The sequence below is a fragment of the Streptomyces sp. NPDC047130 genome, assembly GCF_040643475.1.
GTDB lineage: Bacteria > Actinomycetota > Actinomycetes > Streptomycetales > Streptomycetaceae > Streptomyces.
Genome location: NZ_JBEYUK010000004.1, coordinates 227,145 through 342,487 on the forward strand (window position 1 = coordinate 227,145; position 115,343 = coordinate 342,487).

General features: G+C 73.1%; 93 protein-coding genes, 3 tRNA genes and 2 pseudogenes (2 of these 98 cut by a window edge). 57 read left to right on the top strand and 41 right to left on the bottom strand.

Going from position 1 to position 115,343, the window contains the following annotated elements; all coding sequences use genetic code 11:
• From ehuB to ABZ836_RS08395, 7 genes are all read left to right on the top strand, one after another.
• On the top strand, positions 1 to 570 hold the 3' portion of the coding sequence (gene ehuB / locus ABZ836_RS08365) for an ectoine/hydroxyectoine ABC transporter substrate-binding protein EhuB (protein WP_361140640.1). It extends 333 nt beyond the left edge of the window; 570 of the gene's 903 nt are visible here — the last part of the coding sequence; the start codon falls outside the window, past its left edge; the stop codon is at positions 568 to 570.
• Positions 571 to 578: 8 nt separating this feature from the next.
• Positions 579 to 1,283 (top strand): ectoine/hydroxyectoine ABC transporter permease subunit EhuC, encoded by a 705-nt coding sequence (ehuC, locus tag ABZ836_RS08370; protein ID WP_356139316.1) that lies wholly within the window; start codon positions 579 to 581, stop codon positions 1,281 to 1,283.
• Positions 1,280 to 1,927 (top strand): ectoine/hydroxyectoine ABC transporter permease subunit EhuD, encoded by a 648-nt coding sequence (ehuD, locus tag ABZ836_RS08375; protein WP_356139304.1) that lies wholly within the window; start codon positions 1,280 to 1,282, stop codon positions 1,925 to 1,927. The genes ehuC and ehuD overlap by 4 nt, the downstream gene beginning before the upstream one ends.
• Positions 1,920 to 2,705, top strand: a complete 786-nt coding sequence (ehuA, locus tag ABZ836_RS08380) for an ectoine/hydroxyectoine ABC transporter ATP-binding protein EhuA (protein WP_356139302.1) — start codon at positions 1,920 to 1,922, stop codon at positions 2,703 to 2,705. The genes ehuD and ehuA overlap by 8 nt, the downstream gene beginning before the upstream one ends.
• Positions 2,706 to 2,805: 100 nt before the next feature.
• Positions 2,806 to 3,903, top strand: coding sequence for an LLM class flavin-dependent oxidoreductase (locus ABZ836_RS08385; RefSeq protein WP_356139300.1), 1,098 nt, complete (start codon positions 2,806 to 2,808; stop codon positions 3,901 to 3,903).
• 152 nt (positions 3,904 to 4,055) lie between these two features.
• Positions 4,056 to 4,442, top strand: coding sequence for a hypothetical protein (locus tag ABZ836_RS08390; protein ID WP_356139298.1), 387 nt, complete (start codon positions 4,056 to 4,058; stop codon positions 4,440 to 4,442).
• A 75-nt stretch (positions 4,443 to 4,517) separates the two neighbouring features.
• Positions 4,518 to 4,591 (top strand) — tRNA-Lys (locus ABZ836_RS08395).
• Positions 4,592 to 4,610: 19 nt separating this feature from the next.
• On the opposite strand, the gene ABZ836_RS08400 is transcribed toward ABZ836_RS08395, so the two are convergent.
• Positions 4,611 to 6,074, bottom strand: a complete 1,464-nt coding sequence (locus ABZ836_RS08400; protein ID WP_356139296.1) for a M6 family metalloprotease domain-containing protein — start codon at positions 6,072 to 6,074, stop codon at positions 4,611 to 4,613.
• A 315-nt stretch (positions 6,075 to 6,389) separates the two neighbouring features.
• On the opposite strand from ABZ836_RS08400, the gene ABZ836_RS08405 reads away from it, so the two are divergent.
• Positions 6,390 to 8,234, top strand: a complete 1,845-nt coding sequence (locus ABZ836_RS08405; RefSeq protein WP_361140649.1) for an EAL domain-containing protein — start codon at positions 6,390 to 6,392, stop codon at positions 8,232 to 8,234.
• 99 nt (positions 8,235 to 8,333) lie between these two features.
• Here the strand turns inward: ABZ836_RS08405 and ABZ836_RS08410 are convergent, their stop codons facing one another.
• From ABZ836_RS08410 to ABZ836_RS08420, 3 genes are read right to left on the bottom strand one after another with little or no spacing between them, the layout of a single operon-like run.
• Positions 8,334 to 9,692, bottom strand: a complete 1,359-nt coding sequence (locus ABZ836_RS08410; RefSeq protein WP_361140873.1) for an AAA domain-containing protein — start codon at positions 9,690 to 9,692, stop codon at positions 8,334 to 8,336.
• Positions 9,692 to 11,323, bottom strand: a complete 1,632-nt coding sequence (locus ABZ836_RS08415; RefSeq protein WP_361140652.1) for a hypothetical protein — start codon at positions 11,321 to 11,323, stop codon at positions 9,692 to 9,694. Before ABZ836_RS08415 ends, ABZ836_RS08410 begins: the two co-directional genes overlap by 1 nt.
• Entirely contained in the window at positions 11,314 to 12,414 is a 1,101-nt protein-coding gene (locus tag ABZ836_RS08420; protein ID WP_361140875.1) for a hypothetical protein, read from the bottom strand. Before ABZ836_RS08420 ends, ABZ836_RS08415 begins: the two co-directional genes overlap by 10 nt.
• 245 nt (positions 12,415 to 12,659) lie before the next feature.
• On the opposite strand from ABZ836_RS08420, the gene ABZ836_RS08425 reads away from it, so the two are divergent.
• Entirely contained in the window at positions 12,660 to 14,084 is a 1,425-nt protein-coding gene (locus tag ABZ836_RS08425; RefSeq protein WP_356139291.1) for an NAD(P)/FAD-dependent oxidoreductase, read from the top strand.
• Positions 14,085 to 14,197: 113 nt separating this feature from the next.
• Here ABZ836_RS08425 and ABZ836_RS08430 read toward each other — a convergent pair whose 3' ends face one another.
• Positions 14,198 to 14,962: an ABC transporter permease gene (locus tag ABZ836_RS08430; RefSeq protein WP_361140655.1), complete on the bottom strand. Its 765-nt coding sequence runs from the start codon at positions 14,960 to 14,962 to the stop codon at positions 14,198 to 14,200.
• On the bottom strand, positions 14,959 to 15,909 hold the full coding sequence (locus tag ABZ836_RS08435) for an ABC transporter ATP-binding protein (RefSeq protein WP_361140658.1): 951 nt from the start codon (positions 15,907 to 15,909) through the stop codon (positions 14,959 to 14,961). Before ABZ836_RS08435 ends, ABZ836_RS08430 begins: the two co-directional genes overlap by 4 nt.
• A gap of 227 nt (positions 15,910 to 16,136) precedes the next feature.
• On the opposite strand from ABZ836_RS08435, the gene ABZ836_RS08440 reads away from it, so the two are divergent.
• The 11 genes from ABZ836_RS08440 (at position 16,137) to ABZ836_RS08490 (ending at position 24,702) form a co-directional block, all read left to right on the top strand.
• A complete protein-coding gene (locus ABZ836_RS08440) occupies positions 16,137 to 16,838 on the top strand; it encodes an RNA polymerase sigma factor (RefSeq protein ID WP_361140661.1) in 702 nt (233 codons plus the stop codon).
• A 240-nt stretch (positions 16,839 to 17,078) separates the two neighbouring features.
• Entirely contained in the window at positions 17,079 to 17,291 is a 213-nt protein-coding gene (locus ABZ836_RS08445) for a hypothetical protein (RefSeq protein ID WP_356135573.1), read from the top strand.
• 38 nt (positions 17,292 to 17,329) lie between these two features.
• Entirely contained in the window at positions 17,330 to 17,509 is a 180-nt protein-coding gene (locus ABZ836_RS08450; protein WP_356135575.1) for a hypothetical protein, read from the top strand.
• 138 nt (positions 17,510 to 17,647) lie between these two features.
• Entirely contained in the window at positions 17,648 to 18,484 is an 837-nt protein-coding gene (locus tag ABZ836_RS08455; protein WP_356135577.1) for a hypothetical protein, read from the top strand.
• Positions 18,481 to 19,578 (top strand): alpha/beta hydrolase, encoded by a 1,098-nt coding sequence (locus ABZ836_RS08460; protein ID WP_361140666.1) that lies wholly within the window; start codon positions 18,481 to 18,483, stop codon positions 19,576 to 19,578. Before ABZ836_RS08455 ends, ABZ836_RS08460 begins: the two co-directional genes overlap by 4 nt.
• Positions 19,575 to 20,117 (top strand): hypothetical protein, encoded by a 543-nt coding sequence (locus tag ABZ836_RS08465; RefSeq protein ID WP_356135580.1) that lies wholly within the window; start codon positions 19,575 to 19,577, stop codon positions 20,115 to 20,117. Before ABZ836_RS08460 ends, ABZ836_RS08465 begins: the two co-directional genes overlap by 4 nt.
• Positions 20,114 to 20,833, top strand: coding sequence for a class I SAM-dependent methyltransferase (locus ABZ836_RS08470; RefSeq protein WP_356135582.1), 720 nt, complete (start codon positions 20,114 to 20,116; stop codon positions 20,831 to 20,833). The genes ABZ836_RS08465 and ABZ836_RS08470 overlap by 4 nt, the downstream gene beginning before the upstream one ends.
• A gap of 26 nt (positions 20,834 to 20,859) precedes the next feature.
• Entirely contained in the window at positions 20,860 to 21,036 is a 177-nt protein-coding gene (locus tag ABZ836_RS08475) for a hypothetical protein (protein WP_356135584.1), read from the top strand.
• A complete protein-coding gene (locus tag ABZ836_RS08480; protein WP_361140671.1) occupies positions 21,033 to 22,817 on the top strand; it encodes an ABC transporter ATP-binding protein in 1,785 nt (594 codons plus the stop codon). The genes ABZ836_RS08475 and ABZ836_RS08480 overlap by 4 nt, the downstream gene beginning before the upstream one ends.
• A 275-nt stretch (positions 22,818 to 23,092) precedes the next feature.
• Positions 23,093 to 23,422 (top strand): hypothetical protein, encoded by a 330-nt coding sequence (locus tag ABZ836_RS08485; RefSeq protein ID WP_356135588.1) that lies wholly within the window; start codon positions 23,093 to 23,095, stop codon positions 23,420 to 23,422.
• A 419-nt stretch (positions 23,423 to 23,841) separates the two neighbouring features.
• Complete coding sequence (locus tag ABZ836_RS08490) at positions 23,842 to 24,702, top strand: fused MFS/spermidine synthase (RefSeq protein ID WP_356135590.1); 861 nt, start codon at positions 23,842 to 23,844, stop codon at positions 24,700 to 24,702.
• Between the two features lie 71 nt (positions 24,703 to 24,773).
• Here ABZ836_RS08490 and ABZ836_RS08495 read toward each other — a convergent pair whose 3' ends face one another.
• The 4 genes from ABZ836_RS08495 to ABZ836_RS08510 all read right to left on the bottom strand — a co-directional run bounded on the left by ABZ836_RS08495 (position 24,774) and on the right by ABZ836_RS08510 (position 29,604).
• A complete protein-coding gene (locus tag ABZ836_RS08495; RefSeq protein ID WP_361140675.1) occupies positions 24,774 to 26,225 on the bottom strand; it encodes a beta-glucosidase in 1,452 nt (483 codons plus the stop codon).
• A gap of 107 nt (positions 26,226 to 26,332) precedes the next feature.
• Positions 26,333 to 27,244, bottom strand: coding sequence for a carbohydrate ABC transporter permease (locus ABZ836_RS08500; RefSeq protein ID WP_356135778.1), 912 nt, complete (start codon positions 27,242 to 27,244; stop codon positions 26,333 to 26,335).
• Positions 27,245 to 27,268: 24 nt separating this feature from the next.
• A complete protein-coding gene (locus ABZ836_RS08505; protein ID WP_356135594.1) occupies positions 27,269 to 28,279 on the bottom strand; it encodes a sugar ABC transporter permease in 1,011 nt (336 codons plus the stop codon).
• 5 nt (positions 28,280 to 28,284) lie between these two features.
• The gene (locus tag ABZ836_RS08510) at positions 28,285 to 29,604 is read right to left on the bottom strand and encodes an extracellular solute-binding protein (protein WP_361140678.1); all 1,320 of its coding nucleotides are present in this window, start codon (positions 29,602 to 29,604) and stop codon (positions 28,285 to 28,287) included.
• A 419-nt stretch (positions 29,605 to 30,023) separates the two neighbouring features.
• Between ABZ836_RS08510 and ABZ836_RS08515 the strand changes: the two genes are divergently transcribed.
• On the top strand, positions 30,024 to 31,091 hold the full coding sequence (locus ABZ836_RS08515) for a LacI family DNA-binding transcriptional regulator (protein WP_361140681.1): 1,068 nt from the start codon (positions 30,024 to 30,026) through the stop codon (positions 31,089 to 31,091).
• A 93-nt stretch (positions 31,092 to 31,184) separates the two neighbouring features.
• Here ABZ836_RS08515 and ABZ836_RS08520 read toward each other — a convergent pair whose 3' ends face one another.
• A complete protein-coding gene (locus tag ABZ836_RS08520; protein ID WP_361140684.1) occupies positions 31,185 to 32,366 on the bottom strand; it encodes an endonuclease/exonuclease/phosphatase family protein in 1,182 nt (393 codons plus the stop codon).
• A gap of 265 nt (positions 32,367 to 32,631) precedes the next feature.
• On the opposite strand from ABZ836_RS08520, the gene ABZ836_RS08525 reads away from it, so the two are divergent.
• From ABZ836_RS08525 to galU, 4 genes are read left to right on the top strand one after another with little or no spacing between them, the layout of a single operon-like run.
• The gene (locus tag ABZ836_RS08525) at positions 32,632 to 33,663 is read left to right on the top strand and encodes an NAD-dependent epimerase/dehydratase family protein (protein ID WP_361140687.1); all 1,032 of its coding nucleotides are present in this window, start codon (positions 32,632 to 32,634) and stop codon (positions 33,661 to 33,663) included.
• Positions 33,664 to 33,702: 39 nt separating this feature from the next.
• Positions 33,703 to 34,638: a UbiA family prenyltransferase gene (locus ABZ836_RS08530; protein WP_356135607.1), complete on the top strand. Its 936-nt coding sequence runs from the start codon at positions 33,703 to 33,705 to the stop codon at positions 34,636 to 34,638.
• Complete coding sequence (locus ABZ836_RS08535; RefSeq protein ID WP_361140690.1) at positions 34,635 to 35,747, top strand: glycosyltransferase family 4 protein; 1,113 nt, start codon at positions 34,635 to 34,637, stop codon at positions 35,745 to 35,747. Before ABZ836_RS08530 ends, ABZ836_RS08535 begins: the two co-directional genes overlap by 4 nt.
• Positions 35,744 to 36,652: a UTP--glucose-1-phosphate uridylyltransferase GalU gene (gene galU / locus ABZ836_RS08540; RefSeq protein ID WP_361140693.1), complete on the top strand. Its 909-nt coding sequence runs from the start codon at positions 35,744 to 35,746 to the stop codon at positions 36,650 to 36,652. Before ABZ836_RS08535 ends, galU begins: the two co-directional genes overlap by 4 nt.
• Before the next feature lie 73 nt (positions 36,653 to 36,725).
• Here galU and ABZ836_RS08545 read toward each other — a convergent pair whose 3' ends face one another.
• From ABZ836_RS08545 to ABZ836_RS08565, 5 genes are all read right to left on the bottom strand, one after another.
• Entirely contained in the window at positions 36,726 to 38,480 is a 1,755-nt protein-coding gene (locus ABZ836_RS08545; RefSeq protein WP_356135613.1) for a BTAD domain-containing putative transcriptional regulator, read from the bottom strand.
• A gap of 166 nt (positions 38,481 to 38,646) precedes the next feature.
• Positions 38,647 to 39,645: a glycosyltransferase gene (locus tag ABZ836_RS08550; RefSeq protein ID WP_356135615.1), complete on the bottom strand. Its 999-nt coding sequence runs from the start codon at positions 39,643 to 39,645 to the stop codon at positions 38,647 to 38,649.
• 839 nt (positions 39,646 to 40,484) lie between these two features.
• A complete protein-coding gene (locus tag ABZ836_RS08555) occupies positions 40,485 to 41,402 on the bottom strand; it encodes an oxidoreductase (RefSeq protein ID WP_356135616.1) in 918 nt (305 codons plus the stop codon).
• A 25-nt stretch (positions 41,403 to 41,427) separates the two neighbouring features.
• Positions 41,428 to 42,441 (bottom strand): glycosyltransferase family A protein, encoded by a 1,014-nt coding sequence (locus ABZ836_RS08560; RefSeq protein ID WP_361140697.1) that lies wholly within the window; start codon positions 42,439 to 42,441, stop codon positions 41,428 to 41,430.
• Positions 42,434 to 43,654 (bottom strand): lysylphosphatidylglycerol synthase transmembrane domain-containing protein, encoded by a 1,221-nt coding sequence (locus tag ABZ836_RS08565; protein WP_361140700.1) that lies wholly within the window; start codon positions 43,652 to 43,654, stop codon positions 42,434 to 42,436. Before ABZ836_RS08565 ends, ABZ836_RS08560 begins: the two co-directional genes overlap by 8 nt.
• Positions 43,655 to 44,053: 399 nt before the next feature.
• Here ABZ836_RS08565 and ABZ836_RS08570 point away from each other — a divergent pair, with 399 nt between their 5' ends.
• The 6 genes from ABZ836_RS08570 to ABZ836_RS08595 all read left to right on the top strand — a co-directional run bounded on the left by ABZ836_RS08570 (position 44,054) and on the right by ABZ836_RS08595 (position 50,901).
• Positions 44,054 to 45,409: an MATE family efflux transporter gene (locus tag ABZ836_RS08570; protein WP_361140703.1), complete on the top strand. Its 1,356-nt coding sequence runs from the start codon at positions 44,054 to 44,056 to the stop codon at positions 45,407 to 45,409.
• Between the two features lie 91 nt (positions 45,410 to 45,500).
• Complete coding sequence (locus ABZ836_RS08575; RefSeq protein ID WP_361140707.1) at positions 45,501 to 46,646, top strand: glycosyltransferase; 1,146 nt, start codon at positions 45,501 to 45,503, stop codon at positions 46,644 to 46,646.
• The gene (locus ABZ836_RS08580; RefSeq protein ID WP_361140709.1) at positions 46,643 to 48,004 is read left to right on the top strand and encodes a DegT/DnrJ/EryC1/StrS family aminotransferase; all 1,362 of its coding nucleotides are present in this window, start codon (positions 46,643 to 46,645) and stop codon (positions 48,002 to 48,004) included. Before ABZ836_RS08575 ends, ABZ836_RS08580 begins: the two co-directional genes overlap by 4 nt.
• A complete protein-coding gene (locus ABZ836_RS08585) occupies positions 47,988 to 48,839 on the top strand; it encodes an HAD-IIB family hydrolase (protein WP_361140712.1) in 852 nt (283 codons plus the stop codon). Before ABZ836_RS08580 ends, ABZ836_RS08585 begins: the two co-directional genes overlap by 17 nt.
• Positions 48,824 to 49,855, top strand: a complete 1,032-nt coding sequence (locus ABZ836_RS08590; protein ID WP_361140715.1) for a Gfo/Idh/MocA family oxidoreductase — start codon at positions 48,824 to 48,826, stop codon at positions 49,853 to 49,855. Before ABZ836_RS08585 ends, ABZ836_RS08590 begins: the two co-directional genes overlap by 16 nt.
• Positions 49,852 to 50,901: a LacI family DNA-binding transcriptional regulator gene (locus ABZ836_RS08595; protein ID WP_356135632.1), complete on the top strand. Its 1,050-nt coding sequence runs from the start codon at positions 49,852 to 49,854 to the stop codon at positions 50,899 to 50,901. Before ABZ836_RS08590 ends, ABZ836_RS08595 begins: the two co-directional genes overlap by 4 nt.
• 81 nt (positions 50,902 to 50,982) lie before the next feature.
• On the opposite strand, the gene ABZ836_RS08600 is transcribed toward ABZ836_RS08595, so the two are convergent.
• The 3 genes from ABZ836_RS08600 to ABZ836_RS08610 form a co-directional block, all read right to left on the bottom strand.
• Positions 50,983 to 51,055, bottom strand: a tRNA-His gene (locus ABZ836_RS08600).
• A gap of 123 nt (positions 51,056 to 51,178) precedes the next feature.
• A complete protein-coding gene (gene orn, locus ABZ836_RS08605) occupies positions 51,179 to 51,781 on the bottom strand; it encodes an oligoribonuclease (RefSeq protein ID WP_356135634.1) in 603 nt (200 codons plus the stop codon).
• 125 nt (positions 51,782 to 51,906) lie between these two features.
• Positions 51,907 to 53,166 (bottom strand): helix-turn-helix domain-containing protein, encoded by a 1,260-nt coding sequence (locus ABZ836_RS08610; RefSeq protein WP_356135636.1) that lies wholly within the window; start codon positions 53,164 to 53,166, stop codon positions 51,907 to 51,909.
• 898 nt (positions 53,167 to 54,064) lie between these two features.
• On the opposite strand from ABZ836_RS08610, the gene ABZ836_RS08615 reads away from it, so the two are divergent.
• A complete protein-coding gene (locus ABZ836_RS08615; RefSeq protein ID WP_356135638.1) occupies positions 54,065 to 54,595 on the top strand; it encodes a universal stress protein in 531 nt (176 codons plus the stop codon).
• A gap of 315 nt (positions 54,596 to 54,910) precedes the next feature.
• Here ABZ836_RS08615 and glmS read toward each other — a convergent pair whose 3' ends face one another.
• The 3 genes from glmS to ABZ836_RS08630 form a co-directional block, all read right to left on the bottom strand.
• Positions 54,911 to 56,725: a glutamine--fructose-6-phosphate transaminase (isomerizing) gene (gene glmS, locus ABZ836_RS08620; protein ID WP_356135639.1), complete on the bottom strand. Its 1,815-nt coding sequence runs from the start codon at positions 56,723 to 56,725 to the stop codon at positions 54,911 to 54,913.
• Between the two features lie 13 nt (positions 56,726 to 56,738).
• Positions 56,739 to 56,996 carry a hypothetical protein gene (locus ABZ836_RS08625; protein WP_356135641.1) on the bottom strand — a complete coding sequence of 86 codons (258 nt, stop codon included), beginning with the start codon at positions 56,994 to 56,996 and terminating at the stop codon, positions 56,739 to 56,741.
• Positions 56,997 to 57,578: 582 nt separating this feature from the next.
• Positions 57,579 to 58,619: an ABC transporter substrate-binding protein gene (locus tag ABZ836_RS08630; RefSeq protein ID WP_361140722.1), complete on the bottom strand. Its 1,041-nt coding sequence runs from the start codon at positions 58,617 to 58,619 to the stop codon at positions 57,579 to 57,581.
• Between the two features lie 318 nt (positions 58,620 to 58,937).
• Here ABZ836_RS08630 and ABZ836_RS08635 point away from each other — a divergent pair, with 318 nt between their 5' ends.
• A complete protein-coding gene (locus tag ABZ836_RS08635) occupies positions 58,938 to 60,836 on the top strand; it encodes an NAD-binding protein (RefSeq protein WP_356135645.1) in 1,899 nt (632 codons plus the stop codon).
• A gap of 248 nt (positions 60,837 to 61,084) precedes the next feature.
• On the opposite strand, the gene ABZ836_RS08640 is transcribed toward ABZ836_RS08635, so the two are convergent.
• The 4 genes from ABZ836_RS08640 to ABZ836_RS08655 form a co-directional block, all read right to left on the bottom strand.
• Positions 61,085 to 62,275 carry an acyl-CoA dehydrogenase family protein gene (locus tag ABZ836_RS08640; RefSeq protein WP_361140725.1) on the bottom strand — a complete coding sequence of 397 codons (1,191 nt, stop codon included), beginning with the start codon at positions 62,273 to 62,275 and terminating at the stop codon, positions 61,085 to 61,087.
• A gap of 4 nt (positions 62,276 to 62,279) precedes the next feature.
• Positions 62,280 to 63,221 (bottom strand): hydroxymethylglutaryl-CoA lyase, encoded by a 942-nt coding sequence (locus ABZ836_RS08645; RefSeq protein ID WP_361140727.1) that lies wholly within the window; start codon positions 63,219 to 63,221, stop codon positions 62,280 to 62,282.
• On the bottom strand, positions 63,218 to 65,182 hold the full coding sequence (locus ABZ836_RS08650) for an acetyl-CoA carboxylase biotin carboxylase subunit (protein WP_361140729.1): 1,965 nt from the start codon (positions 65,180 to 65,182) through the stop codon (positions 63,218 to 63,220). Before ABZ836_RS08650 ends, ABZ836_RS08645 begins: the two co-directional genes overlap by 4 nt.
• A 99-nt stretch (positions 65,183 to 65,281) precedes the next feature.
• A complete protein-coding gene (locus ABZ836_RS08655; RefSeq protein ID WP_361140731.1) occupies positions 65,282 to 66,898 on the bottom strand; it encodes a carboxyl transferase domain-containing protein in 1,617 nt (538 codons plus the stop codon).
• Positions 66,899 to 66,980: 82 nt separating this feature from the next.
• On the opposite strand from ABZ836_RS08655, the gene ABZ836_RS08660 reads away from it, so the two are divergent.
• The 5 genes from ABZ836_RS08660 to ABZ836_RS08680 all read left to right on the top strand — a co-directional run bounded on the left by ABZ836_RS08660 (position 66,981) and on the right by ABZ836_RS08680 (position 73,393).
• The gene (locus tag ABZ836_RS08660) at positions 66,981 to 67,595 is read left to right on the top strand and encodes a TetR/AcrR family transcriptional regulator (RefSeq protein ID WP_356135655.1); all 615 of its coding nucleotides are present in this window, start codon (positions 66,981 to 66,983) and stop codon (positions 67,593 to 67,595) included.
• Positions 67,596 to 67,922: 327 nt separating this feature from the next.
• Positions 67,923 to 69,080, top strand: a complete 1,158-nt coding sequence (locus ABZ836_RS08665) for an acyl-CoA dehydrogenase family protein (protein WP_356135657.1) — start codon at positions 67,923 to 67,925, stop codon at positions 69,078 to 69,080.
• Positions 69,081 to 69,115: 35 nt separating this feature from the next.
• On the top strand, positions 69,116 to 69,997 hold the full coding sequence (locus ABZ836_RS08670; protein ID WP_361140733.1) for an acyl-CoA thioesterase II: 882 nt from the start codon (positions 69,116 to 69,118) through the stop codon (positions 69,995 to 69,997).
• Between the two features lie 300 nt (positions 69,998 to 70,297).
• Positions 70,298 to 72,274 carry a CocE/NonD family hydrolase gene (locus ABZ836_RS08675; RefSeq protein WP_361140735.1) on the top strand — a complete coding sequence of 659 codons (1,977 nt, stop codon included), beginning with the start codon at positions 70,298 to 70,300 and terminating at the stop codon, positions 72,272 to 72,274.
• Between the two features lie 159 nt (positions 72,275 to 72,433).
• On the top strand, positions 72,434 to 73,393 hold the full coding sequence (locus ABZ836_RS08680; protein ID WP_361140737.1) for a cation diffusion facilitator family transporter: 960 nt from the start codon (positions 72,434 to 72,436) through the stop codon (positions 73,391 to 73,393).
• 82 nt (positions 73,394 to 73,475) lie between these two features.
• Here ABZ836_RS08680 and ABZ836_RS08685 read toward each other — a convergent pair whose 3' ends face one another.
• A complete protein-coding gene (locus ABZ836_RS08685; protein WP_356135664.1) occupies positions 73,476 to 74,276 on the bottom strand; it encodes a phosphatase in 801 nt (266 codons plus the stop codon).
• Positions 74,277 to 74,356: 80 nt separating this feature from the next.
• Complete coding sequence (locus tag ABZ836_RS08690) at positions 74,357 to 74,740, bottom strand: hypothetical protein (RefSeq protein WP_361140739.1); 384 nt, start codon at positions 74,738 to 74,740, stop codon at positions 74,357 to 74,359.
• Positions 74,741 to 74,927: 187 nt separating this feature from the next.
• Between ABZ836_RS08690 and ABZ836_RS08695 the strand changes: the two genes are divergently transcribed.
• The 5 genes from ABZ836_RS08695 (at position 74,928) to ABZ836_RS08715 (ending at position 84,016) form a co-directional block, all read left to right on the top strand.
• Positions 74,928 to 78,686, top strand: coding sequence for an ABC transporter ATP-binding protein (locus ABZ836_RS08695; protein ID WP_361140741.1), 3,759 nt, complete (start codon positions 74,928 to 74,930; stop codon positions 78,684 to 78,686).
• Between the two features lie 231 nt (positions 78,687 to 78,917).
• Positions 78,918 to 79,754 carry an alpha/beta hydrolase gene (locus ABZ836_RS08700; protein ID WP_361140743.1) on the top strand — a complete coding sequence of 279 codons (837 nt, stop codon included), beginning with the start codon at positions 78,918 to 78,920 and terminating at the stop codon, positions 79,752 to 79,754.
• A gap of 165 nt (positions 79,755 to 79,919) precedes the next feature.
• On the top strand, positions 79,920 to 80,936 hold the full coding sequence (locus ABZ836_RS08705) for a helix-turn-helix domain-containing protein (RefSeq protein WP_361140745.1): 1,017 nt from the start codon (positions 79,920 to 79,922) through the stop codon (positions 80,934 to 80,936).
• The gene (locus tag ABZ836_RS08710) at positions 80,933 to 81,931 is read left to right on the top strand and encodes an alpha/beta hydrolase (RefSeq protein WP_361140747.1); all 999 of its coding nucleotides are present in this window, start codon (positions 80,933 to 80,935) and stop codon (positions 81,929 to 81,931) included. The genes ABZ836_RS08705 and ABZ836_RS08710 overlap by 4 nt, the downstream gene beginning before the upstream one ends.
• 498 nt (positions 81,932 to 82,429) lie before the next feature.
• Positions 82,430 to 84,016, top strand: a complete 1,587-nt coding sequence (locus tag ABZ836_RS08715; protein ID WP_361140749.1) for an MFS transporter — start codon at positions 82,430 to 82,432, stop codon at positions 84,014 to 84,016.
• Between the two features lie 54 nt (positions 84,017 to 84,070).
• Here the strand turns inward: ABZ836_RS08715 and ABZ836_RS08720 are convergent.
• Positions 84,071 to 84,181: pseudogene (locus tag ABZ836_RS08720) on the bottom strand (ABC transporter permease); the annotation flags it as partial.
• A gap of 246 nt (positions 84,182 to 84,427) precedes the next feature.
• On the opposite strand from ABZ836_RS08720, the gene ABZ836_RS08725 reads away from it, so the two are divergent.
• Positions 84,428 to 85,900, top strand: a complete 1,473-nt coding sequence (locus ABZ836_RS08725; RefSeq protein WP_361140751.1) for a S28 family serine protease — start codon at positions 84,428 to 84,430, stop codon at positions 85,898 to 85,900.
• Between the two features lie 100 nt (positions 85,901 to 86,000).
• Here ABZ836_RS08725 and ABZ836_RS08730 read toward each other — a convergent pair whose 3' ends face one another.
• The 3 genes from ABZ836_RS08730 to ABZ836_RS08740 form a co-directional block, all read right to left on the bottom strand.
• Complete coding sequence (locus ABZ836_RS08730; RefSeq protein WP_361140753.1) at positions 86,001 to 86,651, bottom strand: hypothetical protein; 651 nt, start codon at positions 86,649 to 86,651, stop codon at positions 86,001 to 86,003.
• 333 nt (positions 86,652 to 86,984) lie between these two features.
• On the bottom strand, positions 86,985 to 88,844 hold the full coding sequence (locus ABZ836_RS08735; RefSeq protein ID WP_356135678.1) for a glycoside hydrolase family 3 protein: 1,860 nt from the start codon (positions 88,842 to 88,844) through the stop codon (positions 86,985 to 86,987).
• Positions 88,845 to 89,102: 258 nt separating this feature from the next.
• Positions 89,103 to 90,014, bottom strand: coding sequence for a LysR substrate-binding domain-containing protein (locus ABZ836_RS08740; protein WP_361140755.1), 912 nt, complete (start codon positions 90,012 to 90,014; stop codon positions 89,103 to 89,105).
• 119 nt (positions 90,015 to 90,133) lie between these two features.
• Here ABZ836_RS08740 and ABZ836_RS08745 point away from each other — a divergent pair, with 119 nt between their 5' ends.
• Together ABZ836_RS08745 and ABZ836_RS08750 are read left to right on the top strand one after the other, a co-directional pair.
• Complete coding sequence (locus tag ABZ836_RS08745) at positions 90,134 to 91,141, top strand: EamA family transporter (protein WP_356135682.1); 1,008 nt, start codon at positions 90,134 to 90,136, stop codon at positions 91,139 to 91,141.
• Positions 91,062 to 91,706, top strand: a complete 645-nt coding sequence (locus ABZ836_RS08750) for a GNAT family protein (protein WP_361140757.1) — start codon at positions 91,062 to 91,064, stop codon at positions 91,704 to 91,706. Before ABZ836_RS08745 ends, ABZ836_RS08750 begins: the two co-directional genes overlap by 80 nt.
• 162 nt (positions 91,707 to 91,868) lie before the next feature.
• Here ABZ836_RS08750 and rbsD read toward each other — a convergent pair whose 3' ends face one another.
• From rbsD to ABZ836_RS08775, 5 genes are read right to left on the bottom strand one after another with little or no spacing between them, the layout of a single operon-like run.
• A complete protein-coding gene (gene rbsD, locus ABZ836_RS08755; RefSeq protein ID WP_356135685.1) occupies positions 91,869 to 92,255 on the bottom strand; it encodes a D-ribose pyranase in 387 nt (128 codons plus the stop codon).
• Positions 92,252 to 93,160, bottom strand: coding sequence for a ribokinase (locus ABZ836_RS08760; protein ID WP_361140759.1), 909 nt, complete (start codon positions 93,158 to 93,160; stop codon positions 92,252 to 92,254). The genes rbsD and ABZ836_RS08760 overlap by 4 nt, the downstream gene beginning before the upstream one ends.
• Before the next feature lie 42 nt (positions 93,161 to 93,202).
• A complete protein-coding gene (locus ABZ836_RS08765) occupies positions 93,203 to 95,155 on the bottom strand; it encodes a substrate-binding domain-containing protein (protein WP_361140761.1) in 1,953 nt (650 codons plus the stop codon).
• Positions 95,145 to 96,695, bottom strand: a complete 1,551-nt coding sequence (locus tag ABZ836_RS08770; protein WP_361140763.1) for a sugar ABC transporter ATP-binding protein — start codon at positions 96,693 to 96,695, stop codon at positions 95,145 to 95,147. The genes ABZ836_RS08765 and ABZ836_RS08770 overlap by 11 nt, the downstream gene beginning before the upstream one ends.
• A complete protein-coding gene (locus ABZ836_RS08775; RefSeq protein WP_361140765.1) occupies positions 96,692 to 97,726 on the bottom strand; it encodes a LacI family DNA-binding transcriptional regulator in 1,035 nt (344 codons plus the stop codon). Before ABZ836_RS08775 ends, ABZ836_RS08770 begins: the two co-directional genes overlap by 4 nt.
• 337 nt (positions 97,727 to 98,063) lie before the next feature.
• On the opposite strand from ABZ836_RS08775, the pseudogene ABZ836_RS08780 reads away from it, so the two are divergent.
• From ABZ836_RS08780 to ABZ836_RS08790, 3 genes and pseudogenes are all read left to right on the top strand, one after another.
• Positions 98,064 to 98,417: pseudogene (locus tag ABZ836_RS08780) on the top strand (hypothetical protein); the annotation flags it as partial.
• A gap of 67 nt (positions 98,418 to 98,484) precedes the next feature.
• Positions 98,485 to 100,749 carry an ATP-dependent RecD-like DNA helicase gene (locus ABZ836_RS08785; RefSeq protein ID WP_361140767.1) on the top strand — a complete coding sequence of 755 codons (2,265 nt, stop codon included), beginning with the start codon at positions 98,485 to 98,487 and terminating at the stop codon, positions 100,747 to 100,749.
• A gap of 217 nt (positions 100,750 to 100,966) precedes the next feature.
• The gene (locus ABZ836_RS08790; protein WP_356135697.1) at positions 100,967 to 102,259 is read left to right on the top strand and encodes a citrate synthase; all 1,293 of its coding nucleotides are present in this window, start codon (positions 100,967 to 100,969) and stop codon (positions 102,257 to 102,259) included.
• A gap of 747 nt (positions 102,260 to 103,006) precedes the next feature.
• Here ABZ836_RS08790 and ABZ836_RS08795 read toward each other — a convergent pair.
• Both ABZ836_RS08795 and ABZ836_RS08800 read right to left on the bottom strand, forming a co-directional pair.
• Complete coding sequence (locus ABZ836_RS08795) at positions 103,007 to 105,307, bottom strand: heavy metal translocating P-type ATPase (RefSeq protein WP_361140769.1); 2,301 nt, start codon at positions 105,305 to 105,307, stop codon at positions 103,007 to 103,009.
• Positions 105,308 to 105,345: 38 nt separating this feature from the next.
• Positions 105,346 to 105,585, bottom strand: a complete 240-nt coding sequence (locus ABZ836_RS08800) for a heavy-metal-associated domain-containing protein (RefSeq protein WP_356135701.1) — start codon at positions 105,583 to 105,585, stop codon at positions 105,346 to 105,348.
• A gap of 152 nt (positions 105,586 to 105,737) precedes the next feature.
• Here ABZ836_RS08800 and ABZ836_RS08805 point away from each other — a divergent pair, with 152 nt between their 5' ends.
• From ABZ836_RS08805 to ABZ836_RS08835, 7 genes are all read left to right on the top strand, one after another.
• Positions 105,738 to 107,240, top strand: a complete 1,503-nt coding sequence (locus tag ABZ836_RS08805) for a CoA-acylating methylmalonate-semialdehyde dehydrogenase (RefSeq protein WP_356135703.1) — start codon at positions 105,738 to 105,740, stop codon at positions 107,238 to 107,240.
• A 960-nt stretch (positions 107,241 to 108,200) separates the two neighbouring features.
• Positions 108,201 to 110,120, top strand: coding sequence for a long-chain fatty acid--CoA ligase (locus tag ABZ836_RS08810; RefSeq protein WP_361140771.1), 1,920 nt, complete (start codon positions 108,201 to 108,203; stop codon positions 110,118 to 110,120).
• Between the two features lie 249 nt (positions 110,121 to 110,369).
• Positions 110,370 to 110,621, top strand: a complete 252-nt coding sequence (locus tag ABZ836_RS08815) for a chaplin (protein ID WP_361140773.1) — start codon at positions 110,370 to 110,372, stop codon at positions 110,619 to 110,621.
• Between the two features lie 101 nt (positions 110,622 to 110,722).
• The gene (locus tag ABZ836_RS08820; RefSeq protein ID WP_361140775.1) at positions 110,723 to 111,331 is read left to right on the top strand and encodes a chaplin family protein; all 609 of its coding nucleotides are present in this window, start codon (positions 110,723 to 110,725) and stop codon (positions 111,329 to 111,331) included.
• A gap of 322 nt (positions 111,332 to 111,653) precedes the next feature.
• Positions 111,654 to 111,923, top strand: a complete 270-nt coding sequence (locus tag ABZ836_RS08825) for a hypothetical protein (protein ID WP_356135711.1) — start codon at positions 111,654 to 111,656, stop codon at positions 111,921 to 111,923.
• Positions 111,924 to 112,065: 142 nt separating this feature from the next.
• The gene (locus ABZ836_RS08830; RefSeq protein WP_361140777.1) at positions 112,066 to 112,650 is read left to right on the top strand and encodes a tyrosinase family oxidase copper chaperone; all 585 of its coding nucleotides are present in this window, start codon (positions 112,066 to 112,068) and stop codon (positions 112,648 to 112,650) included.
• Positions 112,634 to 113,497: a tyrosinase family protein gene (locus ABZ836_RS08835; RefSeq protein WP_361140779.1), complete on the top strand. Its 864-nt coding sequence runs from the start codon at positions 112,634 to 112,636 to the stop codon at positions 113,495 to 113,497. Before ABZ836_RS08830 ends, ABZ836_RS08835 begins: the two co-directional genes overlap by 17 nt.
• A 178-nt stretch (positions 113,498 to 113,675) precedes the next feature.
• On the opposite strand, the gene ABZ836_RS08840 is transcribed toward ABZ836_RS08835, so the two are convergent.
• Positions 113,676 to 113,981 carry a chaplin gene (locus ABZ836_RS08840; protein ID WP_356135719.1) on the bottom strand — a complete coding sequence of 102 codons (306 nt, stop codon included), beginning with the start codon at positions 113,979 to 113,981 and terminating at the stop codon, positions 113,676 to 113,678.
• 667 nt (positions 113,982 to 114,648) lie between these two features.
• Positions 114,649 to 114,721, bottom strand: a tRNA-Arg gene (locus tag ABZ836_RS08845).
• Between the two features lie 309 nt (positions 114,722 to 115,030).
• On the opposite strand from ABZ836_RS08845, the gene ABZ836_RS08850 reads away from it, so the two are divergent.
• Positions 115,031 to 115,343, top strand: partial view of a dynamin family protein gene (locus ABZ836_RS08850; RefSeq protein WP_361140781.1) — the start only. Its footprint extends 1,340 nt past the window's final position; only the first 313 of its 1,653 coding nucleotides appear in the window; the start codon lies at positions 115,031 to 115,033; its stop codon lies off the right edge, out of view.

Consider the following 115,343-nt stretch of genomic DNA (forward strand, 5'->3'; position numbering starts at 1 on the left):
TCGCAGCAGTTCGACGTCGTCGCCGCCGGCATGTACGTCAACAAGGAACGCTGCGCCCAGGTGATCTTCGCCGACCCCGACTACCAGATGCTCGACTCGTTCGTCGTCCGCAAGGGCAACCCGATGGGGCTGCGGAACTACCAGGACGTCGTCGCGAAGAAGGCCAGGTTCGCCACCGGCACCGGCTACGCCCAGATCGAGTACGCGGTCGGGGCCGGCATCCCGGAGAGCGAGCTGCTGATCGTGCCCGACCAGGTGGCCGGACTGAACGCCGTCGAGTCCGGACGCGCCGACGTGTTCGCGGGCACCGCCGTCACCACCCGCGAGGTGGTCAAGAAGTCGGCCAAGGCCGAGGCCACGGAGCCGTTCGCGCCGATCGTGGACGGCGAGCCCCGGATCGACGGCGGCGCCTTCGCCTTCCGGCCCACCGAGACCCGGCTGCGCGACGCCTTCAACGCCGAACTGCACAAGATGAAGAAGAGCGGCGAGCTGCTCCGCGTGCTGCGGCCCTTCGGGTTCACCGAGTCGGAGATGACCGACCTGACCGCGAAGGAGCTGTGCGCCCGATGAACAGCTCGATGACCTCGGGACTCTGGGAACTGGTGCTGAACGGTGTGTGGATCACCGTCCAGCTGCTGGTGCTCAGCGCCGTCCTGGCCACCGCCGTCGCCTTCGTGGCCGGCATCGCCCGCGCCCACCGGCTGTGGATCGTCCGCTTCCTCGCGGGCCTCTACATCGAGGTGTTCCGCGGCACCTCCGCGCTGATCATGATGTTCTGGGTCTTCTTCGTGATGCCCACCGCCTTCGGCTGGCAGCTCGTCCCGCTCTGGGCCGGCACCCTCGCCCTGGGCCTGACCTACGGCGCGTACGGCGCCGAGGTGGTGCGCGGCGCGATCGCCGCCGTGCCGCAGGCCCAGCGTGACGCGGGCATCGCCCTCAGCCTCACGCCCTGGCAGCGGATGCGGCTGATCCTCCTCCCGCAGGCCGTGCCCGAGATGATCCCGCCGTTCTCCAACCTCCTGGTCGAGCTGCTCAAGGGCACCGCCCTGGTGTCGATCATGGGCATGGGCGACCTGGCGTTCAGCGGCAACCTGATCCGGCTGGCGCTCCAGGAGAGCACCGAGATCTACACGTACATCCTGCTCATCTACTTCGTCCTCGCCTTCCTGCTCACCCGCCTGATGCGCGGGCTGGAGCGCAATCTCAAGGTCCGCACCGGCAAGGTCGTGAGGACCGCGACGCCGGAGGCGACCGCCGACGCGAAGGCGGGTGCTGCCGCGTGAACTGGGACTGGAACGCCGTCGCGGAGTTCATGCCGCACCTCTGGGACGGCCTGCTGGTCACCCTGCAGGCGCTGGTGCTGGGCTCGCTGCTCTCCTTCACCCTCGGCCTGGTGTGGACCCTGCTGATGCGGGTGCCGACCCGCTGGGTGCGCTGGCCCGTCGGCGTGTTCACCGAGTTCGTCCGGAACACGCCGCTGCTGGTGCAGCTCTTCTTCCTCTTCTACGTGCTGCCGGAGTGGGGCCTGACCTTCTCGGCGCTCACCATGGGCGTCATCGGCCTCGGCCTGCACTACTCCACGTACACGATGCAGGTCTACCGGGCCGGCATCGAGGGCGTGCCGGCCGGCCAGTGGGAGGCGGCCAAGGCGCTCAACCTGCCGCTGCGGCGCACCTGGACCGCGGTGATCCTGCCGCAGGCCGTGCGGCGGGTGGTGCCCGCGCTGGGCAACTACGTGATCTCGATGCTCAAGGACACGCCGCTGCTGATGACCGTCACCGTCCTGGAGATGCTCGGCGAGGCGCGGCTCTTCTCGCAGCACCACTTCGAGTTCACCGAGCCGGTGACGGTGATCGGCGTCGCCTTCATCGTCATCTCCTCCCTCGCCTCCCTTCTCCTGCGATCCCTGGAGCGACGCCTTGTCTGACACCCTTCCCACCCCCGAGACCCAGGCCACCACGCCGCCCGCCGGCGAACTGATCCGGTTCGACAAGGTGAGCAAGCGGTTCGGCGAGAACACGGTCCTGGACCAGCTGGACTTCTCCGTGGAGGCCGGCAAGCACGTCACCCTGATCGGCCCGTCCGGCTCCGGCAAGACCACCATCCTGCGGATGCTGATGACCCTGACCAAGCCGGACGAGGGCACCATCACCGTCGACGGCAGACGGCTGTACCCGGCCAAGCGCCGGGAGGTCGCCGAGGTCCGCAAGAACATCGGCATGGTGTTCCAGCAGTTCAACCTCTTCCCCAACATGAAGGTGCTGCGGAACGTCACCGAGGCGCCGGTGACCGTGCTGGGCCTGTCCCGGGACGAGGCCGAGGCGCGGGCCCGCGAGCTGCTGGAGCTGGTCGGGCTCGCCGACAAGTGCGACGTCCACCCCTCCCAGCTCTCCGGCGGCCAGCAGCAGCGGGTCGCCATCGCCCGCGCCCTGGCCATGCGGCCGCAGGTGCTGCTCCTGGACGAGGTGACCTCGGCGCTCGACCCCGAGCTGGTGGCCGGCGTGCTGGACGTGCTGCGTGACATCGCCCACTCCACGGACATCACCATGCTCTGCGTCACCCACGAGATGAACTTCGCGCGGGACATCTCCGACGACGTGCTGATGTTCGACGGCGGCCGGGTCATCGAGTCCGGCCCGCCGGAGCAGATCTTCGAGAACCCCACGCACGAGCGCACCCGGGAGTTCCTCGGCGCGGTGCTCTGACGCCTGCCGAGGGGCACGCGGCGGGGCGGTGGCGGAATAGGCCACCGCCCCGCCGCGTTGTCGCCCACCGCACGACGTTGTGGAGAGAGGGAGTACCAGGGTGACCCAGCAGGCAGACGAGATCCGCGGCACGGCGCAGGGCAGCGCCCCGGTCCCCCTTTCGGTGCTCGACCTGGTCACGGTCGGTGCCGGGTACACCTCGAGCGACGCGCTGAACACCTCCGCGCGGATCGCGCGGCTCGCCGAGGCGCGCGGCTTCCACCGGTACTGGGTGGCCGAGCACCACTCCATGCCGGGCGTCGCCTCCAGCTCGCCGGCGGTGATCCTGGCCTACCTGGCCGCGCAGACCGAACGGGTCCGGCTGGGCTCGGGCGGCGTGATGCTGCCCAACCACGCCCCGCTGGTGATCGCCGAGCAGTTCGGCACGCTGGAGGCCATGGCGCCGGGCCGGGTGGACCTCGGCCTCGGCCGCGCCCCCGGCACCGACGGCGCCACCGCCGCGGCGCTGCGGCGCACGGACCGGCTGAACGAGGGCGCCGACGACTTCCCCCAGCAGCTCGCCGAACTGCTCCGCTTCCTCGACGACGACTTCCCCGACGGCCACCCGTACGCGCGGATCCACGCGGTGCCGGGGCCGGTGCAGGCGTCCGCGGCGGGAGGCGTCCAGTCGGCGCACCGGCCGCCGGTGTGGCTGCTCGGATCCTCCGGCTTCTCCGCGCGGCTCGCGGGCGCGCTGGGGCTGCCGTTCGCCTTCGCCCACCACTTCTCGGCGCAGAACACCGTCCCGGCGCTCGACCTGTACCGCGAGTCGTTCCGGCCGTCCGCGGTGCTGGACGCGCCGTACGCGCTGATCGGCGTCGCGGCGCTGGCCGCGGACACGGAGGAGGAGGCGCGGCGCCAGGTCAGGGCCGCCGCGCTGAACATGCTCCGGCTCCGCTCCGGGCGGCCCGGGCTGGTCCCCACCCCGGAGGAGGCGGAGGCGTACCCCTGGACCGAGGCGGAGCGGCACTTCGTGGACTCGTGGAACGCGAACGTCGTGCACGGCACGGGGGAGCAGGTGCGGGAGGGGCTGGACGCGCTCCAGAAGCGCACGGGGGCGGACGAGCTGATGCTCACGGCCAACGCCCACGGGCCCGAGGTCCGCGTCCGCTCCTACGACCTCGTCGCCGACGCGTACGGTCTTCCCGCCGCCTCCTGACCGGCACCACCGGTCGCCCTCGCACCCGGGGGGCCGGCGGCGTGCGGGGCGGTCGTGCGGGCCGGGGAAGCCGGGGCCAAAGGCGGGGGTTGCGGGGGGCGGGACAATGGATGGCGGTGCACGAGACAGCAACGTGAGGAACGGAGACCCGCATGGCGGAGCACACGCCGCGACAGAACCCCCCGCGGCTACGCCCCGCGCCCCTGCTCTTCGAGCCGGCGGCGGCCGCCGCCGACCCCGAGCACTTCTTCGACCTGGAGTCGATCGAGGACCCCGAGGCGCTGCTGTCCCGGGCCACGGAACTCACCGTGGCCTTCCGCACCGCGGCCGACCGCGCGGTGGAGTACCAGGCGATGGCCGCCGCCCAGCTCGCCGACCCCCGCCGCTTCGACCGGCTCTCCACCGCCGACATCGCGGCCCGCGCGGACTGGACCGAGGACTACGCGGTGAAGATGGTCGAATTCGGGCGTGACCTGCTGCGCGGCGTCGAGGACGCCCCCGGTCCGGCCGGCCACCGCGGTGCGCCCGGGCCCACGTGACCGCCCGGTGAGGGGCGCGTGACCATCGATTTCTCGTCACCCCGACCGGGGTGCTAAGGTCTACCTCGTCAGCAGGCGCCGCTAGCTCAGTTGGTTAGAGCAGCTGACTCTTAATCAGCGGGTCCGGGGTTCGAGTCCCTGGCGGCGCACCGACACCGGAGGCCCGGTTCACGGAGACGTGGACCGGGCCTCCGTCGTGTCCGGGGCGGGCGTGATCTGCACCGTCCACGCCCCCGACGCCGTGCGCCCCTCCACCCGCACCCGCACGCCCTCGCCCGGCACCGTGAAGCTCTCCCCGGCGGCCACCGGCGCGTCGGCCAGCGGCGGGTACACCGAGCTCTCCGGGCAGGCGGAGGTCCCGGGGTGGGCGTCCACCACCTCCACGGGGCCCTTCCCGGAGTCCGTGCCGCCGTTCACCCGGTACACCAGCACGCCCTCCGAGCAGGTGGTGGTGTCGTTGCCCACGGGGCCGCGGGCCTCGAAGGCCAGCACGCTGTCCGGCCCGGTCCGCACCACCGCCAGCTTGGTGCCGCCGCCCAGGCCGAAGTACGGCATCGCGGCGGGCGAGCCGGCCGCCCCGGCCGCGCCGGTGGCCCCGAACGCCTCGAGGCCGAACGCCCCGGCCTCCTGGGGGCGCCGCCCCGCCGGTCCGTTCCCGGACCCGGCCGCCGCCCCGACGCCGGTCTCCGGGTCGCCCCGCCCCGTCCCGCCGCCCACCCCCAGCGGCTCCAGGGTGAGCCGGGTGGCGCCGCGCACACAGGTGATCTGCTGCGCCTCCAGCCAGCCCAGCTTCCACTTGTGCCAGCCCATGAGGTCCGGCGCGAGCCCGAACTGGCTGCCCATGAGGTCCCAGTCGCCCACGTGGGTGTCCCAGTCCCCCTTGCCGTCCACCGGCCGGTGGTAGAGGTCGGGCAGGTCCAGCACGTGGCCGGTCTCGTGGGCCAGCACCAGCCGGTCCGGAGGATGCCGTTCGAAGACGGTGACCACCCGCCGCAGGTCCGTGCCGTCGGCCCGCAGCGGCCTGGAGAGGTTGACGACCTTGGTGGCGTCCGCGTTGACGCCCGGGGCGTCCGGGTCGGCGACCAGGTAGACGATGTCGTACCGCGAGAAGTCGACCACGGGGTCGGCGACGGAGAGCGCGTCGCGGAGGTACGCGGCGCGTTCGGGGGCGCCCCAGTCGCGCTGCATGGCGTACTCCGTGGACGCGCGCGGCATCCGCAGCCAGGTGCGCCCCGGGTGCGGGCGGACCGTGAAGCGTCCGTAACTGGCCTTCTCGAAGTACTCGCTGGTGAGCGGGAAATGGTCGGCCACCAGTTGCGCCGGAGTGGTGAGCGGGTCCGAGTCAGGGAAGGAAAGGAACACCATCACCGCGTCGAGGGGCCGGGTGGGGCGGGGGTAGTGGGCGTTCCAGGTGTCCAGGCCCTCGGAGTGGTGGGCTGAGGTGCGTTCCAGCGCGCAGGATTCCAGACCGGTGCCGGCGGCGGAGGGGTGGGCGATGATCGAGGTCGCGGCGAGTGCGCTCAGCGTGGTGGCCACGGCCGCCGTGGTCCGCACGCCCGGACGGCGGCGGGACCCCTTGGGGAAGGGGAGTGGACACGGCACGTCTACCTCCGGGCGCGATTTCCGGGACACCGCACCCAGACTGTGTGATGGTGTGCAGAGATGCCCTGTTCGTCTGGCCCGGAAGGGTGAGGCGCGACCACGGCGTCCCGGCGCCCCGGCCGGAACTCGAACGGAGCTTCGGTCACGGAACGTCACAATTGATCGGTCGACGAAGCAACGTGTCCATTTCCGGACGCAAGCGATCTGTCGCCGGGGTGGTTTGCCCCGGTGCGGAAATGAACGGCTGGAAGGGCCTGTGGGCTGCCTCTATGATCGGCACACTTTCCTGACTCTTCCCGACCCGGACTACCCATACGAAGATCGAGTGCACTGCGGGAGCAAGCGGTGAGCGGAACGTCCGAAGGTCCGGCAGCGGCCCCGGATCGCGTGGGCCAGACCGTCACGGAGCGTGGTGGGTCCGCGCAGGTCACGCCCGCGGGCGGCGAGGGGCTGCTCGCCCTCGACCCCGCCTACCGGTCCGCCTTCACGGCCGCGCCCCTGGCCATGGCGGTGGTCGCCCCGGACGGGCTGGTGGTGGGCGCCAACGCCACCCTGGCGCGGCTGCTCGGAGCGCCCCGTCCGGACGCCCTGGCCGGCCGGGTCGCCGCCGACCTGGTCGACCTGGCCGCCGACCCGCGCACCTGGCAGGCGTACCGGGAGGTGCTGCGCGGCCGCCAGGCGGTGCTGCGGTGCACCCGCCGGCTCAAGCACCCCGAGGGCCACTCGCTCTGGGCGCAGGTCACGGTGACCCCACTGACCGGCGGCGAACAGGGCGTGCTGCTCTCGGTCGCCGACATCTCCGCCCGCCGCGAGCTCCAGGCCCGGCTGCGCCACCTTCAGATGCACGACCCGGTCACCCGCCTGCCCAACCGCAGCCTGTTCTTCGAACGGCTCACCAACGCGCTGGAGAACGCCGTCGGCTCCGACGTCGGCACCGGCCGGGTCGGCCTCTGCTACCTGGACCTCGACGGGTTCAAGGCCATCAACGACACGCTCGGCCACCGGGTCGGCGACCGGCTGCTGGCCGCCGTCGCCGAACGCCTCACCCGGTGCGCCGACGAGGCCGGGTTCAACCGGACGGGCGCGCCGCTGGTGGCCCGGCTCGGCGGCGACGAGTTCGCGCTGCTGGTGGAGGACTCCACCGGCACCGAGCAGCTCGCCGACCTGGCCGAATCGGTCCTCACCGCGCTGCAGGCGCCGTTCGACCTCTCCGGGCAGCGGCTCTCCGTCTCCGCGTCCATCGGCGTCGTCGAGCGGCACGCCGAGGGGACCACCGCCACCGGGCTGATGCAGGCCGCGGACACGACGCTGTACTGGGCGAAGGCCGACGGCAAGTCCCGCTGGACGCTGTTCGACCCCGAGCGCAACGCGCACCGGATGACCCGGCAGGCGCTGGTCTCCACGCTCCGGCCGGGGATCGAGCGCGAGGAGTTCGTCCTCCAGTACCAGCCGCTGGTCGGCATGTCCGACGGGCGGGTGCGGGGGGTCGAGGCGCTGGTCCGGTGGGACCACCCCCAGTTCGGGATGCTCTCCCCGAACCGGTTCGTGGGGCTGGCCGAGGAGGACGGCTCCATCGTGCCGCTCGGACGGTGGATCCTGCGGACCGCCTGCCGGCAGGCCCGGCGGTGGCAGCTCGACCATCCGGGGGAGGGGCCGCTGTTCGTCAGCGTCAACGTGGCGGTGCGGCAGGTCTGGGACTCCGACCTGGTCGCGGACGTGGCGCGGATCCTCGCGGAGACGGGACTCGAGCCGGGGCTGCTGCAGCTGGAGCTCACGGAGTCCGCGCTGATGGGGTCCGCGGGGCGGCCGATCAAGGCGCTGCAGGCCCTCAGCGACATGGGCGTGCGGATCGCCATCGACGACTTCGGCACCGGGTACTCCAACCTGGCCTACCTCAGCCGGCTGCCGGTGTCGGTGCTCAAGCTGGACGGATCGTTCGTGCGCGGTTTCCAGTACGAGGACGGCGACCGGGCCGCGCCGAACGCGGCGGACGAGGTGATCGTCGAGGCGATGGTGCAGCTCGCGCACCGGCTGGGGCTCAGTGTCACCGCGGAGGGGGTGGAGACGGCGGCGCAGGCGGCCCGGCTCCGCCGCATCGGCTGCGACACCGGCCAGGGCTGGCTCTACAGCCGCCCCGTCCCCCCGGACCACATCCCCGACCTCCTCACCCCCAACGCCACGGTCACGTAACCCCTGCGGCTGCCCCGCGGGCGGCCGGGCCGGGTGCGCGGGGCGTCGGGAGCCGGGGGGCCCGCACGGCGGACCGGCCGGGCGGCGGCGGGGGCGGGGTCAGGGGGCCCAGGTGATGCGGTGTTCGGCGAGGTGGGAGAGGACGGCGTGGTTGGCCTCCCAGCCGTCGGGGAACTTCACGGTGACCCCGAGCTGGACCGGCTCCGTGGAGGGGTGGTCGTCGAGGAGGTCGGCGACCCCCGCGCGGCAGACCACGATGCACGCGTGACGGTGCCGCGAGGCCAGCACGCACAACCGCCCCGTCTCCAGGTGGAAAGCCGTCGCGTCCGGCCGCCCGGACAGCGGATGCAGCACCACCGTGACGTCGTACTCCCGCCCCTGCAGCCGGTTGGCGGTGTCCACGACGACGTCCCGCACGCCCAGCTCGGCGAGCGCCGCGCGGACCGCGGCCGCCTGGTCCCGGTGGGCCGTGCCGACCGCCACCCGGTCGGGGGTCAGCGGCACCGGATCGGGCGACCGCTCCGACACCGCCGCCCCGCCCCGGTCCAGCAGCCGCCGCACCACCAGGGCCACCGCCCGCACCGCCTCCGGGTCCGTGCGCGGCGTCAGCCGGTGCGGCAGCTCCAGCAGGCCCCAGCCGGAGACCGCCGCCTCGTCGATCACCCGGTCCGGCCCCGACCCGTCCGACGGCACCCCGAACGTCAGCCGCCGGTCGTCGAACCCGGTGCCCGCGCGGAACGGCGTGTACGGGTAGAACGCGTCGGACACCAGCGGCGCCGCCGACGCGGGGAGCCGCCAGGACACCGGCAGCCGGTGCTGCGGCAGCCCCGGGTTGTGCGCCAGCAGCGTGGTCACCGCGGAGGCGGACGGGTCGTAGGACAACCCCGCCCACTGCTCCGCGCCGACCACCGAGAACGGGTCCAGCTGACCGGGGTCGCCGACGAACAGCGCCCGGTCGAACAGCCCGGCCACCGTGAGCAGCGCGTCCGAGCGCATCTGGTACGCCTCGTCGACGATCGCCTGCTCCCAGTGCGCGTCGGACGGCTTCACATGGCCCCACTTGGCGGCCGTGGAGATCACCACCGGCAGCCCGGCCAGCGCCGTCGCCCTGTCGGAGAGCAGGACGTTGTCCAGGTCCTCCAGCGCCTTGTCGTAGGCGTCGGCGTCGCTGCTGTGCAGCCGGCCCACCGGGAGGTCGGGCCGCTTCTCGTGGAGCCGCAGCACCAGGTCGTCCACCTGCGCGTTGGTCTGCGCGACCACCATCAGCGGACGCCCCGCGTCGGCGAGCTCCAGCGCGGCCCGCACCACCAGCGTGGACTTGCCCGCGCCCGGCGGGGAGTCCACCACCACGCCGCGGTGCGCGCCGGCCGACGTGTCGCGCAGGATCTCCCCGGTGACGCGGGCGGCCTCCGCGCCGGGGTCGAAGGCCGCGGCGCCGGCGGCGCCGGGGGACGTGATCACAGCAGGTCCTCCTCGGTGACGGGGTCGGCGGCGGGCAGCGGTGCCGGGTCGGTGGGCGGCCCGCCGTGCGTCCACGGGGTGTTCTCCGGGTCCGGCAGCTTCGGTCCGCCGCGCGGCGCGTGCTCGAAGAGGGTGAAGCAGAGCCGGTCGCCCTTCTCCGGCACCGACCCGAGCGCGGGCTCCTTGCCGCGGCCCATCCTGTCCACGATCCGCAGCACCACCAGCAGCGGGCCGCCGCCCTCCGGGTCCCGGCCGCCGTCCTCCTCCTCGACGGCCACGAACTGCGCCGTCTGCGGCTTGCCGTCCAGGGAGCGGTACACCTTGGCCTTCTCGCCCAGGTGCGGCCGGTCGTCGGTGCGCAGCGTGACCAGCGGGCGCGGGCCGGGCCGCTTGGTCTCCGTGTAGGTCATGGTGACGTCGACGACCTCGCCGACGAAGGCCTCGCCGGTCAGCCGCCGGGCCGCCAGCACCAGCGGGTCGTCCAGCGCCTCCTGGGCGTCCAGCTTCGCCTGCTCCCGCTCGCGGCGGGCCAGCTTCTGGGCGGCCGTCACCGCGTCGTCGATCCGCGGCTGCGGAGGCTCCCCGGAGGCCACCCGGTCCCGGTGGGCGGTGTACGACCACCGGTCGCCCGTCCAGCGGTCCGGCAGGTGCGCCGCCTCGGGCAGCTCGCGCAGCAGGTCCAGGCCCCGCCAGACGTTCTCCCAGGTCGGCAACGTGCGGGAACGGACCAGCTCGCGGATCTCCCGCTCCGCCTCCGACAGGTGGGCCAGCAGCGCGTCCGCCGCCACGCCGTCCTCGGCCGCCGCCAGCGCGGCACGCGCCCGGTCGTAGCGTTCGATCGCGGGGGCCAGCAGCCGGTTGTCGAACGCCGGGTCGGTGGCCGGGCCCGCCGGCGGGCACAGCAACTGGCCCTCCGCGTCACGCCCCACCTCGGCCCGCAGCGCCGCCTCGGCGCCGGTCAGCCCCTCCTCCCGCGGAGGATCGATCCAGGCCAGCAGCGCCCCCAGGTGCTGGTCCTCCAGGCTGGACTGGCCGGTCGCCCAGTGCCGGGAGAGCAGATCGGTCATCGCCAGCAGCAGCGACGAGCCCGGCACCCGGGCGCGCTCGCCGAAGTGGGTGAACCAGCGGCCCAGCAGCGGCACCCGCGGCGGCGCCGGGTACGCCGTCTCCGGGTCCTGCTCGGCGGTGCGGCGGAACCGTGTGGAACGGCCCAGCAGCCGGACGAGATCCACGCCCGCCCGGCTCGGCACGATCAGCTGCGGGGCGTCCACGCAGAGCTCCCGCTCCACCGTCACCTGCCGGCCGGTCTCCGGATCGGCCTCCTTGCCCGCCACCAGCTCCACGTCGTCCGCGAAGGACTCGACGTACGGCAGCACCACGTCGGCCAGCTCGGCCAGGAACGCCGACCGCAGGTCACGGTCACGGGGCTGGGGCACCACCAGCAGACGCGGCTCGTCCCGGTCGCGGCCGACCAGCGCGCCCAGCGGGGCGCCCGCCTCACCGGCCGTGGTCAGCGGCACGAACACCAGCGGGCGGTCCGACAGGTGGCGGTGGCGGACCGTGGCGGCGGGCTGCGCGCGGCCCACCCGGATCGCCTCCAGCCGGGCCAGGGTCGTGATCAGCGACATGCCAGCGCCTCCTCCCGCAGCCGGGCGGCCCGCCGCAGCGCGGCCACCGCGGGGTCCGAGGCGTCACCCGCCTCGCCGTGGGCCGCCGCCAGCACCGTCTCCACGCCGGCCAGCTCGCCCAGCTCGGCCCGCGCGGACCGGCCGAGCACCGTCACCGCGCCGTCCTCACGGGCCCGGGCGCGGCAGTGGAAGGCGAGTTCGCAGGTGGCCAGGCACTCCGGCGTGTACACGGCGCGCACCGACTCGACCGTCTCCGCCAGCCGCCCGGCCGGAAGACCGGGGGAGAAGCAGGCGTCCGGGGACAGGGCGGACGCGATCTCCTCCACCCGCGTCAGCCGGTCCAGCTGCCGCGCCGTCACCGCGCGCTGCTTGCGGACGTCCACGGCGGAGGCGGTGGGCAGGTTCGAGAAGTCCTTGGGGCAGACCAGCAGCACCCGGTGCCGCACCTGCGGCGACGGGTCGATCCGCGCCGCCACGTCCTCCAGCGCCAGCACGTACACCGCGGCCTGGCGGGCCGCCGCGCCCACCTTCGCGGCGTCGGCGGAACCGTCCAGCATCGGGAACGACTTGATCTCCACGACCGTCCAGGTGCCGTCCGGGTGGACCACCACCGCGTCCGGCTCCAGGAAGGCGGGCGTCCCCGCCACCTCCAGGGCCAGCATCGGGTGGTCGAGGAGCGTCCACGCGCCCTCCGCCGCGGCCGCGGCGGAGGCCTCGCGCAGCGCCAGCGCCGTCCGGCCGGCACGCCCCTGCGGGCCCGTGGCCGCCAGGTCCGGCACCCGGGCACCGCCCGGCGGCGGCTCCGGGGCGGACGGATCCAGCCGCTCGCGCACCAGCCGCAGCAGCTCCGCGCCGCCGTCGCCCTTCACCCGGGCCTCGAAGGCGTGCCCGCGAGTGAAGGCGAACTGGGACTGGCCGAACGGCGCGGGCGCGCCCAGCGCGCTCGCCAGCGCCGTCTTGTCCACGCCGGCGCCGTCGAGGAGCGCCCGCCGGTCGCAGCCCGGGTTGGCGGCCAGCGCCGCCAGGGCGCGGGCGTCCAGCGGCTTGGCGTCCACGCCCGGACCACGCAGGTCGGCCAGCCGCTGCCGCAGCGCCGGCCCGCCCTCGGGGCCCTCGCCGCGGCCCTCGGCGGGCCCGGGCGACTGGTTCGGCTCGGGGCCCGGACCGCCCCGACCGGGGCGCGGGCCGCTCAGGTATTCGCTCACCCGGGGAAGTGTGGCATCTGCCACCGACAACCGTCCTCCGCCCGGTCGGGAACCCCTTGCCGGGACCGGCCGCCGCCCCTCGTATCCTGGCCGACGCCGGAGCCGACGGTCGACCGAAGGAGCTGCTGCAGGTGTCGTCATCGCTCGATGTGGCCGTGGTGGGCGCGGGACCCAACGGGTTGACCGCCGCGGTCGAACTCGCCAGGCGTGGGCTGTCGGTGACGGTCTTCGAGGCGCGGGACACGGTCGGCGGCGGGGCACGCACCGAGGAACTCACCCTTCCCGGCTTCCGCCACGATCCGTGTGCGGCGGCCCACCCGCTGGGCGTCAACTCGCCCGCCTTCCGGGCCATGCCGTTGGAGAGGTACGGCCTGCGGTGGGCGCACGCCGAGCTGCCGATGGCGCATCCCTTCCCGGACGGAAGCGCCGCCGTGCTGTCCCGTTCGGTGGCGGAGACCGCGGCCTCGTTCGGGCCCCGCGACGCCGGCGTCTACCGCAGGCTCGTCGAACCGCTGCTGCCCCGCTGGGACACGCTGCTCGCCGACTTCATGGCGCTGCCGTCCACCGCGCTGCCGAGGGATCCGGTCACCCTCGCCCGTTTCGGCCTGACCGGACTCCAGCCGTCGAGCCTGCTGATGCGCCGCTTCCACGACGAGAAGGCGAAGACGCTGTTCGCCGGACTGGTCGCCCACGTCATGGCGCCGCTCGGCGGACCGGCCACCGGCGCCGTCGGCCTGGTGTTCGCCCTCGCGGCGCACGCCCGCGGATGGCCGGTCGCCCGGGGAGGCTCCCAGTCCATATCGGACGCGCTCGCCGCCTACCTGAAGGACCTCGGGGGCACGATCCACACGGGCGTCGAGGTGAAAGGGCTGGGGGACCTCCCTCCTGCCCGCGCCTACGTCTTCGACACCTCGCCCACCGCCATGGCGCGCATCGCCGGACTGAAGGACACCTACCCGCGCTACCGGTACGGAGCGGCGGCCTTCAAGGTCGACTACGCGCTCGACGGTCCCGTGCCCTGGACGGCGCCGGAGGCCCGCAGGGCGGGGACCGTGCAGGTCGCCGCGGGCCGGGCGGAGATCGCCCGCGCCCTCCACGCGGCGGCCGTCGCGGGCCGCGCTCCCGAGCCCCCGTTCCTGATCACCGTGCAGCCGGGCGTCGCGGATCCCTCACGCGCTCCCGAGGGCAAGCAGGTCTTCTGGGCGTACGGTCACGTGCCGAACGGCTGGACGGGAGACCTGACCGACGCGATCGAACGCCAACTGGAGCGCTTCGCGCCCGGGTTCCGGGACCGTGTGCTCGCCCGGGCGGTCGCCGGGCCCCGTGAACTGGCCGCCCGGAACGCCAACTACGTGGGCGGCGACATCGCCTGCGGTGCGGCGTCGGGCCTGCAGCTGCTGCTGCGGCCCAAGGTGACCCCGTTCCCGTACAGCACCGGGGACCCCGCGGTTTTCATCTGCTCGTCGGCCACCCCGCCGGGGCCCGGTGTGCACGGCATGTCCGGGCACAACGCCGCCAAGGCGGTCTGGCGGCGCCTGCGCCGGCGGACCGGCTGACCTTCCCGCCGCGCCCGGCGGCACGGTCCGGCAAGGGGAGGGCCCCGCGGCGGACCGTCGTCCGCCGCGGGGCTCCTTCTCCGGGCGGCTTCCGGCGCGACCCGCCCGCCCGCTCAGACGCGCGGCTCCCAGCGGAAGCGGCGGGCGGCGATCCAGGCGAACAGACCGGCCCACACCAGGGTGACGGCCCACCGTGCGAAACCCGCCGCCCACCCGAGCTCACCGGTCCAGCCGGACCGGACGAGGTCCACCGCGCCGGTCATCGGGCCGTACGCCAGCACCTGGGCGAGGGGGTCCGGCAGCACGTCGAGCGGAACGTAGACGCCGGAGATCATCGGCAGCACGAAGATGGCGGGGAGGGTGGCGACCAGGGTGGCCTCCACCGTGCGGCAGAGCGCCGCCGTCGCGGCGGCCATCGTGCACATCAGCGCGACACCCGCCAGCAGGCCGGCCACCGCGGACAGCGGCTGACGGACCGCCGAGCCGAACATCAGCGAGAGCACGGCGGAGACCACGACGATCTGCACGACGGTGAGGGCCACGTACAGGGAGGCGCCACCCGCGAGGATGACCGGGTCCGACACCTCGCCGGACCGCAGGCGCTTCAGGACGAGTTCTTCCCGGCGCGCCACGTAGAGACCCGTGACCGAGGAGTAGAGGGAGAAGATGAGCAGGACGCCCGCAGCGGTCGCCACCATGACCGGGCCCGCGTCCAGGCCGTGTGCGGCGAGGTCCATCTGCTCCTGCACGAACCGCATCATCATCAGCAGCATCAGGGGGACCAGGACCGCGTAGAAGTAGTTGGTCCTGATCCTGTTGAAGAGCTTCCACTCGACGCGGAACAGGGTCCACATGTGCCGTGCGCTCGGGCTGTTCACTCGTCCTCCTCCTGGCCACCGGTGATGTCTCCGCGCCGGGCGATGCTGATGAAGGCCTCTTCCAGAGTGGCCGGCTGCGCGGCGAACCTGCCCAGCTCGAGGCCGCGGCCGGCCGCCCAGTTCAGCAGGGTGGTGGCGTCCTTCTGCAGCGAGCCGGTGGTGACCGTGACCCGCACGCCGCGCCGCTTCACGGACCGACCGGAGAACGGGAGGCCGTCCTGGTGCTCGTCCTCCAGGTCGAAGGAGAGGGTGGAGGCGTGTTCGGCGACGATCTCCGAGACCGTTCCCGCAGCGGCGATCCTGCCGCGGTGCATGATCGCCAGGTGGTCGGCGAGCGACTCGGCCTCCTCCAGGTGATGGGTGGTGAGGAGAATCGTCGTGCCGCCCTCCTGGAGGCGCCGGATCAGCTGCCAGGTGGCGTGCCGGCCCTCCGCGTCCATCCCCGCGGTGGGCTCGTCCAGGAAGAGCAGCTCCGGGTGGGACAGGGTGGCCACGGCGAGGTTCAGACGCCGCTTCTCGCCGCCGGAGAGGTTCTGCACCGCCACCTTCTGCCGGTGGGCGAGGCCCGACAGGTCCAGGGCCTCCTCGACGGGCCGGGGCCGGGAGGTGAGCTCGCCCCACATCTGCACGGTCTCCCGCACCGTCAGATGGGAGATGAATCCGCCCTCCTGGAGCATCACGCCGGTCCGCGGGCGGATCCGCGCGCGGTCGGCGACCGGGTCGAGGTCGCCGAAGACACGGATGACGCCGCGGTGCGGTGAGGCCAGCCCCTCCAGGAGTTCGACGGTGGAGGTCTTACCGGCCCCGTTGGTGCCCAGGAGGGCGAAGAGCTCCCCCCGGCGCACGGTGAAGCTGACACCGCGTACGGCGTCGAAGGCGTCCTTCCCTCTCCCGTAGCGGCGCCAGACGTCCCGCGCCTCTATGTGAATTCCTTCGAATTCCGTCATGCTTCCTTCCCCGACCCGGACGAATTCGGCGCCGCAAAGGCAGGGCTTCAGGATGCCCCGCCGGCTGCCTTCGCCGACAGGCCGAGGACCTCAGATCTTCCTCAACTCCTGTCGGGCGCCAGTGTAAAGTACAGGTCAAGTTTGACTATAGTCATGCCGTCGTGAAGGCCGTGTGAAGCGGCGGGGAGGCCAGTCCCTGTCGTCTTCGCTTGGACTGTGGGGGTTTTGTGACCGAGAACACCCAGATGCGCCGACGGGGTGTAGAGGAGTCCATCGGGGAAGTGCTCCCGTTGTTGAGACGCCAGGCGTCGCGCATTCTTGACCAGGATGCGGAGGATGCGGTGCAGGTCACCTGTCTCAAGCTTTTCAAGTATTCCCAATCCTGGCTTTCGCATCCGAATCCGCAGGCTTACGCCGTACGGGCAGTGATCACGGCGTGCTACGACATGTCCCGAAACGGGGTGCAGGACGCCCTCATGGGGGAGATTCCGGACCGGCCGCACCCGAGGGATCCGCTGGCCGACCGGGAGGCCTGGTGGGAGATGGAGCGGCTCCTGTCCACCGCGTCCCGGAAGCAGGCGGCCGCGGTGTACCTCGTCGACGTGCAGGGATACTCGATCGACGGCGCCGCCGAGCTGCTCGGCGTGCACCGGGGCACGGTGTCCCGCGCGCGGCTGGGCGGGCTGAGGGCCATGCGCACCGCCGTGCTGGCGGCACGCACCGGCGCCGAGCGCGCCGTTCGAAAAATTTCCGCCACGGGGTCATACATCCGGAAGCCCACCGAGGTTGACAGTGTGGAAGGAAAGCGGGGCGGGGGGCGGAAGGAGCCCGTCGGCAGCGGCCCTCGAAACGCTTCCTCTTCCATGGTCACTCGGTCGTTCGGGGAGGTGGGAGGCAATGCCGCAAATCGTTGGCCGAGCCATCGGTGATTTCTCCTCGGACTGAACCACCTGGCGGCGGTCCGGCCGTCCGGTGAAACCCGTGGGATCGATGGGGAACTTTCCCGCCGGGTCTCCTTGTCATGCCTGTAATTCCCCGCAGGCGTGCGTCGGAGGAATCGGACTGCAGCGTCGGCAGGAGCTGGCCGGTGCTTATGCGGGCCGTCGTGACCGTGTCGCAATGGAAAAGTCCAGGAAATCAATCCCTCGTTCCCAAGGAAGGGACACGCCGTGCTGCTTGAAAAGGTGAATGTCGACGAGACGCTGCAGGGCGCGCTGGAGGCCGGCGACCTCGCCGGCGGGGCCGTTCCGGTCATGGCCACCCCGGTCGTCACCGGCGTCGTGCTGAGCTGCGCGGCCGCGGCCAAGGCGGCCGGCGCGGTGGTCGGCGCGGGCGCCGTGGTCGGTGCCGCGTACGCGGCCTACAAGGCCGTCGCGAACTGATCCGTCCGAACTCTCATCCAGACAGTGGAGGAATCCCCATGTCCATGCTCCTCAAGAAGGTGAACGCAGGTGCCGGCCGGATGGCCGAGGACGCTGTCGCGCCCGTGATGGCCACTCCGGCGGCCTTCGTCGCCGGTGTCGTGGCCGGAGGCAAGGCGAGCGCCGTTCTGGTGGCCGCCGCGGGCGTCGGCGCCGCCGTCGCCAACGCCCAGAAGTAGCCCCGGGCGCCCGGTCCGGCAGAGGTGACACCCACCGGGGGCGGGGACTCGGCCTCCCGAGCGGCCGAGTCCCCGCTCCCGGTCACCGGCCCTGCCGGGCCGAAGGCGCCCAAGACCGTCCCCCGTCAGGAGCAGTGCATGCTGTCGCACATCCGGAAGGCCGTCGAATCGGCGTGCGCGAGACCGCTCAGCACCGCCGAGCGGCTCTCCGCCGTCACCCACCTGCTGTCGAGCCTCGAGTACATGGTCCGCAGGACCGACCGGGAGCCGGGCGGCCTGAACGACTGGACCCACACCAGGGCACAGGTACCCAGCAGGACCAGGACGGTCCGCAGGATCCGGGACCTGGTCGCCCGCGAACCCGTGACCCAGGCCATCCACGGCTCGCGGGCCCTCGCCTCCCTGGTGCTCATCGCCCCGGTGCGCAACAACAAGGTCCGGATGCTCGCCGACGCCTACCTGGCGGGCACCCAGCTGCTGATCTACCCCCGGCACCTGTTCGGCACCGACGGTTCCGACCAGGTCTCCTTCCTGGTGCAGAGCGCGGCCGCGCTCGGACGGGCGGGCGGAACCGACGAGTCCCGCAAGGCCGCCGTGCAGTTCATCGGGGCCCAGACCGCGTTGTCCTACGGAGCCTCGGGATGGGCCAAGCTCCCCGGGGAGGCATGGCGGTCGGGGGACGCGCTGGTGAAGATCATGCGCACCGAGACCTACGGTGACGAGTGGCTCTACAAGCAGCTGGAGCGGTACCCGGCGCTGTCCCGGGTGACGGGCCACGCCGTGCTGGCGCTGGAATGCGCGTTCCCGCTGCTCCTGCTGGGCCGGGGGAAGTACATCGGGGCCGGCCTGACCGCCATGGGCGTCTTCCACGTGGTCAACGCCCGCTTCATGGGTCTGTCCAGATTCGCCTGGGCGTTCGTGGCGACGTACCCGTCGGTGCGTGCCCTGGCCAAGGGGACCGGTGAGGCGGCGTGAGCCTGTGGACGTTTCCCCGGCTGACCGCGGCGGGGCTCGGCGCGAGCGTGGCCGCGGGAGTCGCGCACCAGGTGTACTCCACCTGGAGGTCCACCGGCGGCCACGCCGGTTACGAGAGACGGCGGGTGCGCTGCCGCAGCGGCAACCTCGTCGACTACCACGTCCGCCGAGGACTGCCCGGCGGGCCCACGCTCGTCTGCGAGTCGGGGCTGATGAGCACCTCGGCGGCCTGGCTGCTGCTCGCGGACCACCTCGACCCCTCGGTCTCCGTGGTCCTGTACGACCGTGCGGGCTACCGCGGTTCCCTGCGGCGGTGCAACGAGGACTACTCCCTGCGCGAGTCGGTGGACGACCTCGTCGACGTGGTCGTCGACAGCGCCGGGTCGCTCGGCGGCGCCGCCGGCGAACCGGGACCGTGCGTCCTGACGGGCCACTCCCTCGGCGGCTACCTCGTGCACCGGGCGGCCGCCGTGCTGCCCGGGCGCGTCCACGGGCTGGTGCTGATCGACCCCACCCACCCCCGGGAACTCCTCCACTCCCGCAAGCAGCGCGAGGGCTCCCGCGCCACCAACCTCTCCATCAGGCTGGGGCCCGAGACGGTGCTCCTCGGCGGCGGGCTGCTCATCGACAAGAAGAACCTCTTCGCGTTCGCCGAGGAGAGCCCGTACCACCGGACCCTGCGTCTGGAAGGCTCCTCGATCACCACATGGCGGTCCTCGCGCCGCGAGTGGCGGTACGCCTACGCCTTCATGCTCGACGGAGGCCGGCCGCTGGACCGGCTGGACGTCCCGGTGTCGGTCGTCGCGGCCCAGGCGACGATGGACAACACCCCCGAGCACGGCGACCTGTACGAGGAGTACGTCGACAGCGGTGCCGGCGGCGAGGTCTCGGTGGTCCCCGGCTCCAGCCATCTCGCGATCACCGGCAGCACCGCCTTGGCCCCGCAGACCGCCAAGCTGGTGCAGGCGTTCGTCGACGAGGTGGTCCGCGGACGCTCCGGCGCGCAGGACACCGGCGGCGCGCAGGACACCGACGACGCGCAGGACACCGGCGACGCGCAGGACACCGACGAGAGGACGGAGGCCGCAGCGTGAAGGCGTCGAGAATCCTGAACGGCATCGTGCCCGCGGTGTTCGCCGGATGGTTCGTGGCCACGGTCTTCTCCCAGCACCCCGACCGCAGTTACGACAAGCTGCGGAAACTCGACAAGACCGGCACCGGCATCCTCATCCCCAACTGGCGCTTCTTCGCGCCCAACCCGGCCGTCGAGGACCAGCACTTCCTCTACCGGCTCGCCACCGAGGACAAGTCCCGGCACACCGAGTGGCGCGCCGTGTACTCCATCACCCCGCGCAAGCTGGTCCACGCGATCTGGTTCCCCGGGCGCCGGATGGAGAAGTCCGTGTTCGACGTGGCGTCCACCCTCCTGCACAACACCGGGGCCATGACGCCGCTGCACGACGAGGCCAAGCGGAGCGCGTACCAGCTGGTCGTCGACTTCGTCCGACGGCGCGTCACGCCGGAGCCGGGCTACCCGCTCCTGCAGATCATGCTGGTGCGTTACGCCGGGTACGACCACAGCGAAGACCCGAAGTACGACGTGATCTTCAACTACGAGAAGGTGACACCGTGATCCAGGACGTGCAGTACGGATCCGCCGCGGCATCGGTGTACGACGCGTTGATCTCCGCGAACGTGCCGGCGGAGCCCACCCTGGAGAAGCTGCGGCCCCACGTCACCGGCGCCCGCGTCCTCGAGATCGGGGTGGGTACCGGCCGGATGGCGGTGCCGGTCGCCGGGATCGCCCGCGAGGTCGTCGGCCTGGACAACTCCCGCCCCATGCTGGACCGCTTCCGGGCCAAGTCCGTCCCGCCGAACGTCACCCTGGTCGAGGCGGACTTCCGCCAACCGCTGCCTCTCGCCCCGGGCTTCGGCGCCGCCTACTCGATGCTCGGCTCGCTCTGCTGCGTCCGCACCCGGGACGAGCTGGTGGCGGCGTTCACCCACGTCAGGGACGTCCTCGACGCGGGCGGCGTGCTATGCATGGAGTACTACGCCACCGAGGTCTACCGGATGACGGCCCGACTGGGCACCGTCACCGTGCCCTCACCCGGCGGGAGCGGCACCACCACCCTCACCGCCGGTATCGACGAGCACGACGTGCTGACCGTCAGCACCCTGATCGAGGAGCCCGACCGGGCCCCCGTCTCCTTCGGCGAACAGGTGCTGCTCATCGACCGGGCCGAGGTCGAGGAGTGCCTGGCCGCCGCCGGCTTCACGGTGGAGCAGGCGGTCCCGGCGGAGGAGATGCAGCCCTACGACTGGTACACCGCCCGCGTCGCCGCCTGACCGTACCGAGGAAAGAGGACACCATCGTGCTGACGACCAGCCGGGTGATGTGGTTTGTCATCGCTCTCCTGTTCACCACCCCCGCCATGCTGCTGATGTTCAAGGACGGTGAACTCACCGCACAGACATGGATCAGCGGGCTCGGCTTCGCCGTCGCCGTGTCCGTGATCGCCGCGACCGCCTTCGGCAAGGGCGCGAAGTGAACATCTCCGAGACAGTCCGGCGGAACAAGCTGATACTCGGGGCCGGCACGCTGCTCGGCCTGGCCGGCACCGCCGCCACGCTGGTGCAGCCGCTGTTCATCGGCGACCTCATCGAAGCCGTCGTCCTGGACCGGCCGGTCCTGTGGCCCATCGTCGTCATCGCGATGCTCTTCGCCGCGGACGCGCTCCTCGCGGGGGTCCACTTCTACCTCATCGGCCGGGCCGGCGAGAACATCGTCCTCGACCTGCGCACGACCCTGACCGGTCGGCTGCTGCACGCCCGGATGACCGCCTTCCACAGGCTCGAACACGGCGACGTCTTCACCCGGACGGTCGCCGACACCTCCGTGGCACGGGTCGCCCTGTCGTCCTCGGTGGCGCAGATGATCACGTCCGGGCTCACCACCGTCGGCTGCGTGGCCGTCATGGCCTGGCTCGACTGGAAGCTGCTGCTGGTCACCGTCGGGTGCCTGGGCGTCGCCTCGGCGGGGTCGCTCGCCGTCGCCCGCGCCGTGCGCCGGGCGGCCGCCGTCAACCGGGAGGACACCAGCGCGTACGGCTCCGGCCTGCTGCGGGTCCTCGGTGCCCTCACCACGGTCAAGGCCTCCCGCGCCGAGGAACGGGAGAGCGAGCGTCTTGCCCGCCTCGCCGGCGCGGCACGGCGCAGCGGCATCGACGTCACCCGGCTGTCGGCGATGATGCTGCCCACCATGAACGTCGGTACCCAGGTGTCGCTGGCCGCGGTGATCGCCTGGGGCATGGCCCGCACCGCCACCGGCGACCTGCCGGCCGAGGACCTCACCGCGTTCATCATGTACCTGTTCTACCTGGTGTCGCCGCTCGTGCTGCTCTTCATGTCGCTCGCGGAGTTCCAGCAGGGACGGGCGGCCATCGACCGGGTGCGGGAGCTCTCCGCCATCGAGGTCGAGGTCGAGGCCGAGGGCGCGCAGGAGACGGAGCGGGCCGGGGGGCCGCGGGACGACCGGCACCGCGCGGCTGCCGAAGGCGCCGCGGACGCGACCGGGCGGTCTCCGGCGATCGAGTTCGAGGACGTCACCTACAGCTACCCGGAGGCCGCGGCGCCCGCCGTGGCCGGCGTCTCCTTCTCCCTCCCGCCCACCGGCGTCACCGCGGTCGTCGGCCCGTCCGGGGCGGGGAAGACCACCCTGTTCCAGCTCATCGAGCGCTTCCGGGTCCCGCAGCGGGGCACGATCCGGGTCGGTGGCGTCGACGCGGCCCGGCTTCCGCTGCGCGAACTCCGCGGCCGCATCGGTCTGGTGGAGCAGGAGTCCCCTCTCATGCGGGGCACCGTGCGGGAGAACCTCGTCTACGCCCACCCCGACGCCACCGAGGACGAGATCGAGGAGGCGATCCGGGCGGCACACCTGCAGGACGTGGTCGAGGCGCTGCCGCACGGCCTGGACACCGAGCTGGGAGAAGGCGGCACCGGTCTCTCCGGCGGCCAGCGCCAGCGCCTGGCCATCGCGCGTGCCCTGCTGGCCCGGCCCGACGTGCTGCTCCTCGACGAGGCCACCTCGCACCTCGACTCCGACTCCGAGGGCGCGCTGCGAAGGGCGATCGCCTCCGTGGGCACCCGCTGCCAGGTACTGACGATCGCCCACCGCATCTCCACGGTCGTCGAGGCTGACCGCATCCTCGTCCTGGAGGACGGCCGCCTGCGGGCCAGCGGTGACCACGCCGAACTGATGGCGAAGGACACGACGTACCGAAGGCTGGCGAGCAGCCAACTGGCCCCCTCCGAGGCGGCCGTGGCGGTCTGATCGCCGCGGTGGGTGGGCCCGTGCGGGGCCCCGTGCCGAAGCGGCGCGGGGCCCCGCCGCTTCGGCACGGGCTCCGGGGCCCGCACCGCGGTGCGGCGGGGCAGGGGTGACGTGAGGGCTCTTCCGGGACGGATGGCCGGATTGCGAGGGGTGGCGAAGGGGAGCGGATTGGCGGGAACGGCCGCCCGTCCGTGTCCGCCGGGGGTTCACTGACGTTGAATTCACGCTATGGGCTACTGCCGGTTTTGAGCTGTTGAGGTCCCTGGAGGCCGAAGATGCGACACGACCGTGTGACGGTGTGGGGCGACGTGGTGACCGTTCCCACGCGACAGGGACTCGAGGCGGTGGACATCCTGCGCCGCCACTTCGTGGAGGCGGTGGGCCCCGTGCTGCACGACGACCGCGGCGGGACGCTGGGGTTCGTGGTGCCGTCCGGGACGGCGGAGCGGTGGAACGTTCCCGGCAGCCGGTGCGTGCACCGGGTCGAGGGCACGGACTGGCTGCTCCCCCCGGTGTCCGGCGGGCTCGCCACCGACCCGGCCGTCCTGCGCCGCGCGCTCGGTGAGGCGGCCCGTCTCATCGCCGCGGCCGACAGCTGCGAGTAGTCCGCTCCCGGCTTCCGCGATGCGGAAGTCCCCGGCTTCTCGGCGCGGGCCGGCAGCCGGGAGTAGGCACCTCCCTGGTTTCTCGGCGGGGCCGAGAGCGGTGAGCAGGCCCTTCCCGGTTTCTCGGCGAGGCCGACAGCCGCGATGAGGGGGCCTCCCCGGCTCCCGACCGAGGCCGGCCGCCGAGAGCAGGCCTTACCTGGCTTCTCTGCCAGGCCGGCGGCTGCGAGTAAGCACTCCCCTGCTCCCCGCCGAGGTCGGCAACCGCGAGGAGGTGCTCCCCGGATCCCTGCCAGGGGTGACAGCCGTGCGAAGGTCAGCCCCCGCTCCCCGCCGCGCGGCGGGGCCGTGCCGGTGGCCGGGGCGGCTTCGGCCGGGGGCGCTCCGTCGGTCGTGCCGCGGGGGAGGACAATGGGCGCATGGGCAGGAAGGTGCGGGGCGGCGCGGCCGCGGCGGTGGTCACCGCGGAGGTCGACGGAGGAACCGCCGAGCTGGTGCCGGACCGCGAGCGCCCGCGCGCGTGGACGCTCACCGTCGACGGGGCGCCCCAGTCGCACGTCGACCTGGACGACCCCACCCACCTCTCGTTCACCTACCAGCGCCGCATCGGCCACGTCATCGACCTCGCCGCCCCGCCGGGCAGGCCGGTGGGCGCCCTCCACCTCGGCGGCGGCGCGTTCACGCTGGCGAGGTACGTCGCGGCGACCCGGCCCCGTTCCACCCAGCAGGTCGTGGAACGCGACGCGCGCCTCGTGGAGCTGGTGCGCCGCGAGCTGCCCCTGGACCCCGCCGCCCGGGTGCGGGTCCGCACCGCGGACGCCCGCGCGGGCCTGGCCAAGGCCCCGGACGGCCGGGCCGACCTGGTCGTCGCCGACGTGTTCGGTGGCGCCCGCACACCCGCGCACCTCACCTCGGTGGAGTTCCTGGACGACGTACGCCGCGCCCTCGCCCCGGGCGGGCGGTACGTGGCCAACATCGCCGACGGCGCCCCGCTCGCGTTCCTGCGCGGTCAGATCGCCACCGCCGCCGCCCGCTTCACCGAACTGGCGCTGATCGCGGAACCCGCGGTGCTGCGCGGGCGGCGGTTCGGCAACGCCGTGCTGGTCGCCTCCGACGCGCCGCTGCCCGTCGCCGAACTGACCCGCCGCGCGGCCGGCGACCCCCACACCGCGCGGGTGGAGCACGGCCGCGCCCTGCTCGACTTCACCGGCGGCGCGGCCCCCGTCACCGACGCCACCGCCGTGGCCTCACCCGCGCCTCCCGCCTCCGTCTTCCGCTAGGGAGCGGACGAAGGCCCGGCGCCGCACGTCACGGGGCGGCCCGTCCCCTCGCGCGGGCCGCCCCGGTGGCCTCAGCCGGCGTCCGGCACCGGGTCGGCGAGCGGCGCCGGGTCGGCGAGCGTGCCGGTCCGGGCGGCCTGCGCGTACCACAGGGCGCTCGCCTTGGGGGTGCGCTCCAGCGTCTCGTAGTCGACGTAGACCATGCCGAACCGCTTCGAGTAGCCGTACGCCCACTCGAAGTTGTCCATCAGCGACCACAGGTAGTACCCGCGCACGTTCACGCCGTCGGCCATCGCCCGGCGCACGTGGGACAGGTGGGAGTGCAGGTAGGCGATGCGCTCGTGGTCGCGCACCTGGCCGTCGGCGTCCATCCGGTCGTCGTAGGCGGCGCCGTTCTCGGTGATGTAGAGCGGCAGGCCCGGGGCCTCGTCGTCGTAGCGCTTGAGCAGGTCGTAGAGGCCGGTCGCGTCCACGGTCCAGCCCATCGCGGTCTGCTCGCCGGGGACCTGGTGGAAGACGATGTCCTCGGCGCTCGGCCACGGCGAGTGCGCGCCGGTGCCGTGCGCGTCGCTGTGGGGGGCGTCGGCCGGGGCGGAGCCGGCGTGCCCCACCAGGGCCGGGGTGTAGTAGTTGAGGCCCAGCGCGTCCAGCGGCTGGTGGATCGCCTTGAGGTCGCCCTCCTCGACGAAGGACCAGTCGGTGACCGAGGCGGTGGCGGTGAACAGCGTCTCCGGGTAGGCGCCGTGCAGCATCGGGCCGTGGAAGATGCCGTTGGCCAGGTCGTCGATCCGGCGGCCGGCCTCCAGGTCCCGCGGGTCGTCGGACACGGTGCGCACCACGTGCGAGTTGAGCGCCACGGCGACCGTGTTGCGGGCCGGCATCGCCGCGCGCAGCGCCGAGGTGCCCAGGCCGTGGGCCAGGTTGAGGGTGTGCGCGGCGCGCAGGGCGAGCTCGCCGTCGGTGCGGCCGGGGGCGTGGACGCCGGAGCTGTAGCCGAGGAAGGCCGCGCACCAGGGCTCGTTGAGGGTGATCCACCGCTCCACCCGGTCGCCCAGGGCCTCGCCGACGATCGCGGCGTACTCGGCGAACCGGTAGGCCGTCTCGCGGGCCGGCCAGCCGCCGGCGTCCTCGAGCTCCTGGGGGAGGTCCCAGTGGTAGAGGGTGACGGCGGGGGCGATGCCCTTCTCGAGCAGCTCGTCGACCAGGCGGCGGTAGAAGTCCAGGCCCTTCTGGACGGCCGGGCCGCGGCCGGTGGGCTGGACCCGGGGCCAGGCGACGGAGAACCGGTAGGTGTTGAGGCCCAGGTCCGCCATGAGGGCGACGTCCTCGCGGTAGCGGTGGTAGTGGTCCACCGCGGTGTCGCCGTGCTCGCCGTTGTGCGTCTTGCCGGGCGTATGACTGAAGGTGTCCCAGATGGAGGGCGTGCGGCCGTCCTCGCGGACGGCGCCCTCGATCTGGTACGAGGAGGTGGCCGAGCCCCAGAGGAAGTCGGAGGGGAAGGAGACCTGAGCGGAATCGGGCATGGAAGCGCTCCCATGAGTGGTCACGGCGGGGACCGTGGGCGGAAGGGGAAGGAAGGGCGGGGGACGCGGGGCCGGTCACCCGTGGCAGGACCGGCCCCGCGGCACGGTCAGCCCTTGACGGCGCCCTGCATGATGCCGCCCACGATCTGCTTGCCGAAGATCAGGAAGACGAGCAGCAGCGGCAGTGTGCCGAGCAGCGCACCGGCCATGATGAGGGCCTGGTCGGGGGTGAAGCCGCGGCCGAGACCGGCCACCGCCACCTGCACGGTCGGGCTCCCGTGCTGGGTGAGGACGAGGAACGGCCAGAGGAAGTCGTTCCAGGTCTCCACGAACTTGAGCATGGCCAGCACCGCCATGGCGGGCCGGGCCACGGGGAAGACGATGTGCCACAGGATGCGCCAGGTGCTGGCGCCGTCCACCCGGGCGGCCTCGACCAGTTCGTCGGGCAGCGCCTGGGTCAGGTACTGGCGCATGAAGAACACGCCGAACGCGTTGATCAGCGACGGCAGCAGCACGGCCTGGAGCTGGTCGGACCAGTCCAGCTTGGCCACCATCATGTAGAGCGGGATCACGCTGAGCTGCGGCGGCACCATCATGGTGCCGATCACGACGAGCAGCAGCGCGTTGCGGCCCTTGAACCGCAGCTTGGCGAACGCGAAGCCGGCCATGGCCGACAGGAAGCACGTCACCAGCGCCGAGGTGCCCGACACGAAGGCGGTGTTGAGGAAGGCCTCGCCCAGGTTGGCGTCCTTCCAGGCCACGGCGAGCTTGTCGCCGAGATTGGATCCGAACCACAGGGGCGGCGGCGTCTGGGCCAGCCGGGCGTTGTCACGGGAGGCCGCCACCGCCGTCCAGAACAGCGGGAAGAGCGAGCCGACGGTGAACAGGCCGAGGATCACATAGGTCAGCGGGCCCGCGTGGAAGTGGCCGCCGGCCCGGGCGGAACGCGGTCCGCGGGTCCTGCGGGTGGCCTTGGCGTCCGGCTCCTTCCGGGGCGTCGGTTGCTGCGGCGGGGTCAGGGTCGTCGTCACGGCCGGGTCTCCTTAACTACTGGCGCGCAGCCGGCGCGAGATGACGGAGTTCAGCAACCCGATCACGATCAGGATCGCGAACATCGACCAGGCGATCGCCGAGGCGCGGCCCAGGTGCTGGTTCACCCAGCCCTGCTCGTACAGGTAGAGGCCGAGGGTCTGGAACTGGTGGGTCGAGCCGCCCGAGGCGCCCTTGCTGGCGTCGAAGAGCAGCGGCTCGCCGAAGATCTGGGTGGCGCCGATGGTGGAGACCACCACGGTGAACAGGATGGTCGGCCGCAGCGAGGGCAGCGTCACGTGGAAGAACTGCCGCCACCGGGAGGCTCCGTCGAGCGCCGCCGACTCGTACAGGTCCTGCGGGATCGCCTGCATCGCCGCCAGGTAGATCAGCGCGTTGTAGCCGGTCCAGCGCCAGATGACGATGACGGAGACCGCCAGCTTGGACGCCCAGCTGTCGTTCTGCCAGTCGACCGGGTCGAAGCCGACCAGTCCCAGCGCCCAGTTGATCACGCCGTAGTCGCGGCCGAAGAGCATCACGAAGACCAGCGCGGCCGCCGCCACGGAGGTGGCGTACGGGGCGAGCATGGCGACGCGCCAGAAGGTCGACGCGCGCAGCTTGTAGTTGAGCAGGTGGGCGATGCCCATCGCCATGGCCAGCTGCGGGACGGTCGAGATGACGCCGATGATCAGGGTGTTGCGGGCCGCGTTCCAGAAGAACTCGTCGTCGAAGATGCGGGTGTAGTTCCGCAGGCCGGCCCACTCCATGTCGGTGGGCGCGGTCAGCTCCACCGTGTGGAGCGACGCCCAGCCGGTGTAGAGCAGCGGGAACAGGCCGAAGGCGACGAACAGGACGAAGAACGGGGCGACGAAGGCGTAAGGGCTCCAGCGCAGGTCCCGCTGCCAGCGGCGGGACAGCTTGGCCCGGCGCCGCTCGTCGTCCGGGGCGCTGCCGGCCGGAGGCGAACCGGCCGGGGCCGCGCCCCCCTTGACGGGGGACGCGGCGACGGAGTGCCGGGAAGACATACCGGTCACTTCTCCAGGTTGTTGTCGATGGTCTTGACCGCGTTGGACCAGGCCTGCTCGGCGGTCTTGCCCTGGCTGATCAGGATCACGCCGTTGTCGGTCAGACCCTGCTGGATGATCTGGTCCTTCGGGCCGATGAACTGCTCCGGGGCGGTCTCGGCGGCCGCGGCGAAGATCTCGCCGATCGGCGCGTCACCGGTCATCTTGTTCTTGGCGCCCAGGACGTCGTCGCCCTCGTAGGTGGACGGGGCGCTCGGGAAGGACCCGCGCTTGGCGAAGAGCTTCGCCTGCTGCTCCGGGGCGGTCAGCCAGGCGGCCAGCTTGGCGGCCTCCTCGGTGTTCTTGCCGGCCTTCGGGACGGACAGGAAGGAACCGCCCCAGTTGCCGGCCTTGGGCGCCTTGGCGACGTCCCACTTGCCCGCGGACTCCGGCTTCGACTTGCTCTCGATGTAGCCGAGCATCCACGGCGGGCAGGACGGCATGGCCGCGAACTGGGAGTTGGCGATGGTGGTGTCCCAGGCGGGCTGGAACTGGACCTGCTTGCCGATCAGGCCCTCCTCCGCTGCCTCCGCCGTGAGGGTGAAGCCGTCCTTGACCGCCGGGTTGGTCTTGTAGACGACCTCGCCCTTGGCGTCGTAGAACTTCTCGGTCTCACTGGAGAGGACGGCGTTCAGCAGGCCGCCGGGGGAGTCGATGAAGGTGACGCCCTTGGGGGCGTTCTTCTGGAAGTCGCGGCCGACGTCGATGAACTTCGCCCAGTCGCCCTCCCACAGCTTCGCGAGCTCCTCGCGGTCGGTGGGCAGGCCGGCCTTCTCGAAGAGGTCCTTGCGGTAGCAGACCGCCATCGGGCCGATGTCCGTGCCGAGGCCGACCGTCTGCCCGCCCTTGGTGGTGCCCTGCTGCCACTTCCAGTCGAGGAAGTCGGCCTGCTTGCCGTACTTCGAGAGGTCGACCAGCTTGTCGCCCTGGGTGGCGGTGATCTCCGCGATGTTGCCGACCTCGACGCCCTGGATGTCCTGGAGGCCGCTGCCGGTGGTCAGGTGGTTGACGAGCGCCGGGTAGTAGTTCTCGTTGCGCTCGATCACCGTTTCCTTGATCTGAATGTCCGGGTTCAGCTTCTCGTACTCGGCGTAGAGCCCCGCCTCCTTGAAGCCGAACGTGCCGAACAGACCGAGCGTGATCACGGTCTTGCCGTCGGCGCTGCCGGACGAGGTGCTCTCCTCGTCCTTGCCGTCATCGGCGCAGCCGGCCAGCAGCCCGGCGCCGAGCGCCGCGACCGTGGCGAGAACCACTGCCCGGGAGCGGGCGGTTCGAATGGCGCGCATGGTCGTCCCTCCTGATTGCCCTGACGTGCCGACCCCCCGGGCCAAAGGCCACTGGCGGCCTCTGATCTTCCTGCTGCGGCGCGGGCGGGGAACGCGTGGGTTGGGTTTGGGTCAGGTAGCGTGGAAGCCTGTGGGAGCGCTCCCAGTGGTGATGTCTTGAAGAGTCCCGGCTCGCGGCAGGGGTGTCAAGGGAAGTGACGCCGGGATCTTGCGGGGGTTATCAGTGTGTTACCGAATGGGGAGAACCCGGTCAACGAGCGGGGTGCTGGCGATACTTGGTGCTCCGCGCGTAGACCGGTTCTCCCCGCTGCGGCCGGCAGGACCGGGAGCGCTCCCGGTGCGGGACGGACGGCGGTCGGCCCCGGCGGGGGCGGGCACGGCTGTTAGATTCCAGGATCGGTACGAACAGGAGGCGGCGGATGGCGGGTCACGGACGGGGCCGAGGCGGCGGGCGACCCACCCTTGAGGAGGTCGCGGCCCGGGCGGGCGTCGGCCGCGGCACGGTCTCGCGCGTGATCAACGGCTCGCCCAGCGTCAGCGAGACGACCCGGGCCGCCGTGGAGGCGGCGGTCGCCGAACTCGGCTACGTGCCCAACACGGCGGCCCGCGCGCTGGCCGCCAACCGGTCGGACGCCATCGCCCTGGTGGTCCCGGAGCCGGAGACCCGCTTCTTCGCCGAGCCGTACTTCTCCGACATGCTGCGCGGCGTCGGCAGCGCCCTCTCGGACACCGAGATGCAGCTGCTGCTGATATTCGCGGGCAACGACCGCGAGCGGCAGCGCCTCGCCCAGTACCTGGCCGCGCACCGGGTGGACGGCGTCCTGCTGGTCTCGGTGCACGCCGACGACCCGCTGCCCGACATGGTCGCCGAGCTCGGCATCCCCGCCGTCATCAGCGGCCCCCGCTCCGCGGACGAGCCGCTGGCCTCCGTCGACTCCGACAACCACGGCGGCGGCCGCTCCGCCACCGCGCACCTGATCCAGCGGGGCCGGCGCCGGATCGCCCACATCACGGGGCGCCTGGACGTGTACGGAGCCCAGCGCCGCGCCGAGGGGTACCGGACCGCCCTCGCCGAGGCGGGCATCGAGGAGGACGAGGGGCTGATCGAGCCCGGCGACTTCTCGGAGGAGGGCGGACGCCGTGCCATGGCCGCGCTGCTGAAGCGCCGGCCGGACCTGGACGCCGTCTTCGCCGCCTCCGACGTCACCGCGGCCGGAGCCCGGCAGGTGCTGCGCGAGGCGGGGCGGCGCATCCCCGAGGACGTGGCCCTGGTCGGCTACGACGACTCGGTGATCGCCCGCCACATGGACCCGCCGCTCACCAGCGTGCGGCAGCCGATCAGCGGGATGGGCCGGGTCATGACGCACCTGCTCCTGGAGGAGACCTCCACGGCCCCCCGCGGCCCGCGGCCGGCGTCGCTCTCCCCCCGGGCCCGCCGCCCGCAGACGGTGCTGCCGACCCAGCTGGTGGTCCGCCAGTCGTCCTGACCGGCCGCCGCCCGCAGGCCGCTCCGGGAGCGTCCCGGCCGCCGCGTCACGCCCGTGCCGGGCCGGGGGCCCGGGGGCAGGGCCGTGGGCGGGTCAGCGGGGCCAGAGCGTGATGCTCTGGGCCCGGTGGTCGGAGAGGCCGCGGGAGTCGAGCAGCTCGTAGCGCGACACGGCGACGTCCGAGGTCGTGAAGAGCCAGTCCAGCCGCCACCACGGCCTGCCGGTCTCCCAGGAGACCGGATAGAGCGACGGGAGCACCCGCGTGTGGTCGACGAGCCGGTCGGGGATCATCGACCTGATGCCCATCGAGGGCGAGGTGTTGAGGTCGCCACCGAGAACGATCCGGTGGGGGTTCCGCTCGACGTCCTCCTGGAGGGCCCGGTAACTGGCCCTGCGCATCTCGTGGTTGAGCCGGTCGACCTCGAACATGCTGCCCTCGGGGCCGTTCTGGAGCCGCATCATGCGCTGCGGCGGCTGGAACAGGTGGGAGTTGTAGAAGGACACGACCTCGCCGTCGACCAGGATGTCGGTCCGCTGCGTCTGCGAGGAGTAGAAGAGGGGCCGGCTGCGCAGTGCCGCCGGGACCTCCTTGAGGTCGGCCGGCAGCCACCGGGTGGTGTCCAGCCAGCTGCGGCCCACGACCGGGAGGCGGGAGAGGGTGACGTTGCGTCCCTCGATCACGACCTCGTAGCCGGGGAACTCCCGCCGCAGCCGGTCGAGCTGATCGATCGCGCGGGCCTGCGCCCAGTGCGTGCGGGTCATGTCCACGCGGGCGTACTCCTGCAGCATGTAGACGTCGGCACGCTGATCGCGGAGGAACGCGTAGAAGTCGTCGGTGGTGTGCGGACCACCGGGCTGCAGGTCCTGATCCCAGTACTGGGTGTTCCAGGTGAACAGCTTGACCGCCTCGGGCGGTGCCGGCGGCGGCGAGTACCAGAGGGACCCGAAGTTGAGCCCGGAGCCGCCCATGCCGAGCACCAGCGCGAGCACCGGCGCCGCGGTCAGACGCCACCGCACGCGCGGCGCCAGCTGCGCCACGGCCGCCAGGACCGGCGGTACGAGGGCGAAGGCCAGGGGCGGCACCAGGTCGAAGGTGCCCCACCAGTAGAACCGGTTGCTGAGCAGACGGTGCAGCACGACGAAGGCCAGCCACGCGACGCAGAGGAAGACCGCGAGGCGTGCGCGCAGGCCGAGCCGGCCCGCCGGCGCCCCGCCGTCCGGGTCCGGCCGCTCGCCCGAGGCGGTGGACGTTTCGACCGTCGCGGTCTCGCTCACGGACTCACCCTTCTTCCCGGCGATCGGTGCTGTCGGTCCGCCGAGTCTGGCACCGGGACCTTGCCCCGGTCTTGGGGCCGCCGCCAAGACCGGGGCAATCGACCGGCCCGTACATTTCCGTCCTGGTCCGGCGGACGAGCCGACGAGAGCGGACGCCCGTCACCCGTGGCCGCGGCGGCACAGGACGGCGAGCAGGTCCTCCTCGGCGCCACGGCGCCACGGCGGCACGGCGCGTGCGGCGGGTACTCGACGAAAGGGACGCGAGATGAACATTGTCGTCACCGGGGCGGCCGGGATGCTCGGCACCGCCCTGCTGACCCGGCCCTGGCCCGGCGTCAGCTGGACGGGCGTCGACGTCCGCCCCCTCGCTCCACGTGCCCGTGACCGCGCCCGGTTCGTCCGGGCCGACGTCCGGGACACGGAGGCCCTGGCCAAGGTGTTCCGCGACGCCGACGTGGTCGTCCACTCGGCCGCCGCCCTGCCGAGCCACCGGGCCGAGGACATCCGCTCGGTCGACGTGGACGGAACGGCCGCGGTCGTCGGGGCCGCCCGTCGCGTGGGCGTGCAGCGCCTCGTGCACATCTCGTCGACCGCCGTATACGGTCTGCCCCGCCACTGCCCCACCCCGGAGGACTATCCCTGCGAGCCGGTGGACCCGTACTCCGCCGCCAAGCTGGCCGCGGAGGAGGTCGTCCTGCGGGCACGGAGGCAGGGGCTCTGCGTCCCGGTGCTGCGGCCCAAGACGTTCCTCGGCCCGGAGCGGCTGGGGCTGTTCGCGATGTTGTTCGAGTGGGCCGACGAGGGGCGCAACTTCCCCCTGCTGGGGGGCGGCCACGCCGCTGCCCAGATGCTGGACGTGGACGACCTCTGCGACGCGATCCGGCAGGCGTGCGAGGGGCCCGACGACGCCGTGAACGACACCTTCAACATAGCCGCCGCCGAGTTCACCTCGCTCCGCGACGACTTCCAGGCGGTGCTGGACGAGGCGGGGCACGGACGCCGGGTCGTCACCGTTCCGGTCGGGCCGGCCGTGGTGGCGCTGCGTGCCCTCGCGGCCCTGCGCCTCTCCCCGGTGTACCGGCGGCTGGTGCACAAGCTGACCCGTGACTCCTACGTGTCGCTGGACAAGGCCCGTGACCAGCTGGGGTTCGCCCCCCGGCTCAGCAACACCGAGTCGCTGCTCAGGACGTACCGGTGGTGGCAGAGCACGGGCCACACGCGCCGGGGCGCCGCCGGCCGTACCCACCGCGACCCGTGGCGCCAGGGAGCGCTGAGTCTCACCAAGGCATTTTTCTGACCGACCGGCATGAAAGGGGAGACGCTCGTGGATCACTACGTGGAAACGGACAGGCTCGCGCTCGACGCCGTGGGACCGCCGATCGACACCGGGCGGCTGAGACAGTTACAGGCCTACGTGGCCCTGCTGCGGCCACGCCACTGGCTCAAGAGCGTCCTGGTGCTGGTGATCCCGGTGACGGCCGGGCCGGCCGCGGCGCTCCCGCACCTCGCGCCGATCGGCCTGACCCTGCTGGCGTTCCTGTCCGCCTCCTCCGCCGTGTACGTCCTCAACGACCTGCGCGACCGCGCGGCCGACCGGCTGCACCCGGTGAAGCGGCTGCGGCCGATCGCGAGCGGACACGTGGGCGTCCGGGGCGCCCAGGCCGTGCTCACCGCGCTGCTGCTCGCCACGGCGGGACTGCTCCTGGCCGTCCCTCCCCTGGCCGCACTGGTGCTCGCGTCCTACGTCGCCATGAACATCTGGTACACCCTCACCCTCAAGCACCAGCCCCTCGTCGACGTGTCCGTGGTCGCCGTCGGCTTCGTTCTGCGGGTGCTGGCCGGAGCGCTCGCCGCCGGTCTGGACATCCAGCCGCTGCTGCTCATCTGCGTCTACTGCGCCTCCGTGGCGCTGTCCCTGGGCAAGCGACGACACGAACTGGCCGATCCGCAGGTGACCGGGGAGAAGCACCGGCCGGCGCTGTCGGCCTACACGGTGCCCTTCCTGGACCACGTCGTGGTCCTGAACCTCGTGGCGGCCCTGGTCTGCTACGTGGCGGCGTTGTGGCAGTTGGAGGCGCCGTACGGAAAGGCGGGAGCGGCGCTCAGCTTCCCGTTCGCGGCGTTCCACGTCACCCGCTACCTGCAGATGCTCATCGTGGAGCGCTCCGGTGGCGACCCGGTCGAGGACCTCGTGCGCGACCGGCAGATGCGACTCAACTTCGGCCTGTGGCTCACGGTCCTGGCCGCGACCTTCCTGGCGAGTGCCCTGTGACCTACGACGTCTGCATCGCGGTCAACTACTACGCGCCCTACGTGAGCGGCCTCACCGAGACCGCCCGGGTCGTCGCCGAGGGACTCGCCGCCCGCGGGTGGAAGGTGGCCGTCGTCGCCACCCGTCACGATCCGGCACTGCCGTTGCGCGAACGCCTGGGAGGCGTGGACGTCCACCGGTGCCCGGTCGTCGCCACGATCGGCCGCGGGCTGGTCAGCCCCTCGTTCGCCGCCACGGTGCGCCGGCTCTCCCGGCGTTCGCGGGTGCTGCACCTGCACCTGCCGATGCTCGAGGCCGGCCTCATCACGGGGCTGCGGCCGGAGGTCCCCGTCGTGTCGACCTACCACATCGACCTCTGGCTTCCGCCCGGCCTGGTGGCCCGGGCCGCGACAGCGGCGGTGCGGGTCTCCTCGGCGATCACACTGCGCCGCTCCGCGGCCGTCGTGGTGAACAGCGACGACCAGGCCGAGCACTCCCGGATGTGGCCGTCGCTGCGCAGGGCGAAGCGCTACCCGATAGCGGCCCCGTGTCTCGACCGGCGAGGGGGATCACCCGGGTACCGCACGACGTCCGGGCCGCACATCGGCTTCCTCGGACGCATCGTGGCCGACAAGGGACTGTCCTACCTGCTCGCCGCCTTCGACGACATCACCGACCCCGACGCCCGGCTGCTGATAGGCGGCGACTACCTGACCGTGGCGGGCGGCAGCGTCATCGACGAGGTCCGCCGGGCCGCCCGGCGCGACCCCCGCATCAGCATCCTGGGGCTGCTGCGGGGACAGCAGATCGACGACTTCTACGCCTCGATCGACGTCTTCGCCCTGCCCTCGGTCGCGGAGTCCTTCGGGATCGCCCAGGCCGAGGCGATGATGTGCGGCGTCCCCTCGGTCACGACCGACCTGCCGGGCGGCCGCTACCCCGTGACCGCCACCGGCATGGGCGCCGTCGTCCCGCCGCGTGACCCCGCGGCCCTGCGCGACGCCCTCCTGGAGACGCTCGCCTGGGACGCGTCCGCGAGGGAGCGCGGCGCGGCACGCGCCAGAGACCTGTTCGGTTCGGAGAGCTGCCTCGACCGCTACGAAGCGGTCCTGAAAGGAGTCCAGGCGTGAGCCACGCATCCGGGCGAGGACCCAGGGTCACCAAGGCGGTCGTCCCCGCCGCCGGCCTCGGAACCCGTTTCCTGCCCGCCACGAAGGCCACCCCCAAGGAAATGCTGCCGGTGGTCGACAAGCCCGCGATCCAGTACGTCATCGAGGAGGCCGTCACGGCGGGCCTCTCGGACGTCCTGGTGGTCACCGGGCGGAACAAGCGCTCCCTCGAGGACCACTTCGACCGCAACCTCGAACTCGAGGAGGTCCTGCGCCACAAGGGCGACATCGCCAGACTCGACGAGGTGCGGGCCTCCGGCGAGCTGGCCGACATCCACTACGTCCGCCAGGGGGCGCCCAGAGGCCTCGGCCATGCCGTGCTGTGCGCGGAGGCGCACGTGGGCGACCAGCCCTTCGCGGTGCTGCTCGGCGACGACATGATCGACCCGCGGGACCCGCTGCTCAGCCGCATGATCGACGTGCAGCGGCGGCACGGAGGCAGTGTCGTCGCCCTGCTGGAGGTCGACCCGTCCCAGATCCACCTCTACGGCAGCGTGGCGGCCACCCCGTGCGGCGACGACGTCCTCATCACCGGCCTGGTGGAGAAGCCCCGGCCGGCGGACGCCCCCAGCAACCTGGCGATCATCGGGCGCTACCTGCTGGACCCCGGCGTCTTCGAGGTGCTGCGCAAGACGGAACCGGGACGCGGCGGCGAGATCCAGCTCACCGACGCCCTGCAGGCCATGGCCGCCGACCCGTCCCTGGGCGGGCCCGTACACGGTGTCGTCTTCCGCGGCCGTCGCTACGACACCGGTGACCGTGCCGACTACCTGCGCGCCACCGTCCGCCTGGCGTGCGGGCGCGCGGACCTGGGACCGGACTTCAGGGCCTGGCTGCGCGAGTTCGTCAGGCACGAGATGGTGTGAGGACCGGCCGGCGCCGGACCGGTCGCGGACGGGCTGCCGCGACCGGTCCGGCGCCGCCGGGGGCCCGGGCCGTTCAGCACTCCTGGGCGAACAGCCGCAGGAGATCGTTCATCTGGTAGAGGCCCGGAGCGACCGTCTCCAGGAGCTGGGCGTCGACCAGCCGCTCCAGGAACAGCTCGGCGCGCGCACTGGACTCGCGGAGCAGCTGCGCGGCGTCCGACAGGGTCACCACCGGCTGGCTGTACCCGCTGAGCACCTTGAAGGCCTGGGCGGCCGCGCGGTTGGCCGGGTCGGCGTTCTCGTTCAGGCGCTGGTAGGAGCCGGACAGACTGGCCCGCATGCCCATGCCCTCGATCTCGAGGTTGTCGAGCCGCCGTGCCTCGTCGGCCAGGCGGGAGTGCAGCTCGGCGAGGGGCCAGCTCGGCCGGGCCGCGAGGCGGGCCGCCGCGGTGGTCACCGCGAGCGGCAGGCACTGGCACAGCTTCACGATCGCCGCGGCCGTGGCGCGTTCCGCGGCGACGCGCTCGGCGCCCGCCAGCCGGCCGAGGAGCGTGACGGCCTCGTCCACCTCCAGCGGCCTGACGGGTAACTGACCGACCCCGCCCAGCGCCGCCAGCGGCTGCCTGCTCGTGACGATCACGCCGCAGCCCGCCCCGTGCAGCAGCAGCGGCCTGATCTGGTCCGAGTCGGAGGCGTTGTCCAGCACCAGGAGCATCTTCCGCCCCGCCACCAGGGAGCGGAGCTGGGCGGCGGCCTCGTCCGGCTGCATGGCCGGCGGCGGCGCGTCCGCGCCGAGGGTGCGGAACAGACGGGCCAGCGCCTCGGAGGGCGTCAGCGGTGGCACACCGGTGCTGCTCCCGCCGAGCTCGACGTAGACCTGGCCCTCGGGGAAGTGATGGGCGAGCTGGTGCGCGGCGTGGATGGAGAGGGCCGACTTCCCGACACCGGCGGCTCCGTGGACGCTCACCAGCGGGGCCGCCGCCCCGGGCTCCACCGCGGTGAGCGCGTCCCGGAGCCAGGCCAGTTCCTCGGTGCGGCCGACGAAGTGCGCCACGTTGCTGGGGAGCTGCCGGGGCAGCGGCGCCGACCGGACGGTGACGGGCCGGTGGTGGGTGTCGAGATCGCCGCGTAACAGGGCCATGTGGACGTCCCGCAGCCGCGGGCCTGGCTCGTGCCCCAACTGCTCGCCGATCCGCTCGCGCACGGTGGCGTAGTACTGCAGCGCCTCGGAGGTGCGGCCGAGCGCGCACAGCGCGCGCATGTACCACTCCGCCAGCGGTTCGGCGAGCGGATGGGAGCTCAGGAGCTCGACCAGCCGGTCGGCGACGACCTGGGCGTTGCCCAGGCGCAGCTCCGCGGCGGCCCACTCGCTCGCGACGCCCACGAACTGCGATGCGGCGTTCCGGCGGACCGTGCCGGCCCAGTAGCCCGCCAGGTTCGCCAGCGGCTGTCCACGCCAGAGGGCCATCGCCTCACGCAGGGCGAGCAGACGGAGTTCCGGGTTCGCGACGCGCGCGCCGTCCGCGAGGGACGCGATGCGGTGCAGGTCCACGTCCTGCCGGTCGATCTCCAGGACGTAGCCCTGCGCGTTCTTGACCAGGGCGACCGGTCTCTCACGGGGTCCTTCGGTCCGCGCCGCCTCCGCCAGGAAGTTCCGGAGCCGGGTGATGTGGGCGTAGAGGGCGCTGTGCGGTGCGTCGGGCGTGTCCTGACCCCAGACCCGTTCGGTCAGGACGTCGATGGAGACGGGGTTGCCCGCGTCGACGGCCAACGCCGCCAGCACCAGGCGCCGCTGCTGCGGCCCCACGTCCACCGGCCGGCCGGCCACTTCTACATGTATCGATCCGAGCAGGCCAACTTTCACTGTCTCCCCCTATATACAAATGAACCGGTGTCGCCCCCGGCGTGGTGTCGTGCCAGTGCCAGTGCCAGTGCCAGTGCCAGTGCCAGTGCCAGTGCCGGTGCCGGTGCCGGTGCCTCGGACCGGGCGCGGATCACGCGGCCGCGGGAACCGTGCGGTAACGCCGCCGGAAGGCAGGATCGACGAGATAGCGCAGTGCCCCGGTCGCACCGCCCGCCGAGACGGCGAGGCCGTAGAGGTAGTTCAGCGCCGTCGTCACCAGGACCACGCGCCATCCGGCGGCACGCCGGACGTAGCCGAGCAGCGGGAGGTTCACCCAGAGGAACCACGCGAGGCCGGCCGCGGGCAGGACCGCGAGGGCGGGCGTGAGGAACGGCAACGCCAGGGTCGCCGTGGTGAGGGTGATGGCCAGGATCTCGGGCGGCCGGTGCAAGGCCTCCCGCTCCGGCTTGAGATCGCGCTGGAGGAGGATCAGGGGCACCAGCGAGACGGCCCGGCCGAAGCGCTTGCGGAGCACCGAGGACATCCGGTCGTCGTCGTCGTGGTAGCCCACGACGTCGACCGCACGGGCCACCGGGAAGTGCTCGGCGATCCGCAGGCCGTACTCGTGGTCCTCGTTGGCCCACTGCCCGGTGAGCCGCTCGTCGAAGCCGCCGATCGCCTCGACGACCCGGCGGCGGATCGCCCCGACCGCGAAGTGCCCGGTGAGCACGGGGCGGGGCTGGATCTGCCGGAAGTGCCCGTGCAGGACCTGTACCTGCTCGACGATGCCGTCGTTCACGAGCGGCCGGTCCCCGTAGACACCCCAGACGGCGCCGCTCGCGGGGTTCTCCTCGAAGACGCGGACGGCGTTCGCCACGGCGTCCGGCGCCAGGGCGACGTCGGAATCGAGGAAGAAGAGGACATCGCCGTTGCTGGCGGCGATGCCGCGGTTCCGTGCGATGCCGGCGCCGGAGTTCTCGGCCAGCCGGACGACGGTGCAGTCGTACCTCTCGGCCACCGAGGCCGTCCCGTCGGTGCTGCAGTCGTCCACGACGATCAGCTCGACACGTGCGTACGTCTGGGCGAGGACCGACTCCACGCACAGGGCGATGGTCTTCGTGCTGTTGTAGCAGGGGACGATCACTGACACGAGTGCGCGTTCAGAACCAGTCACGTTCGCTCCACGGCAATGAGGCAGACGCCTCCGGGGTAAGGGCAAGTCGAGTGCTTCCTGCGGGTCTGTCGGCGGCCGGCCGTGCAGCCGGGCGCCGTGCGGCGGGGTGTCCTCGGGGCGAGGTCTGCCTCACCGCGTCAACAGGGTGATCTCCCGGGTCCGACACGAGGCGGACGCGCGGTGGGAAGGGGCGGAGGGCCGCCGCATGAGCGTCGGCGACCCCGGCGGCCGTAAGTGTGCTGTTCCCATCGAGTCACCTTCCGGGCCGTCGAAGGATGAGTCCTGATGAGGGAAACGCGGCGTCGTCGACGCGTCTCTCCGTCAATCAGGTCGAGCGCCCCGCGCGACGCCGAGGGGTGGCTCGGCGGCGTACGCCAATCGACCGGACACTCGGTGGACCATGCCTTCGTGACAGAATTCTATCGATCCGGGCGCGTAGTCGCCCAGCATATTTCGAGTTCGGTACGCGGAGGGCGTCCTCTCGGTTCGAAAGTGGTAAGGAAATTAACGCCCGGACGGGCCGGGACCCGTGCTCGGCAATCCGGCCGCCGGACCTGCCCGGGCGCAATGCGTGATTTCCCGGACCCGGGCGACCGCGGTACCGCACGAAGAAGTCCCTGTCCGTGAACAGGGACTGTGGCGACACGGCGCCGGCCGGTGCGGTCGTGACGGGGCGTGGGCGCGCGGCGGTTCCGAGGGCCGCGGGCGGCGTCCGGTCCGGTGCGCGGACCGGACGCCGCCCGGCGGGGTGCGCTACCGGGCAGGGACCGGCGCACCCCCTGCCGCGCCGTGACGCGGTGTCACCTCCGGCGAGGTCATCGTGGGCCGGAGCCGTCCGCCGCGGCGAACGCGTCCACCCCGGTCAGTTCGGCCGACAAGGCCCAGAGCCGGGCGGCCTGCTCGCGGTCCGCCGGCTGGTCGAACCGGCGGGTCACCACGCAGTGCTGCAGGTAGGAGCCGCCCGCCTCGGCCAGCTCCGGCGAGGTCGCCGCCCACACCTGGGTGGCGGCGCCCTGCTCGGGCGCCCGGAACTCGGGCAGCAGGGGCCTTCCGGCCTCGTCGATCCAGCCCGCGGCGATCATCTCGTCCTTGGTCAGGTGCCGCTGGAGCGGTGTGAGGATGTATCCGGGGTTCACCGAGTACGCGTGCACGCCCGCCGCGCGGCCGAGCAGATCGAGCTGGGCGGCGAACAGCGCGTTGGCCAGCTTCGACTGCGCGTAGGCCGCCCACCGGTCGTACCCCTGCTCGAAGTGCACGTCGTCCCACTGGATGGTTCCGGTGGGGCTGACGCCCGACGAGACCGCCACCACGCGCCCGCCCTCGGCGATCGCCGGGAACAGCCGGTTCACCAGCGCGAAGTGCCCGAGGTGGTTGATGGCGAAGTGCGCTTCCCAGCCCGGCCCGACCCGTGTCTCCGGCACGGCCATGACGCCGGCGCTGTTGATGACGATGTCGATGGTGCGGCCCGACGCCAGCAGGCGGTCGGCGAAGCCGTCCACGCTCTTCAGATCGGCGAGATCCATCTCGTCGACCTCGGCGGCCAGGCCGTGGAGGGCCTCCCGCGCGAGGTCCGGGCGGCGGGCCGGCACCACCACCTGCGCGCCGGCGTCCACCAGGGCCCGGGTCGTGGCCAGGCCCAGACCGGAGTAGCCTCCGGTCACCACGGCCAGCTTTCCGTGCAGGTCGACCCCGGCCAGCACGTCCGCGGTGGAACTGTCGATGGTTAAGTTCATGCTTTCCTCAGCCTTGTGGGGATGGTCAAGCGGGGGTGTTCACGCGGTAGAGGCGACGCACCGAGCCGGGAAACAGCACGCCCTGCAGGATTCCGATGCCGGCGGCGATCGCGGAGGTCAGCGTCACCAGCAGGTGAAGGAGCGCGAACCGAAACCCGAACAGCATGCCATGGTGCCGGTACGCGTAGGCGTAGGTTCGCCAATCGAGTGCCACTCCGACGGCGAGCGCCACGGCCGTCGCGAGCAGGGCCGGGGGGCCGAGGAGCAGCACACCCAGGAGGCTGAGCGCCGCCGCGAGGACGAAACCGCTGCCGAGCGCGCGGTAGCTCGTGCCGGCGCCGCCCGGCAGAGCCCGCAGCCGCACCCAGTTGGGGGCGCCGATCCGGGTGCGCTGGAAGACCTTCGTCAGCATGACGCGCAGCGTGCCGTCGTGGTCGTGGCGGCCGCGGATGGCCGCCGTCGCCCACACGGCGTAGCGCTCGTTGAGGCGGAAGCCGTAGTCCTGCTCCTCGGTCCAGCGCAGCCGGTCGTTGAACGGACCGATCTCCCGGAACACGGAGGTCCGGATGGCGAAGAGCGCCGAGTGCAGGCCGGGGATCGGACCGTCGATCTCGGTGAACCACACGTACTGCTGGATCGCCCGGTACTTCTTGACGAAGCTGTCCGGGAACAGCGACTCCGCCTGGTACATGCCGCAGATGGCGCCGAGGCCGGGGTCGGCGTCGAGGAACTCCACCGCCTTGGCCACCGCGTCGGGAGCCAGGGCGACGTCGGAGTCGACGAAGAAGAGCACCTCGCCGCGTGCCGCCTCCGCCCCCAGGTTGCGCGCGCTGGAGACACCGCGGTTGACGGGGCTCTCCAGCGCCGTCGCCCCCGTGCGGCGCGCGACGGCGACGGAGTCGTCGGTGCTGCAGTCGTCCGCCACGATGACCTCGACGGCGGGGTAGGTCTGTGCCTGGGCGGCCTCGATGCAGGCCCCGAGGGTCCGGGCGTAGTTGTAGTTCGGAATGACGATGGAAACCAGTGGTACCTCAGCCATTGCTCCTCCGGATCATCTTCTCGGCCGTGGACGACGTGCGATGGGGCGGTGGCGAACCTAGCCGCGCACCGCTTGGCCGTACCTTGTCCCCGCTTCCGGGCCGTCCGGACGCGTGCGCCGCCCGGGCACTCGCGCGCCGCCGCAGTACCTCGGTCACCGCCAGACCGACACCGCCGGTGACCAGTTCGCTCACCGCCACCACCAGTCGGCTGACGACCGCCACCGCGGCCGCCGCCGGCAGCGGAAGGACCGTGCCGAGCGCGCTCACCAGGATCACCTCCCGCACCCCCAGCCCGTCGGGTGTGAAGAACGCGAACACCCCGGCGGTCGCGCCCAGGGCGAACGCGCCGACGCACAGGGGGAGCGCACGGGCGGCCGGGGCGCCCAGCGCCATGGCGAGGCACCACAGGTGGAGCCCGCCGAACAGCCAGGAGACCGCCTGCACCAGCACGTTGCGGCGGATGACGTGTCCCGGCAGCGCCACCGCGGGCGGAGGGCGCTTGCGCAGCCGTGCCACCCATGTGGCGGCGTCGTTGACGAGCCGCGGCCGCAGCAGGAGGGCCACGAGCGGCACGAGCGACGCGGACACCAGCCACAGCTGCGACCCGCCGAGCACCTGCGGCCCGGCCACCATGCCGGCGGCGGCCGCGGTCAGCAGCCCGATCACCAGTGTCAGCAGCCACGCGGTCGCCGTCCGGGCGGGCGGTACGCCCATCGCCTGCCCCATCCGCACGCTCAGCACGAGGCCGAAGACCTTGCCCGGCACGTACTTGGCGAACTGGCCGACGAAGAAGATCCGTGCGGCGCCCACCGCTGTGAGCCCGCCGCCGTCGGTCCGGGGCGCGACGTCCGCGCTCGCGGCCGACAGCATCGACCACCAGGCGAGCAGGGACGCCAGCAGAGCGGCGACGTTGGCGAGCAGCGCCAGTCCGATCCACATCGCGAAGGACTCCGGCGACCGGCCGCGCATCGAGGTGGCCAGGACCGACCAGTCCTGACCGCGTACGAACCACACCACCGCCGCGGCCATGCCCAGGAACAGCACGGCCGTCAACGCGCGCCGGAGCAGCCCGCCCGAGCGGGAGCCCGCCTCCTGGACGTCCTGGACGTCCTGGACGTCCTGGGCCTCCTGGTTCTCCTGCTTCTCCTGTTTCTCCTGATTCTCCTGGGTGTCCGCCCTCTTCATCGACCCCGCACCCTTCGACTGGATCACGCCGTCGACTGTAGGGAGCGGTTCTTGGCGAGTCCTTGTCCGTCACGCTCCGAGGTCCCCGGTGGCCGACCGGAGGCGGTGAGGATCGGCCATGCTGGCCCGGTCGCGCCGTCACAGCCCGTCAGCGACGCGGGCGGGCGACGCTCCGCCGCCCTGGCGGGTTCGTCCGGCTTACGGCTGGTTTCGCCGCACCTCGACGTCGCGGCGAGTGACGTCGACGTGTTCCCACCGGACCCGTCGCCTCTGGCCGAAGACCGGAGTGCGGGCGCCCCGGATGTGGAACACACTTCCGGATCGGTGCCGCGTGTCGATACTCTTCGGCGCGTTCGCATTCGCGGCAATTCGGGGGCCGGGTTCCGGTCGGGGGGAAACGGGGAAAGCATCACCGTGCCGTCAAAGGTGAATATCGGGGTTCTCTCCCTCAGCTGGCCGATATTTATTCAATTAGCTTTCACCTATTGCATGGGGCTCGTGGACATCTGGGCCCTGGGAATGGTTTCGGATGCCGCGGCGGGGTCCGTGGGATCGGTGAACACCGTCACGACATTCGTGCTGATGATGTTCTCCTTCATGGGGCAGGGCGGCAGCCTCGTGTATGCCCGCATGCTCGGGAAGGGGGACGTCAAGAAGGCCCAGGAGTGTTATTCGGTGGCTCTGGGCCTCCACGTCCTGCTGGGCGTGGCCGTGAGCGCCGCGCTGTACCTGTGGGCCGAGGACGTGGCGGGGCTGCTGGGGCTGCGGGGGCAGCACCTGGCCTACGGCACGACCTTCCTGCAGATCGTCGGCGGGAGCTGCCTGATCCACTCGCTGGTGGCGATGCTGGGCGGCGTGCTGGCCGCGAACGGCCGCACCCGGGCGGCGATGTACGCCGCGATGTTCACCAACGTCGTCAACATCGTCCTGATCGGCTTCCTGGTCCTGCTCCCCGCCGGGCCGCAATGGGGCGTCCGGGGTGTCGCCCTGTCCACGGCGCTCGCCACCGGAGCCGGTCTGCTGTTCAGCGTCTGGCTGGTGCTGCGGCACGTCCGGATCCGCTTCCGCCGGCCCGCCGACGCGCGGCAGGTGAAGGCGCACGCCGCGCTTCTCGCCGCCGTCTCGCTGCCCACCATGCTCGAGCCCGCGTTCTGGCAGGGCGCGCAGATCGTCACCACCCGGATCATCTCCGCGATCGGGGACAGCGAACTCGCCGCCCGTATGTACACGTTGAGCATCACGAACATGATCGGCATGGTCTCGTCCGCGCTCTCCCAGGGCCTGCAGATCACGGTCGGCTACCTCGCCGGGGCCGGAGACTGGGAGCGCATCCGGCGGGTCTCCCGGGCGACCCGTCTCGGGGGAGTCGTGGCCGCGTTCGTGCTGGCGATCGCGGCCGCGCTGTCGAGCGGCGTGATCATGGACGCCTTCACCGATTCCCCGGACGTCGCCGAGGCGGGCCGGCTCCTCCTGTGGTGCGGCCTGCTCTACCTTCCGGGTTCCTCGCTCATCATGACCACGGCGAGCAGCCTGCGTGCCGTCGGCGAGGTCAACTACCCCGCCGTGACCGGGATCCTGGTGCTGTGGGGTGTGTTCATCCCCCTGGCCTACGTCCTGTCGCTGCCGCTCGGTCTGGCCATCCTCGGCGTGATGATCGCCATGACGGTGGACGAGAACCTCAGGGCCCTGCTGCTCGGCGTCCGGTGGCGCCGGGTCTCCGCGGCACCCGGGACGGAGCCGGTGACCGAGAAGGCGAAGGAAGCCCCCTCGGTCGGCATCTGAGACGTCCCGTCGCCCCCGTACCACCGCTCGTGCGCCCCGTCCGCCCCGTCCGTCCGCCTTCCTGTTCCTGCCTCCTGCCTCGGAGAATGCCGTGAAAGCCAGTCTGGTCATCCCCACCTACAACTCGAGGGACCTCGTCGTCCCCTGCCTGCAGTCCCTGAACCACCAGCGGCTCCAGCAGGGCGACGAGTTCGAGGTCGTCCTGGTCGACGACGGTTCCGCGGACGGCACCGGCGAGGCCGTCGACGCGCTGACCCTCACCTACCCGGTCCGGCGGGTGTACCTGCCCCGCACCGAGGAGTCCTGCCGGTCCGCGGCGCGCAACGCGGGGATCCGCACCGCCCAGGGAGACCTCGTCGTCTTCGCGGACGGCGACCAGATCATCGATCCGCTCTTCGTGCAGGAGCACATCGACTGCCACCGCGCCCGCCCCGACCTCGTCGCCATCGGTTTCCGGGACTACCTGGCGCCCGGGCCGGTCGACGCGTCCCGCCTCGGGGACGCGTTCACCCAGGACGCGTTCCCGCCGGTCACCGCGATGGACGAGCGTGCCGAGGTCATGGAGGTGCTCTCGCACAACCTGGGCAACCTGGCCGCGGGATGGCACTTCGTGTACGGGTGCAACTTCTCGGTCCGCAGGGAGCACCTGCTGGCGGTCGGAGGGTTCGACGAGCACATCAAGAGGTGGAGCTTCGAGGACGTCGAGCTCGGCTACCGGCTCCACCGGCACGGCCTGACCCTCGTCCACAACCCGTACGCGCGGGTGTACCACCAGGACCACGCCGAGTCCGACAAGGAGCGCTACGAGGACTGGCTGGAGAACTTCGCGTACTTCACCGCCAAGCATCCCGAACTGGAGGTGAGGCTCCAGTGGGTCCTCGACTCCTACTTCGACCCCGCGCGCGAGGACCGGTCCAGTTGGCTCGACGCCTACCTCCGCTTCGAGTTCGCCTGCCGCGCCGCCGCCGGCCGGCTGCCGCTCGGGCGCTCGTACGAGGTGCTGGTGGTGGACGAGGACAACCTGCACGAGGCCGTGGAGGCGATCGGCAGCGCCGGCGCGACGACGGACCTCGTCGTGCTCGACACCACGGACGACCGCGCACTGCCCGTCGCCGTGCAGTCCCTGCGGACCGGCCGGGAGCTGCTGTACTACAAGAACCCCGACCCGCACGTGCTCGAACGGGCGGCGAAGTCCTTCGGGTGCCCCGCGCTCCTCGACCGTACGACGGGGGCGTGATCGACGTGACGCGTGCGTCCGGAAAGAGCTCCTTCACCGGAGACAGCGCCGACATCCACCGGCTGGTGACCGAGGTGCGGCGGGGCGAGGTCCCGGCCTGCACCCCCACCGGCTCCCGCGCCAACCAGGCCCTGGCCGGCCTCCTCACGCAGGACCCCGGGCGACTCGCCCCGGACGCCCCCGGCTCGGTCTTCGCCGCCGACCCCCGGCCGGAGGCGGCGGCGCCGGTGCCCTTCCTGCCCCGGGAGCGGCTGCTCACGCAGGACGAGCAGCGCGTGGCGGTGGAGCGCTTCACCCAGGTGCTGGCGACCGGCGAGCTGACCAGCGGCCCGGCCGTGGCCGAGTTCGAGGGCGCCCTGGCCGACTTCCTCGCCGTACCGCACGCGGTCGGCACGGGCAGCGGCACCGACGCCCTGGTCATCGCCCTGAGGGCGGTCGGGGTCGGCCACGGCGACGAGGTGATCATGCCGGCCAACAGCTTCGCCGCGACCGAGAACGCGGTGTGGCTCTGCGGGGCCACCCCGGTCCTCGTCGACGTCGAACCCGAGCGTCACACCCTGGACCCGGCCCTGGTCGAGGCCGCGATCGGTCCGCGTACCCGGGCGATCCTGCCCGTGCACCTCTACGGACGTCTCGCGGACATGGAGGCGCTCGCGCGGGTCGCCCGCCGGCACGGCCTGCGCGTCGTGGAGGACGCCTGCCAGGCCATCGGGGTCACCGGTGTGGGCAAGCACGCGGACGCCGCCGCCCTCAGTTTCAACCCGTACAAGAACTTCGGGCTGACCGGGAAGGCGGGCGCCGTCGTCACCTGCCAGGACGAGGTCGCCGACAACGCCCGCAGGTTCGCCTACCACGGCTTCGACCCGAAGCAGAAGAACGTCAAGGAGGGCGGCTACGGGCTCAACGCGCGGATCGACAACGCGACCGCGGCGATCGCCGTCGGCCTGCTGCCGCGCCTGACCCTGAACAACTACCGCAGGGCCTTCCTCGCCCGCCGCTACCTCGACGGCCTGGCAGCGCCGGAGGCGAGCGGATCCGTCCTGCTGCCCGCCTTCGGACCGGACCACGCCTGGCACCTGTTCGGCGTGCGCGTCGCCGCCGGGCCCGCCGCGCGGGACGCGGTCCGTGCCCACATGCGGTCGACGGGCCGGGTGGAGACGGACGTCTACTACCCGGTGCTCACCCACCGGCAGCAGACGCCGCTGCACCGGCGGCTCTTCGGCGAGACGGTGCTGCCGGTGACGGAGCGCCTCCACGACACCGTCCTCCACCTGCCCCTGCACAACAACCTGTCGCTCGCCGAGCAGGACCGAGTGATCGAGGCCCTGCATGGCGCCGTCCGTGACACCCTCCACTGAGTTCGCCGTGCTGCCGACGCCCCGGACGGTCCGCACCGTGGTGTTCTGCGACTTCGACGAGACGTATCTGGCCCACGCCGGCTCCCCCGAGAAGATCCGCTCACGCCGGCGGCTGGAGGACCACCTCCTGGAGACGAGCGAGCGGCTCGGCGTGCTGTTCGGATGGGTCACCGGCAGTTCGCTCGACTCCGTGCTGCGCAAGGCCGGGAACCACGGGCTGCGCGTCCTGCCGCACTTCCTGGCCTGCTCCCTCGGCACCGAGATGTACGTGACCCGGGACGGGAGCATCCGCCCGGACGCGGACTGGCAGCGGGGGCTGCCCGACGGCGGACACATCGCCGCCCTCGCGGAGCGGGCCGTGCGCGAACTGAGCCGGCTCGGTGTGCCGCTCGTCCCGCAGGACTGCCGGCCGCCCGGCAGCATGACGATCAGCCACTACTACTACGCGCAGGACGCGGAGCGGGACGCCCGCCACCTCGCCCTGATCGGCCAAGTGGCGGGCGATCTCTCCCTCGGCGTGAGCCTCAGCCGTTGCAGTCCTGCGGCAGGGGACCCCGAGAACTGCTACGACGTCGACTTCCTGCCGCCCGGCTGCGGCAAGCGCCAGATCGTCGAGTACGTCTGTCGCACGCACGGCGTGGACCGGGCGGACGCCTTCGCCTTCGGGGACAGCGGCAACGACCTGGAGATGCTCGCCGCCGTCGGCCGGGGGGTGCTGGTGGGCAACTGCACCGAGGAGGCGCGGCGCCGGCACCCGCACGTGTCCGAGTGGACCCACACGGACGCGATCCTGTCCGAACTGAGAAGGGGATTACAGCTGTGCGAGTCGGAATAGTCGGCGCGGGCAACATCGGCCGGATCCATGCCGAGGCGGTCCTGGCCGGCACGGACGTGTCCTTGGCGGGCGTGTACGACGTCGACGCCCGGAAGGCGCTGAGCATGGCCTCCTCCCTGGGCGTACCGGCCTTCACCTCCGCGGACGAGCTCTACGAGGCGTCCACCGGCGTGGTCGTCGCCGCACCGAACCGGTTCCACGCGGACTACGCGCTGGAGGCGCTCGATCGCGGCCGGAGCCTCCTGTGCGAGAAACCCATGGCCGTGTCCCTGGCCCAGGCCGCCGACATGCGCGTCCGGGCGGCGGAGTCGTCCGTGATCTGCGCCATGGGGTTCAACTACCGCCATCTCGGCGTCGTGCGGGAGGCCCGCCGACGCATCGCCGACCGGACGCTGGGACGTCCCCTGCACGTCGACATCGCCTTCAAACGCCAAAGCGCGCTCACCCGCACGCACTTCACCTGGCGCGACAGCGTGGACGAACGCTGCACCAGCGGCGCCCTCGGTGACCTGGGCGTGCACCTGATCGACCTGCTGCACTTCCTCTTCGACACCCGGATCGACCTCACCAGCTGCCAGGTCGGGCTGCAGACCAAGGTCCCCCGGAAGGGCGACATGGAGGTGATGGTCGACGACCACTCCTTCGTCAGCGGCCGCCTGGAGAGCGGTCCGTCCTTCACGCTGACCGCCTCGAAGGCGTCCCGGCCGGAGGACACCGGTTTCACCTTCACCCTGACCGGCAGCGGTGGCGACCTCGTCCACGACTCGCAGGACGGCCCGGTGCTCCACCTGCGGACGGGGGTGGAGTGGGAGCAGATCAAGGTGCTCGGCCAGGGCCGGCTGGAGGACCCGCCGGGTGAGGTGCCCGGCTGGGCGGACTCCTTCCTCGACCAGCTCCAGGCGTGGGCGGGCGCGGTGAGGGCCTCCGGGCGCCCGGAGGACATGGCCGACTTCGACAGCGGCTACGACGCCCAGCGGGTGCTCGAGGAACTGCTGCGCCTGGGAGGGCGGGTGTGACTCGCCGACCCGACCGGAAGCGCCCCACGATCGAGGACGTGGCCCGCAGGGCCGGACTGTCGCGCGCCACCGTGTCCCGCGCGATCAACGGCTCGCCCCAGGTGAGCGCCGCCGCGACCGAACGTGTCCGTCAGGCGGTGAGCGAGCTGGGCTACGTTCCCAACCAGGCCGCCCGCAGCCTGGTCACCCGCCGCAACGACACCGTCGCCGTCGTCGTGACCGAGCCGCAGACCCGGCTCTTCGTGGACCCGTTCTTCGACCTCCACCTGCGCGGCATCCGGCGCGAACTCGTCCAGCAGGGCGCGGGACTGGTCCTGCTGCTGATCGAGGAGCCGGACGACTACGCCCGTGTCGGCAACTTCCTCGGTGGCAGCCACGTCGACGGCGCACTGCTCTTCTCGCTGCGCGCGGACGACCCGCTGCCGAAGATGGTCGCCCGGATGGGGCTGCCCGCCGTCTTCGGCGGCCGCCCCTTCCTCGGCGCCGGGGAGGCCGGGGACGGCTACGCCTACGTCGACGCCGACAACCGCGGCGGAGCCCGTGAGGCCGTCCGCCACCTCGTGTCGCGGGGCCGCACGCGTATCGCGACCATCACCGGCCCGCTCAACCAGGCCGCCGCGGTGGACCGGCTCGACGGCTACCGCGACGTCCTCCTGGACCGCAGCACCCACCAGCTGATCGCCGAAGGCGACTTCACCCTCGAGGGAGGCGCCACGGCCATGTCCGCGCTCCTCGAGCAGTGCCCCGACCTGGACGCGGTCTTCGTCGCCTCCGACCTGATGGCCCACGGCGCCCTGCGCGTCCTGCGGCAGAACGGGCGCAGGGTGCCGGACGACGTGGCCGTCGTCGGCTTCGACGACCTGGCCTCCCTCGCCGAGGCGACGGACCCCCCGTTGACCACGGTGCGCCAGGACATCGAGGGCATGGGGCGCCTGATGGCCCGCCTGCTGTTCCAGCGGAACGCGGAACCGTCCGGCGACCGCGCCGTCCGGCCGCTCTCGTCCGTCATCGTGCCGACCAGCCTGGTCCTGCGGGAGTCCGCCTGACCCGGCCGCGGGAGGGGGTGCCCGCGGCCGGGTACGAGAAGAGGCCGCTTCCCTGTGCAGGGATGCGGCCTCTTCGGAGAGGGTGAGTGACGGGACTTGAACCCGCGACATCCTGGACCACAACCAGGTGCTCTGCCAGCTGAGCTACACCCACCATGACCGGCGCTTCGGTTACCTCGCGGCTTCCTCCGACCGGCCAAGAAAAAGTGTACAGGGTCGGAAGGGGTGCTCGTGCCGCCCTTTTCCCGGCGCCCCGGAAAGGGCGCCGGGCAGGACGTCAGGCGCCCGACACCACGTGCTTGGCGGCGATGGAGCGCGCCGTGGCGGAGTCCGGTCCCGGCTGCGGGACGAAGACGGCCTCGCGGTAGTAGCGCAGCTCGGCGATCGACTCCCGGATGTCGGCCAGCGCGCGGTGGTTGCCGGCCTTCTCCGGGGCGTTGAAGTACGCCTGCGGGTACCAGCGCCGCGCCAGCTCCTTCACCGAGGAGACGTCGACGATCCGGTAGTGCATGAAGGCCTCCAGCGTCGGCATGTCCCGCAGCAGGAAGCCGCGGTCGGTGCCCACGGAGTTCCCGCACAGCGGGGCCTTGCCGGGGTCCTTCACATGCTCGCGGACGTAGGCGAGCACCTGCGCCTCGGCGTCGGCGAGGGTGGTGCCCCCCGCCAGCTCGGTCAGCAGACCGGACGCGGTGTGCATCCGACGCACCACCTCCGGCATCGTCTCCAGCGCCGAGTCCGGCGGACGGATGACGATGTCCACCCCTTCGCCGAGCACGTTCAGCTCGGAGTCGGTGACGAGGGCGGCCACCTCGATGAGAGCGTCGTCGGACAGCGAGAGCCCCGTCATCTCGCAGTCGATCCACACCATGCGATCGTTCATACGTCCACCCTACGGGTCGGGAAGGTGACCGTACGCGCTGCCGTACCTCCCCGCGCGCGAAGGGGGCGTGCGGACGCACGCCCCCTCCTCACGCCCGGTCCGCGGCGGGACCGGTGAGCGGCTGCTCAGCGCCGGCCGGGCACCGTCGGCCGCGGCAGGGCCTCACCGCCGTCCGCGGGCCGCCGCGACTGGGCGGGCACGGCCGGCGGGCCGGACAGCGGCGCCGGTTCCCCCGACGGCGCCGGCACGGCGCCCTGCAGCTGGCCATGGCTCTGGCCCTGGCTCTGCGGCGGGACGGAGCCGTTCTCCGAGGCCGTGCCCTTCTCGCCCTGCGGACGACGGGCCCGGTACGCGGCCCGGTAGGCCGCCGGAGAGGCCCCGAGCTGCCGCCGGAAGTGCCCGCGCAGGGCCACCGGCGAACGGAAGCCGCACCGCCCGGCCACCTCGTCGACCGAGTAGTCCGACGTCTCCAGCAGCCGCTGCGCCTGGAGCACCCGCTGGGTGATCAGCCACTGCAGCGGGGCGCTGCCGGTCAGCGAACGGAACCGCCGGTCGAACGTGCGCCGCGACATGTACGCGCGCGCCGCCAGCTGCTCCACGTCGAACTGCTCGTGCAGGTGCTCCAGCGCCCAGGCGACGACCTCGGCCAGCGGGTCGGCGCCGATCTCCTCGGGTAAAGACCTGTCGAGGTGACGCTCCTGCGCCGCCCCGCCTCCCGCTCCGCCCGCGTGCCCGGTGCCGCCACCCCTGCGGGGCGGGACGACCAGGCGGCGGGCCAGCGCGTTGGCCGCCTCGTTCCCGTGGTCCGAGCGGACGATGTGCAGGCACAGGTCGATGCCCGCGCCCGTACCGGCCGAGGTCAGCACGTCGCCGTCGTCGACGAAGAGCTCCCGCGGGTCCACGTGGACCGACGGATAGCGCTTGGCCAGCGTGGGCGCGTACATCCAGTGCGTGGTCGCCGGACGCCCGTCCAGGAGGCCGGCGGCGGCCAGCACGAACGCTCCGGTGCACAGGCCCACGATGCGCGCGCCCTCCTCGTGCGCACGGCGCAGCACGTCGAGGGCCTGCTCGGGCGGCGGGGAGGTGATCGAACGCCACGCGGGCACCACGACGGTGCCGGCCCGGCCGATCGCCTCCAGCCCGTGCGGCGCGGAGAGCTCCAGGCCCCCCGTGGTCCGCAGCGGTCCCTCCTCGCCGGCGCACACCAGCAGCCGGTAACGCGGCACGCCGGCGTCCTGCCGGTCGATGCCGAACACCGAGAGCGGAATGGAGCTCTCGAAGATCGGGCCGCCGCTGAAGAGCAGTACCGCGACGACCTCCTTGCGGCGTCGCCCGGACAGCTTCCTGGCGCCTGCCTCCTGCACGGCGGTGGAGTCGTGGCTCATCCTGCTAAGCCCCCCTCGATGGTCGCGGCGCCTCTCACTGGACGGGTCTCTCGCTCCAGCACGTTTCCCCTCGGTCCTGAACGAATCCCCCGCCAGACGACAGTCAAGATCGAATCTACTGTGTCCGACGCCGCCGGGAAGCCCAGTTCGGCAAGCGCCGGAATGTCGACATGGCAACTTGGCGTGAAGCATTCGATCACGAAGGGTCGCGGTGCGGGAGGGGGCGGGGAAGCGCGCCGTTCGCGGGTGGCCAATCCCCGTAGGGTGCCTGTGGGCGCCCGAACCCTTTTTGCCCTGGTCGAACGGTGGTTGGGGGGACGTTTCGGCAGGGGGGTGGGGGGTCGGTGAAGTTGGCTGAAAGTGTGCGGGCGCTGGAGCGGAAACCGGTCAGTCGGACGGTGGTGCGCGCGGAGCGGCCCGACATGCCCCCATGCGCCCCGTGTGCTCCGTGGCGCACGGGGCCGGTGGGGCGTACGAGGCAGGTGACCACGGCCGTGGCGGCGCAGGACCGCCCCATGGCCCGGGGGAGGGGCGGGCGCGGGAGCGGGTGAGTACAACGGCGGGAGGGCGGCGGAGGTCACCTCCCGGACGCCCGATCCGCCACGGAACCGCCTGTACGGCGCAGCCAACATTGCGCCGGGGGCGTCGGCTCATGCATGCTCCGGGGAATCCCGGCGGGCCTTCCGGAGCGGCCGACCGGGTGAAGCCTTGCCACCGGCACCTGCCGGTACCGCGCGGACCTGCGGATCTCCCCGGGGAGACCCCTGCGGGACCCGCGGAAAACGGGCCGGGAACGCTTGCCGCCGTACCCTGGAGGGTATGGGGACGGGAAGATGAATCCCGGACACAGCTCCGCCGCTCACGTCGCCTCAACGAGGATCACAACGCCGAGACAGCCATGGCCGGTCACGAATACACCGATCCCGCGGACCGCAAGCGGCCGGTCGCCGAACCGACGGCGGCCGATCCACTGGCGGCGGACGAGACGCGCCCCAGCCCCTGCGATCCCGCCTTCAAGCACGGGGTGGTCGTCGGGTTCGACGGCTCCACGTCCAGTGAGCGCGCCCTCGCCTACGCCGTCGGCATGGCGACCCGGTCCCGTTCGGGGCTGATCATCGTCCACGTCGCCAACCGTCTGCCGACCACCGTCTGGGCCGGCTGCGAGCCGCCCGTCTTCGTCGACGTCCCCGACCACCGCACCGAGGTGCTGGGGCTGGAGCTGGCCTGCGCCGACTTCCTGGCCGAGGTGCCGTGGATCCTGGTCGAGCGCGGCGGCGACATCTGCCACGAGCTGGAGGAGGTCGGCCGGGAGTACGAGGCCGACGCCATCGTGGTGGGCTCCACGCACGGCCTGCTGAGCCGGGTCTTCGGCTCGGTCGCCGGCCGCCTGGCCAAGCGGGCGCAGCGCCCGGTGGTCGTCATCCCCTGACGCCGGTCGACGTGTGCTCCGGCGGTCGACGCCGCGTTCTCGCGCGCCGCGCGCCGAACACCGTCAACAGCGCGCGCAGTTGTGTACACCGCGACCCAAGCTACCGGTGCGTACGGCGTGTTCGGCGTCGTCGCACGGGAAAGAACCCGACACGGAAACCGGTTGCCGACCGCTGTGGGGTGACGGCCACGCAACGGCAGCCCGGGCCGGGGGAGTTCGGGCGGCTCCGGTCCGAGGAAGGGAACGGTCCCTGTGCATGGTGGCGCGCAGGGACCGTTCCGCCGTCCGGGACGCCGGACCGCGGCCGTGCCGTGACTACTCGACGGTGACCGACTTGGCCAGGTTGCGCGGCTTGTCGATGTCCCGGCCCAGCGCCAGCGCCGTGTGGTAGGCGAGCAGCTGCAGCGGGATGCCCATCAGGATCGGGTCCAGCTCGTTCTCGTTCTTCGGGACGAGGACGGTGCGGTCGGCCTTCTCCTGGTCCTGGTGCGCGACCGCGAGGATCTTGCCGCTGCGGGCCTTGATCTCCTCGAGGGCGGCGCGGTTCTTCTCCAGCAGGTCGTCGTCCGGCACGATCGCGACGGTCGGCAGGGCCGGCTCGATCAGGGCCAGCGGGCCGTGCTTCAGCTCGGAGGCCGGGTAGGCCTCGGCGTGGATGTACGAGACCTCCTTCAGCTTCAGCGAGGCCTCGCGGGCGACCGGGTAGCCCCGGACGCGGCCGATGAAGAGCATCGAGCGGGCGTCGGCGAACTCCTGCGCCAGCTCCTTGATCTCGTCCTCGGCCTTCAGGATCTCGTTGATCTGCTCCGGCAGGCGGCGCAGACCGGCGATGATCCGCTTGCCGTCGGCGACGGACAGGTCGCGGGTGCGGCCCAGGTGCAGGGCGAGCAGCGCGAAGGCGACCGTGGTGTTGGTGAAGCACTTGGTGGAGACCACGCAGACCTCGGGGCCGGCGTGGACGTAGATGCCGCCGTCCGACTCGCGGGCGATGGCGGAGCCCACCACGTTGACCACACCGAGGACGCGGGCGCCCTTGCGCTTGAGCTCCTGCACCGCGGCGAGCACGTCGTAGGTCTCGCCGGACTGGGAGACGGCGATGTACAGCGTGTCGGGGTCGACGACCGCGTTGCGGTAGCGGAACTCGGAGGCCGGCTCGGCGTCCGCGGGGATGCGGGCCAGCTCCTCGATCATCTGGGCGCCGATCATGCCGGCGTGGTACGAGGTGCCGCAGCCGAGGATCTTCACGCGGCGGATCTTGCGGGCCTCGCGGGCGTCCAGGTTGAGGCCGCCCAGGTGCACGGTGGAGAACCGGTCGTCGATGCGGCCGCGCAGCACGCGGTCCACGGCGTCGGCCTGCTCGTGGATCTCCTTGTGCATGTAGGTGTCGTGGCCGCCCATGTCGTAGGAGGCGGCCTCCCACTCGACGGTGGTCGGCTCGGCGGCGGTGCTGGTGCCCTCGGTGGTGTAGGTGCGGAAGTCCTCCGCGGTGAGGGTGGCCATCTCGCCGTCGTCCAGGGTGACGATCTGGCGGGTGTGGGTGACCAGGGCGGCGATGTCCGAGGCGACGAACATCTCCTTCTCGCCTATGCCGAGCACGACGGGGGAGCCGTTGCGGGCGACGACGATGCGGTCCGGGAAGTCGGCGTGCAGCACCGCGATGCCGTAGGTGCCCTCGATCAGGCGGACCGCCTGGCGGACCTTCTCCTCCAGCGTGGGCGCCTGGGAGCGGGCGATCAGGTGGGTGAGGACCTCGGTGTCGGTCTCGGAGAGGAACTCGACGCCGTCGGCCTCCAGCTTGCGGCGCAGGTCCGTGGCGTTGTCGATGATGCCGTTGTGGACGACGGCGACCTTCTCGTCGGCGGAGAGGTGCGGGTGCGCGTTCACGTCGGACGGCGCGCCGTGGGTGGCCCAGCGGGTGTGGGCGATGCCGGCGGTGCCCTTGAAACGGGCCGGCACCTTCGCCTCCAGCTCACGGACACGACCCTTGGCCTTGACCATCTTCAGCCCGCCCTTGGGGGCCGTGACGGCGATGCCCGCGGAGTCGTACCCGCGGTACTCGAGGCGCGCGAGGCCCTCGAGGAGCAGCGGGGCGATGTCACGCTTGCCGATGTAGCCGACAATTCCGCACATATGTTCTGATTCCTCAGCCATAGACGATGCGGCGGAGCTGCCGGAGCGAGAGCTCCGGCGGCGCCACCGCGCGGTACTGGAGGTCCGCCGCGATCCTCGTGAAGATCTCCGCGTTCACCAGGCCCTGGGCCTGGAGCTCGCGGTGGCGGCGACGGACGTAGTCCTCGGTCGTCTCGTCGAAAAAGGCGAGAACGTCCTGGATCACCCGCACGGCCTCGCCCCGCGTCAGCGAGGAGGACCGCGTCAAGTGATCGACGAGTTCGTCGTGCATGGCTGATCCTCCGATACGGCGAGCGGCTTCCGCAACAATCCTGCCCGATATCGGGCAGGATCGCGCCGTTCGGGTGCGACAGGCCACATTCCCGCGCCTGGGCGGGCGCGGGGGCCTCCGGTGCGCCGGGGCCGGGCGAGGGTGCGTGGCGGGGTGCGTGGCGGTGGACCGGGCTGCGCCGCGGGGCCGTGTCGCGGGGTGCGCCCGGGGCCGGGGCGGGTGAGGCGGCGCGAGGGTGCGCCTGGGGTCGGGGGGGTGAGGCGGCGCGAGGGTGCGTGCGGCGCGACCGGGCCGGGTGGCGCGGGGATGCGTCGCGGGGTGCGGCGAGGGGGTGTGTGCGGCTCGGGCGAGGTCGCGGTGCGCGGGGCCGTGGTGCCGCGTCGCGGAGGTGGGGAGGGGTGGGGTGAGGGGGTGCTGTGGCGTGCGGGCGAGGTCGCGGCGGCGGGGCGGGGTCGGGTTGCGTGGGGCTGCGGTGCGGGGGTTGGTGGGTGTTCGTGGGGCGTGGGGACGCCCCCGGAGGACCGTCTCCGGGGGCGTCGGGCGGCTGCCGGGCCGCGGGGGGTCGGGCTCGGGGCCCGGGGGTCAGGAGACCTTCTTGGCGTTCTCGATGGCCTCGGCGAGGTTGTTCAGGAGCGGCGTGCACTTGGCGTAGGAGAGGATCGGCTCCGGCGAGCGGGCGATGACCTGGCCGGCCTTGACGGCGGGCAACTTCTCCCAGGTCGCCTCGGCGATGTCGGCCGGCTGGATGGCCTGCGCGCGGTCGTCCATGATGATCACGTCGGCCTCGTACTTGTCGACGTTCTCCCAGCTGAGGCTCTCGAACCAGCCGCCGCTCTCCTCGATGGCCTTCGCGTCCGGCTCCACGATGTTCACACCGAGGGCCTTGTAGTACTCGAGGTCGATCGAGAGGTTGTGGGTGGAGACGTAGAAGAGGTCGGGGGAGGCGGAACCGGCCAGGACCTTGATCTCCGGGCGGGCCTTCGCCGCGGCCTTGAGGCGGGCGGCGGCCTCCTCGAACTTCTTCTTCGCCTCGACGACCTTCGCGGCCTTCATGTCCGCGCCCAGCGCCTCGGCCAGCGCGGCCATCCGCTCCAGCGACTTCGTCATCTGCACGTCGTAGACGGAGATGCCGACGCTGGGGGCGAACTTGGCGATCTGGTCCTTGGACTCCTCCGGGACGTACCAGAGGGTGCCGGCGCCGTCGAACATGGTGGAGACCAGGAGGTCCGGCTTCAGCGCCGCGTACTTCTCGACGTTGAACTCGCCCCAGACGTTGCCGATGACCTCGACCTTGGAGACGTCCATGTCGCCGGCCTGGACGTCGGGCTTGCCGTCCTTGGTGGTGGTCGGGCCGAAGACGCCCTTCACCTGGACGCCGTAGTCGTGGAGGGCCGCGCCCACGCCGGTGAAGGCGACGACGCTCTGCGGCGCCTTGTCGAGCTTCACCGTCGTGCCGCGGTCGTCCTCGAAGGTCCACGGGCCCGAGGAGGCGCCGCCCTTGTCCGAGCTGCCCGTGGCCGGCGTGTCGTCGCTGCAGGCGGCGAGGACGGCGCCCAGGCCGAGGGCGCCGCCGGCGGCGAGGATGCCGCGACGGGTGGGGAGGGAGGGACGGACCTGAGCCATGAGGTGACTGCTTTCGAACAGGGCGGACAGCCGCCGGACGATTCGCAGGAAGGTTAGCCTAACCTCATTTGCCCCTGTCCAGGGGGTTGGTCGAAAAAGTTGCCCGCGAGTCCCCGGCGAGGCACGCCCCCGGCAGTTCCGGGCGGTGCGGGACTGCCGGGAAGGAGCGGTGCGCACCTGCCCGCCGTACCGCGACGATCACCGGGCAGCCACCGGCGGCCCGCGCTAGGGTCGGGCCGGTCCGGACGGGTGGGGACGCGAGGGGGGCGTGTGGTGACACTGCCGAGGCAGGGCGAACGGGCGCGTACGGAACGGCACATGCTGGTCTGCGGGGACGACGGGCTGGCCCCCCGGCTGGCCGCCGAGCTGCGCGACGTGTACCGGCAGCGCGTCGTCCTGGTGGTGCCGGGGGAGCGGCCCGCGGACACCGGATCGTTCGCCTCCACCGTCTCGCGCGCCGCCGCGCTGATCGGCCGCCGGAACCAGGGAACGGCGTCCGCAGGGGGGCTCCACGACTCCCAGCCGAACCTCCGCGTCCCCGTGCTGGAGATCCACGCCGCCCAGCCCGGCGTGGACGTCCTCACCGAGGCCGGCGTGGAGCGCGCCACCGCGCTCGCCCTGCTCTACGAGGACGACGAGACCAACCTGCGCGCCGCCCTCGCCGCGCGCCGCCTCAACCCCTCGGTGCGGCTGGTGGTGCGGATGTACAACCGCAAGCTGGGCGAGTACATGGAGGAACTCCTCGACCAGGCGGCCCTGGTGGCCGAACCCGACCTGGACCGGGCCACCCTGGAGGCCTCCACCACCGTCCTCTCCGACGCCGACACCGCCGCCCCCGCCCTGGCCGCCACCGCGGTGGCCGACACCCGCCGGGTGGTGCAGGCCGACGGGCTGCTGCTGCGCGCCGCCGAGCGCACCCCGCCCCGGCAGGGCGAGACCGCCGACCCCGGTCTGTGCACGCTCGCCCTGCTGTCCTCCACCACCGCCGACCCGGCCGGGGCCGAGGGATCCGACGCCAGCGGCCCCCAGGGACCGCGGCTCCTGCCGGACGAGGCCGAGGTCCGGGCGGCCACCGGGCGCGGCACCGTGGTGCTGGACGCGCTGCGCCGCACCGGCCCCGCCCTTCCGCCGCGCCGGCTGGCCCGCCGGGGCGCGCCGTTGTCCCTGGTGTTCTCCCGGCGGCTGCGCTGGGCCACCGCCGGGGTGGCGGCCTCCGTGCTGGCGCTGGCCGTCGCCACCACGGCCCTCACCGACCTGGGGTTCCTGTCCGCGACCTACCTCTCGCTGCTCGACCTCCTCGGCATCGGGGACCCGGCGGTGGGCGATTCGGCCGCGCGCCAGATCCTGCAACTGCTGTGCGGGCTGGTCGGCCTGGCACTGCTGCCGCTGCTGGTGGCGGCCGGTCTGGAGGCCCTGGGCACCTTCCGCGGGGCGGGCGCGCTGCGCCGGCCGCCGCGCGGGCTCTCCGGGCACATCGTGCTGCTGGGCCTCGGCCGGGTCGGCACCCGGGTGCTGTCCCGGCTGCGGGAGCTGGACGTGCCGGTGGTGTGCGTGGAGCAGTCCGCCGAGGCGCGCGGCGTGCCGCGGGCCCGGGACCTCGGGGTGCCGGTGGTGCTGGGCGATGTCACCGAGACGGGGGTGCTGGGCGCGGCCAAGATCCACCGGGCGGCGGCCCTCCTGGCGCTGACCAGCTCGGACACCACCAACCTGGAGGCGACGCTGGCCGCCCGGGCGATCGCCCCCGAACTCCGGGTGGCGCTGCGCCTGTACGACGACGAGTTCGCCACCGTCGTCTACCGCACCCTGCGGACCGCTCACCCGCGCGCGGTGACCCGCAGCCGCAGCGTGAGCCACCTCTCCGCGCCCGCGTTCGCCGCGGCGATGATGGGGCGGCAGGTGCTGGGCGCGATCTCCATCGAGCGCAAGGTGCTGCTGTTCGCCGCCCTGGTGGTCGGCGGGCACCCGCAGTTCGAGGGGCGCACCGTGTCCGAGGCGTTCCGGGCCGGGGCCTGGCGGGTGCTCGCCCTGGACACGCAGCGGCCGGAGGCCCGCCGGCCGGACCTGGCGCGCAGCGCCTCGGGCGACGAGCCGCAGCTGCTGTGGGACCTGCATCCGGGGTACGTGCTCCGGCCGGACGACCGGATCGTGCTGGCCGCGACACGGCGCGGGTACGCGGAACTGCTGGCCACCACGCGGGTGGGGCCACCACGCGGGTAGGGCCGGAGGGCGGCCGCAGGGCCGGGGCGGGGTGGAACCGGGGCGACCGTGGGACCGGGGCGACCGCGGGGCTGGGGCGACCGCGGGGCCGGGGCGGCCGTGGGACCGGGGCGGCTGCGGCTGCGGGACCGGGCGGCTGGGGCTGCGGGACCGGGGCGGCCGCGGCTGGGGGACCGGGCGAGGGTGGGACCGGGGCGGCCCCCGCCGTGCGGAGGGGGCCGCCCCGCGCCCCGACGTCCGGGGAGGGGTCAGGCGATGCCCATCTCCCGGGCGATCAGCATCCGCTGGACCTCGCTGGTGCCCTCGCCGATCTCCAGGATCTTGGAGTCCCGCCACATCCGGGCCACCGGGTACTCGTTCATGAAGCCGTACCCGCCGTGGATCTGGGTGGCCTCCCGGGCGTTGTCCACCGCGACCGTGGAGGAGTACAGCTTGGCGATCGCCGCCTCCTTCTTGAACGGCCGGCCCGCCACCATCCGCGCCGCCGCGTCGTGCCACGCCAGACGGGAGGTGTGGGCCTTCATCTCCATGTCGGCCAGCTTGAACTGGATGGCCTGGTTGGCGCCGATCGGACGGCCGAAGGCGCGGCGCTCGCCGGCGTACTTCACCGACTCGTCCACGCAGCCCTGCGCCAGTCCGGTGGCCAGCGCCGCGATGGCGATCCGGCCCTCGTCGAGGATCCGCAGGAACTGGGCGTAACCGCGGCCCTCCTCGCCCAGCAGGTTGGCGGCCGGCACGCGGACGTCGGAGAAGGAGAGCTCGCGGGTGTCCGAGGCGTTCCAGCCGACCTTGGAGTAGGGGGCGGCGACCGAGAACCCGGGGGTTCCGGAGGGGACGATGATCGCGGAGATCTCCGGCCGCCCGTCCGGCTTGCGGCCGGTGACCGCGGTGACCGTGACCAGGCCGGTGATGTCCGTGCCGGAGTTGGTGATGAAGCACTTGGTGCCGTTGATCACCCACTCGCCGGTGGCCTCGTCCAGCCGGGCCGTGGTGCGGGTGGCGCCCGCGTCCGAGCCGCCCTCGGGCTCGGTCAGGCCGAACGCGCCGAGGATCTCGCCGGAGCACAGCCGCGGCAGCCACCGGCGCTTCTGCTCCTCGGTGCCGAAGAGGTGGATCGGCATGGCGCCCAGCGAGACACCGGCCTCCAGGGTGATGGCGACCGAGGAGTCGACCCGGGCCAGCTCCTCCAGGGCGACGCCCAGGGCGAAGTAGTCGCCGCCCATGCCGCCGTACTCCTCGGGGAACGGCAGGCCGAACAGGCCCATGCGGCCCATCTCGCGGACGATCTCGTAGGGGAACTCGTGCCGCTCGTAGTAGTCGCCGATCTTGGGGGCGACCACGTCGTGGGCGAACTCCTCGACGGTGCGGCGGAGTTCCTCCAGCTCGGGGCTGAGGCGGCGGTCCCGCGGGGTGGCGGTGGTGTCGGTGGTGGCGGTCATCGCGTCACTGCTCCTGGTGGGAGAGGGCTCGGACGGTGCGGGACGGGCTGGGCCGGCCCAGTTGTTCGGCCATCCACACGCTGGTGGCGGTGAGACGGCCGAGGTCGACCCCGGTCTCGATGCCGAGGCCCTGGAGCATCCACACCAGGTCCTCGGTCGCGAGGTTGCCGGTGGCGGACTTCGCGTAGGGGCATCCGCCGAGGCCCCCGGCGGAGGCGTCGACGGTGGTGACACCGGCCTGGAGGGCGGCCAGGGTGTTGGCCAGGGCCTGGCCGTAGGTGTCGTGGAAGTGGACGCCGACGGCCTCCGTGGAGACCCCGGCCTCCCGCAGGGCGGCGAGCACGCCGGTGACGTGGCCCGGCGTGGCGACGCCGACGGTGTCGCCCAGGCTCAGCTCGTCGGCGCCCATGTCCAGCAGCGCACGGCAGACCCTGACGACTTGCGGGACGGCCACCGGGCCCTCCCACGGATCGCCGAAGACCATCGAGACGTAGGCGCGGATCCGCAGCCCCTCCGCCCTGGCCCGGGCGGCGACCGGCTCGAACATGGCCAGCGACTCGTCGACCGTGCGGTTGAGGTTGGCCTTGGCGAAGGACTCGGTGGCGCTGGCGAACAGCGCCACCGTGCGCGCGCCCAGAGCCAGGGCGCGGTCGAGGCCGCGCTCGTTGGGCACCAGCACCGGCAGCTCCACCGGCAGGTCGCGGACCAGGGGGAACAGCTGCTCGGCGTCCGCGAGCTGGGGGACCCACCGGGGATGGACGAAGCTGGTGGCCTCGACCGTGGACAGCCCCGCGGCGGCGAGGCGGCGGACGAACTCCGCCTTCACCTCGGTGGGCACCGTCCGCCGCTCGTTCTGCAGGCCGTCGCGGGCGCCGACCTCGTAGATCCGCACCCGGGCGGGCAGACCCCCGGCGGGGACCCGCATCGGCAGTCCGGCCGCGGTCATCGCGCCGCCTCCCCGTCCTCGTCGGGCGTGATGACGACCAGGACCTGGTCCATCGCGACCGCGGTGCCGGGGGTGACCTCCAGCTCGGCGACCGTGCCGGAGTGCGGGGCGGAGATGACGTGCTCCATCTTCATCGCCTCCACCACCAGCAGGCTCTGCCCGGCCTCCACCCGGTCGCCGACGGCGGCCTTGACCACCGTCACCGTGCCCGGCATGGGGGCGGTCAGCGAGTCCGCGCCGGCGCGGGCCGCGCCGGTCAGCGAGGCGGCCACCGGGTCGTGGTCGCGGACCTGCCAGGCGTCGCCCTCCCGGCCGAGCCAGTCCGCGGCCCGGTGGAAGGTGTGGCGCACGCCGTCCAGCGTCACCGAGACGCGGTCCGGGCCCACCTCGTGACCGGCCGCGTCACCCCGCGGCGTGTGGGTGACCGGGTCCAGCCCCGGCACCCGCAGCGGGAAGGCGGCCGGCCGGTGCGCCTCGACGCCGCCGAGGCGCCAGCCGCTGGGAACGGCGAACGGGTCCGTCCAGCCGTCCTCGGCGGGCTCGGGCGCCAGCCCGGCCAGCCGGACCGCGGCCGCGGCCTCGTACACCTCCGCGGGCACGCCCTCGGGCACCAGGGAGTCGACCTCCCGCTCCACCAGGCCGGTGTCCATCTCGCCCGACACCACCGCCGGGTGGGCCAGCAGCCGCCGCAGGAACCCGGCGTTGGTGGGCACGCCCAGCACCACCAGGTCCGCGAGGGCGGCCCGCAGGCGGCGCAGGGCCGTGGCCCGGTCGGGGCCGTGCGCGATCACCTTGGCCAGCATCGGGTCGTAGAGGCTGCCCACCTCGGACCCCTCGGCCAGCCCGGAGTCGGTGCGCACGCCGGGACCGGACGGCTCGCTCAGCAGGAGCACCCTGCCGCCCGAGGGCAGGAAGCCGCGCGACGGGTCCTCCGCGCAGATCCGCGCCTCCACGGCGTGGCCGGTGAGGGTGACGTCCTCCTGGGTGAAGGGCAGCGGCTCGCCGGCGGCGACCCGCAGCTGCCACTCCACCAGATCCAGGCCGGTGACCAGCTCCGTCACCGGGTGCTCGACCTGGAGGCGGGTGTTCATCTCCATGAAGTAGTACGAGGAGGGGTCGCCGCCGGGGACGATGAACTCGACCGTGCCCGCGCCGACGTAGCCGCAGGAGCGGGCCGCCTGGACGGCCGCCTCGCCCATCGCCGCCCGGGTCGCCTCGTCCAGCAGGACGCTGGGCGCCTCCTCGACGATCTTCTGGTGCCGCCGCTGGAGCGAGCACTCGCGCTCGCCCAGGTGCAGGACGTTGCCGTGGGCGTCGGCCAGGACCTGGATCTCGATGTGCCGGGGGCGGTCGATCCAGCGCTCCACCAGCAGCGTGTCGTCACCGAAGGAGGCGCGGGCCTCCCTGCGGGCCGCGGCGATCTCGTCGGCCAGCGCGGACTCCTCGCGGACCAGGCGCATGCCCTTGCCGCCGCCGCCCGCGCTGGGCTTGAGCAGCACCGGCATGCCGATCTCCCGGGCCGCCTCCGCCAGCTCGGCGTCGGACAGACCACTGCCGCTGGAGCCCGGCACCACCGGGACGCCGGCCGCGCGGACCGTCTCCTTGGCGCGGATCTTGTCGCCCATCAGGTCGATCGCGGAGGCGGGCGGGCCGAGGAAGACCAGCCCGGCGTCCGCGCACGCCTGCGCGAAGGCGGCGTTCTCCGCCAGGAAGCCGTACCCCGGGTGCACCGCCTGGGCGCCGGTGCGGGCGGCGGCCTCCAGGATCCGGTCGATGCGCAGATAGCTCTCGGCGGCCGGCGCGGGGCCGATCCGGACCGCGGTGTCGGCGGCCCGGACGTGCGGCGCCCCGGCGTCCGCGTCCGAGAAGACGGCGACCGAGCGGACGCCCAGCTCCCGCAGCGTGCGGATCACCCGGACGGCGATCTCGCCGCGGTTGGCGACCAGCACCGTGTCGAACATCGTTCGCGGTGCCGTGGGCTCCGTCGCCGCGGACCCGGTCGCCGCGGCCCGCACGGCCGTGGCCTGCGTAGTCGTGGTGTGTGTCACGTGTCCCACCCCTCACATCCGGAAGACGCCGAACTTCGGCTCGCCCAGGGGGGCGTTGCCGCAGGCGGTCAGAGCCAGGCCCAGGACCTGCCGGGTGTCCAGCGGGTCGATCACGCCGTCGTCCCAGAGGCGGGCCGTCGCGTAGTAGGCGTTCCCCTGCTCCTCGTACTGGGCGCGCACGGGGGCTTTGAAGGACTCCTCGTCCTCCGCTGACCACTCCTCGCCGCGCGCCTCGAGCTGGTCCCGCTTGACCGTGGCCAGCACGGAGGCGGCCTGCTCGCCGCCCATCACCGAGATCTTGGCGTTCGGCCACATCCACAGGAAGCGCGGCGAATAGGCCCGCCCGCACATGGAGTAGTTGCCCGCGCCGTACGAGCCGCCGACCACCACCGTCAGCTTCGGCACCCGGGTGCAGGCCACCGCCGTGACCATCTTGGCGCCGTGCTTGGCGATGCCGCCCGCCTCGTAGTCCCGGCCGACCATGAAGCCGGAGATGTTCTGCAGGAACACCAGGGGGATGCCGCGCTGGTCGCACAGTTCGATGAAGTGCGCGCCCTTCTGGGCGGACTCGGCGAACAGGATGCCGTTGTTGGCGACGATGCCCACCGGGTGGCCGTGGATCCGGGCGAAGCCGGTGACCAGGGTCTGGCCGAACTCCGACTTGAACTCCGCGAAGCGGGAGCCGTCGACGATCCGGGCGATGATCTCGCGGGCGTCGTAGGGCGTGCGGGAGTCGACCGGCACCGCGCCGTAGAGGCCGAACGGGTCCACCTTGGGCTCGACGGGGGCGGTGACCCGCCACGGCAGCTCCCGGCGGGCGGGCAGCGTGGAGACGATGGTCCGCACGATGCGCAGGGCGTGCGCGTCGTCCTCGGCGAGGTGGTCGGTGACGCCGGAGACCCGGGAGTGGACCTCGCCGCCGCCCAGCTCCTCCGCCGTCACGACCTCGCCCGTGGCCGCCTTCACCAGCGGCGGACCGCCCAGGAAGATCGTGCCCTGGCCGCGGACGATGACCGCCTCGTCGCTCATCGCCGGGACGTAGGCGCCGCCCGCCGTGCAGGAACCCATCACGGAGGCGATCTGCGGGATGCCGACCGCGGACATCCTGGCCTGGTTGTAGAAGATCCGGCCGAAGTGCTCCCGGTCGGGGAAGACCTCGTCCTGCATCGGCAGGAACGCGCCGCCGGAGTCGACCAGGTAGACGCACGGGAGGCGGTTCTCCAGCGCGACCTCCTGGGCGCGCAGGTGCTTCTTCACCGTCATCGGGTAGTAGGTGCCGCCCTTGACCGTGGCGTCGTTGGCCACGACCACGCACTCGCGGCCGGCGACCCGGCCGATGCCGGCGATCACCCCCGCGGCGGGGGCCTGGCCGCCGTACAGCCCGTCCGCCGCGAGCGGCGCGAGCTCCAGGAACGGCGAGCCGGGGTCGAGCAGGGTGTCGACCCGGTCGCGGGGAAGCAGTTTGCCGCGCGCGGTGTGCCGCGCGCGGGCCTTCTCGCCCCCGCCCAGGCGGGCCGCGGCCAGCTTGGCGCGCAGCTCCTCCACCAGGGCGCGGTGGGCCGCCTCGTTGGCCCTCCAGGCGTCCGAGGCGGGATCCGCCGCGCTCTTCAGCTCCGGTGCGTCGTCCATCAGGCGCTCCCTCAGGTTAGCGCTCGTTAACCCATTTCCTCCAGGTTAACGAGCGCTAACCCGCCTGTCTACAATTGATGCCATGGCCACCAGGACCGATGCCTCGACCCGCCGTGAGCAGATCCTCAAGGAGGCCGCGCGGCTCTTCGCCGAACGCGGCTTCCACGGCGTCGGCGTCGACGAGATAGGCGCCGCCGTCGGCATCAGCGGGCCCGGCCTCTACCGGCACTTCGCCGGCAAGGACGCGATGCTCGCGGAGCTGCTGGTGGGCATCAGCGGTCAGCTCCTCACGGGGGGCAGGCGGCGGGTGGCCGAGGCCGGGACCGGGGCCGGGGGAGGCCCCGGGGCGGTCCTCGACTCGCTGATCGAGGGGCACATCGACTTCGCGCTCGACGACCGCCCGCTGATCACCCTGCACGACCGGGAGCTGGACCGCCTGCGGGACAGCGACCGGAAGATGGTCCGGCAGCTCCAGCGGCAGTACGTCGAGCTGTGGGTGGCCGTCGTGCGGGACGTGCACCCGGAGCTGGCCGAGCCTCCGGCGCGGGCGGCGGTGCACGCGGTGTTCGGGCTGCTGAACTCCACGCCGCACCTCAGCCGGCCGCGCCTGCCGGGGCGGGCGGCGACGGCGGCGCTGCTCCACGCGATGGCGCGCGGCGCGTTCGCCTCCGCCGCGGAGGTCGCCGCCGGGGCGTGACGCGGCGGCGTACCGTCCGCCGCGACGCGCCGTTCCGCGCCCGGCGCGGAGGTGCCGCGGCCGTGCCGTCGGACGGGTGTGCCGAGGCGCCGGTGACCGGAGTTCGGCCGGGCGGGTGAGGCGGGCACCCGGTGGTCCGGAGGGGGCGGGAAAGGCCGGCGGCGTTTCTACTGGTGAGTGATGAGGGTTACGGAGCTGTTCAGGGGTGCGTCTCTGGACGAGTGTCCTACCCGCCGGTACGGTTAGGGAGGCTGAGCAAGCGCTTAGATTGTCGTTCGCTCGGTCGGCAGCGGAAACACAGCCAGGACGAAGGCGGAGGTGGCGGCGGTGCGCCGTACGGTGTTCAACGAGGATCACGAGGCGTTCCGGGAGACCCTGCGCGCCTTCATCGAGGCCGAGGTCGTCCCGGTCTACGACGAGTGGTTCCAGGCGGGCATCGTGCCCCGCGAGTTCTACTACAAGCTCGCCGAGCTCGGCCTCTTCGGCATCAACGTCGACGAGGAGTACGGCGGCGCGGGCCTGGACACCCACAAGTTCGAGGCCATCCAGTACGAGGAGACCGCCCGCGCGGGCGTGAACTTCGGCGGCTCCGGCGTGCACGTGCTGCTCGCCCTGCCCTACATCAAGATGCTGGCCACCGGGGACCAGAAGAAGCGCTGGCTCCCGAAGTTCGTCTCCGCCGAGGAGATGTGGGCCATCGCCATGACCGAGCCGGGCACCGGCTCGGACCTGGCGGGCATGAAGACCACCGCCAAGCTCTCCGAGGACGGCACCCACTACGTCCTCAACGGCGCCAAGACCTTCATCACCGGTGGCGTCCACGCCGACCGCGTGATCGTCTGCGCCCGCACCGCCCCTGCGACCGCCGAGGACCGCCGTCACGGCATCTCCCTCTTCGCCGTCGACACCAAGTCCGAGGGCTACTCGATCGGCCGCAAGCTGGACAAGCTGGGCCTGCGCACCTCCGACACCGCCGAGCTGGCGTTCGTCGACGTCAAGGTGCCGGTCGAGGACCTGATGGGCGAGGAGAACAAGGGCTTCTACTACCTCGGCAAGAACCTGGCCTCCGAGCGCTGGGGCATCGCCTTCGGCGCCTACGCCCAGGCCAAGGCCGCGGTGGAGTTCGCCAAGCGCTACACCCAGGACCGCACGGTCTTCGGCAAGCCGGTCGCGTCCTTCCAGAACACCAAGTTCGAGCTGGCCGCCTGCAAGGCCGAGGTGGACGCGGCCGAGGCCGTGGCCGACCGCGCCCTGGAGGCACTGGACGCCGGTGAGCTGACCGCCGCCGAGGCCGCCTCCGCCAAGCTGTTCTGCACCGAGGTCGCCCACCGCGTGATCGACCGCGCCCTCCAGCTGCACGGCGGTTACGGCTACATGAACGAGTACCCGATCGCCCGCCTGTACGCGGACAACCGGGTGAACCGCATCTACGGCGGCACCAGCGAGATCATGAAGACGATCATCGCCAAGGACATGGGGCTGTAAGGTCCGCGAAAAGTCCGTCGGATAGTACTGGCGACATGAGTCAGGCACTTCAGTCGCTGCTCGATCTGCTCGACCTCGAGCAGATCGAGCAGGACATCTTCCGCGGTCGGTCACGGGCCGCCGTCGTCCCCCGGGTCTTCGGGGGACAGGTGGCGGCCCAGGCGCTGATCGCCGCGGGACGCACCGTCCCCGCCGACCGGTTCGCGCACTCGCTGCACGCGTACTTCCTGGTCGCCGGGGATCCCGGCGCCCCGATCGTGTACAACGTGGACCGGATCCGCGACGGCCGTTCCTTCACCACCCGCCGGGTGGTCGCCGTCCAGCACGGCCGGCCGATCTTCCACCTCTCCGCCTCGTTCCAGGTGCACGAGGAGGGGATGGACCACCAGACGGCGATGCCCGAGGTCCCGGACCCGGAGACGCTGCCGACCTTCGGCGAGATGATGCCGCGCTACGCGGACGCCTACGCCTCGCCGGAGATGCTGGAGCGCGTGGTCGAGGCGCGGGCCGCGGTCGACCTGCGGTACGTCAACCCGCCGCCCTGGGGCAGCGTGGGCGTGCCGCGCGAACCCCGCTCGCAGGTCTGGTTCCGCACCGAGGACAAGCTGGACGGGCCGCTCGACGACCCGCTGATGCACGTCTGCCTCGCCACCTACGTCTCCGACATGACCCTGCTGGACTCGGTGCTCCTCGCGCACGGGCGCGGCGGCTGGGCCAGCGGGGACGTGGTCGGAGCCTCCCCGGACCACGCCATGTGGTTCCACCGCCCGTTCCGCGCCGACGAGTGGCTGCTCTACGACCAGGAGTCGCCGTCCGCCTCCGGCGGCCGCGGGCTCGGCCAGGCGCGCATCTACACCCGCGACGGCAGCCTGGCCATCTCCGTCATCCAGGAGGGCGTCGTCCGCATCCCCCGCTGACGCGCCCGGCCGCCGCACCGGCCCCCCCGGACGTCCGAGGCCCCGTCACCGCCGCACGGCAGGTGGCGGGGCCTTCGTGCGTTCCGTCGCCCCGACCCGGCACGGCCCGTCGCGGCCCGTCGCGGCCCCACCCGACCCGACCCGGCCCGTCGCGACGGGACCCGCCCCGGCCGGTCCCGGCCCATTGACGCGTCCCGCTCACGACCGGTATTGACGCACAGGTAACGACCTTGATCTGTTCCGGACATGACGGGTGCTTAGGTTCGGCGCGCCCTGTCCCCGTGAAGAGGAGCCGACGGCATGCAACTGCTGGCAGCGCGCACCACCCGGCACACGAGACCACGGCGGAGACTCCGCCTGACGGCCGCCACCGGCGCGGCCGTCACGGCGGCGGTGCTGCTGGGCGGCCTGCTCGGCGCCCCCGCGGCCGGCGCCGCGCCGGACGCCTCGGCGGCCGGGGAGGTCGTCCCGCTCGCCGGTACCGGAGCCCGGCTGGGCGCCGACGGGAAGACCGCGGCGGTCCACGACTACGAGGCGGCGATCAAGGAGTCGGTCTGGGTCGACGCCCCCGACTTCGACGGGGACGGCCGGGGCGAGCGGATAGCCGTCGACATCATCCGCCCCGCCGAACTCGACGGCGTCGAGCGGGTGCCGGTGATCATGGACGCCAGCCCGTACTACGCCTGCTGCGGCCGCGGCAACGAAAGCGAGAAGAAGACCTACGACGAGAACGGCGTCATCAAGTCGTTCCCGCTCTGGTACGACAACTGGTTCGTGCCCCGCGGGTACGCCGTCGTCCAGGTCGACATGGCCGGCACCGGCCGCTCCACCGGCTGCGCCGACCAGGGCGGCCGCTCCGACATCCTCTCCGCCAAGGCCGCCGTGGACTGGCTGAACGGCAACGCCACGGCCTCCTTCGCCGACGGCGCCCCGGCCGACGCGTACTGGACCACCGGCGCCACCGGCATGATCGGCAAGTCCTACGACGGCACGCTCGCCAACGGCGTGGCCGCCCTCGGCACCGAGGGGCTGGAGACCATCGTGCCCATCGGCGCGATCAGCTCCTGGTACGACTACGACCGCTGGCAGGGCCTGCCGTTCTCCTACGGCTACCCGAACTACCTCTCCACCTATGTGGCCGGCGGACGGCACCTCTCCGTCGACTGCTCCGCCCAGCTCGAGCGGATGCGGGTCGACGCCGCCGACGAGACCGGTGAGCACACCGCCTTCTGGGACGAGCGCGACTACCGCGACGGCACCCTGGGCGACGCCTCCCGGGTCACGGCCTCGGCCCTGATCGTGCACGGCCTCCAGGACACCAACGTCGACACCCAGAACGCCACCCGCTGGTGGGAGGCGCTGGGCGAGCACGGGGTGGAACGGAAGATGTTCCTCACCCGGCTCGGCCACGTCGACCCGTTCGACTCCGACCGGGAGGAGTGGGTCGACACCCTGCACCGCTGGTTCGACCACGAGCTCCTCGGCGTCGACAACGGCATCACCGAGGAGCCGGCGGTGCGTGCCGAGATCGCCCCGGGCGAGGTCGTCCACTCCGACACCTGGCCGGTGACCGACCGGGTCGCCACGCTGCGACCGGGCGCCGACGGCACGCTGGCGCTGGGCGCGCGGGGCAGGAAGGGCGAGGCCGCCTGGACCAACAACCCCAACGGGCGGCTCGCCCAGATGCTGGGGTCCGGCGCGATGGACTCCCGCCTCCTCTTCACCACCGGGCGGCTCACGGACGACCTGCGCCTGTCCGGCGCCGCCTCGCTGACCACCACCGTCACCACCGGCGCGCCCACCGGCCAGCTCTCGGTCGCCCTGGTCGACTACGGCCCGGCCCCGCGGGTGTCCGCCTCGGGCGACGGCGCGCGCACCCTGGCCACGGAGACCTGCTGGGGCGCCGCCTCCGCGGTGGACGACGCCTGCTACCGGGAGGTCGAGCGCCGGATCGAGCAGTCCGACCTGCAGGTCCTCGGCCGCGGCTGGGCCCGGCTGGCCGGCGGCGGGAAGCACAGCCTCACCGTCGAGCTCCAGGCCAACGACGTCCTGGTCCCGGCCGGCCACCAGCTCGGCCTGATCGTCACCGGCTACGACGGCGGCACGGTGCGGGTCGACGGCGCCGCCTCGGCGTACCGGATCGACCTGGCCGCCACCCGGCTGAACCTCCCGGTCGCGGGCCCGATGCGGTCCTTCGCGCCGGGGGCCTCGCTGGTCCCGGGGACGGTGTCGGCGACGGACGCCCCCTCCGACGCGCGGCGCATCCCGCTGGGCTGAGCCGAGGACCCGGTGATGACCCGGTGAGAACCCGGTGCCCCGCCGCCCCGACGGGCGGCGGGGCACCGGCCTGTGAGGGGGCGGAAGCCTCGGCGGCGCAGCCCGCGACGGGACGCCGTCCGGCGGGCGTCCCGGACCGCGCCGGGCGACAATCGGGGCATGCCGGACACGACGGATCACGAGGCGGCCGCGGGCGGCGGCGAGAGCACCGTCACCGTGATCGTCGCGGCGGTGGCCAATCTCGGCATCGCGCTCGCCAAGGCGGTCGCCGGCGTCGTCAGCGGGTCGAGCGCCATGCTCTCCGAGGCCGCCCACTCGGTCGCCGACACGGTGACGGAGGTGCTGCTGCTCACCGCCCTGCGCCGGAGCGAGAAACCGGCCGACGAGGCCCACCCGCTGGGCCACGGCCCGGAGCGGTACATCTGGGCGCTGCTCGCCGCCGTGGCCACCTTCGTCGGCGGCGCCGTGTTCTCGCTCTACGACGGCGTCCACACCCTGGTGAAGGGCGAGGAACCCGGCGACCCGCTGGTCGCCTACGTCGTGCTGGCGGTGGCGTTCGTGCTGGAGGCGATCTCGCTGCGCACCGGGCTGCGGCAGACCCGGGCCGAGGCGCGGCGGTACGGCTCGACCTTCGGACGGTACCTGCGCCACACGCCCGACACCGCGGTCAAGGCCGTGGTCATGGAGGACAGCGCCGCCCTCGCCGGCCTGGTGCTGGCGGCGCTCGGACTGCTGGGCACCCAGCTCACCGGGTCCGGCGTGTGGGACGGCGTGGCCTCGCTGCTGATCGGCGTGCTGCTGCTGTACGTCGCGTGGGTGCTGGGCCGCTCCAACGCCGAGCTGCTGGTCGGGCGCCCGCTGCCCGCCGCCGTCCGCGACGGCATCCGCGCCGAACTGCGCGCCGTGCCGCACATCGAGGACGTCCTGGAGCTGACCACCCTGCTCCAGGGGCCGCGGGAGGCGCTGGTCGCGGCCAAGGTCGACTTCCGGGACGTCTCCACCGCCGCCGAGGTCGAGTGGGCCTGCGAGACGGCCGAGAAGCGGCTGCGGGAAGCGTTCCCGGTGGTCAGCCGGGTGTACCTGGACCCGACGCCCTCGGAGCCGCCGCGCCGGACCTAGTAGGGCGGCCCCGGGTCGGCCCTCGTGGAGCCCCCGGGTCGGCCCTTGCAGGACCCCGCGTCGGCCGTCGCAGGGCCCCGCGTCAGACCTCGTGGAGCCCCGCCGCGGAGAGCAGGTAGGCGGTCATCGGGTCGTAGTACCGGGGGCTGTGGACATGGTCGTCGAGCGGCACGGCGACCTGGAGGGTGCCCTCCGCCTCCGCCACGAACAGCGCCGGGTCGTTGCAGTCGGCGTACCCCACCGCGTCCACGCCGTGCTGCGCCGCGTACCCCGCCCAGCCGTGGTCGGCCACCACCAGGTCGGGCAGCGGGCGGCCGTCCTCCGCCAGGGCGTACAGGATCGCCCGCATGGGGTCGCCCGAGTGGGTGTGCCAGAGGCTCGCGCCGCGCTCCACCACCGCGACGTCGGCGAACTGCACCACCCGGCCCTCGACCGTGCCTAGGTCCTCCGGCACGACCATGACCTCGCAGCCCGCCGCGCGCAGGGCGGCCGCGGTGGCCCGGTGCACGTCCAGCAGCCCGCCGGGGTGCCCGGTGGCCAGCAGCACCCGCTGCCGGTCCTCCGCCGCCTTCCGCAGCCGGGCCGCCATCCGCTCCAGCCCGGACACGGTCAGCTCCGGGTCGATGGTGTCCTGCCCGACCCGGTGCGACGGGTCGTCGTCCACCCCCACCCGCTCCGCCATCACGGCCAGCACGTCCTGCTCGTCGGCCCAGCGGTCACCGAACTCCAGGCCGAACCAGTAGTACCGGTCGCCGTTGGCCAGGGCGCGGTAGTGGGACAGGTTGTTCTCGCGGGGCGTGGCGACGTCTCCCGCGATGCGGGTGCGGACGAGGTGCTCGATCAGCTCCTCGCGACTCGGCACGGCGGTCCCAGGTATCGGCATGCCCCCATTCTGATGGACCCCGCGCCGCACGTCCTGGGGATTGTCCACAGCCCTCGAACTCCCGTCCGGTAGTCGTACGATCATGCCGGACCGGCGGTCTTCACCGCGTCCTGGCCGAACTCCTCCACCCACACCGCGTGCTGTTCCGCGTAGCCCGCGACGAACCCCGCCCGCTCCTCGGGCGCCAGACACTTCCCGTACACCGTGCCCACCGGCACGAGGTCGGGCAGCGCCCGGAACAGCCTGGCCGCCGCCTCGGCCCTGTCCTGCCGGCCCAGCGCCTCGACGAGCAGGGGCACGGCCGCGCGGAGCAGTCCCGCCACGGCCACGTCCGCCCGGTCGATCCTGCGGAAGCTGTCCGCCTCCGGCACGCGGTGCTCCGGCCGTGCCAGAGCCTTCAGCCAGTGCAGGGTCACGAGCACCCGCCCCGCGCGCCGCACCGACTCCACCCTCGCCTTCGACACCCTTCCCCCCGGTCCGCGTCGTGCACGACGTCGGAGATCCCTACCCGCCCGGGCGGCACCGCATTCGACGGCGGGAGCCCGCGCCGTCCCGTCCGGCCCGGTGCTCCGATTGTTGCGGAGGGATGAAATCCGCTCCCGTCGTCGTTGGTGCCTTGCGGAAGATCAGGACCGACGGAGGGCACCCCGAGTGACGGAGCGGCAACAGGAGAACTCGCCCGGCTGGGCGCGCCGGCTCGCGGCGTACGCGTGGCGGCACCCCAAGGACGTGATCCTCGCCCTGGGCTCCTCGCTGGCCGGCATGGCGGTGATGGCGCTGATCCCGCTGATCACCAAGGTGATCATCGACGACGTGATCGTCCACCGCACCCGGGAGATGGCGCACTGGGCGGGCCTGCTGATCGCCGCCGCGTTCCTCGTGTACGTGATGACGTACATCCGCCGGTACTACGGCGGGCGCCTCGCCCTCGACGTGCAGCACGACCTGCGCACGGACATGTACCGCACCATCACCCGCCTCGACGGGCGGCGCCAGGACGAGCTGTCCACCGGCCAGGTCGTCGGACGGGCGACCAGCGACCTGCAGCTCATCCAGGGCCTGCTCTTCATGCTGCCGATGACGGTCGGCAACATCCTGCTCTTCCTGATCTCGCTCGGCGTGATGGCCGCCCTCTCCCTCCCGCTGACCGGCGTCGCCGTGGCCGTCGCCCCCGCCCTGTGGTGGATCGCCCGCCGCAGCCGGACCCGGCTGCACCCGGCCACCTGGTACGCCCAGGCGCAGGCCGCCGCGGTCGCCGGGGTGGTGGACGGTGCCGTCACCGGCGTCCGCGTGGTGAAGGGCTTCGGGCAGGAGGAGCAGGAGACCGGGAAGCTCCGCGCGGTGGGCCGCCGGCTCTTCGCCGGACGGCTGCGCACCATCAAGCTGAACGCCAAGTACACCCCCGCCCTGCAGGCGGTCCCGGCGCTCGGCCAGGTCGCCATGCTCGCCGTCGGCGGCTGGCTGGCGGTCGAGGGGCACATCACCCTCGGCACCTTCGTCGCCTTCTCCGCCTACCTGGCCCAGCTGGTCTCGCCGGTCCGCATGCTCGCCATGGTGCTCACCGTCGGCCAGCAGGCCCGGGCCGGCACCGAGCGCGTGCTGGAGCTGATCGACACCGAGCCGAGCTTCCGGGACGGCGCGACCGAGCTGCCCGCCGACGCGCCCGCCACCGTCGAGTTCGACGACGTCTCCTTCGCCTACAGCGACACCCGTCCCGTCCTGGACGGGCTCTCGCTCACCATCCGGCCCGGCGAGACCGTCGCCGTGGTCGGTTCCTCCGGCTCCGGCAAGTCCACGGTGTCGCTGCTGCTGCCCCGCTTCTACGACGTCACCGGCGGCGCCGTCCGCGTCGGCGGGCGGGACGTGCGGGAGCTGACCCTCCGGTCGCTGCGCGACGCGATCGGGCTGGTGCCCGAGGACTCCTTCCTGTTCTCCGAGTCCGTCCGCGACAACCTCGCCTACGGCCGGCCCGAGGCCACCCAGGAGGAGATCGAGCGGGCCGCCCGCGCCGCCCAGGCCCACGACTTCATCACCGCGCTGCCCGAGGGCTACGCCACCAAGGTCGGCGAGCACGGACTCACCCTCTCCGGCGGCCAGCGCCAGCGCATCGCGCTCGCCCGCGCCATCCTCACCGACCCCCGCCTGCTGATCCTCGACGACGCCACCTCCGCCGTCGACGCCCGCGTCGAGCAGGAGATCCACGAGGCGCTGCGCCACGTGATGCGGGGCCGCACCACCCTCCTGATCGCCCACCGCCGCTCCACCCTCAACCTCGCCGACCGGATCGCCGTCCTCGACGCCGGCCGCCTCGCCGACATCGGCACCCACGAGGAGCTCACCGAGCGCTGCCCGCTCTACCGCGGCCTGCTCACCGACCCCGACGAGCTCGGCGGCGTCTCCCCCGGGCACGTCCGGGCGGTCACCGGGGAGCGCGACGACGAGGCCGCCGGCACCACGGTCCGCGAGGAGCTGGACGCCGAGTTCGACGCCGAGCGCGGTGTCACCCCCCGCCTGTGGACGGGCGACCGCGAGCCCCGCGACGCCGCCCTGGAGGGCATGCCCGCCACGCCGGACCTGCTGGCCAAGGTCGACGCGCTGCCCCCGGCGGACGACACCCCCGAGGTGGACGAGGAGCGCGCCGTCCGCGCCGAGGAGGAGTACAACCTCCGCCGCCTGCTCCGCGGCTTCGGCGCCCCGCTGGCGGTCAGCCTGCTGCTGGTCGCGATCGACGCGGGCATGGGCCTGCTGCTCCCGATCCTGATCCGCAACGGCATCGACGACGGCGTCCAGCGGGCCGCGCTCGGCGGCGTGTGGGCGGCGTCGCTGATCGCGCTGGGCGTGGTGCTCACCCAGTGGGCCGCGCAGATCGGCGAGATGCGGATGACCGGCCGCACCGGCGAACGGGTGCTGTACGCGCTCCGCCTGAAGATCTTCGCCCAGCTCCAGCGGCTCGGCCTGGACTACTACGAGCGCGAGCTCACCGGCCGGATCATGACCCGCATGACCACGGACGTCGACGCGCTGGCGACCTTCCTGCAGACCGGACTGGTCACCGCGTTCGTCTCGGTGGTCACCTTCTTCGGCATCATGGGCGCCCTGCTGGTGATCGACGTCGAGCTGGCGCTGGTGGTCTTCGCGACGCTGCCGCCGCTGATCGTCACCACGTACTTCTTCCGCCGCGCGAGCGTGAAGGCGTACGAGCTGGCCCGCGAGCGGGTCTCCACGGTCAACGCCGACCTCCAGGAGTCGGTCGCCGGACTGCGCGTCCTCCAGGCGTTCGGCCGGGAGCGCTCCGGCGGCGAGCGGTTCGCCGCCCGCAGCGACCTCTACCGCCGGGCCCGGATCCGCGGCCAGTGGCTGATCTCCGTCTACTTCCCGTTCGTGCAGTTCCTCGCCACGGTCGCCTCGGCGGCCGTGCTGTGGGTGGGCGCCGGGCGGATCGCGGCCGGCACGCTCACCGCGGGCGCGCTGGTCGCCTACCTGCTCTACATCGACCTGTTCTTCGCCCCGGTGCAGCAGCTCTCGCAGGTCTTCGACGGCTACCAGCAGGCCGCGGTCTCGCTGGGGCGCGTCCAGGAACTGCTGCGGGAGCCGACCTCGACCCCGCCGGCCGCGAAGCCGGTGCCGGTGCGCGGGGTGCGGGGGGAGATCGCCTTCGAGGACGTGCGGTTCGCGTACGGCGCCGACGGCGCCGACGGGGACGACGCCGCGGCGCTGACCGGGATCGACCTGCGGATCCCCGCGGGCCAGACCGTGGCCTTCGTCGGCGAGACCGGCGCCGGCAAGTCCACGCTGGTGAAGCTGGTGGCCCGGTACTACGACCCGACCTCCGGGCGGGTCACCGTCGACGGCCACGACCTGCGGGAGCTGGACCTCACCGGGTACCGGCGCCGGCTGGGCGTGGTGCCGCAGGAGGCGTACCTCTTCCCCGGCACGGTCCGGGACGCCATCGCCTACGGGCGGCCGGAGGCCACCGACGCGGAGGTCGAGGCGGCGGCACGGGCGGTCGGGGCGCACGAGATGATCGCCACCCTGGAGGGCGGCTACCTTCACGCCGTTGCCGAGCGGGGACGGAACCTCTCCGCCGGGCAGCGGCAGCTGATCGCGCTGGCCCGGGCGGAGCTGATCGACCCGGACGTGCTGCTGCTCGACGAGGCCACCGCCGCGCTGGACCTCGCCACCGAGGCGCAGGTCAACGCCGCCACGGAGAAGCTGGCGGGGCGGCGCACCACCCTGGTCGTCGCCCACCGGCTCACCACGGCGGCGAAGGCCGACCGGGTGGTCGTGATGGACCACGGCCGGGTCGCCGAGGACGGCACCCACGACGAGCTCCTCGCCCGGGGCGGTCGCTACGCGAAGCTGTGGCACACCTTCATCGGCGCCCCCGAACCGGCCGTCGACCACCGCTGAACCCCTGGCGCTCGCGGTCAACCGGCGGTGCGTTCCAGGAGAAGAGGAGGCGGGAGGCCCGCCCTAGCGTGATGCCCGAGGAGGCGACGCCCGGACGCGGGGCCCCGCGGGGCCGGCGCCGTCCGCACGGCGGCCCGCCTCCTCGCGGCGCGGCACGCTTCCGCCGGGCCGCCTCCTCGCGGCGCGGCGCCCCTCCGCGCGCGCCGCCCACTCCGGACGAAGGAACACGACGTGCCGTACATCACCGTGGGGCAGGAGAACTCCGCCCCCGTCGACCTGTACTACGAGGACCACGGCTCGGGGCGGACGGTCGTGCTCATCCACGGCTTCCCCCTCGACGGCCACTCCTGGGAACGGCAGAGCGCCGCCCTGCTCGCCGCCGGCCACCGCGTCGTCACCTACGACCGCCGCGGTTTCGGCCGGTCCGGCCAGCCGTCCGCCGGCTACGACTACGACACCTTCGCGGCGGACCTGAACACCGTCATGGAGACCCTCGACCTGCGGGACGCGGTCCTGGTCGGGTTCTCGATGGGCACCGGCGAGGTCGCCCGGTACGTCTCCGCCTACGGCTCCTCCCGGGTGGCCAAGGTGGCCTTCCTCGCCTCGCTGGAACCCTGCCTGCTCAAGAGCGAGGACAACCCGGACGGAGTGGCCCCGAAGGAGTTCTTCGACGGCGTGGTCGCCGCCGTGCGGCAGGACCGCTACGCGTACTACACCGCCTTCTTCGAGGACTTCTACAACCTGGACGAGAACCTGGGCACCAGGATCAGCGAGGAGGCGGTCCGCAACAGCTGGAACGTCGCCGCCGCCGGCGGCGCCTTCGCCGCGTCCGCCGCGCCGTCGACCTGGTACACCGACTTCCGGGCCGACATCCCCGCCATCGACGTGCCCGCCCTGATCCTGCACGGCACGGCCGACCGGATCCTGCCGGCCGAGGGGACCGCGCGGCCCTTCCGCAAGGCCCTCCCGTCCGCGGACTACGTCGAGATCGAGGGCGCCCCGCACGGACTGCTGTGGACCCACGCGGAGGAGGTCAACGCCGCGCTCCTCGCCTTCCTGGCGAAGTGACGCCGCGGCGGCCGCCCCGGCGGCATTTCTGCCTGTTGTTCTGCCTGGGACCGGTGGCCGCCCGCTGATTGGCTGGTGCTCACGGACGGACGGGGGTCACGCCCCGGGGGGGACCCCCGCCCGTCCGTTCCCCACCCGACGCCCTACCCCTGAGCGGAGAGCGACGTGAGCCTGGTGCTGACCACCGACTCCGTGCCGGACCTGGACAAGGTCGCCTACTGGAACGAGGCGGTGAGCAGGACGCTGGTGCCGGTGTCGGTCGCCCCGCGCGGCGACGGCCCGTTCCGCGGCCGGATCGCCACCCGCCGCCTCGGGTACCTCCAGGTCTCCACCCTGGAGGCGGACGCCGAACGGCTCAGCCGCACCCCGGCGCTGATCGGCCCCTCGGCGGAGGCGCTGGTCGCGGTCGGCCTCCAGATGTCCGGCACGGCCACCTTCCTCCACGACGGGGGACGCGCGGAGGTCGGCGAAGGAGACCTCGTGGTGTACGACACCACACGGCCGTACTCCTTCGACCACCCGCTGCGCCACGTCCAGCACGTCTTCCAGCTGCCCCGCCGCGCGCTGGGCGTCCCGGACCCCGACGTCCGCGAGGTCACCGGGCGGGTCATCGGCACCGCGAACGGCTTCGGCGCGGTGCTGCTCCCGTTCCTGACCGCCCTGGCCACCTCGACCGACCGTCACCCCCCGGCCGTCACCAACCGGCTGGCCGGCAACGTCGTCGACCTGTTCGCCACCCTGATCGCCGAACAGCTCCACCCGGGCGGCACGGACGCGGACACCACCCGCGCCCATCTGCTGCTGCGCGTGCGCGAGCACATCGACCGGAACCTCGGCGACCCGGACCTCTCCCCGGAGAGCATCGCCCGACGGCACCGGATCTCCATCCGGTACCTGCACCGGCTGTTCGAGGGGGAGGGGATCACCGTGGGCCGGCTCATCCAGCAACGGCGCCTGGAGGAGTGCGGACGGGAACTGGCCCGCCGCGGCAGGACGGCCCCCACCGTGTCCGCGGTGGCCCAGCGGTGGGGCTTCGTCAGCCCGGCCCACTTCAGCCGCGCCTTCCGCGCCGCCTACGGCGTCTCCCCCCGGGAATGGCGCGGACTGCGCGCCGACCAGGACCGGACCGGGCGGCCCCCGGCCGGCACGCCGACGCCCGCGGCCCGACTGGAGACCGTGTGAGCGACCTCGTCCCCTCGACCCGCCCCCGTACCGTCCTCGACCACCCCACCAGGGCCTTCGTGACCCGGCACACCTGTCCGGGATCGGCACGCCACCCGGACCCGGAGCGGGCCCGGCGGGACCTGGCCCGTCTCCAAGGGGCGGGCGTCCCCGACCCCCTCGACGACGAGGAGGCCACCTCCACGGAGTGGTTCGCCCTGCCGGGCGGGCCGACCGGGCACGTCCAGGTCAAGGTGGTCAGGCCCGCCGACAGCGTCGGCCGGATCCCCGTCGTGCTGTTCCTGCACGGGCTGGGCTGGGTCCTGGGCGACGCCGGCACCCACGAGCGCCTGGTGCGGGCGTTCGCCCTCGGCACGGACGCGGCCGTGGTCTTCGTCGAGTACGAGCGCGCCCCGGAGGCGCAGTACCCGGTCGCCCTCGAGCAGTGCTACGCGGTCGCCCGGTGGATCTGCGGGCGGGGCGGCGAGATCGGCCTGGACGGGAGCCGGATGGCCGCCGTGGGCGACTCGGCCGGCGGCAACCTGGTCGCGGCGCTGACCCTGCTCGCCAAGGAGCGCGGCGACGTGCGCCTGCTGCAGCAGGTGCTGCACTGCCCGGTGACCGACGCCGACTTCGACACGCCCTCCTACCGGGAGTTCGCCGAGGGCTACTTCCTCGGCCGCGAGACGATGCGCTGGTTCTGGGACCAGTACCTGCCCGACGTGCGACGGCGGTCCCTGGCCACCGCGTCACCGCTGCGGGCGACGGTGCAGCAGCTCACCGGGCTCCCGCCGGCGCTGGTGGTCACCAGCGAGGCCGACGTGGTGCGCGACGAGGGCGAGGCCTACGCGGCGAAGCTCCGCGCGGCCGGCGTGGAGGTGGTGTCCATGCGGTACCACGGCACGGTCCACGGCTTCACGGTGCTGGACCCGCTGCGGGACACCGACGCCGCCCGCGCCGCCCTCGTCCAGGCCGTCGACACCGTGCACGTCGCGCTGCACCGGCACCGCGGCTGACGCCGCTGCCGGTTCGCCACGCGTCCGGTTTGCCACGCGTCCGGTTCGCCGCGCGTCCGGTTCGCCGCGCGTCCGGGGCGGCGAGGCGTCCCCGGGCCTGCGGGCGTGCCCCCGGTCGACGGGCCGCGGCCCGTCCGGCGGAGTGCGGTGCACTGCCGGGCAAGCCCCGGTGCACCGACCGGAAACCCGGCCGGACCCGCCCGGCCTAGCGTGGCGCCGCAGCAGCCGCGGGAGTGCACGCGGCACTTCACGGGTCGACGGGCGTCAGGGACGGGCACGGACACGATGGACAGCGAACGGCCGACATCTCGGCGGACGGCGGCGGCACCGGCAGCGGCGGCGGGACCGGCAGCGGGGGCGGCACCGGGGTCCGGAGCGGGGTCCGGAGCGGGGCCGGGACCGGCACTGGAGGCGGGACCGGCACCGGGGGCGGGGACCGCAGGCGCGTGGGCGCCCCTGGCGGCGCGTGTCTTCCGCGCGCTGTGGATCGCGCAACTGGTGTCCAACACCGGCACCTGGATGCAGACGGTCGGCGCCCAATGGCTGCTCGTCGGGGAGAGCGCCGCCCTGGTGACGCTCGTGCAGACCGCCGCCAGCCTGCCGGTCGTGCTGCTCGCGCTGCCGTCCGGGGTGCTGGCCGACCGGTACGACCGCCGCAAGGTGCTCCTGGTCGCCCAGTTCTCCATGCTCGCCGTCTCCGCCGTGCTGGCCGTGCTCGTGTTCCGGGGCGCGGCCGCCCCGGCCGTCCTGCTCGGCCTCACCTTCCTGCTGGGCTGCGGCACCGCGCTGATGGGCCCGGCCTGGCAGGCGATCCAGCCCGAGCTGGTCGAACGGCAGCAGCTGGGGCAGGCGGCGGCGCTGGGGGCCGTGAACATGAACCTGGCCCGCGCGGTGGGCCCGGCCCTCGGCGGCGTGGTGATCGCCGCGGCGGGCGCGGGCTGGGTCTTCGCCTTCAACGCCCTGTCCTACCTGGGCACCGCGGCGGTCCTCCTGCTGTGGCGGCGTCCGGCCGCGCCCCGGCCCGCGGCCGGGGGCGAGGGCATGCTGGCGGCCGTGCAGGCCGGCCGCCGGTACGTGTGGCACGCGCCCGGCGTCCGCCGGATCCTGCTGCGCACGGCCCTGTTCATCCCGGGCGGCGCCGCCCTGTGGGCGCTGCTGCCCCTGGTCGCGAGCCGGACCCTGGGACTCGGCTCGGGCGGGTACGGCGTGCTGCTCGGCGTCGTCGGACTCGGCGCGGTGTGCGGTGCGTTCGTCCTGCCCGCCGCCCGGCGCCTGCTGGGCGCCAACGGCACCCTCGCGGCGGGCGCGACGGTCTTCGCCGCGGCCCTGGCGGTGCTGGCCACCACCCGTCTGCCCTGGCTCGCGGCGGTGGCGCTGCTGCCCGCGGGGGTGGCGTGGATCGGCGTGCTGTCCACGCTCAACGCGGCCGTCCAGCAGCGGCTGCCCGGCTGGATCAGGGGTCGGGGCCTGGCCGTCTACCTCGTGGTGTTCCAGGGCGGGCAGGCCCTGACCGCCCCCGTGTGGGGTGCGCTGGCCGACGGGCTGGGACTGGCCGTCGCGCTGCTGGCCGGCGCCGCCCTGCTGGTGGGCTGCGCCGTGAGCGTGCGCCGGTGGCCGCTGCACGACATGGACGGGGTCGACCCCGCCCTGTCCGACCACTGGCCGGACCCGCCGCTGGTCTTCGAGCCCGGACCGGCCGACGGCCCGGTGCTGGTCACCGTCGTCCACCGGATCGCGCCCGGCAACCGGGCCGCCTTCACCGACCGCATGCGGCACGTGGCCCGCTCACGGCGCCGTACGGGAGCCCTCTCCTGGGGCCTCTACCAGGACGGCGCGGACCCGGAACGGTTCGTCGAGACGTACCTGGTCGGCTCCTGGGCGGAGCACCTGGCCCAGCACCACGGCCGGCTGACGGCCGGTGACCGCCGGGCCGAGGAGGAGGCGCGCGGCCTGCTCGTGGAGGGCACCGCCCCCGAGGTCACCCACGCCTTCGACGTCACCGCCGGCCCGGTGACCCCCGCCGCGGCGGACGCCGGCGCCGACGTACGTTCGGCCGACCGGTCCCGGCGGTCCCGTCCGTCCTAGACCGCCCGCCGCCTGAACAGCGGTTCCGGGACGGCCACCGCGACGCCGAGGCCCCCCGCGCACCGCCTCGATCACCTGGGTCACGGGCTGGTGCTCGGCGAACCCCCGCAACCAGGACGGCATCGTGCCGCTCTCCACGAAGGCGCTGCTCGGGTACGGCAGGAAGCTCTGCGCGCGGGGCGCAACCGTACGGCGGCACGGCTGCGCACGGGACGCGGCGACCGGCGGCGCGGCTGCGCCGGGGCGTGGCCGGACGACAGTGCGGCCGGACGGGGGAGCGGTGGTGGCCGGGGAACGGCGGCGGCTGCGGGGGGTGGTGGCGGCCGGGAGGCCGAAACCGACGTCCGCCCCTGGTGGGACGGGTGACGCACCGGTAGGTTCGGGCCACCTATGACTCCCAGGGGAGGGTGCATGCGCAACGCGCTCAGAGGGGCGGTGGCGCTCGGTGTGCTGATGGGCACACTGGGCACGGTGACGACGGCGACCGCCGTCCAGCCCGAGGCCACGGCCACCACGGCCGCCACCGCGGCCACCACCGGCGTCAACGCCGAGGCGGACATCCTGGACCGGCTTCTCGCGATACCCGGGATGAAGCTGATCCAGGAGAAGCCGTACACCGGCTACCGCTTCTTCGTGCTGAACTACACCCAGCCGGTGGACCACCGCGACCCGTCGAAGGGCACGTTCCAGCAGCGCATCACCGTGCTGCACAAGGACGTCTCCCGCCCGACGGTCTTCTACACCGGCGGCTACAGCGTCTCCACCAACCCGAGCCGCCGCGAGCCCACCCAGATCGTCGACGGCAACCAGATCTCCATGGAGTACCGGTTCTTCTCGCCGTCCCGCCCGGACCCGGCCGACTGGTCGGACCTGGACATCTGGCAGGCTGCCAGCGACCAGCACCGCATCTTCCGGGCCCTCAAGCCGATCTACAACGAGAACTGGCTGTCCACCGGCGGCTCGAAGGGCGGCATGACCGCCACCTACTACGAGCGCTTCTACCCGCGCGACATGGACGGCGTGGTCGCCTACGTCGCCCCCAACGACGTGGTGAACAAGGAGGACTCGGCCTACGACGAGTTCTTCGCGACGGTCGGCACCAAGGAGTGCCGCGACCGCCTCAACGGCGTGCAGCGCGAGGCGCTGGTCCGCCGCGACGCCCTGATGAAGCGTTACGAGGCCGCCGCCGCGGAGAACGGCTGGACCTTCGACACCATCGGCTCCATGGACCGCGCCTACGAGGCCGTGGTGCTGGACTACGTGTGGGGCTTCTGGCAGTACAGCACCGTCGCCGACTGCGCCTCGATCCCGGCCGACGCGGCGAACGCCACGGACGAGGAGATCTGGAACTCGGTCGACACGATCTCCGGGTTCTCCTTCTACACCGACCAGGGCCTGAGCCCGTACACGCCGTACTACTACCAGGCCGGCACCCAGCTGGGCGCGCCCACGATCACCTTCCCGTACATCGAGGACGAGCTGATCCGCTACGGCTACCAGCCGCCGCGGAACTTCGTGCCGCGTTCCATCCCGATGCGGTTCCAGCCGTCGGCGATGCGCGACGTGGACAACTGGGTGCGCAGGAACGCGCGTCAGATGCTCTTCGTCTACGGGCAGAACGACCCGTGGGGCGCCGAGCCGTTCCACCTGGGCAAGGGCGCGAAGGACTCCTACGTGCTGACCGCGCCCGGGATGAACCACGGCGCGAACGTGGCCGGTCTGGTCCCGGAGGAGAAGGCGCTCGCCACCGCGCGGATCCTGGAGTGGGCCGGCGTCGCCCCGGCCGCCGTCCAGGCCGACCCGGCCAAGGCGAAGCCGCTGGCGAAGTTCGACGCCAAGCTGGACAAGCGGGACGTGGAGCGGGAGCCCACCCTGCGTCCCTGACCCGGCCCGGCAGCGACGGACGGTACCGGCCGTGCCGTGCGGGGGAGACCCCGCGCGGCACGGCCGCCGCGTTCCGCCGGGAGCCGTGCGCCCTGCCGCCTCAGAGCTCGCGCGCGCAGCCGACCGGCCGGTCGCCGCCGAGCCGCACGTACAGGTCGGTCGACGCGGGGCACCGGTCGCGGTCGGTCACCGCGCGGGTGACCTCGAACTCCGGCGCGTGCTCGCCCGTGCCGTCGCAGGCCGTCTCGCGGACCTCGCCCTCGCCGGTGCCGTGGACGCAGTCCCCGGCCACCGTCAGCGGGCCGCCCCCGCCGCCCGGGTCGCCGGGATGCGGCGGCTGGAGGTTGCGCATGCAGGCGTACCCGCGCGGGGTGACGCCGTCGCCGTCCTCGTCCGAGGCGGACCCGCGGTCGCTGACGTGGAGCACGAAGTCGGTGTTCGCCGGACAGGCCGGGCCGCCCGTGGGCCGCCCCTCGTGCCGCGCGGTCACCCGGGCCACCGCCCGCTCGCCGGTGCAGGGCACCTCGACGAAGCTGCGGGACCCGGACGAACTGCACTCGCCGACCGCCAGGAACACCTCGCCGTGACCCGTCGGCGACGGCCCCGCCGCGGCCCGCCCCCGGCCGTCCCCCTCGGTCCCGGCCGGCACCGGAGACCCGGGCGTCCCCGACGGGGCGCCGGGCCCGCACCCCGAGCCCAGCAGCGCGCCGAGCAGCACGGCGCCCGCCACCGCCACAGCAGAAAGTCGCATCGGTCCATCCCCCCGCAGCAGCCTGCCCCGCCGGGGAGCGGGACACGCCGGGCCTCGGGGAGGAATGGGGCCGAACCGGTATCTGTGCGGCGATGGCGGGCGCAGGCCGCGTACGACGGATGCACGGCCGCCCGGTACCTCAGGCGGGCGTGCCCCGCGCCGCCCGGTGTCCCAGGCGGGCCGTGCCCCACGCCGCCCGCCGCCCGGTGTCCCAGGCCGCTCGTACCTCGGGCGCCGCGGCGCTTCGGGACGGGCCGGCGCCCCGGCGCTTCGGACCGGCCGCAGCCCCGGGCTGCCGGGCCCCCGGGGCAGCGGCTGCGCGGTGCCCGGCGGTCAGTACGTCAGCCCGTGCCCGACCGGGTACAGCACCTCGCTCGGCGCGTCGGCCCGCTGCACCGGCACCGGCAGCCTGCCGCTCGGCGAGACCACCCCGGCGATGACCCGCGCGGCGGCGCGCACCTCCGTGTCGGTCCACGAGTAGGAGGCCAGCACGGCCGGCGCGTCCGGCAGGTGCGCCACGTCGTACGGGTTGCGCACCGCCACCACGACCACGGGCCTGCCGGTCTCCCGCAGGCGCTGCACCAGCGTCCGCTGCGCACTGCTCGCCGTCACGTTGTAGGTGGCCACCACCACCGCGTCCGCGTCCGCCGCCGCCGTCACCGCGCCCGCGATCACGGAGGCGGACGGCGCGGTCCCGGTGGTGCGGGCCGTGGTGGCGAAACCGAACCGGGCCAGCTCCGCGGCGATCACCCGGGTGGTGGGGCCGTCGGAGAGCGACGGGGAGGCCGGGTCCGGGCCGACGACCAGGATCCGGCGGTGGCTCAGCCGGTTCAGCGGGAGCAGGCCGCCCTCGTTCACCAGCAGCGTGGTGGTGCGGTCGGCGATCCGGTCGGCCGCCTTGTAGTGGGCGCGGGTGCCCACCGCCTCGTCGACGCCGTCGTGGGTGACGTACGGGTCCTGGAAGAGGCCCAGTTTCGCCTTGAGGCGGAGGATGCGCAGGATCGATTCCTCAAGGCGCGCCTCGGTCAGCTCGCCGCTGCGGACGGCGTCCAGCACCGCGTTCCACGACACGCTGATGTCCGGCGGGTTGAGCAGCTGGTCGACGCCGGCCTGGACCGCCATCACCGCCACCCGCGCGTCGCCGTACTTGGTCCGCACGCCCTGCATGCCGAGGGAGTCGGTGACCACCACGCCGTCGTAGCCGAGCTCCTCGCGGAGGATGCCGGTGAGGATCGGCCGGGAGAGCGTGGCCGGGTCGCCGGACGGGTCCAGCGCGGGCACCATCAGGTGCGCCGTCATGATCGAGTCGATCCCGGCCCGGATCGCCGCCCGGAACGGCGGGGCGTCCAGCTCGTCCCACTCCTCGCGGCTGTGGGTGATGATCGGGAAGCCGTAGTGGCTGTCGACGGCGGTGTCGCCGTGGCCCGGGAAGTGCTTGGCGGTGGCCGCCACGCCGGCGTTCTGGTAGCCCACCACCTCGGCGGCGGCCAGCCGGGCCACGGCCTGCGGGTCGGCGCCCAGGGAGCGCACGCCGATCACCGGGTTGGCCGGGTTGACGTTGACGTCGCAGACCGTCGAGTAGTTCTGGCGGATGCCCAGCGCCGCCAGCTCCGCACCCGCCACCCGGCCCAGCGCCTTCGCGTCGGCCTTCGAGCCGCCGGCGCCCAGCGCCATCGCGCCCGGCAGCAGGGTGGCCGGCTTGCCGACGCGGGCCACGATGCCGTGCTCCTGGTCGGTGGCGATCAGCATCGGCAGGCCGCGCGGAAGGTCCAGGGACGCCTTCTGGATGCCGTTGGAGAGGTCGGCGATCTGGTGGGGGTCACGCGTGTTGTGGGCCCAGGCGAAGTAGATGATGCCGCCGAGCCGGTACTTCTCGATCAGTTCGGCGGCGTTGCGGACGCCGATCTCCTTGAGGTTGGCGTCGACGTCCGCCTGGTCGGGGGCGGTCGCCGAGTGGCCGTAGACCCGCATCACGAAGAGCTGGCCGACCTTCTCCTCCAGGGTCATCCCGGAGACGAGCGCCCGGAGCCGCTCGTCGTCCACCGGCGCCGGGCCGTCGGCGGCGAGGGCGGGGGTGCCGACCGCCAGAGCCGCGGTGATCCCGGCGGTGGCGGCGAGAACGGTACGTCTGGAGGGTCGAGCGGTGTTTCCCGAGGCGGTGGTTCCGTTGAGCCCCGTGCTGGAGTCGCGCACGTGCGCCCCTTCCGTGGTGAAGGAAACTGCCGAGGGGTCACGAATATCGGGGAAGTTTCTTTCGGTCAAGAGCGACGGCCGCACCGGACGCCGAGCGGTGGCCCGCCACCGGCGCCGTGGAGGGGGGTGGCGCCGGTGACGGGCGGGGCTGCCGGCCGCAGGCGGAGGGGAGGGGAGAAACCGGCCCCCACAGGTGGCCGGTCGACCGCTCTGCGGTGACTCGTCCGGCAGTACGGCCTTTGGACGCGCCGGCCCGCGTCACGGTTCCCCGGCGATCCGTCCCCAGCGGGCCCGCAGCGTCCGCACGGTCTCGGCCACGGCCGGACGCCGGGCCGCCTCCTCCCGCCACACGGCGTACAGCCGCCGCACCGGCACCGGCTCCATCGGCACCGTCACCACCTCCTCGGGCAGCGGCCCGCGGCCCAGCCGGGGGATCACCGCCACGCCCAGGCCCGCCGCCACCAGCGCGACCAGCGTGGGGTTCTCGTCCGCGGTGTGCACCACCCGCGGCTCGTGCCCGGCCGAGCGCATGGTCCGCACCAGCCAGTCGTGGCAGACCCGCCCCGGCGGCTGGCACACCCACGGCTCGCCGGCCAGTTCCTCCCGCCGCACCACGTCCCGGCCGGCCAGCCGGTGCCCGCGCGGCACCATCAGGTCGCTGCGGTCCTCACCGATGCGCTGCCGGGCCAGCCCGGGCGGCAGGGTCGCCGGAGCGACGTCCCAGTCGTGGGACACCGCCATGTCCACGGCGCCCTTGGCCACCATCCCCACCGAGAGGTGCGGGTCCACCTCGCTCAGCCGGACGTCCAGCGCCGGGTGCCCCGCCACCAGGTCGGCCAGCACCCCCGGCATCAGCCCGCGGGCCGCCGACGGGAAGGCGGCGATCGTCAGCCGCCCCGCCGGCTCCCCGCGCCGCGACTCCAGCTCCGCCTCCGCCCGCTCCACGATGCCGAGCAGTTCGCGCGCGGTCCCGGCGAGCCGCCGGGCGTCCTCGGTGAGCCGCACCCCGCGGCCCTGCCGCTCCAGGAGCACCGTGCGGGTCTCCCGTTCCAGCTTGGCGATCTGCTGGGACACCGCCGAGGGGGTGTAACCCAGCGACTCCGCCGCCGCGTTGACGGTGCCGTGCACGGCGACCGCGTGCAGGGCGCGCAGCCGCTGCAGATCGAGCATGGCCCGGTCCCCTCCGATCCGTTCCGCTTCCCCGTGCCGCCATCATGCAGTATCGCTACATCCACGGGTGCAGCAATCATCGCTGGTGCTTCACGGTGCCGCGGGCGGATCCTCGATCCATGCGACCTGCTCATCTCCTCCTGGCCGTGTCCGTCGCGGCGATCTGGGGCGTCAACTTCGTGGTCATCGAGATAGGCCTCGACCACTTCCCCCCGCTGCTGCTGTCCGCGCTGCGGTTCCTCCTCGCCGCCCTGCCGGCCGTCTTCCTCGTCGGGCGGCCCAAGGTGGCGTGGAAGTGGATCGTGGGCGTGGGACTCGCCCTGGGGGTGGCCAAGTTCGGCCTGGTCTTCGTCGGCATGGACCAGGGCATGCCCGCCGGGCTCACCTCGCTGGTCCTGCAGATCCAGGCCGTCTTCACCGCCCTGTTCGCCTTCGCCGTGCTCGGCGAGCGCCTCACCGGGCCGCGGGTGGCCGGCATGGCCGTGGCGGTGGCCGGGATCGTGGTGGCCGCCGTCGACGAGGGCGGTACGGGGCCGCTGCACGCCTTCGCGCTGGTGGTCCTCGGCGGCGCCTGCTGGGGCGTCTCCAACGTCCTCACCCGCAAGGCGTCCCCGCCGGACGCGCTCAACTTCATGGTCTGGGTGAGCACCGTGCCGGTGCTTCCGCTGCTGGCCCTCTCGCTGCTCACCGAGGGCGCCGGCCGCGACCTGGCCGCCCTGCGCGCCCTCGACGGCGAGGGCGTCGCCGTCATCCTCTTCATCGCCTGGGTCAGCACCGTCTTCGGCTTCGGCGCCTGGGGATGGCTGATCAAGCGCCACCCGGCGTCCACCGTGGCCCCGTTCTCCCTGCTGGTCCCGGTCTTCGGCATGGCCTCCGCCCGGCTCCTGCTGGACGAGGCGGTCAGCCCGCTGCGCTGGGCGGCCGCGGCGCTGCTGGTGACGGGCGTCGCCATGACCTCGCTGTCCCGCCCGGGCGGGAAACCCGTCGCCGGCCGGCCGGGCGGTGCGGCAGACTCCCTGCCGCGCACCCCGACGAAGGAGGACCCGGATGGGATGGCTGCCGACCGCCCCGACGCTGGAGGGCTCACGGGTACGGCTGGAGCCGCTGCACCCGCGTCACGCGGCTGACCTGGCCGTGGCCGCGGAGGAGGACCGGGCCACCTACGCCTGCACCTGGGTCCCCCGCGCCGACGAGGTCCCGCACTACATCGCCACCCGGCGGGGGGACGCCGAGGAGGGGACGGTGGCGCCCTACGCCCAGATCTCGCCGGCCACCGGCCGTGCCGTCGGCTGCACCTCCTTCTGCGCCCCGCGCTCCTGGCGTTCCCCGGAACGGCTGGACGCGGTGGAGGTCGGCTGGACCTGGCTGGGCCGCTCCGCGCAGGGGACGGGCATCAACACCGAGGCCAAGCTGCTGCTCTTCCGGCAGGCCTTCGAGGGCTGGGCCGTGCGGCGGGTGGACCTGCTCACCGACGCCCGCAACACGCGGTCGCGCGCCGCGATGGAACGGGTCGGGGCGAAGCACGAAGGAGTGCTGCGGGGATGGGGCGTCTCCCGGGTCCCGGGGGAGGAGGGCCGGCTGCGCGACACGGCGGTCCACGCGGTCCTCGCCGAGGACTGGCCGGGCGTCCGGGAGCGGCTCGAAAAAATCTTGTCCGACCGTACAACCCTCACGCCACCTCGCCGGTCTTAGTCGGCGTCAGAAGTTGTGGAGGGGGCTCCAAGGGGGGGGATCCGGGGGGATCGGTGGCTTCTGGCGGGGGGACGAGGGGGCCCGGTCCACAGGACCGGGCCCCCTCGACGTTTCTCCGGCGACGGCCGTCCGGCGACGGTCGGCCGTCGCCGGTCGTCCCGGCTAGAAGAACACCCCGCACCGCAGGAGCACGTTGGCGTACGGCGCCGCCTCGCCGGTGCGCACCACCAGCCGCGCACCGGCCGACAGGACCTTCAGCTCCTCGTGGGGGACCGTCCGCAGGCCCGGCAGGCCCGCCAGCAGCGCCGCGGCCGCCGGATTGGCGTCCCGCACCTCGTCCGCCGCGACCGCGCCCTCCACGACCAGTTCCTCGAGCAGCCCGTCCAGCACCTGGGAGAAGGACGGCACCCCGGCCCGGAACGCCAGGTCCACCACCCGCGGGCCCGCCGGGATGGGCATGCCGGCGTCGCAGACCAGCACCTGGTCGGTGTGGCCCAGCTCCGCGAGCGCGCCCGCGAGGTGACGGTTCAGGATCCCGGACCGCTTCACAGCGCCGCGACCTCCTCCGCCGTCGGGTACGAGGCCTGGGCGCCCTCCTTGGTCACGGCGGCCGCGCCGACGCGGGCCGCGTAGCCCGCCGCGGCCGGCAGCGGCTCGCCGAGCCCCAGCCGCCAGGCCAGCGCCGCGGTGAACGCGTCGCCCGCGCCGGTCGTGTCCACGGCGTCCACCCGCACCGACGGCACCCGCACCGGCTCCGCGCCGGCCTCCGCCGTCACCGCGCCCTCGGCGCCCAGGGTGATCACCACCGAGCGCGGGCCCAGCGCCAGCAGCGCGGCGGCCCACTCCTCGGGCGTGTCCCCGAGCGCCGAGGCGCCGGCGATCACCCGCGCCTCGTGCTCGTTGACGATCAGCGGGTCGCAGGCCGCCAGCAACCCGGCGGGAAGCTCCCGCGGCGGCGACGGGTTCAGCACGAACCGGGTCCCCGGCGCCAGCAGGCGGACCACCTCGGTCACCGTCTCCAGCGGCGTCTCCAGCTGGGCCGAGACCACCGGCGCCGACCGCAGCACCCGCTCGGCCGCCGCCCGCGCGTCCTCGGGCGTCAGCCGCCAGTTGGCGCCGGGCGACACCACGATGCTGTTGTCGCCGGACGGGTCCACGGTGATCAGCGCGACGCCGGTGGGCGCCCCGCCGGCCGCCACCGCGGAGGTGTCGACGCCGGCGCCGGACAGCGACTCCAGCAGCAGCCGCCCGTGGGGGTCGTCACCGACCCGCGCCACCAGCGCGGTGCGCGCCCCCAGCCGGGCGGCGGCGACCGCCTGGTTGGCGCCCTTGCCGCCCGGATGGACGGCCAGGTCGGAACCGAGCACCGTCTCGCCCGCGGCGGGCCGCCGCTCGACGCCGATCACCAGATCGGCGTTGGCCGACCCGACGACCACCAGGTCGTAGTCGTGCATGTCGCGTTCCTCGTCTTCCCTCGTCTTCCTCGCCCGGACCTGTCAGCCGCCGAACGATCCGACGTTCTCCTCGGTGACGACCTTCACCGGCACCTTCACCAGGTCCTTGAGGTCCTTGCCCTCGGCCGCCGCCAGCGCGTTGCGCACCGCGATCCTCCCGAGCTCGGTGGGCTGCTGGGCCACCGAGGCGTACAGCGTGCCCGCCTCGACGGCCTTCAGACCGTCCGGCGTGCCGTCGAAGCCGACGACCTGGACCTGCTCGCCCGCCCTGGAGCCGAGCGCCTTGGCGGCGCCCAGCGCCATCTCGTCGTTCTCGGCGAAGACGCCGTCGACGTCCGGGTGCGCCTGCAGCAGGTTGGTCATGACGTCCAGGCCCTTGGTGCGGTCGAAGTCCGCGGGCTGCTTGGCGACCACCTCGATGCCCGGGAACTCCTTCAGGCCCTCGGCGAAGCCCTGGCCGCGCTCACGGCTGGCGGAGGTGCCGGCCTGGCCCTGCAGGATCACGATGCGGCCCTCGCCGCCCAGCTTCTCGCCCAGCGCGCGGGCCGCCATCCGGCCGCCCTCGACGTTGTCGGAGGCCACCAGGGCGTCGATCTCCGCCTTGTTGACGCCGCGGTCCACCGCGACCACCGGGATGTCCGCCTGGTTGGCGGAGCGCACCGACGGGCCGGCCGCGTCCGAGTCGACCGGGTTGACGACGATGGTCGACAGGCCGGAGCTGGTGAAGTTCTGCAGCTGGTTGGCCTGCTGCGAGGCGTCGTTCTGCGCGTCGGTGACGGTCAGGTCGACGCCGAGGCGCTTCGCCTCCTGCTCGGCGCCCTGACGGATCTGCACGAAGAAGGGGTTGTTCAGGGTGGAGAGCGACAGGCCCACCTTCCGCTGGGCCGCCGGGTCGGAGTCCTTGTGCAGGAAGGACATCGAGGCCACCACCGCGATCGCGACCACGGCCGCCAGCAGGTAGGTCAGCGCCTGCTTCCCGCGGTTGCCGCCGCCCGCGGGGGAGGCGCCCGCCGGGGTGGCGCCCGCCTTGCGGCGGACGGTGTCCAGCAGGACGGCGAGCGCGATGACCACGCCGATCACGACCTGCTGCCAGAAGGCCGAGACGGACAGCAGGTTGAGGCCGTTGCGGAGCACCGCCAGGATCAGCGCGCCGATCAGGGTGCCGGAGGCCTTGCCGACGCCGCCGGCCAGCGAGGCGCCGCCGATGACCACCGCGGCGATCGCGTCCAGCTCGTAGCCCTGCGCGGCCTGCGGCTGCGCGGAGGACAGGCGCGAGGCCAGCACGATGCCCGCCGCGGCGGCGAACAGGCCGGAGAGGGCGTAGATCGCCAGCTTCTGCTTCTTGACCTTCAGGCCGGACAGGCGCGCGGCCTCCTCGTTGCCGCCGATGGCGTACATCGAGCGGCCGATGTAGGTCCGGCCCAGGATCAGCGCCGTGATCAGGCCGAGGACGACCATGACCAGGACCGGCACCGGCAGCCAGCCGCCGAGGGTGTCACCGAGGTGGGAGACCGACTCCGGGAAGGCGATCGGGGAGCCCTGCGAGATCACCAGCGACAGACCGCGGGCGATCGACAGCATCGCCAGGGTGGCGATGAACGGCGGCAGCTTCCCGTAGGAGATCAGCACGCCGTTGACGAAACCGCAGGCCAGGCCGGTGGCGACGGCGAGGATCACGGCGATCCAGACCGGCACCCCCTCCGAGGTCGCCATCCACGCCAGCACGGTCGCCGACAGCGCCGCGACCGAGCCGACCGACAGGTCGATGCCCGCCGAGACGATCACGAAGGTCACACCGAACGCCAGGATGGCGGTGACCGCCGCCTGGACGCCCACGTTCAGCAGGTTGTCCGCCGTCAGGAAGTCGCCGGACAGCGCCGACATGGCGACGACCAGCACGATCAGCGCGGTCAGCGCGCCGTTGTCGAGAAGAATGCGGCGCAGGCCGCCGGCGCCACCCGCGCCCGGCTTGCTCTTGAGCGTGTCAGTGGCCACGGGGGGCCTTCCCTTCCTCGTCGCCGGCCTCGTCGCCGGGGGTGTTCGTGGACTGCGTGGTGACGGCCAGCGCCATCACCGCGTCCTGGGTCGCCTCGTCGGCGGGCAGCTCGCCCGCGATCCGGCCCTGGGCCATCACCAGCACCCGGTCGCTCATGCCGAGGACCTCGGGCAGGTCGCTGGAGACCATGAGGACCGCCGCGCCGGCGGCCGTGAGTTCGTTGATCAGCTGGTAGATCTCGACCTTGGCGCCCACGTCGATGCCGCGGGTGGGCTCGTCGAGGATCAGCACCCGGGTGTCGGCGAGCAGCCACTTGCCGATGACGACCTTCTGCTGGTTGCCGCCGGAGAGCGTGCGCACCTGCTGGTCGAGGCCGGCCATCCGGACGCCGAGCTGCTCGGCGATCCGCCCGGCCGCCTGCCGCTGCCCCTTGCGGTCCACCAGGCCCGCCTTCGTCGACGACCGCAGGGTGACCAGGCCGAGGTTCTCCGCCACGGAGGCGTCGAGCACCAGGCCCTGGCCCTTGCGGTCCTCGGGGACCAGGCCGATCCCGGCGTCCAGCGCCGCGTTGACGTCGTGGCGGCGCAGCTCCCGGCCGCCGACCGCGACCGTGCCCGCGTCGTAGTGGTCGGCGCCGAAGACGGCCCGCACGACCTCGGTGCGGCCCGCGCCGACCAGCCCGGCGATGCCGACGACCTCGCCGGCCCGGACCTCGAACGAGACGTCGTGGAAGACGCCGTCCCGGGTCAGCCCCTCGACCCGCAGCAGCGGTTCGCCGGCCGTAGCCCGCTCGCGCGGGTACTGCTGCTCGATGGAGCGGCCCACCATCAGGCGGACCAGCTCGTCCTCCGGGGTGGAGGCCGGCACCTGGCCGACGCTGCGGCCGTCGCGGATGACGGTGACGCGGTCGCCGAGGGCGGCGATCTCCTCCAGGTGGTGGGTGATGAAGACGACGCCCACGCCGTCCTCGCGCAGCCGGCGGACGATCGAGAACAGCTTCTCGACCTCCTCCGATGTGAGCACGGCGGTCGGCTCGTCCATGATCAGCACCCGCGCGTGCAGGCTGAGCGCCTTGGCGATCTCCACCATCTGCAGCCGGGCGATGCCGAGTTCACGCACCCGGGCGCGCGGCGACACCGGCACCCCGACCCGCTCCAGCAGCTCGGCGGCCTCGGCCTCCATCCTCCGGCGGTCGATCATGCCGAACCGGCGGGGCTGGCGGCCCAGGAAGATGTTCTCGGCCACCGTCAGGTCCGGGACCAGGTTGAACTCCTGGTAGATGGTGGCGATGCCGAGCCTCTCGGCGTCCTGCGCGCCGCCGATGGCGACCTCCCGGCCGTCGACCAGGATCCGGCCCTCGTCGGGGCGGTGGGCGCCGGAGAGCGTCTTGATCAGCGTGCTCTTGCCCGCGCCGTTCTCGCCGAGCAGCACATGGACCTCGCCCCGCCGCAGGTCGAAGTCGACGCCGTCGAGCGCCACCACGCCGGGGAAGGCCTTGCGCACTCCTTCGATGCGCAGCAACTCGTCCGTGTCGCTCACGGGTTGCTCCTCTTCTGGGGATGGGTCTCGCCGTCCTCGCCGCAGGAGCGGCGTACGACGAGCCGGGCGGGGAGGGTGACGGACCGGGCGGCCCGCCCCTCGATGCGGTCGACCAGGGCGCGCACGGCGGCGCGGCCGAGTTCGCCGGTCGACTGGGCGATCGCGGTGACCGGGGGATCCGTGTGCACGAACCACGGGATGTCGTCGAACGCCGCCAGCGCGATGTCGTGCGGCACCCGCAGCCCGCGCGCCCGCACGGCGTCCAGGGCGCCGAGCGCCATCAGGTTGTCGGCGGCGAACACGGCCTCGGGCGGCTCGGGCAGGTCCAGGAACCGCTCGGTGGCGCGGCGTCCGCTCTCCGCCTGGAAGTCGCCCTGGCCGATGTAGGCGTCGGGCAGTTCCAGGCCGAAAGCGGCCAGCGCGCCGCGGAACGCCTCGACGCGCTCGCTGCCGGTGGTGGTGGCCGCGGGGCCCGCGATGATCGCGAGCCGGCGGTGGCCGAGGCGGTGGAGGTGGGCGACCAGGTCCCGCACCGCCTCCCGCCCGTCCGACCGGACCACGGGGACGTCCACGTCCTCCGCGCCGGGGATCCAGCGGTCCACGAAGACCACCGGGGTCCCGGCCCGCGCCGTGTCCAGCAGCAGCGGGCCGCCGCCGTCGGTGGGGGAGACCAGCAGGCCGTCGATCCGGCGGTCCAGCAGCGTGCGGATGTGGTGGTCCTGGAGGTCGGGGCGCTCGTCGGCGTTGCCGATGATCACGCTGTAGCCGAGCGCGCGGGCCTCCTCCTCCACGGCGCGCGCGAGCTCGGTGAAGTACGGGTTGAGCACGTCGCTGATGACCAGCCCGAGGGTGCGGGTCTGGTCGGTGCGCAGGGACCGGGCGACGGCGTTGGGCCGGTACCCCAGCTCCTCCACCGCCGCCAGCACCCGGGCACGGGCCTCCTCGCTCACCGAGGGGTGCCGGTTGAGTGCGCGCGACACGGTGGCGACGGAGACGCCGGCGCGTGCGGCGACGTCCTTGATACCGGGCATCCGCGGGTTCCACCTCCTTGTGGAAACGTTTACAGGGGTGATTGGAAACGATTACACGGGCGGCTGGCAAGACCCTGGAACGCTTTGTGACGCAGCTCGCTCATGTGAGCACTGATGATCTTCGGTGGGCGGCGCGTAGCATCGGCCCGTCACGCCGCCTTCCGAGGAGAACGCGATGCCCCGCTCCCGTCCCGGCTCCGGCTCCGCCTCCCGATCCGACCTTGGCTCCGGCTCCCGGTCCGGCTCCCGGTCCGGCTCGCGATCCGGCTCCGGCTCCCGCTTTGGCTCGCGGTCCGGCTCCGGGTCCCGGTCCGGCTCGCGATCCGGCTCCGGGTCCCGGTCCGCGCTCGCCCTCGCCGCGCTCCTCGCGACGGCCGGCGCGGCCCACTTCGCGAAACCGCGCGTCTTCGACGGGATCGTCCCCCGCGCCCTGCCCGGCTCTCCGCGGACCTGGACCCACGCCAGCGGCGTCGTCGAACTCGCCCTGGCGGCGGGCCTCGTGGCCCCGCGCACCCGGCGGCCGGCGGCCCTGGCGGCCGGGGCCTTCTTCGTCGGGGTCCTCCCCGCCAACGTCAAGATGGCCTACGACTGGCGCCACCGCCCGGCCCCGATGAAGGCCGCCGCCTACGGCCGCCTGCCCCTCCAGGTGCCCCTCGTCCTGTGGGCACGGAACGTCGCCCGGAAGAGCTGACCGCCCGCTTCGACGGGGTTTTCCACAGGCCCGCGGCGCTGTCCCCGCGCGGCGGTAACGTCGGACCATGGCAACTCCGCCCGCCCCCAAGCGCGCCGTCCTCGAAGGCGTCCTCGAACGCGTCACCTACGCCAACGAGGAGAACGGCTACACCGTCGCCCGGGTCGACACCGGCCGCGGCTCCGGCCCGGGAGAGCTGCTGACCGTCGTCGGCGCCCTCCTGGGCGCCCAGGTGGGCGAGTCGCTCCGCATGGAGGGCCGCTGGGGCTCCCACCCCCAGTACGGCAAGCAGTTCCACGTGGAGAACTACACGACCGTCCTCCCCGCCACGGTCCAGGGCATCCGCCGCTACCTCGGCTCGGGCCTGGTCAAGGGCATCGGCCCGGTCTTCGCCGACCGCATCACCCGGCACTTCGGCCTGGACACCCTCAAGGTGATCGAGGAGGAGCCGGAGCGCCTGATCGAGGTCCCCGGCCTCGGCCCCAAACGCACGGGGCGGATAGCCGCCGCCTGGGAGGAGCAGAAGGCGATCAAGGAGGTGATGCTCTTCCTGCAGAGCGTCGAGGTCTCCACCTCCATCGCCGTGCGGATCTACAAGAAGTACGGCGACGCCTCCATCTCCGTGGTGAAGAACCAGCCCTACCGCCTGGCCGCCGACGTCTGGGGCATCGGCTTCCTCACCGCGGACAAGATCGCCCGGTCCGTGGGCATACCCCACGACAGCCCGGAGCGGGTCAAGGCCGGCCTCCAGTACGCGCTCTCCCAGTCCGCAGACCAGGGCAACTGCTTCCTGCCCGAGGAGCGCCTGATCGCCGACGCGGTCAAGCTGCTCCAGGTGGACACCGGCCTGGTCATCGAGTGCCTGGCGGAGCTGGCCGGGCCCGGCCCGGACGGCGAGGAGCCGGGCGTGGTCCGCGAGAAGGTCCCGGGCCCGGAGGACGGCACCGCCGCCGGCCTCGTCACCGGCGTCTACCTGGTCCCGTTCCACCGCGCCGAGCAGGCCCTCGCCTCCCGCCTGCTGCGGCTGCTGCGCACCGGGGACGACCGCATGCCGTGGTTCCGCGAGGTCGACTGGGCCAGGGCGCTGGGCTGGCTGCGCACCCGCACCGGCGCGGAGCTGGCGCCGGAGCAGGAGGCGGCGGTCCGGCTGGCGCTGACCGAGAAGGTCGCCGTGCTGACCGGCGGACCGGGCTGCGGCAAGTCGTTCACGGTCCGCTCCATCGTGGAGCTGGCCCGCGCCAAGCAGGCCAAGGTGGTGCTGGCCGCGCCCACCGGCAGGGCCGCCAAGCGGCTCGCCGAGCTCACCGGCGCCGAGGCGTCCACGGTCCACCGGCTGCTGGAGCTCAAGCCCGGCGGGGACGCCGCCTACGACCAGGAGCGCCCGCTCGACGCCGACCTGGTCGTGGTCGACGAGGCCTCCATGCTGGACCTGCTGCTCGCCAACAAGCTGGTGAAGGCCGTCGCCCCCGGCGCCCACCTGCTCTTCGTGGGGGACGTCGACCAGCTGCCCAGCGTCGGCGCCGGCGAGGTCCTGCGGGACCTGCTGGCCGACGGCAGCCCGCTCCCCTCGGTCCGTCTGACCAAGGTGTTCCGCCAGGCCCAGCAGTCCGGGGTGGTCACCAACGCGCACCGGATCAACGCCGGGCAGCACCCGCTCACCGACGGGCTGAAGGACTTCTTCCTCTTCGTCGAGGAGGACACCGAGGCCGCGGGCCGCCTCACCGTCGACGTGGCCGCCCGCCGCATCCCCGCCCGCTTCGGCCTCGACCCCCGCCGTGACGTCCAGGTCCTCGCCCCCATGCACCGCGGTCCGGCGGGCGCGGGGGCGCTCAACGGACTCCTCCAGCAGGCGGTCACCCCCGCCCGCCCGGACCTCGCGGAGAAGCGGTTCGGCGGCCGGGTCTTCCGTGTGGGGGACAAAGTGACGCAGATCCGCAACAATTATGACAAAGGGAAGAACGGTGTCTTCAACGGCACGGTCGGCGTGGTCACCTCGCTCGACCCGGACGAGCAGCGGCTGACGGTGCTCACCGACGAGGACGAGGAGGTGCCCTACGACTTCGACGAGCTCGACGAACTGGCCCACGCCTACGCGGTCACCATCCACCGCTCCCAGGGCAGCGAGTACCCGGCGGTGGTGATCCCGGTGACCACCGGCGCCTGGATGATGCTCCAGCGGAACCTGCTCTACACGGCGGTGACCCGGGCCAAGAGGCTCGTCGTCCTCGTTGGCTCCCGCAAAGCCCTCGGTCAGGCGGTGCGCACGGTCTCGGCCGGGCGGCGCTGCACGGCGCTGGATTTCCGGCTCTCGGGACCCCGGCCGGCGGTGTGAGGGCTCGGTTCGATAAAAATGATCGATCAAATGGGTCGCAAAGGTCACAGTGGCCTTCCGCAACTCGCCCGGGACGGGCAGGATGAACAGGTTGACGGCACTGAGTGCCGCCAGTGGGCCCGATGGTCGACCCCGAGTGCACTCTCCAGAGCCAGTTGGGGGAAGGTAGAGGCGTCAGGGCACCTCGAAGATGAGGACTAGGTCGGTGAGGGAAGACGTGAGCGACAACTCTGTAGTACTGCGGTACGGCGACGGCGAGTACACCTACCCGGTGGTCGACAGCACCGTCGGTGACAAGGGCTTCGACATCGCGAAGCTCCGGGCTCAGACCGGTCTGGTGACCCTGGACAGCGGATACGGCAACACCGCCGCGTACAAATCCGCCATCACCTATCTCGACGGTGAGCAGGGCATCCTGCGGTACCGCGGGTACCCGATCGAGCAGCTGGCCGAGCGGTCCACCTTCCTGGAGGTCGCCTACCTGCTGATCAACGGCGAGCTCCCCACGGTGGACGAGCTCACCGTGTTCAAGAACGAGATCACGCAGCACACCCTGCTGCACGAGGACGTCAAGAACTTCTTCCGCGGCTTCCCGCGGGACGCCCACCCGATGGCGATGCTGTCCTCGGTGGTCTCCGCGCTGTCCAGCTTCTACCAGGACAGCCACAACCCGTTCGACGAGAAGCAGCGGCACCTCTCCACGATCCGCCTGCTCGCCAAGCTCCCGACGATCGCGGCCCACGCGTACAAGAAGTCGGTCGGCCACCCGTTCGTCTACCCGCGCAACGACCTCGGCTACGTCGAGAACTTCCTGCGCATGACGTTCTCGGTGCCCGCCGAGGAGTACGAGCTGGACCCGATCGTGGTCTCGGCCCTCGACAAGCTGCTGATCCTGCACGCGGACCACGAGCAGAACTGCTCCACGTCCACGGTCCGCCTGGTCGGCTCCTCGCAGGCCAACATGTTCGCGTCCATCTCGGCCGGCATCAGCGCCCTGTGGGGCCCGCTGCACGGTGGCGCCAACCAGTCGGTGCTGGAGATGCTCGAGGGCATCCAGGCCAACGGCGGCGACGTCGACGCCTTCATCCGCAAGGTGAAGAACAAGGAGGACGGCGTCCGCCTGATGGGCTTCGGCCACCGGGTGTACAAGTCCTTCGACCCGCGCGCCAAGATCATCAAGGCCGCGGCGCACGACGTGCTCTCCGCCCTCGGCAAGTCCGACGAGCTGCTGGACATCGCGCTGAAGCTCGAGGAGCACGCGCTCTCCGACGACTACTTCGTCTCCCGCAACCTGTACCCGAACGTGGACTTCTACACGGGTCTGATCTACCGGGCGATGGGCTTCCCGACCGAGATGTTCACCGTGCTCTTCGCGCTGGGCCGCCTGCCGGGCTGGATCGCGCAGTGGCACGAGATGATCAAGGAGCCGGGTTCCCGCATCGGCCGGCCGCGCCAGATCTACACGGGCATCGTCGAGCGCGACTTCGTCCCCGTGGAGGAGCGCGGCTGACCCCGGTCACCCCCGCACCTCGCACAGGAGCCGCCCCGGCCTCGCCGGGGCGGCTCCGCCGCGTTCGGGGTGCGGTGCGGCGGGCGTGGCCCGCCGCGTCGGACGCCGTGGTCGCCTGTGGCACGGAGTGCCGGTGGCCCGGCGGGGAAAGACGAAGGGCGCCCTGCCGCCGGTCCCCCCACGGGCCGACGTACAGGGCGCCCTTCTGTGCCCCGGAGCGGATTCCCCCCACGGGATCCGGGCCCGGGCGTCCATGGGCAGCGCCTGAATCGCTGCGTGCGCCGCCGGTGGCGGCGATGCGGTGTGCGGTCTGCCGGGACCCGCACCGTCGGGGGGGCCGCTCAAAGCTCCCCGGTTGCGCGTGCCCCGGCAACGCAGCTCCGGAGCCGTCCCCCAAGACGACCCCGCAGTTACCGGCAACACCCCCCAAGATGCTCCCGGTAACCGCCAACTTAGACCCTTGACTGCCGCCAAGGGTTACGTTGACTGCACTGTGATCTGCATCTCGTGCGGCTTCCTCGCCACGACGCACGACCGGCGTCGGGCCGGGCGGTGCCGATTGAAGATGTCGCGTGAGACTTGTGAAGAGCTTATGTGAGGAACCGGCGGCAGATCCAGAGGACGACGGATTTGCCACAAGGCGTTTTCCAAGGCGTTTTCCGGCCACGCGGGAGGGCCGTCGGGTCCGGGCGGGCTGCCCGGACCCGACGGCCCTCCCGTAGACGGTTCCGCGTCCTCCCCGACGGGTCAGCGGAAGGCCCGCAGCCGCAGGCTGTTGGTGACCACGAAGACCGAGGAGAAGGCCATCGCGCCGCCCGCGATCACCGGGTTCAGCAGCCCGGCCGCCGCCAGCGGCAGCGCCGCCACGTTGTACCCGAAGGCCCAGAACAGGTTGCCCTTGATGGTGGCCAGGGTCCGGCGGGAGAGCCGGATCGCGTCCGCCGCCACCCTCAGGTCGCCCCGCACCAGCGTCAGGTCGCCCGCCTCGATCGCCGCGTCCGTCCCGGTGCCCATCGCCAGGCCCAGGTCCGCCGCGGCCAGCGCCGCCGCGTCGTTGACGCCGTCGCCCACCATGGCCACCGTGCGGCCCTCGGACTGCAGCCGGCGCACCGCCGCGACCTTGTCCTCGGGCAGCACCTCCGCGATCACGTCGGCCTCGTCCTCGATGCCCACCGCGCGGGCCACCGAGGCGGCCGCCCGCCGGTTGTCCCCGGTCAGCAGCACCGGCCGCAGCCCCAGGCGGCGCAGTTCGGCCACCGCCTCGGCGCTGGTCGGCTTCACGGTGTCGGCCACCGCCAGCACCCCGCGCGGGGCGCCGTCCCAGGAGACCACCACCGCGGTGCGCCCGGCGTCCTCCGCCGCGTCCTTGGCCCGTGCCAGCGCCGGCGGCAGCTCCACCGCCGGACCGTCCGCCGTGAGCCGTCCGACGCTCACCTCGTGACCCTCCACGTGACCGCGCACGCCCCGGCCGGGCAGGTTGACGAAGTCCTCCACGGCGGGCAGGGCGCCCACCCGCTCCTCGGCCCCCGCGGCGATCGCCCGGGCCACCGGGTGCTCGGACGCGTGCTCCACCGCGCCCGCCAGGCGCAGCAGCAGCCGCTCCTCGACGTCCTCGGCGGCGTGCGCCTCGTGCAGCGTCATCGAGCCGGTGGTGACCGTGCCGGTCTTGTCCAGGACCACGGTGTCCACCCGGCGGGTCGACTCCAGGACCTCCGGGCCCTTGATCAGGATCCCCATCTGGGCGCCCCGCCCGGTGCCCACCATCAGCGCCGTCGGCGTGGCCAGGCCCAGCGCGCAGGGGCAGGCGATGATCAGCACCGCCACCGCGGCGGTGAACGCGGCCGTGACGTCGCCGTCCAGCAGCAGCCAGGCGGTCAGCGTGCCCAGGGCGATCAGCAGCACCACCGGCACGAAGACGCCCGATATCCGGTCGGCCAGCCGCTGCACCTCCGCCTTGCCGCTCTGCGCCTCCTCGACCAGCTTCGCCATCCGGGCCAGCCGGGTGTCCGACCCGACCCGGGTGGCCTCGACGACCAGCCGACCGCCCGCGTTGACGGTGGCACCGGTGACCGGGTCGCCCACCGAGACGTCCACCGGCGCGGACTCGCCGGTCAGCAGCGAGGCGTCGACGGCGGAGGAACCCTCCACCACCACGCCGTCGGTGGCCACCTTCTCGCCCGGCCGCACCACGAACCGGTCACCGGGCGCGAGCGCGTCGACCGGGATCCGCACCTCGCGGCCGTCCCGGAGCACCGCGACGTCCTTGGCGCCCAGCTCCATCAGGGCCCGCAGGGCGGCCCCGGCGCGCCGCTTGGACCGGGCCTCCAGCCAGCGGCCCAGCAGGATCAGCGCCGTGACCCCGGCGGCCACCTCGAGGTAGAGGGTGCCCGAGGCCTCGCCGCGGGAGACGGTCAGGGTGAACTCGTGACGCATCCCGGGCATCCCGGCGTCACCGAGGAACAGGGCCCAGAGCGACCAGCCGAAGGCGGCCAGGGTGCCCAGCGAGACCAGTGTGTCCATGGTGGCCGCGCCGTGCCTGGCGTTGGTCCAGGCGGCACGGTGGAACGGCAGGGCGCCCCACACCACGACCGGGGCGGCCAGGGTGAGGGACAGCCACTGCCAGTTGTCGAACTGCAGGGCGGGGACCATCGCCAGCAGGACGACGGGCAGCCCCAGGACCGCGGAGACCGTGAACCGGGTCCGCAGCGCCGTCACCTCGGGGTCGTCGTCCTGGACGGCGTCCTCCCCGGTGGCGGCCGGCCGGACGGTCTCCGCGGGCGCGGGCGGCGGAGGGGGCTCGGCGGTGTACCCGGTCCTCACCACGGTGGCGACCAGGTCCTCGACCGATACCCCCTCGGGGTAGGAGACCCGCGCCTTCTCGGTGGCGTAGTTGACCGTCGCCTCGACGCCGTCCATCCGGTTGAGTTTCTTCTCGATCCGGGCGGCGCACGAGGCGCAGGTCATGCCGCCGATCAGCAGCTCGACCTCGGCGCGCGGCGCGTCCGCGGCCGGATCCGCCGTCCCGGTCGTGGTGACGGTGCTGGACATTCGGGCCTCCAGGTGGGTGACGGGGGGTTTCGCGGGGGTCAGGCGAGGCCGGCGTACTCGAACCCGGCCTCGTCGACGGCGGCGCGGACGGCGTCCTCCTCCAGCGGGGCGGCCGAGACCACGGTGACCTCCCCGGCCGAGGCGACGGCCTTCACCGACTGCACGCCCGGGATCTGGGAGATCTCGCCCGAGACGGAGCCCTCGCAGTGGCCGCAGCTCATGCCGGTCACCTTGTAGACGGTGGTGACGGCGCCCTGGGTGTCGGTCGACTGGGTCATGTCGTTACTCCTGATCGAAGAGATGGACCGGTTGTCCACCGGTACCCAGACTATACCCCCTGGGGGTATGTATCCAAGAAGCCTCCGTCGACAGGGCGTGTCCGGGCTGCTGGACTGGTCGGGCAACCGGTCGACCGCGAAGGAGTCCAGGCATGACCAAGACCCTCCCTCACTGGATCGGCGGCAAGGCCGTCGAGGGCGCCTCGGGGGCCTACGGCCCGGTCACCGACCCCGCCACCGGCGCCGTCACCACGCGGGTCCCCCTCGCCACGGTGCAGGAGGTGGACGCCGCCGTGGCCGCCGCCCGGGAGGCGTTCACCACCTGGGGCCGTTCCTCACTGGCCACCCGCACCACCGTCCTCTTCGCGTTCCGCGCCCTGGTCGACGCCCACCGCGAGGAGCTCGCCCGGCTGATCACCGCCGAGCACGGCAAGGTCCACTCCGACGCCCTCGGCGAGGTCGCCCGCGGCCTGGAGATCATCGACCTGGCCTGCGGCATCCCCGTCCAGCTCAAGGGCGAGCTGTCCACCGAGGTGGCGAGCCGGGTGGACGTGGCCGCGATCCGGCAACCGCTGGGCGTGGTGGCCGGCATCACACCGTTCAACTTCCCCGCCATGGTGCCGATGTGGATGTTCCCCATCGCCATCGCCTGCGGGAACACCTTCGTCCTCAAGCCGTCCGAGAAGGATCCCTCGGCCTCCGTCCGGATCGCCGAGCTCCTCGCCGAGGCGGGCCTCCCGGACGGCGTCCTCAACGTCGTCCACGGCGACGGGACCGCCGTGGACCGCCTGCTCGAGCACCCGGACGTGCAGGCCGTCTCCTTCGTCGGCTCCACCCCCGTCGCCCGGCACATCCACACCACCGCCTCCGCCCACGGCAAGCGCGTCCAGGCCCTCGGCGGCGCCAAGAACCACATGCTGGTGCTGCCCGACGCCGACCTGGACGCCGCCGCCGACGCCGCGGTCTCCGCCGCGTACGGCTCGGCGGGGGAACGGTGCATGGCGATCTCCGCGGTGGTCGCGGTCGGCGGCACCGGCGACGAGCTGGTGCGGCGCATCCGCGAGCGGGCCGAGAAGGTCGTGATCGGCCCCGGCCACGACCCGGTCTCCGAGATGGGCCCGCTCATCACCCGCGCCCACCGCGACAAGGTCGCCTCCTACGTCCGGGGCGCCGCCGCGCAGGGCGCCGAGGTCGTCCTGGACGGCACCGGCTTCACCGTCGAGGGCTACGAGGACGGCCACTGGCTCGGCATCTCGCTGCTCGACCGGGTCCCGGTCACCGCCGACGCCTACCGCGACGAGATCTTCGGCCCCGTGCTCTGCGTGCTGCGCGCCGACACCTACGAGGAGGGCCTGGCCCTGATCAACGCCTCGCCCTTCGGCAACGGCACGGCGATCTTCACGCGGGACGGCGGTGCCGCCCGGCGCTTCCAGCTCGAGGTCCAGGCAGGCATGGTCGGGGTCAACGTCCCCATCCCGGTGCCGGTCGGCTACCACTCGTTCGGCGGCTGGAAGGACTCCCTCTTCGGCGGCCACCACGTCTACGGCAACGACGGCACGCACTTCTACACCCGCGGCAAGGTCGTCACCACCCGCTGGCCCGACCCCGCCGACACCCCCACCGGCGTCAACCTCGGCTTCCCCCACCACCACTGACCCCACCCGGGCCCCGACGGGCCCTGACCGGCCCCGTACGGCCACCGGACCGCCGCCCCGCGCAGCAGACCGGGTTCGCACCGATGCGGGCCTCCATGCCGCCACCCCGCACTGGGCGAGGGCTTGGGCGAGGGCGTGGGGGAGGGCGGGCGCAGTCCGGCGCGTACGCACCCCGCGGCTCGCTCGACCGGGCTTCGGTCCCTCCGGGAAGGGGGCGGGTCGGGGGGGCAGTGCTGTCCACCGGGCGCTGCCTCGCGCCGCGATGCGCTGCGGCACCGTGCGCACGGTGCCGTCGGCCGGCCCGTGGTGGTGCGAGCCGCTCGCCACGGAGGGCGCCGCCCCCGCGGCGAGCCGTCGGAGCCCGGCCACGGCCGCGATGGCAGGCGTCGCCGACAGCCTCAGCCGCCCGCAGGGCCCTCGCGGCACACAGGGGTCACCCCCGCGGCAGCGAAGGCGGCGTCAGCCCGCGAGAGCCGTCGCGGTGGGAAGCGGGAGCGCCGCCTCGGTCTCCACCCCACCCGCCGGCAGATCCGCCGTGACCCCCGGCACCTCCACGGGCGCGGACCCCCCGGAAACCGCCCCCGCGACATACGTGACCGCGAGCGCCGCCACCGTGCACCCCACCCACGCCACGGCGTACCGCAGCTTCATGCGCCCCACCTCACGCCGACGTCGGACCGACCGTACCGCCGGGGCCCGCCCGCACCCGGCTCGCTGCCCCGACTCTAGTCCCCGGCACCGACATCCCCGAGTCGGTTTCCCGCCGCCTTCCCCCGTCCTCCCCCTCCGCCCCCCGGCCTCCACCCCGGCTCCGTCCCCGCTCCGCCCCCGCCCCAGGACCGTTCGAGCCCCGCCCCGCGACCGCCTCCGCCACCCCTTCACGTCAGACCCGTTGACTCTTCTTTACGCGCGAGTAAGTTAGCGTTCCGACACCCCCTGACCGCCGGACCAGGAGCGCACATGGGCGTACGCAAGGAGATGAAGCGGGCACGGCGGAGCATGGGCGGCCACTCCGCGGCCGTCGAGATCGTCCGCGACGAGCACGGCGTCGTGCGCGAGGCCCGAACCCCCGCACTGGCCACGCCGCCCACTCGCGGCAGCATCGCGGACCTGCCGTTCACCAACGCCGCCGAGGCGCCGGACGCCGTGGTGCTGCGCCGCCGCGGCGAGGGCGGGGTGTGGACGCCGGTGACGGCGGAGGAGTTCGCCCGCCAGGTGACCGCCGTGGCCAAGGGCCTGATCGCCGCCGGCCTCGAACCCGGCGGCGGCGTCGCCGTGATGTCCCGGACCCGCTACGAGTGGACGCTGCTCGACTTCGCGATCTGGGCGGCCGGCGGCAGAACCGTCCCCGTGTACCCGACCTCCTCGCCCGAGCAGGTCGAGTGGATCCTGGCCGACTCCGGCGCCCGCCTCGCCGTCGTGGAGACCGCCGAACTCGCCGCCGCCGTGCGGCAGGGCAACCACCCCGAACCCGTGCGGCTGTGGGAGCTCGACGGCGGAGGCGTCGCCGAACTCACCGCGCTGGGGCGGGAGACGCCCGACTCCGCGGTGGCCGAACGCCGCGCCGCGCTCGGCCCGGACAGCATCGCGACCCTCTGCTACACCTCGGGCACCACCGGCCGCCCCAAGGGCTGCGTGCTGACCCACGGCAACCTGCACGCCGAGGCCGCCAACACCGTCGAGCTGCTCCACCCGGTGTTCAAGGCGGCCACCGGTCAGGCGGCCTCCACGCTGCTCTTCCTCCCGCTGGCGCACATCCTGGGCCGGACCATCCAGATCGCCTGCCAGATGGCCCGGATCGAGCTGGGGCACTGCCCCAGCATCAAGCCCGACGAACTCCGCCCGCTGTTCCGGGAGTTCGGCCCCACCTTCCTGGTCGGCGTGCCGTACCTGTTCGAGAAGATCCGCGACACCGGCCGGGCCACCGCGGAGAAGATCGGCCGCGGCGCCTCGTTCGACCGCGCCGAGCGCCTCGGCGTCCGCTTCGCCGAGGCCCACCTGCGCCGCTTCCTGGGCCGGGGCGACGGTCCCGGCCCCGGCCTGCGGGCCGGCTGGGCGCTGTACGACCTGCTGGTCTACCGCCGCATCCGCAAGGAGCTCGGCGGCCGCCTGCGGTACGCCATCAGCGGCGGATCGCCGCTCGACCGCGAGCTCAACCTCTTCTTCTACGCGGCCGGCGTCCTCATCTACGAGGGGTACGGCCTCACCGAGACCACCGCCGCGGCCACCGTGGTCCCGCCGCTGGAACCGCGTCCGGGCACGGTCGGCCGCCCGGTCCCCGGCACCGCCGTCCGGATCGCCGAGGACGGCGAGGTGCTGGTCAAGGGCGGCATCGTCTTCGGCGCCTACTGGAACAACCAGGAGGCCACCGACGCCGTGCTGCGCGACGGGTGGTTCGCCACCGGGGACCTCGGCGCCCTGGACGAGGGCGGCTACCTCACCATCACCGGCCGCAAGAAGGACCTGATCGTCACCTCCGGCGGCAAGAACGTCGCCCCGGCGGTGCTCGAGGACCGCATGCGCAGCCGGCCGCCGATCGGCCAGTGCATGGTGGTCGGCGACAACCGCCCGTTCGTCGGCGCGCTGATCACGCTGGACCCGGAGGCCGTCGCCCACTGGCTCTCCGTGCGGGGCAGGCCGGCCGACACCCCCATGTCGGAGGTGGTCCGCGACGAGCGGATCAGGGCCGAGGTCCAGAAGGCCGTGGACCACGCCAACCAGGCGGTCTCCCGCGCGGAGTCGGTCCGCTCGTTCGTCCTCGTCGAGGGGGAGTGGACCGAGGACAACGGGCTGCTCACCCCGTCCCTCAAGGTCAAGCGGCACGCGGTGGCGGAGGCGTACAAGGAGCAGATCGAGGAGCTGTACCGGAAGACGCCCTGATCGTCTGCCCGACGCATGTGCCCGACGCGTCTTCCCGACGCATCGCTCCGAGGGATCTCCTGAGGCACCCGCCTGCCGCAACTCCCCGCTTTCCTGGATGACTTGTCACACTACAGTGGGCATTCGGGTGAATTCCGGGATGGTGCGTTCTGCGGAGTTTCCTCCCGGCCATCGCCTCGTTCTACTTCTCGGCAGGTCATGGTGCGAGCCGTTCCAGTGAGCTCGCTCGGTTCCGGCCGACACAGGGGCATGACCGTTGAGAAGGGAAACTTCATGAAGAAGAGCGTTGCTGTCGTCGCGGGCGCCCTGATGGCGGCTTCCATCGCCGCTCCGGCTTTCGCCGACGCCGAGGCCGAGGGGCAGGCTGTCGGTTCCCCGGGTGTGGTCTCCGGCAACGTCATCCAGGTTCCGGTCCAGCTCGCGGTGAACCTGTGCGGTAACACGATCAACGTCATCGGGATCCTCAACCCGGCCTTCGGCAACGTCTGCGTCATCGACTGACGTACCGGGCCACTCGGTTGCACCCGGGCCGGCTCCGGCATGCCCACGGGGCGTGCCGGAGCCGGCCTTCTCCTATTCTTCGAGCAGGAAGATCATCAGCAGTGCGACAGTCTCTGAGCAGGGGCGCGGCCATGGCCGCGGCCGCTACCGGCCTCCTCGCCGCATACGGCGCACCAGCGTTCGCAGACTCCGAGGCGGAGGCGCAGGCCGCCGGTTCCCCCGGTGTCCTGTCCGGCAATGCGATCCAGGTGCCGATCAGCGTGCCGGTGAACGTCTGCGGCAACTCGATCAACGTCATCGGTCTCCTCAACCCCGCGGTCGGCAACACCTGCCTGACCAACACCGAGGTCGAGGACGAGGACCACGAAGGTCCCGGCAAGCCGGGTGGCGGTGACCCGCACAACCCGCACAACCCCGGCAACCCGCCCGGCTACGGCCACGAGGAGCCGGGCCACAACCCGCCGGGCCACAACCCGCCGGGCGACAACAACGACAAGCCTCCGGCCCCCGGCCAGGAGAACCCGCCGACCGACCAGGAGCAGCCGCCGGCCGGCGACCGCTCGGTGCCGCCCGCCCCGGTGCCCCACGGTGGCGAGGGCCCGCAGCTGGCCGAGACCGGTGCCGCGGGCACCGCGGCCGCGGCCGCGGCGGCCGCCGCGCTCATCGGCGCCGGTGCCCTCCTCTACCGCCGTGGACGCGTCGCCGCCTGACCGCGCCACGGCACCTCGGGCGCCGGGCACCCCAGGTGCGCGGCGTCCACCGACAGCCCCGGCATCACGTACCGGCCCTGGTCCGGCGGGTTGCCCGGGGTGGGCCGTCCTTCCGTCGTTTCCCGCGGAAGGGCGGCCCGCCCTCGTTCCGGGCACGGTGGCCGGACCGTTCCGGACCGTTCCGGGCCTTCCGGGTGCGCGGTTTCGGCCGGAAGCGGTGCGACGGGGTTTCCCCGAAGGGGGTGGCTCGTTGGGCACGGAGAGTCGAAAGCCCGTCGTGGCGGTGCGCGTCGCCGTGCCGCCGCGGCATGAAAGGAACACGATGAAGTCTCTGAAGGCAGCCGCCGTCCTCGTCGGTTCGCTGGCCGCCGCGGCCGGTGTCTCCGGGACCGCCTCCGCCGCCGAGGCGCCCGCCTCCCCGCTGGGGACGGTCACCGAGCTGGCCGGTCCGCTGATGCCGATCCAGCACCAGAGCGGTGAGACGCTCCTCAACACCGAGGCCGAGGGCTCCCCGCTCAACGCCGTGAACGGCATGACGGAGCAGCTCAACCAGGGCGGCGGCGGACTGCTCGGCGGCCTCCCCCTCGGCTGACGCGCCGGGAGCACCGCCGGCCGGGCCGGATTCCGCCGCGACGGCGGGACCGGCCCGCGCCTGTCCGCCCCACCGGCCGCCCCCCACACAGCCCTCGGCCGGGGCATGCAGCACGTCACCCACCCCGGACTGGAGAACCACGATGTCCGTCCCGAGGAACCGGCGGGGCGCGCTGCGCGTTCTGCTGGCGACGGCGTTCACCGCCGTGACCGCCCCGGTGGTCGCCGCGGCGGCCTCGCGATCCCGGCCGCTGCCCGCCACCGACGCGCAGGACCCGCGGGCGCCCCGGCGCCCTCACCGGCACGAGACGCACGCGGCGCACGAGGCGCACGGAGCGCCCCGCGCACAGGGGTCACGCGTCGCCGAGGCCCTGTTCGACGAGGTCTACCGCGGCCGCCGGATCCGCGGATTCCGCAGCCACGCCCGGTCCGCCCTCGCCGAGGGGGCCCTGGAATGGCACGTCACCGTGGACGACCAGCCGCTGCACCTGATGCGGCGCGCCGACGGCTCCTACCTGAGCATGATCGACCACTACGGGTCCTACCCGACCCCCCGGGCGGCCGCCCGGGCCGCCGTGGACCAACTCCTGCCCGGAGAGCGGCTCACCGGCCTGTCCCACGGCGCTCCGGCAGCGGGCGCTCCGGGAGCTGGCGCCGGGGGAGCGGGCGCTCCCGGCGGGGGCGCTCCGGGAACGGGGAGGGGCGCGAGCCATGGCGTACACCCGTAAGGACGTCAGCCGCCTGACCGACGGAGAGCGCCGCCGGTTCGTCGGCGCCGTCCTGGAACTCAAACGCCGCGGCGAGTACGACGAGTTCGTCCTGACGCACATCGAACACTTCGCCCCCGACGGGGAGAGCGGTCTGCGCGCCGCGCACATGACGCCCTCGTTCCTGCCCTGGCACCGGCTCTTCCTGCTGCGGTTCGAGGAGGCGCTGCAGCGGATCGACCCCGCGGTGACGCTGCCCTACTGGGACTGGACGAAGAACCGCGGCGCCACCGGGACGCCGTGGACCGAGGGCCTGCTCGGCGGCAACGGCCGGCGCTCCGACCGCCAGGTGACCACCGGGCCGTTCGCCCGGCGCGAGGGCTGGATCCTCGAGGTGAACGTCACCGACACCGACTACCTCACCCGCGACCTGGGCCGGTCCCACGACCCGATCACCCTGCCCACCGCCCGGGACGTCGCCTGGGCGATGGAGGACCCGGTGTACGACACGGCGCCCTGGGACTCCACCTCGCCACGCGGTTTCCGGAACCGGATCGAAGGCTGGGGCCGCGGCGCGGGTCAGGCATCCTGGCGCAACCACAACCGGGTGCACCGCTGGATCGGCGGCACCATGCTGGGCGCCGCGTCCGTCAACGACCCGGCGTTCTGGCTCCACCACGCCTACGTCGACCTGCTGTGGACCCGCTGGCAGCGGCGGCACCGCGGCGCCCGCTACCTGCCGGCACGCCCCCCGGAGCCGCGCGACAGCCAGTACGGCCGCATCGTCGCCCGAGGCGAACCGCTGCCGCCGTGGAACTCCACCCCGGCCGACGTCGAGGACGTCGCCGAGATCTACGTCTACGCCTGAGGGGCCACGCCGCCGCCTGACGCCGGCACCCCCTCGGCGCCGTCGCCCCGGTCCCCGCCACCCGGCGGGGGCGCGGGGCGTTTGACGTGCCGTCACCTGCGCCCGGACACGCGGGAGGGCCCCGGCGGGGAAACCGCCGAGGCCCTCGTCGCAATACCGCAAGAGCGGAACGCCAGGCTCAGTGGCCGTAGCCGTGGCCCTTGTTGTGGCCCTTGTTGTGGCCCTTGTCGTCCTTCTCGAACTCGCTGTCGATGGCGCAGACGTTGCCCGCGGCCGGGTTCAGCAGGCCGATGATGTCGATGGTGTTGCCGCAGAGGTTGATCGGAACCTGGATCGGAACCTGGATCACGTTGCCGGAGATGACACCCGGCGAACCAACGGCCTGGCCCTCCGCCTCGGCGTCCGCCAGCGCCATGCCGGCGCCGCCCAGAACCACGGCACCCGTGCCGAACGCGACAACGGCAGCCTTCGCGATGCGAGACATCACGTACTCCTTCTTACTCGGTGAGGGCGACAGCAGGTCAACGCCGCCGCACTCCCCCTTCAACGCGCCTCTGTCGTCCTGGTAACGGCATGGTTCGAGGCAATCACCCGTTTTGAACAGAGGGCCGTCGCCGATGGACGAACCATGCCGCCGATCAGGCGTAACACCACCGCCGGACGGGTGAATTCGGCCGCGGAACAGAAACTCTCCGCGCGGAGGGCGAACGGCCCTCGCCGCATCCCGCACCCCTGTGGAGGGTCTGCGGGGGGTGGTCCGGGGTGTGGTGGCCGACATGCGGCCTGCGCAAGGGCCCTCGCAAGGGCCCTCGCAAGGGCCCTTGCGAGGGCCTCTGTGAGGGGCCCCCGCCCCGGTGGTCGTCCCGGGGAAGGGCTCAATCGGTGCCGGGGCGTACGCCGGTGTCCTCCGGGGCGACCGGGTGGCGACGTGAAGATCGGCTCTTCGTTCCGCGAGTGCGGGGTCCGCGCAGCGCGGGACCGCCGGACGGGACGGGGCGGGGGAAGCGCCGGCTCGCCCGGCTGCGTGAGCGGTACGGGGGCCGGCCGCCGGGCGGGGTGCGCGGGGCGGTCCTGGCCGCGGTCCACGGATCCCGCCCTGTCGGGAGGGCGGGCCGCGCCGGGCCCGGAGGGCTGTCACCAGCCCTTTCGAGCGCCCCCGGCAGGACTCGAACCTGCGGCCAAGCGCTTAGAAGGCGCCTGCTCTATCCACTGAGCTACGGGGGCCGGTGTGCTGGCCTCTGTCGTGGTGCCCGGGTCCGGGCGTGTCCTTGACGTTGCCGGGGACAAGGATAGGGGTCCCATCCTTCGCGCCCCGAGCGCCTCGCCTCCGTGGCTCGATGTGGAGGTTCGGTGAAGCGATTCCCGATAATCCCAGGCAGTGCTGATTCGCGCAGCGCTTTTCGCGCCTGACGCGCCGGGTGTTGTGCACTCGTTATGCATGCGGCCCGGCCGTCCCTTCCCTTCCAGGACCCGGCGGCACGCAGACATGCCCATATGCTTCAGAAAGTCCGTAAAATTGGGCATTCTTCACATGTGGTGACCTTGGACGTACGGCCTCAGCTGCTCGACGCACTCTCCGCCCTGCGTGAGCGCGTCGCCGCCGCACGCTTCCCGCTGCCGCTGGCGGGCGCCCCACGGGCCCGGGCCAACCGGGAGGAGCTGCTCGCGCAGCTCGACGACTACCTGGTGCCGCGCCTGCGGGATCCGGAGGCACCGCTGCTCGCGGTGATCGGCGGATCGACCGGAGCGGGGAAGTCGACGCTGGTCAACTCCCTGGTCGGACGTCAGGTCAGCGAGGCCGGGGTGCTGCGGCCGACCACGCGCACCCCGGTGCTGGTCTGCCATC

Excerpts from the sequence above, each read along its gene's own strand:
- ehuC (WP_356139316.1), top strand. The coding sequence starts at position 579 with ATGACCTCGGGACTCTGGGAACTGGTGCTGAACGGTGTGTGGATCACC.
- ABZ836_RS08390 (WP_356139298.1), top strand. The coding sequence starts at position 4,056 with ATGGCGGAGCACACGCCGCGACAGAACCCCCCGCGGCTACGCCCCGCG.
- ABZ836_RS08415 (WP_361140652.1), bottom strand. The coding sequence starts at position 11,323 with ATGTCGCTGATCACGACCCTGGCCCGGCTGGAGGCGATCCGGGTGGGC.
- ABZ836_RS08435 (WP_361140658.1), bottom strand. The coding sequence starts at position 15,909 with ATGACGGAATTCGAAGGAATTCACATAGAGGCGCGGGACGTCTGGCGC.
- ABZ836_RS08450 (WP_356135575.1), top strand. The coding sequence starts at position 17,330 with ATGTCCATGCTCCTCAAGAAGGTGAACGCAGGTGCCGGCCGGATGGCC.
- ABZ836_RS08455 (WP_356135577.1), top strand. The coding sequence starts at position 17,648 with ATGCTGTCGCACATCCGGAAGGCCGTCGAATCGGCGTGCGCGAGACCG.
- ABZ836_RS08485 (WP_356135588.1), top strand. The coding sequence starts at position 23,093 with ATGCGACACGACCGTGTGACGGTGTGGGGCGACGTGGTGACCGTTCCC.
- ABZ836_RS08490 (WP_356135590.1), top strand. The coding sequence starts at position 23,842 with ATGGGCAGGAAGGTGCGGGGCGGCGCGGCCGCGGCGGTGGTCACCGCG.
- ABZ836_RS08495 (WP_361140675.1), bottom strand. The coding sequence starts at position 26,225 with ATGCCCGATTCCGCTCAGGTCTCCTTCCCCTCCGACTTCCTCTGGGGC.
- ABZ836_RS08505 (WP_356135594.1), bottom strand. The coding sequence starts at position 28,279 with ATGTCTTCCCGGCACTCCGTCGCCGCGTCCCCCGTCAAGGGGGGCGCG.
- ABZ836_RS08510 (WP_361140678.1), bottom strand. The coding sequence starts at position 29,604 with ATGCGCGCCATTCGAACCGCCCGCTCCCGGGCAGTGGTTCTCGCCACG.
- ABZ836_RS08515 (WP_361140681.1), top strand. The coding sequence starts at position 30,024 with ATGGCGGGTCACGGACGGGGCCGAGGCGGCGGGCGACCCACCCTTGAG.
- ABZ836_RS08525 (WP_361140687.1), top strand. The coding sequence starts at position 32,632 with ATGAACATTGTCGTCACCGGGGCGGCCGGGATGCTCGGCACCGCCCTG.
- ABZ836_RS08555 (WP_356135616.1), bottom strand. The coding sequence starts at position 41,402 with ATGAACTTAACCATCGACAGTTCCACCGCGGACGTGCTGGCCGGGGTC.
- ABZ836_RS08560 (WP_361140697.1), bottom strand. The coding sequence starts at position 42,441 with ATGGCTGAGGTACCACTGGTTTCCATCGTCATTCCGAACTACAACTAC.
- orn (WP_356135634.1), bottom strand. The coding sequence starts at position 51,781 with ATGAACGATCGCATGGTGTGGATCGACTGCGAGATGACGGGGCTCTCG.
- ABZ836_RS08610 (WP_356135636.1), bottom strand. The coding sequence starts at position 53,166 with ATGAGCCACGACTCCACCGCCGTGCAGGAGGCAGGCGCCAGGAAGCTG.
- ABZ836_RS08615 (WP_356135638.1), top strand. The coding sequence starts at position 54,065 with ATGGCCGGTCACGAATACACCGATCCCGCGGACCGCAAGCGGCCGGTC.
- glmS (WP_356135639.1), bottom strand. The coding sequence starts at position 56,725 with ATGTGCGGAATTGTCGGCTACATCGGCAAGCGTGACATCGCCCCGCTG.
- ABZ836_RS08625 (WP_356135641.1), bottom strand. The coding sequence starts at position 56,996 with ATGCACGACGAACTCGTCGATCACTTGACGCGGTCCTCCTCGCTGACG.
- ABZ836_RS08630 (WP_361140722.1), bottom strand. The coding sequence starts at position 58,619 with ATGGCTCAGGTCCGTCCCTCCCTCCCCACCCGTCGCGGCATCCTCGCC.
- ABZ836_RS08635 (WP_356135645.1), top strand. The coding sequence starts at position 58,938 with ATGCTGGTCTGCGGGGACGACGGGCTGGCCCCCCGGCTGGCCGCCGAG.
- ABZ836_RS08640 (WP_361140725.1), bottom strand. The coding sequence starts at position 62,275 with ATGACCGCCACCACCGACACCACCGCCACCCCGCGGGACCGCCGCCTC.
- ABZ836_RS08645 (WP_361140727.1), bottom strand. The coding sequence starts at position 63,221 with ATGACCGCGGCCGGACTGCCGATGCGGGTCCCCGCCGGGGGTCTGCCC.
- ABZ836_RS08650 (WP_361140729.1), bottom strand. The coding sequence starts at position 65,182 with ATGTTCGACACGGTGCTGGTCGCCAACCGCGGCGAGATCGCCGTCCGG.
- ABZ836_RS08655 (WP_361140731.1), bottom strand. The coding sequence starts at position 66,898 with ATGGACGACGCACCGGAGCTGAAGAGCGCGGCGGATCCCGCCTCGGAC.
- ABZ836_RS08660 (WP_356135655.1), top strand. The coding sequence starts at position 66,981 with ATGGCCACCAGGACCGATGCCTCGACCCGCCGTGAGCAGATCCTCAAG.
- ABZ836_RS08670 (WP_361140733.1), top strand. The coding sequence starts at position 69,116 with ATGAGTCAGGCACTTCAGTCGCTGCTCGATCTGCTCGACCTCGAGCAG.
- ABZ836_RS08675 (WP_361140735.1), top strand. The coding sequence starts at position 70,298 with ATGCAACTGCTGGCAGCGCGCACCACCCGGCACACGAGACCACGGCGG.
- ABZ836_RS08680 (WP_361140737.1), top strand. The coding sequence starts at position 72,434 with ATGCCGGACACGACGGATCACGAGGCGGCCGCGGGCGGCGGCGAGAGC.
- ABZ836_RS08685 (WP_356135664.1), bottom strand. The coding sequence starts at position 74,276 with ATGCCGATACCTGGGACCGCCGTGCCGAGTCGCGAGGAGCTGATCGAG.
- ABZ836_RS08725 (WP_361140751.1), top strand. The coding sequence starts at position 84,428 with ATGCGCAACGCGCTCAGAGGGGCGGTGGCGCTCGGTGTGCTGATGGGC.
- ABZ836_RS08730 (WP_361140753.1), bottom strand. The coding sequence starts at position 86,651 with ATGCGACTTTCTGCTGTGGCGGTGGCGGGCGCCGTGCTGCTCGGCGCG.
- ABZ836_RS08740 (WP_361140755.1), bottom strand. The coding sequence starts at position 90,014 with ATGCTCGATCTGCAGCGGCTGCGCGCCCTGCACGCGGTCGCCGTGCAC.
- ABZ836_RS08745 (WP_356135682.1), top strand. The coding sequence starts at position 90,134 with ATGCGACCTGCTCATCTCCTCCTGGCCGTGTCCGTCGCGGCGATCTGG.
- ABZ836_RS08750 (WP_361140757.1), top strand. The coding sequence starts at position 91,062 with ATGGGATGGCTGCCGACCGCCCCGACGCTGGAGGGCTCACGGGTACGG.
- ABZ836_RS08760 (WP_361140759.1), bottom strand. The coding sequence starts at position 93,160 with ATGCACGACTACGACCTGGTGGTCGTCGGGTCGGCCAACGCCGATCTG.
- ABZ836_RS08775 (WP_361140765.1), bottom strand. The coding sequence starts at position 97,726 with ATGCCCGGTATCAAGGACGTCGCCGCACGCGCCGGCGTCTCCGTCGCC.
- ABZ836_RS08785 (WP_361140767.1), top strand. The coding sequence starts at position 98,485 with ATGGCAACTCCGCCCGCCCCCAAGCGCGCCGTCCTCGAAGGCGTCCTC.
- ABZ836_RS08795 (WP_361140769.1), bottom strand. The coding sequence starts at position 105,307 with ATGTCCAGCACCGTCACCACGACCGGGACGGCGGATCCGGCCGCGGAC.
- ABZ836_RS08800 (WP_356135701.1), bottom strand. The coding sequence starts at position 105,585 with ATGACCCAGTCGACCGACACCCAGGGCGCCGTCACCACCGTCTACAAG.
- ABZ836_RS08805 (WP_356135703.1), top strand. The coding sequence starts at position 105,738 with ATGACCAAGACCCTCCCTCACTGGATCGGCGGCAAGGCCGTCGAGGGC.
- ABZ836_RS08810 (WP_361140771.1), top strand. The coding sequence starts at position 108,201 with ATGGGCGTACGCAAGGAGATGAAGCGGGCACGGCGGAGCATGGGCGGC.
- ABZ836_RS08815 (WP_361140773.1), top strand. The coding sequence starts at position 110,370 with ATGACCGTTGAGAAGGGAAACTTCATGAAGAAGAGCGTTGCTGTCGTC.
- ABZ836_RS08825 (WP_356135711.1), top strand. The coding sequence starts at position 111,654 with ATGAAGTCTCTGAAGGCAGCCGCCGTCCTCGTCGGTTCGCTGGCCGCC.
- ABZ836_RS08830 (WP_361140777.1), top strand. The coding sequence starts at position 112,066 with ATGTCCGTCCCGAGGAACCGGCGGGGCGCGCTGCGCGTTCTGCTGGCG.
- ABZ836_RS08835 (WP_361140779.1), top strand. The coding sequence starts at position 112,634 with ATGGCGTACACCCGTAAGGACGTCAGCCGCCTGACCGACGGAGAGCGC.
- ABZ836_RS08840 (WP_356135719.1), bottom strand. The coding sequence starts at position 113,981 with ATGTCTCGCATCGCGAAGGCTGCCGTTGTCGCGTTCGGCACGGGTGCC.